The organism is Bradyrhizobium tunisiense, from assembly GCF_042263385.1.
Taxonomy (GTDB): domain Bacteria; phylum Pseudomonadota; class Alphaproteobacteria; order Rhizobiales; family Xanthobacteraceae; genus Bradyrhizobium; species Bradyrhizobium tunisiense.
Genome location: NZ_JBHLEV010000002.1, coordinates 457,365 through 567,913 on the forward strand (window position 1 = coordinate 457,365; position 110,549 = coordinate 567,913).

Genomic DNA, 110,549 nt, shown 5'->3' on the forward strand with positions numbered 1-110,549 from the left:
CGCCGAACGCGCCGTTCGCGATCATCCAGGACGAGACACGCAAATATTACGGCCTGATGTTCCACCCCGAAGTGGTGCACACGCCCGACGGCGCCCAGCTCATCCGCAATTTCGTGCGCAAGATCGCAGGCCTGTCCGGCGACTGGACCATGCGCGCCTTCCGCGAGGAGGAGATCGCAAAGATCCGCGCGCAGGTCGGCAAGGGCAGGGTGATCTGCGGCCTCTCCGGCGGCGTCGATTCCGCCGTCGCAGCCGTGCTGATCCACGAAGCCATCGGCGACCAGCTCACATGCGTGTTCGTCGATCATGGCCTGATGCGGCTCAACGAGGCCGAGCAGGTCGTCGACCTGTTCCGCCACCACTACAACATCCCGCTCGTGCACGTGGACGCCTCGAAGCAGTTCTTGGGCGAGCTCGAAGGCATCACCGATCCCGAAACCAAGCGCAAGACCATCGGTCGCCTCTTCATCGAGGTGTTCGAAGCGGAAGCCAAGAAGATAGGCGGCGCCGATTTCCTCGCGCAGGGTACGCTCTATCCTGACGTGATCGAGAGCGTCTCCTTTACCGGCGGACCTTCCGTCACGATCAAGTCGCACCACAATGTCGGCGGCCTGCCTGAACGCATGAACATGAAGCTCGTCGAGCCGCTGCGCGAGCTGTTCAAGGACGAGGTGCGCAAGCTGGGGCGCGAGCTCGGCCTTCCCGAAATCTTCGTCGGCCGCCACCCGTTCCCCGGCCCGGGCCTCGCCATCCGCTGCCCTGGCGATATCACCCGCGACAAGCTCGACATCCTGCGCAAGGCCGATGCCGTCTACATCGACCAGATCCGCAAGCACGGCCTCTACGACGAGATCTGGCAGGCCTTTGCCGTGCTGCTCCCGGTGAAGACGGTCGGTGTCATGGGCGACGGCCGCACGTATGATTATGTGGTCGGCCTGCGCGCCGTCACCTCGACCGACGGCATGACCGCCGATTTCTACCAGTTCGACATGAAGTTCTTAGGAGAGACCGCCACGCGCATCATCAACGAGGTGAAGGGCGTGAACCGGGTGGTGTATGACGTTACGAGCAAGCCGCCTGGGACGATTGAGTGGGAGTAGGGAAAAGCCCTTCGAGGACGCATGGCGCACAAAATTTACATGATGAGTTTTGCGAGCGTCTATCCGCACTACGTCGCGAAGGCAGAGAAGAAGGGGCGCACGAAGGCGGAGGTCGATGAGATCATCTGCTGGCTGACCGGCCATACGCGGAAGACACTGGACAAGGAACTCGCCAAGAAAACCTCCTTTGAGGATTTCTTCGCTCAGGCCCCTCGCATGAATGCCTCGCGTTCGCTCATCACGGGCACGATCTGCGGCGTCCGCGTCGAAAATATCGAAGAACCGATCATGCGCGAAATCCGGTATCTCGACAAACTGGTCGACGAACTCGCCAAGGGCAAAGCGATGAAAACGATCCTCCGGAGCAAGGTGGCTGCCGCGTCGAGCTGAGCAGTCGATCGAGGATGGTCCGCATCCTGAAGCCGTGACTTATCGGGCGGCTTTTCCAGACCACGCAGCTGCTGCGCCGGCTCGCCGAAAATGCTCGATAGGGCTCGACGGGCCACAGAATCCCAATCCCCGTGTGAACTGTTCAGAGCTCTGCGGCGTTGAAGGACGGTGCAAGTCTCCTCCTTAGCCCCAGAGCCATACATTCTGATCCTGACGGGAGCGGGCCTGCTGATCGCGCTGGTCGCCTGGCTACCACTCGTCCTAAAGCGGCTGCCCCTGTCTCTGCCGATCGTCTGCATCGGGATCGGAGCTGCGATCTTCTCGCTGCCGGCAGTCACGTTTCGGCCGCTGCCGCTCGATTACCCCGACTTCACCGAGCGTTTCACCGAGTTCGTTGTGATCATTGCGCTGATGGGGGCCGGCTTGAAGCTCGATCGCCCGTTCAGTTGGCGGAAGTGGGGCGTCACCTGGCGATTGCTGGCGATCACAATGCCGATTGGAATCCTCGCAATCACGGCAATGGGAGGGTGGTTGCTGGGCCTGTCCTGGATCGCAGCACTGCTGTTGGGGGCAAGCCTGGCGCCGACCGATCCGGTGCTCGCATCCGACGTTCAGGTCGGGCCTCCGAAGACCGGGGAAGAGGATGAGGTTCGCTTCGGGCTGACATCCGAGGCAGGCTTGAACGACGGCTTCGCCTTCCCGTTCGTGAATCTTGCGATCGCCCTCAGTTTGGCGACGGCAACGGGGGAACCCTGGGCCGGGCAGTGGCTGCTCCACAATGTGCTGTGGGAGATTGGCGCCGGCCTCATCGGCGGCTGGCTCATTGGTCGGCTGTTCGGCTGGCTCACCTTCCACGTTACCAGCGACACGAAGCTGTCGAAGACGGGAGACGGTCTCATCGCGATCGCGGCCACGTTCGTTTCCTACGGTGTGACCGAACTGATCCACTGCTACGGCTTCCTTGCCGTTTTCGTCACCGCACTGACGCTACGCCGATCGCACCGCGATCACGAATTCAACCGACAAATGCACGACATCACCGAGCAGGTCGAGCGGCTAGCCATGATGGTCCTGCTGCTGCTGTTCGGCGGGGCACTGGTCAGCGGTTTGCTGCGCCCGCTACAGCTGGTGGACGTGGCGGCGGCGGCGGCGATGCTGCTCATCATCCGGCCGATCGGCGGCTTAATTGCGCTGGCCGGGTTCAAGGCCCGCTTTTCGGAGAAGATGACGCTGGCCTTTTTCGGAATCCGAGGTGTTGGCTCGTTCTACTATCTGGCCTATGGGCTCAACCATATGGAGATGGCCGACGGTGAGCGGATGTGGGCTATCGTTGGCCTCGTGGCGCTGTTGTCGATTCTGCTTCACGGACTGACTGTCACGCCGGTCATGCGACAACTCGACAGGAGTCAGGGCCGGGATCCAGACGCCGATGATGCGGCGCCACCGCCAAACGTGCAGAGACCGGCGTCGGCTTAGGATCGAACGATGCTCGGCAGCGGCGCTTCGCCCCCGCGAGCGCGCAGCTGCGCGTCGAACTCAATCGCAGCTCGCCGGCTGCAGGGGGGGGTAGGACATTCGGGCCTCTTGAGACCATGGTCTGCCGACGATACCCTCCAAGGACAGTGCGCGCAGAATGGTTACACCCTGGATCCGGATGATCGAGGCAGCTGGAACCCGCTTAAGTTGAAAGCGTTAGCTGCGGGCCGCACTTGATGACGGGGGCGGAGCTATGTCCGACTTACTGCCCAGCGCATTGGATCTTGCGCGCTTCCAGTTTGCCTTCACGGTGGTCTGGCACTTCCTGTTTCCGGCCTTCACCATCGGACTGGCGAGCTATCTTGCCGTGCTCGAAGGTCTGTGGCTGTGGACGGGCCGCGCCGCCTATCTCGATACCTATCGCTATTGGCTCAAGATTTTCGCTGTCGCCTTCGCCATGGGCGTGGTGTCGGGGATCGTCATGTCCTACCAGTTCGGCACGAACTGGTCGGTGTTCGCCGACAAGACATCGCCGGTGCTCGGACCGCTCCTTGGCTACGAAGTGCTGACGGCATTCTTTCTCGAGGCCGGCTTCCTCGGGGTGATGCTCTTTGGCCTTGGCCGCGTCGGTCCGCGCCTGCATTTCGTCGCGACCTGCTTCGTCGCGGGCGGCACCTTGCTCTCGGCGTTCTGGATTCTCGCCGCCAATTCCTGGATGCAAACGCCGACCGGGCATGCAATGGGACCGGACGGCCAGTTCATTCCGGAGAGCTGGTTCGCGATCATCTTCAATCCCTCGTTCCCCTATCGCTTCGCTCACACGGTAACGGCGGCTTACCTGACGACCGCGATGATCGTGGGGGCCGTGGGCGCCTGGCACCTTCTGCGGGACAGGATGAACGAACGCGCACGCATCATGTTTTCGATGGCGATGTGGATGGCCGCAATCGTGGCCCCGATGCAGCTTTTTATCGGCGATCTTCATGGCGTGAATTCGTATCACCACCAGCCCACCAAGGTTGCCGCCATGGAAGGCCACTTCGAGACCGAGCGCCGCGCGCCTTCCATCCTGTTCGGCATGCCGGATGCCGGAGCCGGGGTGACCCGCGGCCAAATCGCCATCCCCGGCTTCGCGAGCCTTTACCTGACGCACAGCCTCGATGGAGAGGTCAAGGGGCTCAAGGCTTTCCCGAAGGACACATGGCCGACCAACATTCCACTGGTCTTCTGGGCATTCCGCATCATGGTCGGCTTGGGTCTTCTGATGATCGCGCTGGGCGTCGCCTCGCTTTGGCTGCGCCGGCGCAACAGGCTCTACGACACGCCATGGCTACACCGCTTCGCCGTGGCCATGGGGCCGTCCGGGCTGATTGCGGTGACCGCTGGATGGACGGTGACAGAGGCCGGGCGACAGCCTTTCACCGTCTATGGATTGCTGAGGACCGCGGACAGCGTCGCGCCGATTGCCGCGCCGGCCGTCGCTGCATCACTCGCCGCATTCGTCGTCGTGTACTTCGTCGTGTTCGGCGCGGGTATCGCATATCTGTTTCACCTCTTCCGCCAGACGCCTGAAGCCGGCGAGCACGGACCGCCTCAAGGCCAGCCGGTGCGTACGGCGGGCATCACGCCGGCGCCAGGCCTGGTTAGTCGTGGGACGCACGGAGCAGAACCGAGGCAGGCGGGGATCAGTCCATGAGCATCGACCTCACACTGATTTGGGCGCTGCTGATTGCCACGGCCGTGTTGCTCTACGTGGTGATGGACGGCTTCGACCTCGGCGTGGGCATCCTGTTCCCGGCCGAGGCGGCGAGAGCCGACCGCGATGTCATGGTCAACTCAGTGGCACCGGTCTGGGATGGCAACGAAACCTGGCTCGTCCTGGGCGGCGGCGGATTGTTCGCCGTGTTTCCGCTGGCCTATGCGACCATCTTTCCCGCACTCTACATGCCGCTCATTCTGATGCTGCTCGCATTGGTGTTTCGCGGGGTGGCCTTCGAAATGCGGTTTCGGGCCCGCACATCCGCCGGTGAAGTATGGTGGGACCGCGCCTTTTCCTGGGGCAGCTTTGCCGCGGCGTTCCTCCAGGGCGTTTGCCTTGGCGCCATCGTGCAGGGCATCCGCGTGGAGGGGCGTGCTTACGCCGGCGGCTGGTGGGACTGGCTGACACCGTTCTCGATTCTGACCGGTGTTGCCCTCGTCGTCGGCTACGGCCTGCTCGGCGCATGCTGGCTGATATGGAAGACCGAAGGAGCGCTTCAGTCACGCTGCCGCAACTACGCACGCGTTCTCGGGTTTGCGACACTCAGCTTCATCGCCCTCATATCACTGATGATGGTCGTCCAAAGCGCGGCGTTTCGCGAGCGCTGGCTGACGCTGCCGAACATGCTTTACGCAGCGCCGGTGCCGATCCTTCTGGTCCTGCTGGCATGGCGCTTTCATCGCGCGCTCGCAAAGGGCGAGGATGGGATGCCGTTCCTGTGCGCGCTCGGCTTTTTCCTGCTTTCCTATGCCGGGCTGGGCATCAGCATGTGGCCGATGATCGTGCCGCCCTCGATCACGATCTGGCAGGCAGCCACGCATCCCAGCAGCCAGTTGTTCCTGCTCGTCGGCGCGGCGGTGCTGGTGCCGGTAATCCTCGTCTATACCGGATACGTCTATTGGCTGTTTCGCGGCAAGGTGCGGCACGGCGAGGGCTATCACTGATGCCGCGGGTGTCTCGCGCCTGGCGGCAGTGGCTATGGTTCGTTGCGCTGTGGGCCGCAGGTGTGGCCACGCTCTTCGTGATTGCGCTGCCGATTCGATGGCTGCTGAAGGCGGGATGAGGATTGGGTGGCGCGCAGGATCGGCAGGCCACCCATCTCTCGGCTATAAGTTGACAAGCGGCGTATGATACGTCCGACGTCGCGGCTTTCGGTGGCTATTTTTGCCTGCTCTGTTTGGGTTGTGGAAGGCGGTCCCAGCTTGACCGTCAGGCGCTACCTTCTGTTCGCTAGCCGAATGTTTGGACGATGGTTCTGCGGCGCGGCGCGTTGATTCTAGCTGCCTGTCTAACGTGCGGTCTCGAGGGCTGGTTAGGCGACTGGGGCCGTCCGACCCCTATCTGCCGATGATCAAAGGTGATCCGTTCGACACTGCGGCTGCGCCGCTTGCGGAAGAGTTATCGGATCGGGCTCGCGGGCAGGGGCATGCGCCGGGGTTTGCCGATATCATCATTGCTGCCACAGCGCGCCAGCATACGCTGACGATCCCGTCCCGCAACGTCAGGCACTTCGAGCCGCTCGGCGTACCCGTGCTCGATCTTTTCGGTGAATTGCCGCCGACCTGATTGTCTGACGCAGATGGATGCGTTGGCGCGGAAGCCGGATGAGGTTGTCGCATCGGCTGTCACGGATTATTCCGCGTGGCGCCCGTGAATTCTCCCGAAGCAGGCGCGACGTGCAACTTGGCGCATGCTGCGCTTGCAGCACCGGAGTCGCAACTATGTCACAGTCGCGACGAGAGAGCATTGTTTAGACCCATTCAACTTCGCTTCCCCGTCTCCGTGTGCCCATAAGTCAGCAGCTGAGCTTGTTCTCTAACCGGGGATTGGAATGCTGGGTTTGAATGCCGTGAGGCGTGGTTTTCTCGCGACCTGCAGTTTGTTTGTGTTGGATGCAGGCTTTGACGGCAAGAGTTACGCTCAAGCTCAGCTACCTCCAGTGACCGTTGAAGCTCCGGCGCAGGCCCGCCGCGCGCAAGCCGCGCGAGCTGGAGCCGCAAGCAGCGTGCGGCGACCGCCCCAACGCGCCAATCCACCACGGCCAGCACAGCTTGCGGCGGGAGCTCCGGCATCGGCCCCGACGCTGCAGAGCGCGATCGGTCCCGTGCAGGGCTTCGTCGCGACGCGCAGCGCCACCGGCACCAAGACAAACACGGCGTTGATCGAGACGCCGCAGTCCATCTCGGTCGTGACGCAAGATCAGATCCGCGACACCGGTGCGCGAACGGTCGGCGAGGCGTTGGCCTACACGGCCGGTGTGCAGACGCAGCCCTACGGTTTCGATCCCCGTTATGATCAGTTTCTGATCCGGGGATTTGCGGCCAACGTGTATGGCAATTATCGTGACGGCTTGCGGCAGGGCAATGGTTCGTTCGCCTATTTTCGCAACGAACCCTACGGAGCCGAGCGAATCGAGGTGATGCGCGGTCCGTCATCGGTGCTGTACGGCGCCAACGAAGCCGGCGGCATGGTGAACTATGTGAGCAAGATGCCGCTCGATAAGCGGTTCAATGAGGTCGGCCTCGATATCGGAAATTTCGATCGCTATCAGGGCAGGTTCGACTTCAGCGGGCCAACGCTCGACAACGACAAGCTGCTTTACCGCTTCACCGGCCTGGTGCGTGACAGCGGCACGCAAATCCCGGGGACCTGGGATGACCGCGTGTTTCTCGCCCCGAGCTTTACCGCCAAGCTGGGTGAGGATACGACACTCACCGTGCTGGCCGAGTATGAGCGCAGCAAGACCTCGATGTGGCCGTATTATCTGCGCAACCCGGTGACGGGCGTGGTCACCAATATTCGTCTCGGCGACCCCGCATTCGACGCGCTTACGCAATGGCAAACCTCGATCGGATACAGGCTCGACCATCGCATCAATGAGGCGCTGGCCTTCCGGCAGCATGTCCGAATCGGGCACGTGTCGTTCGAGGGCAACATGGTCGATGCTCTCAGCCTCTCGCCCGACGGGCGCACGCTCAACCGCTATGGTGCGACGTTCCGGGAGTGGCTGAACACGTTCAACGTCGATAATCAGATCGAGGCCAAGCTGGTCACAGGTCCGGTCAAGCATACGGTGCTCGCAGGCGTCGACTATTTCCGGCAAGGCACGACGCTTGACTATTATGCGGGCCTGGCGCCGTCGCTCGATCTGACCAATCCGTCCTATGGCAACTCGGCGCCGACGACCCCTCTGGGGCTGATGAGCGCCAACAGCCAAACGCTCGGCCAGGTCGGGCTCTACGCACAGGATCAGATGGCCTGGGGTGGCTGGCGGCTGACCATCGGCGGCCGGCAGGACTTTGCCGCGCTGTCGAACCGCAACGACCTTACGGGCGTGACGAGCGATAGCGCGCCCGGCAAGTTCACCGGCCGCGCCGGATTGTTGTATCTGTTCGAGTCCGGCCTTGCTCCTTATGTGAACTATGCGACGTCGTTTCTGCCGCTGACCGGCACGACGGCCCCACAGCGCGGCAGCACGCCGTTCGCGCCGACAACGGGTGAATCTTTCGAAGCCGGCATCAAATATCAACCTCTCGGCTGGAATAGCTACTTCACGGCGACCTGGTTCAACCTGACCAAGGACAACGTGCTGACCATCGATCCGGCCTTTCCCACCTTCTCGGTGCAGACCGGCCAAGTCCGATCGCGCGGCGCGGAGCTCGAAGCCGTGCTGTCGTTGGCCGAGGGACTCAAGGGCATCGCGTCCTACAGCTACACCGATGCGACCGTCACGCGCAGCAATGGCCTCGATCTCGGCAAGGTGCCGATCGGCGTGCCGTTGCAGCAGGCCGCGATTTTCCTCGACTACACCTGGCAGACCGGCCCGCTTGCAGGCTTTGGCATCGGTGCCGGTGCGCGCTGGATCGGGCAGACCTGGGCGGACGAGGTCAACACGATCAGAAATCCCGCCATCATGGCGTTCGATGCGGGGGCGCATTACGACTATCGCGGCATGCGGCTCGCCGTGAATGCGCGGAACCTGTCGGATGAACGCGTGCCGATCTGCAACGCCGGGACCTGCTCCTTCACGCAGGGACGGACCGTGCTCGGGAGTGCGACAGCGCGGTGGTGAAACGGATTTGCGCTGCGCCGTCCTGATCGGCGCGCAGGGACCCGGCGCAAACGTCGGATGTCCGTCACGTTCCGCCGTGATACGACATCCGCGTCGTCCTCTCCGGAGCTACCTTGCATGTCCACAGCGATCGCGCCCAGCCAACAGCTCGCCACCTCCACCGACCCCAACTCCCTCGGCTGGATGCGCGGTTTTCCCCCATCGTCCGACCGCACCATCACCTTCCAGGACGGCTCGTTCCGCAGCTTCCCCGAGCTGCGCTGGGCGTGGTCCAACATCCGCCAGCTCGTGCCGACGGTGAACGTCTGGCGCGGGGCGGGGCCGACGTCGGTGCTGCCGCGCGCGGAGCATGACATCGGCGCGGTCGCCTCGACCACGATGGATGGCCGGCCCATGACCTTTGAAAAGATGCTGGAGGAGACCTACACCGACGGCATCGCGGTGCTGCATCGGGGCAAGCTGATCTACGAGCGCTATTTTGGTGCGTTGAAGCCGCACAAGCCGCATATCGCGATGTCCGTGACGAAATCGTTCACCGGCGTGCTCGCAGGCATGCTGGTCGCCGAAGGCAGGATCGATCCGCAGGCGCCGGTCACCGACTACGTACCCGAGCTGAAGACGAGCGCGTTCGGGGACGCGCGCGTGCACGAGGTCATGGATATGACCACGGGGCTTCTCTACACCGAAGTCTATACCGACAAGAATTCTGATGTCTGGGGCCTGCGGCGGGCGAACGGCATGGCGCCGATCCCGCCGGACTACGACGGCGCGACCACCATCTTCGATTTTCTGATGGCGCAGACAAAGCAGGGCGAGCACGGCAAGGCCTTTGCCTACAAGACCGTCAACACCGACGTGCTCGCGTGGATCTGCCGCCGCGCCAGCGGCATGACCTTGTCCGACCTGCTGTCCGAGCGCATCTGGCAGCCGATGGGTGCGGAGGAGGATGCGCACTATCACGTCGACCGCATCGGCACCGAGAGCGGCGGCGGCGGGCTCTCCACGACACTGCGCGATCTGGCCCGCTTCGGCGAGACCATGCGCAATCACGGCTGCTTCAACGGCCGCCAGATCGTGCCATCACAAGTGGTCGAGGACATCGCGCGCGGCGGCGATCCCGAAAAATTCAAGCCGGCCGGCTACACCACGCTGCCGGGCGCGTCCTACCGCAATCAATGGTGGGTGACGCACAACGAACACGGTGCCTACATGGCGCGTGGCGTCCACGGCCAGGGCATCTACATCGATCCCAAGGCTGAAATGGTGATCGCGCGTTATGCATCGCATCCCATGGCGGGCAACGCCGCCAACGATCCCGTGACGCTGCCGGCCTACATGGCGTTGGCGAAGGCGCTGATGGCGGGCGGGTAGGACGTCGTACGTTCGCGCCTCACATTCGCTGTCATCGCCCGACTCGATCGGGCGATCCAGTATTCCAGAGACGGTTGTGATTGAGCCGAGGTGCCGCGGCGTACTGGGTCGCCCGGTCCCGGCTACGCCAAGGCTTCGCCGGGCTCTCGGTGTCGGGCCGGCGTAGCTTGAGCGAAGACGGCAAGCCGGGCGACGACAGCGGAAATCAACCATTGTCTCGTTCATTCACGCCAGACCGCATGATCAATCCAGCAGGTCTGGCCGTCAGCGGCTAACCGGCGCCGTCATGCGCCTCCTGCCAATGTGGATAGGTGACGTAGCCGGTGAGGGCGCCTTGCTCGTGTGAGCGGATCGTGACCGTCTCACCCTTCGGCATGTAGACGATCTCGCCGGGCCCCGCGGTGACGGTGCTGCCGCCGCTCGTGACCGAGAGCTTCCCCTCGATGACGAACATGACATCGTCGACCTTCATCGTTTCGTCCAGAGTCTGGTTCGGTGCGTAGCGCCCGTAGCCGATCGTGATCGGTCCGCCGTGTCGTTGGTCGACCATATTGCTGACGAAGATATCGGCGTCCTGTCCCGGCGAGCGTTCGAGCGAAGCATCGGAGATGGCGAATTTGCGAACTTTCATGAGGTTCTTCCGTCTTATGCCAGGCTTGGCGGGGTGGGACACCGATAGACGCCGAAACGGCTGTTTTGTTCACGCCGGCTGCGAGGCGGTTTGACGCAGCGAGACGGATTAATATAAGTATTGACTTATATTCGTGGCGGCCGATATTCACCCGCGAAACGCCAGGGAGAAGCGTAATGGAAATCGACGTCGCCAAAGTCTTGGGGCTTGTTGCGCGTTCGGTGCGCAATTTCGACAAGGATGGAAAGCCGGCGAGTGTCGTCACGCTGACGCGGCTCTACGACACTGGTGTCGACGATCTCTGGGACGCGGTAACGAGCAAAGAGCGCATTCCGCGCTGGTTCGCGCCGGTCGAGGGAGAGCTCCAGCTCGGCGGAAGGTATCAGGTCAAGGGCAATGCGGGCGGCACCATCACGGCCTGCACGCCGCCGAGCCATTTCGCCGCGACATGGGAGTTCGGCGGCGCTGTGAGCTGGATCGACGTCAAGCTGAGCGCGGAACGAAGTCAGGCGCGTTTGACGCTTGAACACACCGCGATCATCGAGGATCATTGGAATGAATTCGGCCCGGGTGCGGTGGGGATCGGCTGGGACCTCGCTCTTGCGGGACTCGAGCGATATCTTGCGACCGGGGCGTCGGTCGACCACGAGACGGCGGAGGCGTGGATGGTCTCGCCCGAGGGCAAGGACTTCATGACGACGAGCGGCGAATATTGGCGCGCGGCGCATGTCGCAAGTGGAGTCGATCCCGACGAGGCGAAACAGCGCTCGGACCGCACCATCGCGTTCTATCGCGGCGAGATGCCGCCCGACATCGCTCATCCCGGCACAGGAAGCTGATGCAAATCTTCGAGGTCCTCGCCGATCCCGTCCGCCGCCGCATCCTCGAGCTGCTCGCGCCCGGGGAGATGGCGTCGGGTGAGGTCGTCGAAGCCATCGGGGCCGAGTTCGGCATCACCCAGGCGGCGGTCTCGCAGCATCTGAAGGTGTTGCGAGAGTGCGGCTTTGCCAACGTTCGGGCGGAGGCGCAAAGGCGCCTCTATTCGGTCGATGTTGCGGGCCTTCGCGCGGTGGATGCGTGGATCGGTCAGTTCAGGAGTTTCTGGGAGCCCAAGCTGGACGCACTGGCGACCGAGATCGCGCGGGGCAAGCGCGAGCGCCGCAACGCGCCGATCACCAAACGGGGCGGGAAGAGGGCGTGAGGGAGTGGCGAGATGCGTCGGTGAATGAGCCGACGGCTGCGCGCCGGGTGGTCCCCGGCGTAATCCACCATTCGCACGCGTACGTTATGTTCGAGTCGGTGGATTGCGGTTCGCTAATCCTCCGAGCGGCGTTTCCCGGCGTCACGCCTGGAGCCAGCGCTGAAGGTCATCCGTCTTTGGCAGGCCACCGGCATGGACGACCTTGCCGTCGATGACGATGCCCGGCGTCGAGATGACTCCGAATTTGGCGATCGCCTCGTAGTCGGTGATTTTCTCCACGGTCACGTCAACGCCGAGCTTTGCCGCTTCGGCCTTGACCATCTCCTCGGTCGTCTTGCAGCGGGCGCAGCCCGGGCCCAGTACCTTGATGTCTCTCACGACGTGTCCTTTCACGAAAACAGGGCGTTGAAAAGGAATCCGACCGCAAGGATTCCGCAAGCGACCACGGTGACGAAGACCGCGATCAACTTTAGGCTCAGCACCTTGCGCAGGATGATCATTTCAGGAAGCGACAGGGCGATCACCGACATCATGAAGGCGAGTACGGTTCCGAGCGCCATACCTTTGCCAAGCAGGGCCTCGACAACCGGGATGATGCCTGCTGCATTCGAATACATCGGGATGCCGAGGGCGACTGCGGCCGGCACGGACCACCACGCGTTGGCGCCCATGATCCGCGACAGCAACTCGGCAGGTACGTAGCCGTGGATGAAGGCCCCGGCTGCGATCCCGGCGATGATCCAGTACCAGACTTTGCCGACAATCTCCTTGACGGCGTTCCAGCCGGCCTCGAACCGATCGACCCAGCTCATCTGGTCGGGCTGGAGATCGATATCTCCCGCGCGGACATTGCGGACCCATTCCTCCAACCAGCCTTCGAGATGCAGGCGACCTATGACCCAGCCCGAAACGACGGCAACGGCAAGTCCGAAGGCCAGATAGGTGAGGGCAACGCGCCACCCGACGAGTGCGAACAGCAGTCCGAGTGCGACCTCGTTGATCATGGGAGCGGCAATGAGGAAGGAGAAGGTCACGCCCAGCGGAACACCTGCCGAGACGAAACCGACGAACAGCGGCACCGCCGAGCAGGAACAGAAGGGCGTGAAGACGCCGAGGCCGGCCGCTGCGATGTTACCCAACCCTTCGCGCTTGCCCGCCAACATCGCGCGCGTGTGCTCCGGCGAGAAGAAGGTTCGCACCACCCCCATGGCAAAGACCACGAGGGCTAGCAGCATCAGCACCTTGGGTGTGTCGTAGAGGAAGAACTCGATCGAGGAGGCGAGCGCGCTGTCCTGGGGGATCGGCATTCGCGCAACAGCCGCTCGCGAAAAATCCTCGAGTTGTCGGTAAATTGCCAACCATGCGACGATTGCAACTGCGATGCCGCCGATCCATGCAACCGGAGAACGCCTGAATCCGAGTGCCTGGGTGGTCATGTCACGCGACTTTGCGGTTGATCGAACATGGCAGTCCGGATGGCGCGTCGCGCCGCGTCTGGCCACTCTGGCGACGCGTCGGCTTGTTACTTGCGCGGGCAAACCATGGAAAGTGCTTACGCGCCGACCGGCACGCGTGCATTGACCTTTGTCAATTTACCGGGCCCCAATCGGCCGCGACGTTTGCGAGGTCAGCGGCGGGTTCTTCGACCGGCGGTCAGCCCGTGCCCTAACAATCGCACCGCCCGGACCCGCCGCAAGCAAAGCTTACGCATTCCGTCCCATCTTCTCGTACTTCTTCACCAGCCGCTCCCGCTTCAGCCGCGACAGTCGCTGGATCCAGAACATGCCGTCGAGCTGGTCGATCTCGTGCTGGTGACACACGGCGCGCAAGCCCTCCGATTCCTCGCTTTGCGTGTTGCCGCTGAGATCATTGTAGCTGATCCGCACGCGCGCGTGGCGCTGCACCTCGTCGTTGACCCCAGGCATCGAGACGCTGCCCTCGCGGTGCATGATCATCTCGGGGGAGGCCCACTCAATGACGGGATTGACGTAGGTGAGGGGCCCGTCCTTGCCGTCGAGCTCGAGCACGACGACGCGCAAGGGCACGCCGATATGCGGCGCGGTAATCCCGATCCCGGGTGCGGCGCGCATCGTCTCCAGCAAGTCCGCCGCAAGCTCTCGTAAGCCATCGTCGAACGCGGTGACGGGGCGGGCCGGCAGTGCGAGCCGGCGGTCGGGGTAGCGGACGATGGGGCGGATGGTCATGAGAGGCTCCTACCACTCACGCATCGTTGAAGCATCCCTCCTTGACGCCCTACCAACTGGAAGGTAGTTAACCTGCATGAGCAACGTCTCCACCACCGCCGACGACATCCTGGCCTGCGCCCGCTCGCTGATCATTGCCGGCGGCTATAACGGCTTCAGCTATGCCGACATCGCCGACGTGGTCGGCATTCGCAAGCCGAGCATCCACCATCATTTCGCCAGCAAGGTCGATCTGGTCCGCACCCTGGTGTCGCGCTATCGCGAGGAGGCGCAGGCGGGTTTGGCGGCGCTCGAGCGCAACATCCCGGACCCGCGCGACCAGCTCGAAAACTATGTCGCCTATTGGGAGGCGTGTATCACTGACGCGACCGCTCCCTTCTGCGTTTGCGCGCTGCTTGCCAGCGAGCTTCCCATCCTCCCCGAGGAGGTGGCGCTGGAGGTTCGCGCGCATTTCCGCTTCCTGGCGTCGTGGCTGACATCGGTGCTGGAGCGCGGCAAGCGGAAGGGGCGGCTGCATCTTTCCAGCACTGCGAAGGTCGAGGCTGAAGGATTCATGGCGACCGTTCACGGCGCAATGCTGTCGGCGCGCGCCTATGGCGATCCCAGGATGTTCGGGACCATTACCCGGCCGCTGCTCGACCGGCTGACCACCAGGCACTGAAGAACGAGGCGCAACGCTGGGCGCAAAACCGTCCAGCGTCGGCTTGCATGGTGTTAACTACCAACTAGTAGGTAAGGAGAAGGCATGAGAGACCGTGAGACAACTTCGGACATCGTCGAGCACGCGCAATGGCTGAAGCAGTATTATTTCCTGCGGGCCGCGTTTTCCGTCGCCTGGGTCATTGCGGCTTTTGCGATCGCGCCGTCGTCGGCGATCGTCGCAGCAGCGCTGCTCGTCGCGTATCCGGCGTGGGACGCCGCAGCCAATTATCTCGACGCGCTCTGCAGCGGCGGGTTGAACCAAAACCGCACGCAGGGCCTGAACGTGCTGGTCAGCCTCGCGACCACCATCGCGGTCGTGCTGGCCTTGCAGGTCAGCATGAACTGGGTGCTCGGGATCTTCGGGGCGTGGGCGATCCTGTCCGGGTTGCTCCAGCTCGGCACGGCCGTGCGGCGCTGGAAGCTCTTTGGCGCACAATGGGCCATGGTGCTGAGCGGTGGCCAGTCGGCCCTCGCAGGCGGTTTCTTCATCTTTCAGGCCACGATGCCCGCGGCTCCGTCGATCGCGAACGTCGCGGGCTATGCTGCGGTCGGCGCACTCTACTTTCTGGTCTCGGCAATCTGGCTCACGGTCAGCATCTGGCGCCGCAGAGCGGCCGTATGAGCTTTGATCGCGGACGGTGACACAAGCGAAGGCGAGCTGGATTGGCGGGATGAGGCCGTGATGTTTTGCCCGACGCGTCAAACAACAGCGAGCCTTCGCGGGCCGCCGGCCGCTCATTTCGCTCCCAGCTAAGTCATTGATCCGGCAGGGGCCATCTACTGTGCATGGGGTTGTTTTCGCAGTTTTTGTTTGGCGAGGCCCTTCAAAAACGTGGGCGACGCTGTCGGCCGGTGCGGTTCCCATTCGTCTTCCAGTCAGACAAGATCATCTCGGGAGACAAAGATGACCCAATCCCCCTATCGCTGGGTGATCGTCGCCGCCGGCGGGCTGCTCGGCTGCGTCGCCATCGGCGGCATGTTTTCGCTGCCGGTGTTCCTGCAGCCGATCGCCAAGGACACCGGCTGGTCGGTGACCGGCATTTCCGGGGCGATGACGATCGGCTTTCTGGCCATGGCCTTCACCAGCATGGTCTGGGGCACGCTGTCCGACCGGTTCGGGCCGCTTCCAGTGGTGCTGACCGGATCGATCGTGCTGACGCTGAGCCTGTTCGCCGCCAGCCTCGCGACCTCGCTGATCGTGTTCCAGATCGTGTTCGGCCTTTTGACCGGCGCGGCGTGCGCTGCGATCTTCGCACCGATGATGGCGGCGGTGACTGGCTGGTTCGAGACCCAGCGCAGTCTCGCAGTGTCGCTCGTCTCGGCCGGCATGGGCATGGCGCCGATGACGATGGCCCCGTTCGCGGCCTGGCTGGTCTCGGGCTACGACTGGCGCACCTCGATGCAGATCGTGGCACTGGTGGTCGGCGCCATCATGATCCCGGTCTCGTTCCTGGTGCGCCGTCCGCCTGCGCTCGCGCAAGCGGCGGCTGCGCCAAAGGGTGAGGGCGCTTCGCAAACCGAGATGTCGATGGGTGAGGCGCTGCGCTCGCCGCAATTCATCATCCTGCTCGCCACCAACTTCTTCTGCTGCGCCACCCATTCGGGACCGATCATCCATACGGTCAGCTATGCGGTGAGCTGCGGCATTCCGCTGGTCGCGGCGGTGACGATCTACAGCATCGAGGGTTTTGCCGGTCTCGGCGGCCGCATCGCCTTCGGCTTGCTCGGTGACCGCTTCGGCGCCAAGCGCGTGCTGGTCTCCGGCCTGCTGCTCCAGGCTTTCGGTGCGCTCGCCTATGTCTTCGCTAATCAACTCACGACGTTCTATGTGGTCGGAGCAGCCTTCGGCTTCATCTATGCCGGCACCATGCCGCTCTACGCCGTTCTCATCCGCGAGAATTTTCCGCTCAAGATGATGGGCACGGTGATCGGCGGCACGGCGATGGCCGGCAGCCTCGGCATGGCCACCGGGCCGCTTGCAGGAGGCCTGATCTACGACGCGTTCTCCAGCTACGCCTGGCTCTACATCGCCTCCTGGGCGATGGGCCTCGGCGCCTTCCTGATGGCGATGACGTTCCGGCCCTTCCCCAAGCCGCAAGGCGAGGCGGCACCGGCGCCAGCGTGAGTTCGAGATCGAGGCGCAGCCTCAGAGCTGCGCCTCGATCGCGGCCTTGTCGATCACCGACCAGACCTGCGCAATCCTTTCATCGCGAAATTCGTAGAACACGTTCTCGCAGAAGGACACGTGCTTCCCGTTGACCGCCAGCCCCAGGAACGTCCCGACCGGCGAGCAGTCGAACTTCAGCCGCGCTGCAATCCTGGGCGGCTCGGAGACCAGCAGCGCGATGTCGAAGTGCAGATCCGGAATGTTGCGAAAATCCTGCTCCAGCATCGCGCGATAGCCGAGCAGGCCGAGAGGCCGGCTGTTGTGGACGACAGCGTCATGCACGAACTGGCCAAGGGCCGGCCAGTCCTGCCGGTTCAGGCAGGCGATGTAATTGCGGTAGAGGTCGGCGAGATCGGCGCTGCTCATCGTGAAGCTCCCATGCTGGAAGCACAACGCAGCAGGCGGCAGATTGGTCGCGCGGCGTCACAGCCGTTTTTCGAAGAATAGATCCGGATAGGGGTCGTCGTTGAAGCGCGGGATCTCGCGCCAGCCGGTGGTGCGATAGAGCCGGCCGGCCTCGGGCAGCGCGCTGTTGGTGTCGAGCCGCAGCAGCGCGTTTCCGAGCCCGCGCGCGGCATTCTCGGCCGCGTCCATCAGGCGGCGGCCGAGCCGCAATCCGCGCGCGGCCGGAGCGACCCACAGCCGCTTGATCTCGGCATAGCCGTGATCGGTGCCCTTCAGCCCGACGCAGCCGATCGGCAGCGTGTCGGACATTGCGACGATGAACGTGCCGCGCGGGCGGCGCATGTCCTTGGCGTCGGGATCGCGCGAGCGCGAGACGTCGAAGCCTTGTTTGAAGCGCCGGCCAAGCTCGGCATAGTACTCGCCGAGGCAATAGCAGGCCTCCTCGCTTTGCGGGTCCATCTCCTCGAGCGCAATTCGCTCGCGCGTCAGGGTGGCGGCGATCAGATCCATCGCCGCCAGGAGCGCCTCGCGTTGCGAATGTTGCGCGAGGAAGCCTTCGGCCTGCGCATTGGACAGAGCCTCATACGCCGCGAACTCGCGCCGGCCCGCGCGCGTGAGCTTTGCTATCCGCCGCCGTGCATCGTCCTGATGCGTGGTGGTCTCGACCAGCCCTTCGTCCTCGAGGCTGCGGAGCAGCCGGCTCATCAGCCCGGAATCGAGACCGAGATAGTCGCGGATCTCTGCCACGTCCGAGCGCCCATGCCCGATCGCGTTGAGCACGCGCGCCGCCCCAAGCGGCCGGCCGCGTCCGAGGAACGAGGTATCGAGCGCACCGACGGCAGAGGTTACGGCGCGATTGAAGCGGCGTACACGGGAAACGGGGTCGAGCATGATGTCTGACTTTAGTCAGATATATCGTGCGGGTCAATCGAACGTTCGTTGATCCGGAGGAGGAACGCTGGAAGCGTGCGGGCCGGCGAGGCCGTGACCGCCGAGGAGGAGGAGGCTGGAGCCCTAGGAGATAGCGTGAGGCGACGGGTCGATGCTTGCGCTCAGTCGAGCCCCAGCACCTTGCGCGCCTTTCGCGTCAGCTTGGCCACGATCAGCGCATGGGCCTGCGCGAGATAGCTCGTCAGCTCAGCGTCCGACAGCGCGCCGTTGCCGACGAGTTGCACCCATTTGGCGCGCGCCAGATACGGCGCCGGTCGCGCGAGGCCGTGCTCGATCAGCATGGTATAGGCCATGTCGGAGACCTTGAACATGTAGCCGCCGGAACGCGCTGCAAAGCCGCCGCCCAGCGCGAACATCTTGCCGCCGACCTTGAACACGGACGTGCCTTCCCACTGCACCACCTTGGTTACGGCGGGCAGGCGCAGGCAGCGGGTTTCGAAGGTCTTGGGTGTCATGACGCGAGCGATAGCAGGTTGCGTGGGGCATGCAACGTTCGCGCCAGTGACCTCGTGGCGGGACGCTCGACTGTTTGCTTGGGTCGCATGGCGATGTCGACGTCGATGCCGTGTGCCGCTCATTGTGAGTTGTGCCGGAGCTGCAGGCCGCTACCATGCGCCGGCTGCTTTGGAACACGTAAGCGAACGGAAGCGGAGGCGACATGAACGGACAGGACCACAAGGTGAAGGGATCGGACCTGTTTGTCGCGGCGCTCGAGAACGAAGGCGTCGATCGCATCTTCGGCGTCCCGGGCGAGGAGAATCTCGATCTGGTCGAATCGCTCCGCACCTCCAGGATCGAGCTGGTCCTGACCCGCCACGAGCAGGCCGCCGCGTTCATGGCGGCCACGCATGGGCGGCTGACCGGCAAGCCCGGCGTGTGCCTGTCGACGCTCGGCCCGGGTGCTCTCAACCTGTCGACGGGTGCCGCCTATGCGCATCTCGGCGCGATGCCGATGATCCTGATCACCGGCCAGAAGCCGATCATGAGCAGCCGGCAGGCGCGCTTCCAGATCGTCGACGTGGTCGCGACCATGAAGCCCTTGACGAAGCTGTCGCGGCAGATCGTCAGCGCCTCCAGCATCCCGACCGTGGTGCGCGACGCGTTTCGTGTGGCAATGGAGGAGCGGCCGGGACCGGTGCATCTCGAATTGCCCGAGGACATTGCCGGTGACGAAGTGCCGCCCGTTCCCGTGATCCCGGTTCATCCGATCGAAATTCCGGTCGCCCATCGAGCCGCGCTCGACCGCGCCGCCGAGATGATCCTGGCCGCAAAACATCCATTGGTGATGATGGGCGCGGCGACCAGCCGGCCGCGGTCGACGCATGGCATCGCCAGCTTCGTGCGGCGGACCGGCATTCCGTTCTTCACGACGCAGATGGGCAAGGGCACCGTACCCGGCGGCACCAATCTTTATATGGGCACCGCAGCGCTGTCCGAGCGCGACTATGTCCACGACGCAATTGAAGCCGCCGACCTGATCGTCGCGATCGGCCACGACTCGATCGAGAAGCCGCCCTTCATCATGGGCTCGTCGGGGCCGAAGGTCATTCACGTCAGCTATACGTCAGCCAGCGTCGAACAGGTTTATTTTCCCGATGCCGAGGTGGTCGGCGATGTCGGCCCGAGCCTGGAGCTGCTCGCCGATCGGCTCGAAGGCAAGTTGCCGCAGGCCGCGGCGCTGCTGCCGCTACGCGAAGAAATCCTCAGGCACATCGCAGACCGCGCCACCGAGGCGCGCTGGCCGCCGACGCCGCAGCGCATCGTGCACGACGTCCGCCAGGTGATCCCCGAGAACGGCATCGTTGCGCTCGACAACGGCATGTACAAGATCTGGTTCGCACGCAACTACCGCACTCGCGTCGCCAACACGCTGCTGCTCGACAATGCGCTGGCGACCATGGGCGCCGGCCTGCCGTCGGCGATGATGGCCGCGATGCTCCATCCCGACCGCCGCGTGCTCGCGGTCGCCGGCGACGGCGGCTTCATGATGAACAGCCAGGAAATGGAAACCGCCGTCCGCCTCAAGCTCAACCTCGTCGTGCTGGTGCTTGAGGACAACGCCTACGGCATGATCCGGTGGAAGCAGGCCGTCGATCATTTCGCCGACTACGGCATGACCTTTGGGAATCCGGACTTTGTCCAGTACGCGAAGGCCTATGGTGCGAAGGGCCACCGGATCGAGAGCATCGACAGCTTTGGTCCGACGCTTGACGCCGCTTTCAAGGAAGGCGGCGTGCATCTCGTTTCGATCCCGATCGACTATTCGGAGAATGTGCGGGTGCTGGTCGACGAACTGCGGGCGCATGAGAAGGCGAAGGCGTGATCGATGGAGGTCGTGTCCCGGACGCAGCGCAGCGCCTCTTGGCGGTGCGCTGCAGAGCCGGGACACGAGAGATCTTGTACGGAGCGGCTCAATCACCGAAACTCCCAATCACCGAACCAATGACAGGAATATGAAATGACTCGCGTTCGCTGTATCACCGAGATGGGCATGGGTGTCGACGTCCACGGCAGGGACGCCACCAAGGCGGCGAAGCGGGCGGTGTCGGATGCCATCAGGCATTCCAGCCTCGGATTCTTCCGGATGATCGGCAAGACCGCGAACGACATGTTCGTCGACGTCACGATCGCGGTGCCAAATCCGGAAGCCGTCGACAAGGATGCGGTTGCAAAGGAGCTGCCTTACGGCACCGTGACCGTCACCGCGGTCAAGGGCGGGCTGGAGATTCCCTCGGCCACGGAAGTGGCCAACGATCCCATCCTGATCGCCAACGCCGCTGTCATCGTCAGCTTCGAGAAGGACTAGGCCGGTGTGCGACAGCGATGTGGCGCTGCTGGATCGTCCGATCTGGAGCGCGCTGACAACCGGCCAGAAGCATCTGGCCCAGGGCGGCCCGCGTGCGCTGCGCTATCCCGTCGACATGACGCCGTTTGCCGACATGGTCGACATGTCCCCGGCAAGCTTCGCGGCGCTCGGCGATCTCATGGCGCCCTCGCAGGTCGCTGCGCTGTTCACGCCTGAGCCTGTCCAAGTTCCCGCCGGTTTCAAGGTTGTGCTGGCCGAGACAGGCGAGCAGATGATCGGCTCACCCGCCGACAGTCCGCTTCGCGATGCCGAGATCGTCACGTTGGGGGCTGCCGACGTTCCCGCGATGATGGCGCTGACGGAGCTGACGAAGCCAGGTCCGTTCGCTGCGCGGACGCACGAGCTCGGCACGTTCTTCGGCATCCGCACCGGCGGCGAGCTGGTTGCCATGGCGGGTGAGCGGATGAAGCCGGGAAGGTTCGTTGAGATGACGGCCGTCTGCGTCCATCCCGGTCATCGCGGCCGCGGCTACGCGCAGGCGTTGCTCGCGACGGTCGCGCGGCAGGTCGAGAGGCGCGGCGAAATTCCATTCCTGCACGTGTTTTCGCACAATACGTCCGCTATCGCGCTCTACCAGCGACAGGGCATGACAATCCGCCGTCGTCTGCACATCACCGCGCTGATGAAGCAGGAATAAGCCGCGCCAGAGGCTTCATATCCGGCGAATTCGCGCTATATCGGTCGCAACCATAATTGGGGGAAACGCATGGACGCCAGGACACCTGATTTTTCCGCCGCGCGGACGGCAATGCTGCGCTATGTCGATCAGGAGATCATTCCGGGCGCATCCTGGGCCGTGCTGCGGGGCCGCGAGGTGGTCGACCAGCAATGCGTCGGCTTTGCCGACCGCGAGGCCAAGACGGCGCTGCGGCCCGACCACATCTTCCGCGCGTTCTCCAACACCAAGATCTTCGTCACCTGCGCGATCATGCTGCTGGTCGAGGAAGGCCGCATCGGGCTCGATGATCCGATCGAGAAATTCCTGCCGCAGCTCGGCAATCGCAAGGTGCTGAAGCAGGGCGCAGCTGGTCTTTCCGACGCCGAGCCCGCCAAGGGCTCCATCACGATCCGCCACCTTTTGACCCACACCTCCGGCCTCAGCTACGGCATCTTCGACCCCGGCACGGTGCTGTTCAAAGGCTATAATGAAGCGCGCGTGCTCAATCCGCTGACGCCGCTCACCGACCTGATCGACAGGCTCGCCGATCTGCCACTGTCCTATCACCCGGGTATGTCCTGGGAGTATTCGGTGGCAACCGACGTGCTCGGCCGTGTCGTGGAGGTCGTCTCCAGCCAGGCGCTCGATGCCTTTTTGAAGCTGCGCATCTTCGATGCGCTCGGCATGACCGACACCGGTTTCCACGTGCCCGAAGCCGAGCAGGGCAGGCTGGTCGCGCTCTATAACGGCGCTGACGTGTTCGATCCGATGAAGCCCGGCCTCACGCGGGCCGACAATCTTCCCTTTCCGCAGGCCTATCGGCGGCCGTTCCCGCGGCTGTCCGGCGGCGGCGGCTTGGTCTCGACCTTGCCCGACATGCTCGCGCTGGTCCGTGCGCTGCTGCCCGGTTCGGATGCGCTGCTGAAGCCGGAGACGGTGCGGCTGATGATGACGAACCAGCTGCCCGCGGGCCAAACCATTCGCTTCGCCAATCTCGGTCCGATCCCTGGCAAGGGCTTTGGCCTCGGCGGTGCCGTCACCTTCGCGCCGACGCCGTTCGATCCCCCGAACTCGACCGGCGAGTTCCAGTGGGGCGGCCTTGCCGGCACCCATTGGTGGATCTGCCCCGAGGCCAATACAGCGGGCGTGCTGATGACCCAGCGCTACATGGGTTTCTGGAATCCCTTCTTCTTCGAGTTCAAGCGCCTGGCGTACCAGGCCGCTGGAGGCTGACCCGCGAATCCTGTTGGTCGCGACGTGCCCAACTATCTCGGTCTCGACGGATTTCGCTTCGGCTGGGTCGCGGCCTGGATCGACGAGCGCGGCGATCACGGCTTCGACTATTCGCCGGGCCTTGCGCGGCTGCTTGCGATCGAGCATGCGCGCGCGATGATCGATATGCCGATCGGATTGAACCTGAGCGGCTATCGTCTTAGCGATCTGCGTGCGCGTGAGTTGATCGGCCCCGCCGTGTTTCTCGGCGCGCGCCGCGACCTCTGGACGTTTGCCGACATGGCGGCCGCCAATCGCCATTACTGGAAGCACGAAGGCAAGGGCAGGGGCGTGTCGGCGCAGCTCTGGAACATCAGAGACAAGCTCAGGGAGGTCGACGATGTCATGACGCCGGCACGACAAGCGATGATCGGCGAAGCGCATCCGGAATTGATCTTCTGGAATCTCGCCGGCCGGACTCGGCTCGAACCAAAGACGTCGCCGCACGGTCGAGCGCAACGCATTGCGCTGCTGAGAGACCGAGGCTTCACCAGGATCGAACGATGGCTGACGCTTCGCCATGGCACCGGCATCGGCCGCGACGATCTCATCGATGCCTGCGCCTGCGCGGTCGCCGCACGTGACAGCACGCAGCGCGTCGGCGGCGACGAGATCGATCCGCGGGGATTACGTATGGAGATCAACTATTGAAGCCGGTCATCTCTCGTACGCGCCTCCCGGCGAGCCGCGATGATGACGATTTGGCTTCGGGCCGGCGCCATCGTCGTCCAGGCTTGCTGCTCTCTCTTCATACTCCGCGGCCATTGCCCGCAATCTGTGCGCAGCTTCGTCATGCGCGAGGCCGTCGGCGACGCTCCGACATCGTTCAGCATGGTCGAGTAGGGCGCGCTTTTCGATGCTCATCCGGCGACAACGCTTGGACTGCGTAATGGTCCCTTCGCGCGCGATGTTCTCACGTCATCGACCGGGAAAAAGTAGCAATATTCCTGAGCAGTGCAGGAACATGGTCCGTGCACCGACGTTTAGGCAATGAGCCGCTGAGGGACGCAACACCATGAACGACGTCTGCCAACTGGCGACCGCGATGCTAGCGATTGCCTTTACGATCTTGCTGTTGACGACAGGGAAGCGTTTCACCGAGGACCGACTGCAACATCAAGCAGGGACGCCGATCGTGGCGATGGCGACGCTGCCGCCCTAATGCAGGAGTGCCGGGACGAAGAGTGACTTGCGCCGTGCGGCGTCTGGCCTAGATTGGGTGCGCCTCAGTCCATGCACCGAAGGTCCCGATGTCTGATCTGTCCGCATTTCTCATCACCAAGCGCTGGCCGGCCAAGCATCCCGAATTGCTTCAGCTCTATTCGTTGCCGACGCCGAACGGCGTCAAGGTCTCGATCATGCTGGAGGAGATCGGACTGCCTTACGAGGTCCATCTCGTCGACTTCGGCAAGGACGACCAGACGACGGCTGAATTCCTGTCGCTCAATCCCAACGGCAAGATCCCGGCCATCCTCGATCCCAATGGTCCCGGCGGCAGGCCGTTGCCGTTGTTCGAGTCCGGAGCGATCCTGCAATATCTCGCCGAGAAGACCGGCAAGCTGTTGCCGATGGACGCCGCGCGCCGCTACCAGACCATTCAGTGGGTGCACTTCCAGATGGGTGGCGTCGGGCCGATGTTCGGCCAGGTCGGCTTCTTCCACAAATTCGCCGGCAAGGATTTCGAGGACAAGCGGCCGCGCGACCGTTACGTCGCCGAAGCCAAGCGCCTGCTCGGCGTGATGGAGACGCATTTGGCCGGCCGGCAATGGTTCATGGATGACGACTACACCATTGCCGACATCTCCATGCTGGGCTGGGTGCGCAATCTCATCGGTTTCTACGGCGCCGGTGATCTCGTCGAATTCAGCCGGTTCAAAGCGGTCGGTGCCTGGCTCGAACGCGGCCTTGCGCGTCCGGCGGTGCAGCGCGGGCTGAACATTCCGCAGCGGCCCTAACGCGCATCTAGAACAGCCGCCCCCCGTTCGGCACCGGCTTGCTCGGCTGCATCAGCACGACCTTGCCGTCGGCATCGGGGAAACCGAGCGTCAGCACCTCCGAGATGACAGGTCCGATCTGGCGCGGCGGGAAGTTGACGACGGCCGCGACCTGTTGCCCCACCAGTGTCTCGAGCGGATGGTTTTCCGTGATCTGGGCCGAGCTCTTGCGCACACCGATTGCAGGCCCGAAGTCGATCCATAGCCGAAAGGCCGGCTTGCGCGCCTCGGGGAACGGCTTGGCATCGACGATGGTGCCGACGCGGATATCGACCGCGAGGAAGCTGTTGAAGTCGATGGTCGGCGCGGCGGTGGCCGCGGGATCGTGAGTGACGTGCATGGGATGTCCGTTCGGCGGGTTGGCATCGTTCGCAATATTGTCGCGCGAACCGGAGTTTCGTACAACGCCACCTCCATCACGATATGCCATGCGCGAGGAACGTCTTGCCCAACATCATCTACGGCATCAAGAACTGCGACACCATGAAGAAGGCGCGCGGCTGGCTCGACAGCCATGGTGTCGCCTACGCATTCCACGACTACAAGACGGCCGGTGTGGACAAGGACAAGCTCAAGCAGTGGAGCGACAAGGTCGGCTGGGAGACGCTGCTCAATCGCGCCGGGACAACGTTCAAGAAGCTCCCCGATTCCGACAAGGAGGGTTTGAGCGAGAAGAAGGCACTGGCGCTGATGCTAGCGCAACCATCGATGATCAAGCGGCCGGTGCTGGAAATCGGCGGCAAGCTGCTGGTTGGCTTCAAGCCGGACATCTATGCCAAGGAAGTCGGCAAATCAGGCTGACCGCTAGTTCAACTCGATGATCTCGGTGGCGACGCCGGGTTGGTCCGCGAACTCGACCAATTCGGCCGTGGCGATACGACCGGGGGCCCGATGAAACAGCTCGCGATCGATCACGGCGCGCAGCTTTGGACGGGGCAGCGCGTCATTTCCGCGCATCAGGTTCTTGATCTCGAAGCCGCCGTCCTCGCAGAACGTCTTGACCGAGGCGATGATGTGGCAGACCGCGCCGTCGGTCTGGAAAGGCAGCAGCAGCCGTTCATAAGCGACGATTCGCCCGTAGACGTCGTCGACATCGGCAACGCTGTAGACCGGCAGCCCGCGTGCCACGCATTCGTGATAAATCGGCATGACAAACGGCGCGAGTCTCGGCCCGAGATAATCGTCGAGCAGAACGCCCTTGCCGGTATGTCCATAGGCGCGCGAGATGCGCGTGTTTTCGCTCTGGATGGTGAGGCGCGGCGCCGGCGTCGCAGTGTCGACCGTGTAATAGATGAGATCGGACAGCTCTTCCTCGAGCCGCGCAGGCTGATATTCCCAGACCGCCGGCACGATCTGCTGGCGCGCATAAAGTCGCAGCCACGTGTTCAGGAGATCACGCTGCCTGATCGATTTGACGACGGAAGGAGCGGCGCTTGCGAAATCCAAGACAGTATTCCCGGGACGTCAGAACCCGCTCATGATCCCCCTTGGGGGAAAATTTTTGATGAAGGCTGGCGCGCCGGACGAAAGACCGTTAACGACGGCTTGACGACCGGTGCCTTCGCGAACCGGGGGGCCGGGCGGGCACGACATCAAACGTCTCCGACTAAGGGAGGATTTGTATCCCAGCCGGAGGCTTGATCTGCTCAGCTTTCCGCCTTGCCTAACCCCCGTCACCTCCGGCATATTCCGCGCCCGGAGACGGCGTTCCGGATGGGCTCCAGGGTCTCCGGAAAGCCGAAGCAACAAGGATAGCCACGCAGCTAGTGCGGGCAGGGGGAAATTTGTTTGGCCGATGAGTTTATTCTCGAAACGGAAGGCTTGACCAAGGAGTTCGCGGGCTTCTTCGCTGTCCGCGACGTTGCGCTCAAGGTCCGCCGTGGGAGCATTCATGCGTTGATCGGCCCGAACGGGGCCGGCAAGACGACCTGCTTCAATCTTCTGACCAAGTTCCTCAAACCGTCAGCCGGGAAGATCCTGTACAAGGGGCAGGATATCACCGCGATGGCGCCGGCCGACGTGGCGCGGCTGGGGCTCGTTCGCTCGTTTCAGATTTCGGCGGTGTTTCCCCATCTCACCGCGCAGGAGAACGTCCGTGTCGCGCTTCAGCGCCAGCACGGCTCTTCGTTCGATTTCTGGCGCTCCAAGTCGGTTCTCAACCGCTTCAACGATCGCGCGCGCGAATTGCTGAACGATGTCGGCCTGAACGAGTTTGCCAACACGCCGGCAGTCGAGATGCCCTATGGGCGCAAGCGCGCACTGGAGATCGCAACGACGCTGGCACTCGACCCTGAGATGATGCTGCTGGACGAGCCGATGGCCGGTATGGGTCACGAGGACATCGACAAGATCGCGGCGCTGATCAAGCGCATCTCCGCGAAATATACCATCCTGATGGTCGAGCATAATCTGAGTGTCGTGGCCCATCTCTCCGACATCATCACCGTGCTGACGCGCGGTCAGGTGCTCGCGCAAGGCCATTACTCCGAGCTCACCAAGGACGAGCGCGTCAAGGAAGCCTATCTGGGAGCCGGTCATGCCTGACACTGCGATCGCCGAGGCTCCGGCAAAGACTGCGGCCGGCGGACATATCCTTCAGGTCCGCAACCTGGAGTCCTGGTACGGCGAGTCTCACATCCTTCACGGGATCAATTTCGACGTGAATGCGGGCGAGGTCGTCACCTTGCTCGGGCGCAACGGCGCCGGCAAGACGACCACGCTGAAGTCGATCATGGGGATCATCGGCAAGCGTACCGGTTCGGTGAAGTTCAACAACCAGGAGATCATCCGCGCGACCTCCGACAAGATCGCGCGCATGGGCATCGCCTTCTGCCCGGAGGAGCGGGGGATATTCGCCAGCCTCGACGTGCGGGAGAATTTGATGCTACCGCCGGTGGTCCGTGAAGGCGGGCTGCCGCTCGATCAGATCTTCGATCTGTTCCCGAACCTGAAGGAGCGGCTCAACAGCCAGGGCACCAAGCTGTCGGGCGGCGAGCAGCAGATGCTGGCGATCGCGCGCATCCTGCGCACCGGTGCGAGCTTCCTGATGCTGGACGAGCCGACCGAGGGCCTGGCGCCCGTCATCATCCAGCAGATCGGCCACACTATTGCGCGGCTCAAGAAAGAGGGCTTCACCATCCTCCTGGTCGAGCAGAACTTCCGCTTCGCATCGACCGTGGCCGACAGATATTACATCGTCGAGCACGGCAAGGTGATCGACGGTTTCGCGAATTCGGAACTGTCCGCGAACATGGACAAGCTGCATACCTATCTCGGCGTCTGACGGCTCGGCGCATTCAATAGTGGATTTCCCGGAGGGAATTATGAAACAGCGTTTTTCGGCACTTTTTCTCGGCGTGGCGTTGGGATTGGTCGCGAGCGGCGCGTCGGCACAGGACAAGACCGTCAAGATCGGCGTGCTGACCGATAATTCCGGTCTTTATTCCGATCTCGGTGGTGCGGGCTCCACGCTGGCCGCTCAGATGGCGATCGAGGATTCCGGGCTTGCCGCCAAGGGCTGGAAGATCGACCTGATCTCCGCCGACCATCAGAACAAGCCCGATATCGGCACCACCATCGCGCGCCAATGGATCGACGTCGAGAAGGTCGACATCTTCATGGACGTGCTGAACTCCGGTGTCGCACTCGCGGTCAACAATGTCGTCAAGGAGAAGAATTCGATCCTGATCGACACCGGCGCGGCGACCTCGGATCTGACGAACGCCCAATGTTCACCGAACACCGTCCATTGGGTCTACGACACCTATATGCTGGCGAACAGCACCGGTCAGGCGCTGGTGAAGGCCGGCGGCGATACCTGGTACTTCCTCACGGCCGACTATGCGTTCGGCGCGGCGCTGGAGCGTGACACCACGGCGGTGGTGCAAAAGGCGGGCGGCAAGGTGCTCGGCAGCGTCAAGCACCCGCTCAACTCCTCGGACTTCTCCTCGTTCCTTCTGCAGGCGCAGGCATCGAAGGCGAAGATCGTCGGACTTGCGAATGCCGGCGGCGACACCACCAATTCGATCAAGCAGGCCGCCGAATTCGGCATCGTCGCTGGCGGGCAGAAGCTTGCCGGACTGCTCTTGTTCATCACCGACGTTCATTCGCTCGGCCTCAACGTGGCGCAAGGGCTCAATTTCACCGAGACCTTCTATTGGGATCTCAACGACGGAACGCGCGCCTTCGCCAAGCGCTTTTCCGAGCGCATGAAGAACAAGGCGATGCCTTCGATGGTGCAGGCCGGTGTCTATTCGGGACTGATCCATTACTTCAAGGCGCTGGAGGCGATGGGCGGCAATCCGCATGACGGCGTCAAGGCGGTCGAGAAGATGAAGTCGATGCCGACCGACGATCCGCTGTTCGGTCAGGGCAGTATCCGGGTCGATGGCCGCAAGATTCACCCGGCCTATCTGTTCGAGGTCAAGAAGCCCTCGGAGTCGAAGGGGCCGTGGGACTATTACAAGCTGGTGGGCACCGTTGCGGCGGACCAGGCATTCCGGCCGCTCTCCGAGAGCGCCTGTCCGCTGGTGAAGAAGTAACTCTCGTGGCCCGCCGCGCGGTCGTGCCGCCGGCGGGCTTTCATTTTGGTGGCGGAAGCTAATCCCGATGCAGGCTCTCTACGCACAGTTACTGGTAGGATTGATCAACGGCTCGTTCTATGCGTTGCTCAGTCTCGGGCTTGCCGTGATCTTCGGCATGCTCAACATCATCAATTTCGCCCACGGCGCGCTCTACATGATGGGCGCCTTCGTCGCCTATTTCCTGTTGAACCTCGGCGGCATCAACTATTGGTGGGCGTTGCTGCTGGCGCCGATCATCGTCGGCATCTTCGGCATGATCCTGGAACGGACCATGCTGCAATGGCTGACCGGGCTCGATCACCTCTACGGCCTGCTCCTGACCTTCGGCATCGCGCTGATCGTACAGGGTGTGTTCCAGAACTATTTCGGCTCCTCGGGCCTGCCTTACGCCATTCCGGACCAGCTCAAGGGCGGCATGAACCTCGGCTTCATGTTCCTGCCGATCTATCGCGGCTGGGTCGTCGTGTTCTCGCTGGTGGTTTGCCTTGCGACCTGGTTCCTGATCGAGAAGACGCAGCTCGGTGCTTACCTGCGCGCCGCCACTGAAAATCCGACGCTTGTGCGCGCCTTCGGCATCAACGTTCCGCGCATGATCACGCTGACCTACGGTCTCGGCGTCGGCCTTGCCGCGCTTGCCGGCGTGCTCTCGGCGCCGATCAATCAGGTGCGGCCGCTGATGGGCGCCGACCTCATCATCGTCGTGTTCGCGGTGGTGGTGATCGGCGGCATGGGATCGATCATGGGCTCGATCATCACCGGCTTTGCGCTCGGGGTGATCGAGGGGCTGACCAAATATTTCTACCCCGAGGCGTCCAACACCGTGGTGTTCGTGCTGATGGTGCTGGTGCTCTTGGTGAAGCCAACGGGATTGACGGGAAGGGCGGCCTGATATGACAACCCTGACGGACGACACGCTGCCGGCAACCCCGCGTGCAATGCGCGACGAGATGACGGTGTTCGTGGTGATGGCGCTCCTGCTGGCGGCTGTGCCGTTCACGGGAGTCTACCCGTTCTTCGTGATGCAGGCGCTGTGCTTCGCGCTGCTCGCCTGCGCCTTCAACCTGTTGGTCGGCTATGGCGGATTGCTGTCGTTCGGCCACGCGATGTTCTTGGGAACGGCGGGCTATTGCAGCGCTCATGCACTGAAAGTGTGGGCGCTTCCACCCGAGCTTGGCATCCTCGTCGGCATCGCCGCGGCTTTCGTGCTCTCGATCATCACCGGCTACATCTCGATCCGCCGCCAGGGCATCTATTTCTCGATGATCACGCTGGCGCTGTCCCAGCTCCTGTACTTCATCTATCTCCAGGCCCCGTTCACCCACGGCGAGGACGGCATCCAAGGCATCCCGCAGGGGCGCATGTTCGGCGTGCTCGATCTCTCCAAGCCGACGGTGCTGTATTACGTCGTGCTGGTCGGCTTCCTCGCCGGCTTTCTCTTGATCTTCCGCATTATCAACTCGCCGTTCGGCGAGGTCCTGAAAGCGATCCGCGAGAACGAGCCGCGCGCGATCTCGCTGGGCTACCGGACCGACCAGTACAAGTTCCTGGCCTTCGTCCTGTCGGGCACGCTGGCCGGATTTGCCGGCGCGCTGAAGGTGTTCGTGGCGCAAAACGCATCGCTCACCGACGTCCACTGGTCGATGTCTGGCGAAGTCGTGCTGATGACGCTGGTCGGTGGCCTCGGGACCGTCTTCGGACCGGTGGTCGGTGCCTTCGTGATCATCGCGATGCAGCAGTACCTGGCGGGCTTCGGCCAGTGGGTGACGGTGATCCAGGGCTCGATCTTCGTGATCTGCGTGCTCACCTTCCGCCGCGGCGTTATCGGTGAAATCGCCCATTACTTCCGGCGATCGCTCTAAATAGCTGATTTGACTTCGATTTAATTGCTGCTTGAAAGCGGTGGATGATCCGGCTCCGCGGGCGTGAGATGACACGCGCGCGGATCGGAAATGGTTTATGACAGCTTCATGACGGCCCTCGGGCCGGGCCATTTCCAACCGGTAGCCTATCCCCATGATGCGATGGTTTCGCGCTTTCCTGCCCAAGGAAGAACGGTTCTTCGACCTGTTCGACCGCCATGCCCAAACGGTGATCCAGGGCTCGATCGCGCTCCAGGGCATGCTCAACGGGGGCGAGGAGACGCCGGTCTATTGCCAGCGCGTCAACCAGTTCGAGAACGACGCCGACAACATCACCCGCGAGGTGCTGACGGCGGTGCGGCGCACCTTCATCACCCCGTTCGACCGCGGCGACATCAAGAACCTGATCACGTCGTTGGACGACGCCATCGACCAGATGCAGCAGACCGCCAAGGCCGTGATGCTGTTCGAGGTCCGCAGCTTCGAGCCGCCGATGCGCGAGATCGGCGGACTCCTGATCGAATGCGCCAATCTGGTCGGCCGCGCGCTGCCGCTCATGCAATCGATCGGCCCGAACGTCGCCATGCTGACCGCCATCACGGAAGAGCTGGGCAAGCTGGAAGGCCGCGTCGATGATCTCCACGACATCGGGCTGAAGGAGCTGTTTCTCAAGCATCGCGATGGCAACGCGATGGACTTCATCGTCGGCGCCGAGATCTACGACCACCTCGAGAAGGTGGCCGATCGCTTCGACGACGTCGCGAACGAGATCAACAGCATCGTCATCGAGCAGGTTTAGCACATGATCGGCAAAAGTGTGCAGCGGTTTTCCGTCGCGACAAACGCTGAACGCGTTTGCGCGGACATCATGCGCAAAGCTTAGGGCAGGGGCCGCGCCGTGGATGCTGCGTTGGCTCTTCCCATCCTGGTCGGCTTGATCGCCGTCGCGCTGCTGTTCGACTTCCTGAACGGCCTGCATGACGCCGCCAATTCGATCGCGACCATCGTCTCGACCCGCGTGCTGCGGCCGCAATTCGCGGTATTCTGGGCCGCGTTCTTCAATTTCATCGCCTTCATGGTGTTCGGGCTGCACGTCGCCCAGACCATCGGCACCGGCATCATTGATCCCGCGATCGTCGATGCCCAGGTGATCTTCGCGGCGCTCGTCGGCGCCATCGTCTGGAACCTCGTGACCTGGGCGCTCGGCATCCCGTCTTCGTCATCGCACGCGTTGATCGGCGGGCTGGTCGGCGGCGGCATGGCTAAGGCGGGGATTTCGGCCGCGGTGTGGAGTGGCTTGACGAAGACGGTGCTTGCGATCGTGCTGTCGCCGCTGGTCGGCTTCTTGCTCGCGATGATGCTGGTTGCGATCGTGTCCTGGGCATCGGTGCGCTCGACGCCATTCGCGGTCGATCGCGCCTTCCGTATTCTGCAGTTCGCCTCCGCCTCGCTCTATTCGCTCGGCCATGGCGGCAACGACGCGCAGAAGACCATGGGCATCATCGCGGTGCTGCTCTATTCGCAGGGCCATCTCGGCAGCGAATTCTCCGTGCCGTTCTGGGTGGTGCTGTCCTGCCAGGCGGCGATGGCGCTGGGGACGCTGATGGGCGGCTGGCGCATCGTCCGCACCATGGGCCTGCGCATCACCAAATTGACGCCAATGCAGGGCTTCTGCGCCGAGACGGGGGGCGCCGTGACCCTCTTCATGGCTACCTTCCTCGGCGTTCCCGTCTCGACCACTCACACCATCACCGGCGCCATCGTCGGCGTTGGCGCCGCCCGCCGCGTTTCGGCGGTGCGCTGGAACGTCGCGAGCTCGATCGTCTATGCCTGGGTGATCACGATCCCGGCCTCCGCGATCGTTGCAGCGCTGACCTGGTGGGCGGTCCAGATCTTCTTCAGGTAACGAGCTTCAGCCCGATAATCCCGGCGACGATCAGCCCAATGCTGGCAAGGCGGAGGGCGGTGGCGGGCTCGCCGAACAGGAAGATGCCCAGCGTCGCGGTGCCGACGGCCCCGATGCCGGTCCAGACCGCATAGGCGGTTCCGACGGGCAGCGACTTGAGAGCGAAGCCGAGCAGGATGACGCTGCCGGCCATGGCCACGAGCGTGACGAGGGACGGAACAAGCCTGGTAAAGCCCTCGGTATATTTCAGGCCGATCGCCCAGGTGATCTCGAGAAGACCGGCAACGAACAGGATGCTCCAGGCCATGACGACCCTCCGTTCAAGGCAGGGTCGTCCCCGCGGCTACAGGCTGATGAGCAGGAGGGCCGTCCCTCCCGGAGGGCCATATGGGGCTGGCCAAGGGGCTCCGCAATCACCAAATGAGGCTTGATAAGGCCCGTTTTCCCTGCCACACGCTCCCGCCATGTCCGACATCGCCACCACCACAGCCGAATCGCCGGCCCGATCCCCGCTTGCCGCTGAAGTGGCGCGGCGGCGGACCTTTGCGATCATCTCCCATCCCGACGCCGGCAAGACCACGCTGACCGAAAAGCTGCTGCTGTTCGGCGGCGCCATCAATCTCGCCGGCCAGGTCAAGGCCAAGGGCGAGCGGCGCAACACGCGCTCGGACTGGATGAAGATCGAGCGCGAGCGCGGCATCTCTGTCGTGACGTCGGTCATGACCTTCGAGTTCGAGGGTCTCGTCTTCAACCTCCTGGATACGCCGGGCCACGAGGACTTCTCGGAAGACACCTATCGCACGCTGACGGCGGTCGATTCCGCCGTCATGGTGATCGACGCCGCCAAGGGCATCGAGGCGCGCACCCGGAAGCTGTTCGAGGTGTGTCGCCTTCGGGACATTCCGATCATCACCTTCATCAACAAGATGGACCGCGAGAGCCGCGACGTCTTCGAGCTGCTCGACGAGATCGAGAAGACGCTGGCGCTCGACACCACGCCCATGACCTGGCCGGTCGGGCGCGGCCGCGACTTCCTCGGCACCTATGACGTCGTCAATGGCGGCGTACGCCTGCTCGAAGGCGGCGGCGCCAAGACCGGCGCGGCGCAGCAGATCGAGATCGAAGAACTCGCCAAGCTCAACGCCAATCTCGACGTTTCTGCCGTGAAGGACGAGCTCGAGCTCGTCACCGAAGCGTCGAAACCGTTCGAGCTCGAAGCGTTTCGCGAGGGGCATCTGACGCCGGTCTATTTCGGCAGCGCGCTGCGCAATTTCGGCGTCGGCGACCTCCTGGAGGGTCTCGGCAAGTTCGCGCCCGAGCCGCGCGCGCAGGACAGCGACCAGCGCAAGGTCGAGGCCACCGATCCGCGCATGAGCGCCTTCGTGTTCAAGATCCAGGCCAATATGGATCCGAACCACCGCGACCGCATCGCCTTCGCGCGCCTGTGCTCGGGCAAGCTCAGCCGCGGCATGAAGGCTAAGCTCGTGCGCACCGGCAAGAGCATGCCGCTGTCGAGCCCGCAATTCTTCTTCGCTCAGGATCGCTCCGTCGCGGATGAAGCCTTCGCCGGCGACGTCGTCGGCATTCCCAATCACGGCACGCTGCGCATCGGCGACACGTTAACCGAGGGCGAGGATTTCAATTTCGTCGGCGTGCCGAGCTTCGCGCCGGAAATCGTCCGCCGCGTACGGCTCACCGACGCGATGAAGGCGAAGAAACTGAAGGAAGCGCTTCAGCAGATGTCGGAAGAGGGGGTCGTGCAGGTGTTCCGCCCGCGCGATGGTGCACCGGCGCTGGTCGGCGTGGTCGGCGCGCTGCAGCTCGACGTGCTGAAGGCGAGGCTGGAGGCGGAATATTCGCTGCCGGTCGAGTTCGAGGTCAGCGAGTTCCAGCTGGCGCGCTGGGTCTCCTCGGACGACCGCAAGAAACTCGATACCTTCATTGCCGCCAACACCTCCAGCATCGCCGACGACGTTGACGGCGATCCCGTGTATCTGGCGCGGAACGAGTTCTATCTCGGCTACACCAAGGAGCGCGCCGAGGGCATCGAGTTCACGAACGTCAAGGACGTCAAGAAAAAGGGATAGTCTTTCTTAGACGTTCTCCTGATGCAGGACGGCAACGCATGGCGAGGTCGACGGTCATGAGGCGGCGCGAATTCATCACGCTTGCTGCAGGCGCGGCAACCTACCCGTTTGGCGCATCCGCGCAAGGTAGTGTGCGGCGGATCGGTGCGCTGGCGGGGGGCAGGCCCACGGATGCGGAGAGCCAGGCCAGCTACCAGAAACTGAGGCAGCGTCTGGGTGAACTCGGTTGGGAGCAGGGACGCAACATCCATATCGAATATCGCTGGTGGGCCGGCGATCCGAATTTGGCGGATGCCCAAGCGGCTGAGCTAGTGGATATGCGGCCGGACGTGCTTGTTGCAATCAGCACTCCGTCCGTGGAAGCCTTGAGGCGACGCGCGCCAACTTTGCCGATCGTCTTCGCGGTTGTCGCCGATCCAGTGGGTGCCGGTTTCGTTCAAAGTCTGAGCAAGCCTGGTGGAAATATTACGGGTTTCACGACTTTCGAGCCCGAAATGGCCGGCAAGTGGTTGCAATTGCTCAAGCAGGCGGCGCCACAGGTGCAAAGGGTCGCCGCGGTCTTCAATCCGCGAACAGCTCCCATGATCCTGATGCCCTCCGTGGAGGCGGTCATTCCGGCGGTCCAGCTCCAGCTTGTTCCCGCGCCGGCGCACAACGCCGCCGAGCTCGACCGGGCGATCTCCCGCTTTGCAGAGCAGCCATACGGGGGCCTGCTGATCTTTCCCGACGCGTTTCCAATCGTTCACCGGCGATTGATTCTCGATCTCGCGGCCGCCCACCGCCTGCCGGCGATGTATCCGTTCCCTTTCTTCGTCACGGATGGCGGGCTGATGTCGTACGGGGTCTCGATTTCGCACCTCGTCGGTCGCTCGGCGGACTATGTCGACCGCGTGTTGAGAGGAGCGCGTCCTGCGGATTTGCCAGTCCAGCAGCCGAATGAATTCCAATTCCTGATCAATCTCAAGACAGCCAATGCGCTGGGCCTGAGTGTACCGCCTACGCTGGTGGCACAAGCGGACCAAGTCGTCGAGTGATGCGAGTTTGCGCTCCCGACCGAGCGTGTTCGGCTGCGGACCATCTACTTTGCGCGGGGTTGCTTTCTCACGTTCCGGTGCAAGCCGGTCGTCCCACTTGATCCGTTCACAAGCGTCGCCACCTGTGGTGCAAATGCCAATGCGGTCTCGTCACATGTGGCGCGGCATCCTGATTCTCCTGCTGCTGGCGGCATCAGCCGCCGCCGATGCGCGGCCCCGGCAGATCAATCCGATCCCGTTTGCGCACGAGCCGTGCAGCGTGCTCGACGGCCGGCCCTGCACGCCGTCCTATTGCAGCCCGCTCGAGCCCGGTCCCTGCATTCCAGAGATCGATTATCCCTACGGCCAGAACCTCCAGCTCACCATCCAGAGCATTCCATCAGAGTCTGATCGCGCCAAATACCAGAAGCCCGATCACGATCTGGATACGATCGGCGATCTCTTCGCCGAGTTGCGCAGCTGCTGGTCGCCGCCATCGGACAATGCGCGCGCGGGCACGCAGATGTCGGTGCGCTTCAGCTTCAACAAGGCGGGTGGCCTGATCGGCCCGCCGCGCCTGACCTTCGTGACCCCTGGCGTTCCGGTAGAAACCCGAACCACCTATCTCAAAGCGATCAACGCGTCGCTGAATGCATGCCTGCCGCTGAAATTCACGGCCGGCCTCGGTGGGGCGCTGGCCGGCCGACCGATTGCGATCCGGTATGTCGATAATCGCGAGCTCGGCAAGTAGCCGCGAGGATTGCTGCAGCCCGTGCGCAAGGGCGCGCTCCTCACCATGAGGGGGAGAGTTGCGACCATCGGCCAATCGATGATAGCCATTGCTGGGGGCTGCTTGGGGGAAGGATGCCATGGGTCTGCTGGTGATGGTCCTGGGGTTGGTGCTGTTCTTCGCGGCCCATACTTTCACGACGAAACGTGAGGCGCGCGCGCGGGCAATCGCGAGGCTGGGCGAGGGGACCTACAAGATCCTCTACAGCCTGATCTCGCTGGCGGGGCTCGCGCTGATCATCTGGGGCTTCGCTCACTATCGCAGCTCCGGCTGGATCGATGTCTGGTACCCGCCGAAGGCGATGAAGCACATCGCGCTCGCGCTGATGCTGCCTGCCGTGATCCTGGTGGTCGCCTCTTATTTGCGCGGCCGCATCTATGCGACGCTGAAGCATCCGATGCTGGCCGGCATCAAGCTGTGGGCGGCGGCGCATCTGCTCGCCAATGGCGACCTCGGCTCCATCATCCTGTTCGGCTCGTTCCTGGGCTGGGCGGTATATGATCGCATCTCGCTGAAGCATCGCACCGACGCCGGCGGCCCGCCTATACCGGTCGGCGGCGTCAGCAACGATCTGATCGCCGTCGCAGTCGGTCTCGTCGCCTATCTCGCACTGGCCTTCGCGTTCCATCCGGTCGTGATCGGCGTGCCCGTCATCGGCGTCTAGCCGGTCAGCGCAAGACGCGATCCGGACATAAGTGCGCGGAAGTTGACAAAACGACAAGCCGGGGACGTTCCGATGGACTGGTCGCAATCTGAGATCCCGCCGATGCGGCGCGAGACGCGCTTTGGCGATCGAGTGGTGTCGGCCTTTTGCGACCGGCCGGCAAACCTGTGGGCGATGATCGCGGACGCCCGCGCCCGCAACGCCGATGGCGAGGCGCTGATCGCAGGCAATGTCCGGCTGAGCTGGCGGCAGGCCGTCGAGCAGGCGACGCGGATCGCGGCGGGTTTTCGCAAGCTGGGATTGCGGCGCGGCGACCGCGTCGCGATCCTGCTCGGCAACCGCATCGAATTTCCGCTGCTGCTCTTCGCCGCCGCGCATGAGGGGCTGGTCACCGTGCTGCTCAGCACGCGCCAGCAGAAGCCGGAGATCGCCTATGTCCTCGCCGATTGCGGCGCGAAGATCCTGATCCACGAAGCAGGGCTCGCAGAGCGGCTGCCCGACGCGCAGGACGTGCCCGACCTGGTCCACCGCCTCGCCATCGACGACGATCCGGCTCGCTCGCGCTTCGCTGCGCTCTGCGATAACGATCCGGCATCGGCACCGGTCGAAACGAGCGAGGAGGATACCGCGATGATCCTCTACACCTCGGGCACGACAGGCAAGCCGAAGGGCGCGATGCTGGCCCATTGCAACATCATCCATTCCTCGATGGTGTTCGTGTCCTGCCTGCAATTGACGGAAGCGGACCGCTCGATCGCTGCCGTGCCGCTCGGTCATGTCACCGGAATCGTCGCCAACATCACGACCATGGTCCGCTGCAGTGGTGCGCTGATCATCATGCCCGAGTTCAGGGCCGCCGATTACCTCAAGCTCGCCGCGCGCGAGCGCGTCACCTACACGGTGATGGTACCGGCGATGTACAATCTCTGTCTGCTTCAGCCCGACTTCGACGGCTACGATCTGTCGAACTGGCGCATCGGCGGTTTCGGCGGCGCGCCGATGCCGGTCGCGACCATCGAAAAGCTCAAGGCGAAGATCCCCGGCCTGAAGCTGATGAACTGCTACGGCGCGACCGAGACGACGTCACCCTCGACGATCATGCCGGGCGAGCTGACCGAGAGCCACATCGACAGCGTCGGCCTGCCGTGTCCCGGCACGCGCATCGTGGCGATGGATCCGGACGGGCGCGAGCTGCCCCATGGCGAGATCGGCGAGCTCTGGATCCGGAGCGCCTCCGTCATCAAGGGCTATTGGAACAATCCGAAGGCGACCGCCGAGAGCTTCACCGGCGGATTCTGGCACTCGGGCGATCTCGGTTCGGTCGATGCGGAAGGGTTCGTCCGCGTGTTCGACCGGCAGAAGGACATGATCAATCGCGGCGGCCTGAAGATCTATTCGGCCGAGGTCGAATCCGTGCTGGCCGGCCATCCCGCGGTGGTCGAGAGTGCGATCATCGCCAGGGCTTGCCCCGTGCTGGGCGAGCGCGTTCACGCCGTGGTGGTGACGCGGGAGCCCGTCGCCGGTGAGGCGCTGCGTGCCTGGTGTGCGGAGCGCCTGTCCGACTACAAGGTTCCCGAGACCGTGGCAATCACGGCGGACCCGCTGCCGCGCAATGCCAACGGCAAGGTGCTGAAGCGGCAGCTGCGGGAGCTCTTGGGAGCCTGACCGGGCAGCCGCACCCGGGCTCCTCCCGGGTGGTTAACACCTTGATCGGGCTCGCTTTGCCTTGCCACCGCCATATCGTTAGGGTACCTCGCCGCCACGTGGGGACGGGATTCCTGACGCGGACGCTTCGGCGCGCGCACCCGGACGGGCATGGGATTAGCATAAGTGTCTGAATTATTTGACGAAGTCGACGAGGAAGTACGTCGCGAACAGTTCAAGAAGCTGTGGGACAAGTATTCGATTGTCTTCATCGCCTTGATGGTGCTGGTCGTGGCCGCCGCCGCTGGCTGGCAGGGTTATAAGTATCTGGAGGCCCGGAAGGCCGCCGAGGCCGGCGCTGCCTTCGAGAAGGCCGCCGAGCTGTCCGAGCAGGACAAGCACGCAGAGTCGGAGGCCGCCTTCACCGAGCTGGCCGCCAAGGCGCCGTCGGGCTATCGCACCCTGGCGCGGCTGCGCGCCGCCGCCGAGGCCGCCAGCCGCGATCCGAAGGCCGCCGCCAAGATCTATGACGACATTGCTGCCGACCGCGGCGTGGGCGGTGAGTGGCAGGATCTGGCGAAGATCCGTGCCGCCGGCCTGCTGCTCGACAGCGCCAGCTATGCCGATATGCAGCAGCGGCTGGAGGCCGCTGGCGCGCCGAAATCGAAATCGACCTTCCGGCACACCGCCCGCGAGATGCTGGCGCTGTCGGCCTGGCGCAACAACGACATGACCGCGGCCCGCAAATGGCTCGACGCGATTGGCGAAGACGGCGAAACGCCGCCCGGCCTGCGCTCGCGCGCCGAAGCTCTCCAGGCCTTGCTGCCGCCCGTCGCCAAGAGCTGACCAAGAAGCTGACCGACGGGCCCTCTGACGTAACGAGACACACGATGCGCCGCACGCCACGCTTGATCGCAGCCGCCGTCCTGATCGCCTTCACAGGCGTTTTGGGCGGCTGCTCCAGCTTCGATCCAAGCGATATGCTCGACTTCCTCGACACCAAGAAAAAGCTGCCGGGCGACCGCAAGCCGGTGTTCCCGGAGGGGGTGCCTGGCCTCGAGCAGGGCGTACCGAGAGACCTTTACAAGGGCGCGCAGCAACAGCCCGATCCGAACGCGCCTGCGGTCGCGGCTTTGCCTGCGGAGCCGCCGCCCGAGCCGGCCAGGCCGGCGAAGGGCTCCAAGGCGAAGCACACCAGACAGCCGGCCGCAGCGGCAGTCGCGCCGGCTGAGGCACCTGCCGGCGAAGTCGACGGCGAGGCCCAGCCGGAGGCGGCGCCGCCCACGGCCGCTCCGCCGCCCAAGCACAAGATCGTCCGCAAGCGCACCACCGCGCCGCCGCCGGACCAGCCGGTCCAGCAGGGGCAACCGACCCAGACCACTCAGCAGCAGCCGCAGGGCGGTTTCCCGGCGCCGCTGCCGAGCGGCAGCTTCTCGCGCTAGAGCATGGTCCGGAAAAGCGTGAAGCGGTTTTCCGAAAAGATCGTGCTCAAACAATTGTCTCCAATACATTGACAGGCACTGCCCCGGCAGCGCACGAATGACCGATGCCCTTCACAATCGCCATCATCGGCCGGCCCAATGTCGGCAAGTCGACGCTGTTCAACCGTCTGGTCGGACAGAAGCTCGCGCTCGTCGATGACCTGCCGGGCGTCACCCGCGACCGCCGCGAGGGGGATGCCAGGCTCGGCGATCTCGAATTCACCATCATCGATACCGCCGGCCTCGACGAGGGCGCCAAGGGCTCACTGACCGCGCGCATGCAGGAGCAGACCGAGACCGCGATCGCGCAGGCGGATGCGCTGTTCTTCGTCATCGACGCTCGCGTCGGCCTCACGCCCACCGATCGCGCCTTCGCCGATTTCGCCCGCAAAGCCAACAAGCCGGTGCTGCTGGTCGCCAACAAGAGCGAGGGCAAGCACGGCGATGCCGGCGCGATGGAAGCGTTTGCGCTCGGCCTCGGCGATCCCATTCAGATCTCGGCCGAACACGGCGAGGGCATGGGCGAGCTCTACGATGAACTCGCCAAGCTGATGCCGGAGCCCGTCCACGAAGACGAGACGGAGGACGACGACTCACAGCTCACCGAGGAAGAGGCCGCGACGCGCCCGATCCGGGTCGCCATCGTCGGCCGGCCAAATGCCGGCAAGTCGACGCTGATCAACCATCTGCTCGGCGAGGAGCGCCTGCTGACGAGCCCTGAGGCCGGCACCACGCGCGATTCCATCGCAGTCGAGATCAACTGGAAGGGCCGCGATTTTCGCGTGTTCGATACCGCGGGCCTGCGCCGCCGTTCGCGTATCGAGGAGAAGCTGGAAAAGCTCTCGGTCGCCGATGCGCTGCGCGCGGTGCGCTTTGCCGAAGTCGTCGTCCTGATGATGGACACGCAGAACCGCTTTGAGGAGCAGGATCTCCGTATTGCGGATCTGATCGAGCGCGAGGGCCGGGCAATCGTGCTCGCCGTCAACAAATGGGATCTGATGGAGACCAAGGGCGGCGGCGCGATCTCGAGCCTGCGTCGTGATGCCGATCACTGGCTGCCGCAGGTCAAGGGCGTGCCGATCGTCGCGGTCTCGGGCCTGATGGGCGAGGGCATCGATCGCCTGATGCAGGCGATCCAGGACGCCTATGCGGTCTGGAACAGGCGCGTGCCGACCTCGGCGCTCAACCGCTGGTTCGAGCAGGCGGTCCAGGCCAATCCGCCGCCCGCCGTGTCCGGCCGCAGGCTGAAGCTGAACTATATCACGCAGAACAAGGCACGCCCGCCGAGCTTCGTGCTGTTCTGCTCGCGCGCCGACGCGGTACCGCAGTCCTATTTGCGCTACCTCACCAATTCCATGCGAGAGTCCTTCGACCTGCCGGGCACGCCGGTGCGCATCACCTTGCGCGAGAAGGCCAATCCCTTTGCGCACAAGCGCAAGCGCCCGTCGTGAGTGACGGCGCCGGCGAGGCGACGGCGCAGAGCGCGCCGCCGGTCCGTCGCGGCGCGGTGGTCTTCATCTTCGTCACCATCCTGCTGGATATGCTCGCGCTCGGCGTGATCATGCCGATCCTGCCCAAGCTGATCGAGAGCTTCGTCGACAACGACACGGCGCACGCAGCCCGCATCTTCGGCCTGTTCGGCACCGCCTGGGCCCTGATGCAGTTCGTGTTTTCGCCGCTGCTCGGCGCGCTGTCGGACCGCTTCGGCCGTCGGCCGGTGGTGCTGCTGTCGAATTTCGGCCTCGCGGCCGACTACGTGCTGATGGCGCTGGCGCCGTCTCTGGTCTGGCTGTTCATCGGCCGCGTGATCTCGGGCATCACCTCGGCGAGCATCTCGACCGCATTCGCCTACATCTCGGATGTCACGCCGCCGGAGCGGCGCGCGGCGGTCTTCGGCAGGATTGGCGCGGCCTTCGGTGCCGGCTTCATCCTGGGGCCGGCGCTCGGCGGCCTGCTCGGCGACCTCGATCCGCGCCTGCCCTTCTGGGCCTCGGCAGCTCTCAGCTTCGCCAATGCGCTTTACGGGCTCTTCGTCCTGCCGGAATCGCTCGCGCCGGACAAGCGCGCGCCGTTCCGCTGGCGAAGTGCCAGTCCGCTCGGGGCGCTGCGTCTGTTGCGATCCAATGCGCTGCTGGCCGCTTTGTCGGTCGTCAATTTCATCGCGCAGGTCGCCCATGTCGTGCTGCCCTCGACCTTCGTGCTCTATGCAACCTACCGCTATGGCTGGGATTCCAAGACCGTGGGGTTGACGCTGGCGATGGTCGGCATCTGCGCCATGGTGGTGCAGGGACTCGCAATTGGCCCGATCGTGCGCGTGCTCGGCGAGCGGAACGCGCTGTTGCTCGGCCTGTGCTGTGGCGCGCTCGGATTCGTGATCCTGGGCGCTGCGCCGACCGGACCGCTGTCCTGGCTCGGGATTCCGGTCTTGTCGCTGTGGGGCATCTCCGGGGCCGCCTCGCAATCGCTGATGACGCGGCTGGTTGCGCCCGATCAGCAGGGCCAGTTGCAGGGCGCGACCGCGAGCGTGCAGAGCGTGTCGCAGCTCGTAGGCCCGTTCCTGTTCACACTGACTTTTTCCTATTTCATCGGCGCCGGCGCGCCGCTGCATCTGCCCGGCGCGCCGTTCCTGCTCGCGGCGGCGTTGATGGTGGTCTGCGTGGTGATCGCGGTGCGATCGCTGGGCGGGATCAAGCCGGTTTCGCAGGTCTCGTAGGGTGGGCAAAGGCGCCTGCGCCGTGCCCGCCATCTCTCCACAACCATAAAATGGCCGTGGACACGCTTCGCTTTGCCCATCCTGCGGCAGCGTTCTTCGAAGCAAAGATGCAAATGCCCGGGGCAAGCCCCGGGCATGATCTTACGGAGATAGTGCGCGACCGCTACGCGGTCACTTCTTCACCAGCGGACAGTCGCTGTCCTTGAGCGGCTTGGCCGCATCTTCCGGCGCGATGGTGGAGACCAGCTTGTAATAGTCCCACGGCCCCTTCGACTCCTCGGGCTTCTTCACCTCGAACAGATAGGCGGGGATGAGGCGGCGTCCGTCCTGGCGCAGCGGGCCCTTGCCGAACAGCGGATCGTCGGTCGGCAGCTCCTTCATCTTGGCGACGACCTTGGCGCCGTCACGCGGATTGCTGCCGAGCGCGTCCATCGCCTTCAGGTAATGCAGGATCTCGGCATAGAGGCCTGCAACCGTCATCGAGGGCATCGAGCCCTTGGGAGAGACCTTCTGGAAGCGCTTCGACCATTCGCGAGTCTGGTCGTTGAGGTCCCAATAGAAGGACTCGGTGAAGGTCAGGCCCTGCGCGGTCTTCAGGCCGAGCGAGTGCACGTCGTTGATGAACAGCAGCAGGGCGGCGAGCTTCTGACCGCCCTGGACGATGCCGAACTCGGCGGCCTGCTTGATCGCGTTGGTGGTGTCGCCGCCCGCATTGGCGAGGCCGATGATCTTGGCTTTTGAGGACTGCGCCTGGAGCAGGAAGGAGGAGAAGTCCGCCGTGTTGAGCGGGTGCTTGACGCCGCCGAGCACCTTGCCGCCCGTGGCCGTGACGACCGCGCCGGTATCACGCTCCAGCGCATGGCCGAAGGCGTAGTCAGCGGTGAGGAAGAACCAGCTGTCGCCGCCCGCCTTGGTCAGCGCCTTGCCGGTGCCGTTGGCGAGCATGTAGGTGTCGTAAGTAAAGGACACGGTGTTGGGCGTGCAGGCCTTGCCGGTGAGGTCTGCGGTGGCTGCGCCCGAATTGAGCAGCACCGCGTTCTTTTCCTTGACGAGGTTGCTCACGGCGAGCGCAACGCCGGAGCTCGGCGTGTCAGCGATGGCGTCGACCTTGTCGGCGTCGATCCATTGCCGGGCGATGTTGACGCCGATGTCGGGCTTGTTCTGGTGGTCGCCGGAGAGGACCTCGATGGTCCAGCCCTTGGCCTTCAGGCCGGAATCCTCGACCGCCATCTTGACCGCCGCGACCGAGTTCGGGCCACCGATGTCGGCATAGAGGCTCGACATGTCGTTGAGCACGCCGATCTTGATGGTCTTGTCCTGGGCGAAAGCAGATGTGGCAAAACCGAAGGCGGCACAGGCCAGAAGGGCCGCGGAACGGCGTGCGAACGTCGTCGTCATAAAAGGTTTCCTCCATTGTCAAATATGCGGACGGCTCTCTTGCGAAGCTTTTCTTTCCGGCTGATGGCTCTAGCCTGTCCCACGCCCGGCGGCAATGCACCTAAAGCCGGATGACACTGCGTCGTAGCGTCATCCGTCGGTTAACTTTTGGTCAAAATGCGTCCAGACGCTATTTCAGCGCGTCCGATGTCAGCTTGAATTTCTGGATGCGCTTTCCGGTATCGACCTCGGCGGTATAGACGTTACCCTTGGCGTCGATCGCCATGGCATGGACCCAGTGGAATTGTCCGGCGTTGCGGCCGCTGTGCCCGAAGCTGCCGACCACGCTGCCGTCCTCGCGCTTGATCACCCGGATCTCGTTGTTCTCGCCGTCGGCGCTGAGCAGATAGGTCTGCTTCGGATCGGGCCAGATCGCGATGTCCCACACCGCGCCGTTGCCGAGCGTGTTCTTCTCGAAGAAGAACTCCTTCACGAAGCTGCCGTCCTTCCTGAAGACCTGGATACGGTTGTTGATGCGGTCGCAGACATAGACCAGCCCGTCATTGGCGAGCTTCACGCAGTGGACGGGATTGCCGAATTGCTGAGCAACCGGCGCCTTGGGATCATACGGACCTTGCTTGTCGTCGTTGGGCTTGTTGCCGTAGGCGCCCCAGTGCCGCTTGTAGGCGAGCGTGGTCGCATCGAATACGATGATGCGGCGGTTGCCATAGCCGTCGGCGACGTAGATTTCGTTCGCCTCCTTGTCGATTGCGGTTTCGGCGGGCTTGCCGAGCTGCGTCGTGTCGTTGCTGCCGAGGCTCGGCGCCATCTTGCCGATCTGGGCGACGAACTTGCCGTCGAGCGTGAATTTCAGGATCGCATTGTCGTTGTCGGCATTGCCGCCGATCCAGACGAAGCCGCGTTCGTCGACCTCGATGCCGTGCTCGCGCCCGACCCACTCGTAGCCCTGGCCCGGACCGCCCCAGGACCGCAGCAGATTGCCGTCGCTGTCGAATTCGAGCACAGGCGGCGCGGACACGCAGCATTTGGAGCGCGGCGGGGTGAGGCTTGCGCCTTTCTCGTCGTCGGTGAGCGAGCGCGGGCGATGGATCACCCAGATGTGGCCCTGCGCGTCGACGGTGATGCCGCCGACCTGGCCGAGGATCCAGTTGTTGGGCAGCGGCTTTGGCCAGGCCGCATCGACCGCGAATGTCGGCACATCACCCGCAGTCGCCGTTCCAGGAAGCACAAGCGCGACGGCCGCGATCAGAAGGGAGACGGTGCGAGAGACATTTGCGAGTGCGCGCGCAAGATCCGCGCCGCCATGCCATGGAGCCATGGCAACCTCCCTTTTTTGGTTTTACGGCCTGCTGCCGCTTGAGCAGCAGCAGTCAATCGCGGGGAGGCGGTCAAGTCAATCAGGCCGGCGAACGGAAGCTCATGAGGCTGCGGGTCTTGTAGTCGTAGAACTTGCCGGTCTCGGTCCAGTCGGGCGCGCACATCGGCACGATGAATTCGGCGACCTGCTCGGGCAGATCGAGCGTCGCTGGGTCTTCGCCCGGCATCAGCGTGGCGCGCATACGGGTGCGGACCGGGCCGGGGTTGAACAGGTTCACGCGCAGCTTCGTGTTCGCGGTCTCCTGCGCCCAGACGCGCGCCAGCGTCTCCACCGCGGCCTTGGACGCGGCGTAGGGGCTGACATAGGCGGTCGCCTTGTTGGCGGCGCCCGAGGTGACGAACACAGCGCGGCCGGCGTCGGATTGCTTGAGCAACGGCTCCATGCAGCGGATCAGCTGGAAGTTCGCGGAGACGTTGACGGCCATCACGTCGTTGAAGGTCTTGAGCTCGATATGGCCGATTGGCGAGGACGGGCCGAGCACGCCGGCATTGCCGACGAGGATGTCGAGCTTGCCGTAGCGCTCGTGCAGGCCGGCGCCGAGACGCGCGATACCGTCGGAATCAGTGAGGTTGAGCGGCACCAGGGTGGCGCTGCCGCCGTCTTTCCGGATCTCGTCGTCGAGTTCCTCGAGCCCGCCCTGCGTGCGCGCCACTGCCACGATATGCGCGCCGGCCTTCGCCAGCGCACGCGCCGTGGCAAAGCCGATGCCGCGCGAGGCGCCGGTGACGAGAGCGATGCGGGAGGTGAGAGGTTTTGTCATGGCGGGGTTTTACAGGCGTGGATGGCCGGGACAAGCCCGATCGTACGAAAAGCAAGCCCGTCCTAGTAGTCGTTGCCTGTCCCCACTGAAGGTCCACGATCTTCGCGGTTGTCCGGAGTGACCTTCGTGCCTTGTCGAAAGGCAAAGAAGATAAACCCAATCAGCAATAGCCCGCCGATAATCGCAATTGCCGACTGGGTCATCGCATGCTTCTGCGTCAGCTCGCTTCCGCCAGCAGCGACAATTGCCGCGGTTGCTGCTCGGTCTGGGTCTGGTCGGTGAGGTGAGTCGGATACGCGCCGGTAAAACAATGATCCGAGAATTTCGGATTGGCGGGGTCGCGGCCGGGCTCGCCCATCGCGCGGTACATGCCGTCGATCGACAGGAAGGCGAGCGAGTCGGCGCCGATGATCTCGCGCATCTCTTCCAGCGAATGCGTCGCCGCCAGAAGACCACCACGATCGGGCAGGTCGATGCCGTAATAATCGGGATAGAGGATCGGCGGCGAGGCGAGGCGGAAATGCACTTCCTTGGCGCCGGCATCGCGCATCATGCGCACGATCTTCTTCGAGGTGGTGCCGCGCACCAGCGAGTCGTCGATCAGGATGATGCGCTTGCCCTCGATCGCGGCGCGGTTGGCCGAATGCTTCATGCGCACGCCGGATTCGCGGATCGCCTGCGTCGGCTGGATGAAGGTGCGGCCGACATAGTGGTTGCGGATGATGCCGAGCTCGAACGGCACGCCGGAATGCTGGCTGTAGCCGACCGCGGCGGGCACGCCGGAATCCGGCACCGGCACCACGACGTCGATCGGCACATGGCTCTCGCGCGCGAGCTGGGCGCCGAAGGCCTTGCGCACTTCATACACCGAGCGGCCGTGGACGATGGAATCCGGACGGGAGAAGTAGATGTATTCGAAGATGCAGGGGCGCGGCGCCATCGGGGGGAACGGTTTGTGGATGTCCTGGCCGTTCTCGTCGAACACGATGACTTCACCCGGCTCGATGTCGCGGATGAAGCGCGCGCCGATGATGTCGAGCGCGCAGGTCTCCGACGTCAGGATCGGGCAGCCGTCGAGGTCGCCGAGCACCAGCGGACGGATGCCGCGCGGATCGCGCGCGCCGACCAGCTTCTTGTTGGTCAGCGACACCAGCGCATAGGCGCCCTCGATCTCGCGCAGCGCATCGACATAGCGTTCGATGAAGCGGCTGCGCCTGGAGCGCGCCACCAGGTGCAGGATCACCTCGGTGTCGGTGGTCGACTGCATCATCGCGCCGTTCTTCACGAGTTCGCGGCGTAGCGTCAGGCCGTTGGTGAGGTTGCCGTTATGTGCGACGGCGAGACCGCCGGCATTGAGCTCGGCAAACAGCGGCTGCACGTTGCGCAGGATGGTGGCGCCGGTGGTGGAGTAGCGGACATGGCCGACGGCCATGTTGCCGGGCAGGCGGTCGATCACCTCGCGGCGGGAGAAGGTGTCGCCGACGAGGCCGAGCCGGCGCTCTGAATGGAAACGGCTGCCGTCGTAGGAGACGATGCCGGCGGCTTCCTGGCCGCGGTGTTGAAGGGCGTGCAGGCCGAGCGCGGTGATGGCGGCGGCGTCGGGATGACCGTAGATGCCGAAGACGCCGCATTCCTCGCGCAGCGTATCCCCCTCCAGATCGTCCTGAACCTCTAGCGCGGCCGGGCCTGGACCGGCGTTCGGATCGAGATCAAGTCGGGCGTCCTGGTCAGGGTGTCGCATCTCGTCCACGCCTCTCTTTAGGGGCAATCAACGCGCCGCAGGTTTCTCGATCAGTTTCTTCAAACTGTCACGAGCAGGTTTACTGTATCCGTCGCCACTGCCCGAAGGCTGCTGTTCGGAATCAGCTTGATCATCATCTGGTTTGTTTTTCTTGAATCTCTTCAAGATGGTGTTCTCGGGGTCATCCGGCAAGAGCGACTTCAGCCAATCTCCGGTCGAATCGAGCACGGTTCGGGACTTTGCGCCGCGGACCCAATCCGGCTGCTGCTTGTCGGGAACCAGCCAGATGAAGAACTGGTAGGCGACGACCACGATCAAAAGGCCGCGAGCAAGGCCAAACAGGAAGCCAAGGGTGCGGTCCAGCGCGCCGATGCGCGAATCCAGGATCATGTCGGAGATCCGGACCGTGATTACGGAGACCACGACGAGGGTGCCGATGAACACGCCGGCGATCACGACCACGGTCGCGACGGTGTCGTTGTTGAAGTAGGTCTTTGCCGTCGGCAGCAGCTTGGAGAACGAGTACAGCGTCACGATCGCCGCGGCGCCCCAGGCCGCGATCGACAGGATTTCGCGCATGAAGCCGCGGACCAAGGCAAGCAGGCCCGAAATCAGCATCACACCGAGCAGGATCAGGTCGAGGATGGTAACTGGCATCGGCTGGTCTGGTCCGCTCGTACTTCCAAGGTGCTTAGCCGAATCGGTATTTGGCCGCTGCCTTAAAAGAGGGGCAGACGGCGTTCCCGGCAAGGCCGCAACCACGCAATCCCATGCTGCTTTTGTGACGGGTGTATAGCGGCGGACGCCTCCGGCGTCACCTCCGGCTAACCCTCTCCACGGCGGAATCTTGCCGGTGTGGCATTTTTCTCGGCCTGCGCGTTCGATTCGCCCCGGCGGGAGCCGCGGGCCGCGATCTCGGCCACCAATGTCGTCAGGCTGTTGACCGCATTCAGCGTCAATCCGGCATCGCCGCCGCTCTCACCGCGGGCCGATTCGGGCAACACGGCACGCTGAAAGCCGAGTTTTGCCGCCTCCTTCAGCCGTGCCGGGGTCTGTGCCACCGGGCGCACCACGCCGGACAGCGAGATCTCGCCGAAATAGACCGCATCGCTCGGCAATTGCGCGTTAACCAGGGATGAGACCAATGCCGCCGCAGCGGCCAGATCTGCCGCCGGCTCGTGGATGCGCAGGCCGCCGGCGACGTTCAGATAAACGTCGTGGCCGGAGAGCTTGACCCCGCAATGGGCCTCCAGCACCGCCAGCACCATCGACAGCCGGCTCGGATCCCAGCCGACCACCGCGCGCCTGGGCGTACCCAGCGAGGTCGGGGCCACCAGCGCCTGCAATTCGACCAGGACGGGCCGCGTGCCCTCGATACCCGCGAAGACTGCGGTGCCGGGCGTGCCGAGATCGCGCTCGGACAGGAACAGCTCCGAGGGGTTGGTGACCTCGCGCAGGCCCAGGCCCGTCATCTCGAACACGCCGATCTCGTCGGTCGGCCCGAAACGGTTCTTCACGGCGCGCAGGATGCGGAACTGCTGCGAGCCTTCGCCCTCGAACGACATCACCGCGTCGACCATGTGCTCGACCACGCGGGGACCGGCGATCTGGCCGTCCTTGGTGACATGGCCGACCAGGATGATGGCCGCGCCGGTCTTCTTGGCGAAACGGATCAGCGCCTGCGCCGAGGCGCGCACCTGCGTCACCGTGCCTGGCGCCGATTCCACGGTGTCGGTCCACATGGTCTGGATCGAATCGATCACGATCAGCCGGGGCACCGCGCCCTCCGACAGCGTCGAGACGATGTCCTCGACCGAGGTCTCGGCGGCGAGCTGTACCGGTGCGTCCGACAGGCCGAGCCGTTCGGCGCGCAGGCGCACCTGCGCGACCGCCTCTTCGCCGGAGATGTAGACGACGCGGTGGCCGGCGCGTGCCAGCAGGCTGGTCGCCTGCGTCAGCAGCGTCGATTTGCCGATACCGGGATCGCCGCCGAGCAGCAGCACCGAGCCGCGGACGAAGCCGCCGCCGGTGACGCGGTCGAGCTCGCTCATCCCCGAGGACAGGCGCGGCGCATCCGGGCTCTTGCCGGAAAGACTCTCCAGCGCGAACGTCCGCCCCTTGCGTTTGGAGCGGATCGACACCGGCACGCTGCCGCTGGTGTCCTCCTCGGCGAGCGTATTCCACTCGCCGCAGGACTCGCACTTGCCCTGCCAGCGGTTATAGGCCGCGCCGCAGTTCTGGCAGACAAAGGAAAGCGTGTTCTTGGCCATGGATGTGTTGAGTCGTTGCTCTGCTGTGGGTGCTTAGCACGATCGGAGATGGGAGTGCGACGCGTTCCGCGCTAGCGGGCTTTCGGCAGCTCGTCCTTGCGCTTGCACAGCAGATAGGGCTTCCCGTCGATCTTGATCGTGCCGTTGGCGCCCGGCGCCAGCTTGATCGTGACCTTACTGCCGTTCACGCCCTTGGTGTAATCATCCCAGAACTCGAAGCAGGTGGCGGACAGCACGAGGCCGTCGCCGGCCGGCGTCTTGCGGTCGATGCGGCAATGGTTCTCGTACCGATCGACCAGCGGGGCCGGCTTGCCCTTGATGACGTTGTCGAGGTCGATCATCGTTTTGCTGTCCGGGGCCTCGCTGTCGCGGCAGTCCTTTTTCGTCGAGGCCCATAAGCCGTCGAACGTCTGCGCGGCGGACACCGGCTGTATTGCGAAGAGGACGATGCCGGCGGCGGCGATCAGGGAGACGGTGCGCATCCATTGGGTCCTTTGCTCGGCGGTATGTCTCTCAGAGGTCAGAATGCGTTCAACAGCATCGACATGCCCGCCGCCAGCATGATGCCGTCCATCAGCAGGCGAAACATCTCCGGCTTCAGGTGCAGCACGAAGCGTTTTGCGACGAAGGCACCGATCATCAGCGACGAGCCGGCCACCAATCCTTTCAGAGCAACGTCGGCGGTCAGCGCCCCGAAGCGCTCGAACGTCACCGACTTGCTGAGGTAGAGCCCCAGCGACGAGGCGGCTTCGGTGGCGAGGAAGGCGCCCTTGCTGAGGCCGTAGAACAGGAACAGCGGCACGCTGAGCGGGCCGGTCGAGACCACGATGCCGGTGAGATAGCCGATGACGGCGCCGCCGATCGCGAGGTGCCAGAGATTGGCCTTGAGGTCGTGCCGCGCCAGGAAGTGCCGCACCGGTACCATCGCGATCAGGAAGAGGCCGATGGCAATATCGACCGCATGCGAAGGCAGCGCCAGCAGCGTGCGCGCGCCGAGCGCTGCGGCTGGAATGCCTGTCACGGAATAGGCCGCGCAGGCCCGCCAGTCGACCTCGCGCCACCAGGCCAGGATCCGCGAGAAATTCGCCATGACGGAGGCCACGGCCATGATCGGCACGGCCTCCTTCGGCCCATAGGCATAGACCAGCACCGGCATCAGCATGATCGACGAGCCCGTGCCGACGATGCCGGAAATGGTGCCGGCGACGAGGCCGACGGTGAGGACGAAGAGGAAGGCCAAGGGCAGCGCTCCACGAATCGGGAGAGTTTAGCCGTGGCCGGCGATGCGGGCGATCCGTCCTAGGCGATGGAACCTATCGCGCTGCGCATCGGCATGCCGGTCTGGGCGCCGGCCTTGAGGCATTTCAACGCCGCGGCTTCGCAGCTCACCTCCAGCGCGTGCTGTAGCGACAAGCCTTCGCTGAGTATGGCCGCGAATGCGCCGACGAAGGTGTCGCCGGCGCCGGTCGTATCCACCGGCGTGATGCGCGGGGCGGCCGCGCGCAGGCAGGTTCCCTCGGCCGTCATGGCGAGCGCGCCTTGCGCGCCGGCAGTGACGATGCAGGTGAGGTTGCCGGCTCTGGCGAGCCCGGCTGCTGCCATTTCGTGGTCGTCGCAAGCAAGGCCGACGGCGGCGGCGGCGTCGAGCGCTTCATGCTCGTTGACCAGGAGATAGTCGGTGACGGCGAGAAGCTCCGTCACCATTTCGCGGGTCATCTTGTCCGGAACGGGCGCGAGATTCCAGATGACGGTGCCGGAGGCCGCCGAGGTTCTGCGCGCGGCTTCCTTCGCTTCCGCGAACGGCACTTCCATCTGAAGCATCAGCACGGTGTCGGAGCTGTACAGCTCGGCGGCAAGATCACTGGCGCTCGCCGTCATGTTGGCGCCGCTTGCCACAGTGATCGCATTCTCGCCGGCCTGATCGACCGTGATGAACGCACAGCCGGTCGGCTCATCGGCCCTGATGACCAGGTCGGCATCGACGCCATTGGCTCGAAGGTTTTCGATCGCGCTGTCGCCAAATCCGTCGCGGCCGACGCGGCCCGCCATGCGCACGCGTCCAGGTCCGGCGATCCGCGCGGCGGCGACGGCCTGATTGGCGCCCTTGCCGCCGAAGTGGGTCCGGTAGGATGGTGCCAGCACCGTCCGGCCCGGGCCTGGAATGATCGGCACCTCTGCGACCAGATCGACGTTGAGCGATCCGAACACCAGGATCATGGAGAGACCGTCAGCCTTGCTCGTCCATGACGCGCAGTTTCTCGACGCGGCGGCGGAAATCCTCGTCGGTGGAGAATTCGGCGGACAGGTAGGAAGACACGAGGTCCACCGCGAGCCAGGCGCCAACAATCTGCGCGCCGATGCACATGACGTTGACGTCGTCATGCTCGACGCTCTGATGGGCGGAGTGAACGTCGTGGCAGACTGCGGCGCGGATGCCCTTCATCTTGTTGGCGGCGATCGAGGCGCCGACGCCGGTGCCGCAGACCATGATGCCGCGCGTGGCTTCGCCCGATGTCACCTTCGCCGCAACGGCCCGCGCGATATCGGGGAAATCCACCGGCTTGTCGTCATGGGAGCCGACGTCGATGATTTCGTGGCCGAGCTTGCGGATGTGGTCGATGACGGTGTGCTTGAGTGGCCAGCCGGCGTGGTCGGATCCGATGACGAGACGCATGTAATGTCCTTCTTGATCTTGCATGAACGTGACAGCCGCGTGTGGCTGTCACGTTTTCTTTCGTTTGGTTCAGCTGCGCATGTCGGGCGGCAGATCCACCCCATGGAACTTCCTGTAGATCGCGTTGAGCTTGCCGTTCTTGACGTTCTCGGTGATCCAGGCGTTGAGCTTGTCCATCAAGGGCTGCTCGCCCTTCTTCAGGCCGATGGCGAGATCGAAGGTCGCCAGCGGAATCCGGGATTCAAACACGCGCGAGGGGTTCTTCACACCGATCTGGTTGATGATCGTCGCGGACGAGCCGACGCAGTCGACCTGGCCTGAGACCGCCGCCGTCACCATGGTGGCGTCGTCGTCGTAGCGGGCGATCTTGAGGTCCTTGTCCTTCATGTTGGAGAGAGTGGTGTCCTGCGTGGTGCCGCGCGAGACGCCGATCGGCTTGTCCTTGAGGTCCGGCCAGTCCTTGATCGTCGATGATTTCAGGCAGCCGACGTCGGATTGCAGCGTCGCATAGCGCTTGGTGAAGTCGATCACCTTGGCGCGCTCGGCAGTCACCGACAGGGTCGAGATGATGATGTCGGCCTTGCCGGTCAGGACGTTCGGGATGCGGGTCGCCCCGGTGGTCTGGATGAACTCGAGCTGGAGCCCCCAGTCCTTGGCGAGCAACTGGGCCACTTCGACGTCGGAGCCGGTCGGCGTCATCGTGCTGTCCATCATGCCCGAAGGCGGGATGGCGAGATCCGTCGAGATACGGATCTTCTTCGCTTTCATGATGTCGTCGAGCAGATCGGCGGAAGCGGGCGTGGCCGTCATCGCGATGAGGCCGCACAAAGCGGCAACCGTTCCCAGCAAGGTCTTGTTGGTCATTCCTGGTCTCCTCTCCTGTTATGATTTTAAGTTTCCAGTGCCCACGAATTGCGTGAGTTCAGGCGTCGCCGGCGAGGTCAGGATCGAGGCGGGTCCGGTCTCGTGGACCTTGCCGCGATGCATGAAGACGATCCGGTCGGCGATGCCTTTGGCAAATCCCATCTCGTGGGTGACCATCACCATGGTCATGCCGTCAGCCGCGAGCTGCTCGATCACCTTCAGCACTTCGCCGGTGAGCTCGGGATCGAGCGCGGAAGTGACCTCGTCGAACAGCATGACCTTGGGCTGCATGGCGAGTGAGCGGGCAATCGCGGCGCGCTGCTGCTGGCCGCCCGAGAGCTGTTCTGGATAGGCGTGCAGCTTCTCCTCGAGCCCGACCTGGGCGAGCACTTTTCTGCCGAGGTCTTTGGCCTGCGAGCCGGACATGCCCTTTACGGCGCAGGGGGCGAGCGTGATGTTCTGTTCGATGGTGAGGTGCGGAAACAGATTGTAGCTCTGAAACACGATGCCGACGTCCTGGCGCAGCGCGCGCAGGTTCACGTCGGGGCGGTCGACGCGATGCCCGCAGACGACGATCTCGCCGCCGTCGACCTTCTCGAAACGGTCGATGCAGCGCAGCGCCGTGCTCTTGCCGGAGCCGGAGCGGCCGATCAGCGCCAGCACCTCGCCGCGTGCCACGGCAAAGGAGACGCCGTCGAGCACGCGGAGCGAGCCAAAGCTCTTCTGCACGTCGCGAAGCGAAACGATCGGTTCGGATGGGGAGGGGGTCTGCTGCATGTCAGGCTGGCGCGAGGTTGGACCTGCCACGCCCCATCCGCCGCTCCAGCCTCTGGCTGAACAGCGACAGTGGATAGCACATGGCGAAGTAGGTGACGGCGATGATGGCGTAGATGGCGAACGGCTCGAACAGCGAGTTGTTGACGATCTGCCCGGAGCGCATCAGCTCGACGAAGCCGACGACGGAGGCGAGCGAGGTGTTCTTGATGATCTGCACCATGAAGCCGACGGTCGGCGGCGTCGCGATGCGGATCGCCTGCGGCAGGATCACCTTGATCATGCGCTGGGTCCGGCTCAGCGCCAGGCCCTCGGCCGCCTCCCATTGCGGCTTCGGCACCGACTGGATGCAGCCGCGCCAGATCTCGCCCAAATAGGCGGCGACATAGAGCGTCAGCGAGGCGCCGGCAGCCGCAAGCGGCGAGACCTGCAGGCCGATGGCGGCAAGACCAAAATAGCCGAGGAAGAGAATGACGAGCAGCGGCGTGCCCTGGATGAGCTGAACGTAGACGGCGCTCGCGATCCGTACCGATTTGAGCGGCGAGATCCGCGCGAGCGCGATCACGAAGCCGACGATACCGCCGCCAATCAGCGCTATCATGGACAGGCCGATCGTCCACAGCGCGCCTTGGCCGAGGAACATCAAATGGTTGATGTTGAGATGTCCGCCCATGGTCATCTCACAATGGTGTGCCGAGCCGCCGCCGGCGCGGAAACAGCACGAGGCCGAGGCCCCAGAAGCCGGCACGCATCACCAGTGACAGGATGACGTAGAGCACGGCGACGATGATGTAGGTTTCGAACGCGCGATAAGTGTCCGACTGGATGTAGTTCGCGACGGCGGTGAGCTCCTCGGCCGAGATCTGCGAACAGACCGAGGAGGCCAGCATCAAGAGCACGAACTGGCTCGTCAGCGCGGGATAGACCTTCTCGATCGCCGGCAGCAGGATGATGTGCCAGTAGATCTGCAGGCGCGACAGCGCCAGCCCCTCGGCGGCTTCGATCTGCCCGCGCGGGATCGCCTCGAAGCCGGCGCGCATGATCTCGGCGGTATAGGCGCCGACATTGATGGTCAGCGCGGCCACGGCCACGGTGAAGGCGGAGTACTTCAGGCCGAGACTGGCCAAGCCGAAATAGACCAGGAAGATCTGCACCAGGAGCGGCGTGTTGCGGATCGTCTCGACATAGACTTTGCAGGCGCCCGCGATCAACGCGTTATGCGTGCCGCGCCCGACCGCCGCGAGCGTGCCGAGGAGCGAGCCAAGCACCGTCGCGAAGGCCGCAAGCTCCAGCGTGAGGACAGCGCCGGCGAGAAAACTCGGCCAACGCTCCAGCACTGCGGGAAAGTCGAGTTGAAGGCTCATCGTATCAAGTTCAGCCGGTTGTCTGGTTGGTCATGCGGTCATAGACGCGGAATAGCGCCTGATTGCCGTTGCTGCCTTCGCCGTGGGCACGCGCGTCGATGTATTGGCTGGTGACGAGCGCGGTGCCGGGCAGCGGCACGTTCAGCGCCTGCGCGTGCTCCTGCACGAGGCGAAGGTCCTTGAGCTGCAGATCGATGCGGAAGCCGGCAGAGACGTCGCCCGCGATCATCGCCGGGCCGAGCTTGTCGAGCATCCAGGACGCCGCGGAGCCACCAAGCAGCACCCGGCGCAGTAGATTGAGATCGAGGCCCGACGCGCGGCCGAGCGCCAGCGCCTCGCAGATCGCCTGGATGTTGATTCCGCAGATCAGCTGATTGCACAGCTTGACGGTCTGGCCGGCGCCGGATGCGCCGACATGCGTGATGGTCGTGCCCATCGCGCGGAAGAACGGCTCGGCTTTGGCAAAGGCTTCGGCATCGCCGCCGGCCATGATCGAGAGCGCAGCGTTCTTGGCGCCCACGGGGCCGCCCGAGACCGGGGCGTCGATGAAGTCGACGCCAGCCTTTTGCAGATCGGCATGGATGCGGCGGACCGCGACCGGCGAGATCGTGCTCATGTCGACGATGAGCTTGCCGGGCGGTGGAGACTTCAGCAGGCCGTGTTCGCCGTAAACGGTCGCCTCGACATGGGGGGTGTCGGGCAGCATCGTAATGACGATATCGGCGCCTCGCGCGGCATCGGCGGGATTCTCGGCACGTCTCGCGCCTTCCTCGATGCTGTCGGCCAGCGCGGCTTCGTTCAGATCGAAGACGCGGACCGCGTGGCCAGCCACCAGGAGATTGCGCACCATCTCCCGGCCCATCGTGCCGATGCCGATGAAGCCGACATTGCCCTTGTCGTTCCGTCCCATGTCATCAGTCCGTTTCTTGTTTGATAGGCTTCTTGATCGATTGGCAGTCTGCGATCAGCCCGAGGCGCTGGTCTTGTCGATGTCGCCGACGACGGCGCGCCTGCGGTATTCGTCGCCAATGGCGAAATGCTTGCGCAGCGTCGCATCGGCGCGCTCGGGATCGCGCGCAATGAGCGCATCGAAGATGCGGCGGTGATCGTCGATGAGATAAGTCTTCATCGACGGAAAGGCCTGCACCAGCTCGCGGCGGCTGCGGTGCGAATGCGTCAACAAGCCCGCCAGCGAGCTATGCAGCACCGTCAGCGTTTCCGAATGCGAGGCGACCACGATGGCGCGATGGAAGTCGAAATCGGCCATGCCGCCCGCATCCGCTTCGTCGATCGTCTCTCCGATCTTGGCGAGTGCGCGCTGTAGCCGCTCGAAATCGGCGATGTTGGCGCGTTCGCATGCAAGCCGGATCGCCTGGCATTCGATCGCGACGCGCGCCTGCATGACGTCGTCAAGCATGTCCGCCTGCTGGGCGAGCGCGAAGGTGAAGAAATCGTTCAGCACCGAGACATCCGGTCGCGTTACCACGGTGCCGATGCGGTCGCGAATCTCGACGATGCCCAGCACGGTAAGGGCCCGCAGCGCCTCGCGGACGATCGGCCGGCTGACCCCAAGCAGGGTTGCCAGCTCGCGCTCGGAGATCAGGCGGTCACCGGGCCTGAGCGAGCCTGCCAGAAGGCGTTCGCGCAAAAAGGCGAACACCTTCTCGAACCCTTTTTCGCCCTCGCTGGCCCGCTTGAGTTCCATCCCGATCTCATTGGTCTGATCTTGGTCAGACCAGTATGCTGACCAATGGGCGAAGGTCAAGAGGCCTTGGCCGGACAGGTCTGGGTAGGTCCCTCCCGGCTCTGTGGCCGCATGTCAGGACGCCCGTCCTGCAAATGTCGCTGCCGGGCTTCGCTCGCGGTTCGGCTCCGCGTCTGGCGACAGTGTCGGCGCGCGCCGCCGACAGGCACTCTTCGGGGAGCTCCAACTGGCTCGCCTTCGATCGTTGGCGCGCGCGAGATTGCTCGGCGAGCTTCCGGCATTCCTCCGGTTTGGGCATTCAGCCCACAAGAGCGAGTTGAACGCCGCGTCGGCTCTGCGTTCCTGTTTCAGCCAGAGGGTGGCAGGACCAGCTCCGATCTTGCGGCGTGCGATCCGAGTTGCAATCTTCCAGGCAAACCACGATCATGATTCAGTGACCCTCACGTCTCTCAGAAGCAACGTTCGCCGCCTCTACGAAGGCGCAACACCGAGTGGCGTGCGTTTCCGCTACGCGCTGCTCGCCTTCGACATCGTGACGGTGCTGTTCATCATCGCAACCTCGTTCCTGCCTCCCAGCGAGATCATCGAGACGCTCGATGTCCTGTTCGGCGTGACGTTGCTTGCCGACTTCTCGGCACGGCTCCTCGTCGATCGGCATCCGGTTCGAAAATTCACGCAACTCGCTACCTGGGCCGACATGGTTGCGATCGTGTCCTTCCTGGCACCGCTAGCCGGCGAAGCCGGCGGCTTTCTCCGGATCCTGCGAACGTTGGGGCTGCTCCGCGACTACCAGATGCTGGTGAGGTTGCGCCTCGATTCACCGTTCTTTCGTCGCAACGAAGACGTCATCTTCGCCGTCACGAACCTAGCCGTTTTCATCTTCGTCATGACCGGGATCGTCTACGAGACCCAGAAGTTTCGGAACGACGAGATCCGGAACTATGCCGATGCCCTGTATTTCACCGTCACGGCGCTCACGACGACCGGCTTTGGCGACATTACCCTGTCGGGTACGGTCGGTCGTTTGATCACCGTCGTGATCATGATTTTCGGCGTCACGCTGTTCTTCAATCTCGCCCGCGCGCTCCTCAGTCCGCACAAGGTGCGATTTTCTTGCCCGGTCTGCGGGCTCCAGCGGCACGATTCCGACGCCGTGCATTGCAAGGCCTGCGGCACCGTTCTCAACATTCCCGATGAAGGGGCGACCTGAAGCGCTCTCACGGCCCGGCGCGGCCGGGCATTCTTCGTGGGTGACATGGTGCCAGCGTTTTGGCCGATGGGGCAGGTCCTGCGTGGTGCTTGCAGCGCCGCCGCGCTGGCCGAAGTATAAACGCTGGCGTCGCCTTGAAACGGCAGTGAAAATCTTCTAATTGTTCGCTGTGCTGCACGGCCCCCTTCAACGCCTTCGCCAGATCGCCAGAACAAGCATGTTCCTGGCGATATCGGCCTTTGTGCTTCAAGGCGCGCTGATTTCGGTGTCTCAGGCGGAGGCTGCCCTGGGTGCCATGCCGGAGCCGGCCGTCGCCTTGAGCGGTTCTGTGCATTTTCATGATCAGCTCGCAGGTCACGTTCACTCACATGACGGCGACAATGCCGAAGGCCATGTTCACGACGCGCCGGACCACGATGATGATGGTGGTCCAAACCTGTCCTGGAGCATGTTTGGCAGCTCCATTGCGTCACCCGAATGCACCGTTCTGGCAAGCCTGTTCGCCTTGCTTGGTCCTGTCGAACTGCTGGCCGTGCGGGCCATCGATGGCGTCAGCCCCGAAGGTCTGATCCGACCACCAAGTACCCTCAGCATCGCGTAATTCGGGCGGCCTTCGCGCCGCTGCCGTTTCGCATGTCTGAAGGGATTTTCCATGTTGACGATACAGTGCTGCCCGAGAGGGCGGCTCCCGCGGCTTGGCCTGGCGGTTCTTGCATGCCTGGCGAGCTTGATGCTTGGCTGTGCCGGCTCCGGCGCGCATGAGGGGCACGACCACGGAGAGGCCAACAAAGCGCCGGTGGTGTCATCGGCATATCCGAGAGTTGTGGCGCGATCCGTGCTCTATGAGATCGTCGGGATCCTCAGGAACAACCAGCTTTCGATCTACCTCGACGATGCCGTCACCAACGAGCCTGTCTCGGATGCGACCTTGCAGGTGACCGTCGGCGATGCCAATGCCGTCGAGGCCTCGAAGGCGGGAAGCGGGCTCTACACACTGGCCATGCCAGGGCAGCCGGCCGGATCGGTGGAGGTCATCTTCTCGGTGTCCGCCCAAAAGGGCGACGATCTCCTGGTGGACTCACTGACTGCGCCGCAGCCGGCCAGTCCGCCTCGGGCGCATGGGCACGGCTGGCTTTCCTCCGGTCGCCTCGTAGCAGCGTTTGCAGGGGCCGCTGCCGGCTTCGGTCTGCTTTTTGGCTATTCGATATGGTCGGGCCGCAGAATCGCGGCCGCAGTCTCGGCAGTGGTGTCGGCCATATCAGTTGTTCTCGCCGCGACGACGTTTGACGAAAGCCAGACCGGTGCGAGCTCTGCCGGTTCACCCGCACCGCTGGCGCTGAGCGATGCGCCGAGGCGTCTGCAGGACGGCTCCGCCTTCGCAGCCAAATCTACCCAGCGGTTGCTTGATATACGCACCGCGGCGGCCGAACCGCACACGATCCGCCCCGCCGTCAATCTGATGGGCCGCGTCATTGCCGATCCGAACCGCAGCAGCATCGTGCAAAGCATCTACGGCGGCCGCGTCATTCCCAATGGCGGCGCGATACCGCGCATCGGGCAGACGGTCGCGAAAGGCGACGTTCTCATCCGGATCGAGCCGCATCTGCCGGTCGCGGACCGCACGACGATCCTCGAAAAGGTTGGCGAAATCGAACAGTTGACGGCGGTCACGGAGAACAAGCTCCGCCGCTTGCGGCCGTTGGCAGAGCGAGGCGCTGTGCCGCAGGGGCAGGTCCACGACCTCGAAAGCGAACTGGAAGGGTTGCGGGCGCGCCGTGAAACCGTTCGCAATTCCCGCACCGGCTTTGAGGAGTTGCGCGCATCGACCAACGGCATCATCACCGCGGCCAAGGTCGTGCCAGGACAGGTGATTCAGCCACAGGACGTTCTCTTCCAGATCGTCGACCCCGGGAGCCTGTGGGTCGAAGCGCTGGCCTATGAGGACATCGGGCTGAAAGCGCCTGAAGCGGCGACGGCGATCGCGCCTAACGGACAGGCGATCGCCTTGTCCCACGTCGGAACGAGCCGCACATTGCGGCAGCATGCGTCCGTCGTTCAGTTTGCCATCCCGGAGCCGCCGGCGGGCCTCAACATCGGTCAACCGCTCAACGTGATGCTTCAGAGCGGCGCGCCTGTCTCGGGCCTGATCTTTCCGCGCGACGCCGTCACGCGAAGCAGCAACGGGGAGAACATTGTCTGGCTGCACACCGCCGCCGAGCGCTTCGAGCCACACCCGGTACGGGTTCTTCCCGTGGACGCGACACGCGTGATGATTGCATCTGGCCTCAGCGGGAGCGAACGGATTGTCGTCCGCGGCACCGACCTCATCAACCAGATCCGGTAGGAGCCGCGCATGTTCAAGCTCATCGTCACGACGAGCCTGCGGAATCGCCTGTTCGTGCTGGCGGCCGCTGCGGTGCTCGCCGGCTATGGCTTGCTTGTCCTGCCGAGCATATCCGTTGACGTCCTGCCCGACATCAACCGTCCGACGGTCAATGTCCTGACCGAGGCCGAAGGACTGGCCCCGCAGGAGGTCGAACAGCTTGTGACGTTCCCGATCGAAACGTCGATGAACGGCATGCCCGGGGTCATACGTGTCCGCTCGGTGTCGGGCGTCGGACTCTCAATCGTCTATGTCGAGTTCGACTGGGGCGTGGATGTCTATCGCGCCCGGCAGTTCGTTTCCGAACGGCTGGCGCTGATCCGCGAGCAACTGCCGCCCGCCGTCAATCCCCAGATGGGGCCCGTGACGTCCATCATGGGCGAAATCATGCTGATCGCCATGACCAGCGACGGCAGGGCCTCTCCCATGGAGGTTCGCGAAATCGCGGATTTCGTCGTCAGGCCGCAGCTACTCGCTATCCCGGGCGTGGCCCAGGTGATCCCCATTGGCGGCGAGATTCGGCAATACCGCGTAACGCCGAACATCGCGACCATGCAGGCTCTCGGCATCACCCATGTCCAGATCGAGCAGGCGGTAGCCAAGTTCGGCACCAACAGCGGCGGCGGATTCGTGGACCAGCATGGCCGTGAATATCTGATCCGCAACGTCGGCCTCACCAAGCAAATCGAGGACCTCGGCAACACCGTCGTTGCGACACAGGACAAGCAGCCAATCCTGTTGATGCAAGTCGCAAAGGTGGATTTCGCCGCGCGCACCAAGCGCGGTGACGCCGGCTACAACGGGAAACCGGCTGTCATCGTCAGCGTGATGAAGCAACCCGCGGCGGACACGGTCGCGTTGACCAGGAATATCGAGACGGCGCTCGCCGACTTGCAACGGACCATGCGATCAGGGATCAGCCTCACCAGCGTTCAGTTCCGTCAAGCCACCTTCATCGAGACGTCGATTCATAATGTCCAGCGGGTCCTGGTCGAGGCGGCGATCGTCGTCGCGGTCGTCCTTTTCATCTTCCTGATGAATGGACGGGCGGCGTTCGTCTCGCTCACGGCCATTCCGCTGTCCATCCTCGTGACCGCTCTGGTGTTCCGCGCCTTCGGCTTCACGATCAACACGATGACGCTTGGTGGCCTCGCCATCGCCATCGGCGAGCTGGTCGACGATGCCGTGGTGGATGTCGAGAACGTCCTGCGGCGCCTGCGGGAGAATGCCGCTTCAGCCGCGCCGCGGCCTGTTCTCGAAGTGATCGCCCAAGCGAGCCAGGAAGTCCGCTCCGGCATCGTCTATGCGACGATGATCGTCGTCCTCGTATTCGTACCGCTGTTCGCGCTTCCAGGAATCGAAGGCCGGTTGTTCACGCCACTCGGCATTGCCTATGTGGTGTCGATACTCGCTTCGCTGTTGACGTCGGTAACGGTGACGCCCGTCTTGTCCTACTATCTGCTGTCCGGGCGGGCTCATTCAGGCGACCGCGAAAGCGCTGTCGTGCGAGGGTTGAAGCAGGCGTACCGACGTCTGCTTTGCTGGGCATTCGAGCGGCGCGGACTTGTGCTCGGCTCGGTCGCGGCAGCGGTCGTGATGGCATTCTACGCAGCGAGCCTCATGCCGCGCAGCTTTCTGCCGCCATTCAACGAAGGGACGCTCGTTCTGTCGCTGCAATACAATCCCGGCATTTCGCTCGCCGAATCGCACCGGCTCGGTTTGCTGGCCGAGCAATTGATTGCCAGGGTGCCGGAGGTGAAATCCGTCGGCCGCCGCACCGGCCGGGCGGAGCTTGATGAACACGCCGAGGGTGTCCACTACAGCGAAATAGATGTCGACCTCGTTCGCTCGAAGCGCGACAAGGCAGACGTCCATGCGAGCATCCGCGAGGTGCTTTCCGGACTGCCGGCCTCGGTCGCTATCGGGCAGCCCATCAGTCACCGGCTCGATCATCTGCAATCGGGTATCCGCGCCCAGATCGTGCTAAAAATTTACGGGCAGGACATCGAGATATTGCGCCGGCTAGCCGAAACCTCGCGCCAGCGCCTCTCGACAATTCCGGGGCTGGTCGATCTTCAGGTCGAGAAGCAGGTCCTCATTCCCCAGGTGCGCGTCAAGGTCGATCATGCCCGCGCCGCCCTTCATGGCTTGACGCCTGCCGCGATCACGCAGGCGCTCGATACGCTGTCGAATGGCCGAAAGGTCTCCCAGATCGTGGACGGCAATCGCCGCTTCGACGTCGTCATGCGCCTCTCGGAGCAGAACCGATCGACGACGGGACTGCAAGACCTTCTGATACCCACCGGCCTTGAATTCGTCCCGCTGAGTGCGCTGGCTGAAATTGTCGAGACGGATGGTCCAAATCAGATTCAGCGCGAGGGAACCCAGCGCCGAATCGTTGTTTACGGTAACGGCGACGGCCGCCGCGACATTGCCGACATCGCCGCCGACATCCAACGAGCTGTGTCGCATCTGGATTTCCCGCAGAGCTACACCACCAACCTCGAGGGGGCATTCCAGGCGCAGCAAGAGGCCTTCTGGCGCATCGCCATCCTGTCGCTTGCATCATTTGCGATGATTTTCATCGTGCTCTACAGCCGGTATCGATCGGTTGCGCTGACGCTCATCATCATGGGCGGCATTCCGCTGGCTCTGATCGGCAGCGTCGCCGGTCTGAAGATTGCCGGTCAACCGCTGTCGGTTGCGTCGATGATCGGCTTCATTACGCTGGCAGGCATCTCCGCGCGCAACGGCATTCTGAAGATCTCCCACTACATCAATTTGGCCATCTACGAAGGGGAGCGTTTCGGGACTGGCCTGATCCTCAGGGGAAGCATGGAACGTCTCAGCCCCGTCCTGATGACGGCACTTTGCGCCGGACTTGCGCTGACCCCGCTTCTGATCGGCGCGGACGAACCGGGCCGCGAAATCCTGCATCCGGTCGCCGTTACGATCTTCGGTGGTCTGGTCAGCACCACGATACTTGATGCGCTCGTGACCCCCATCCTGTTTCTGATGCTCGCCAGGAAGCCGCTGGATCGCCTGCTGGCCGAACGCGCAGCGGCGCTCACGCCCGCGGAAGCTTATTGATTCTGCAACTACCGAAGGAGACTAACAATGCGACCGTACATCTTTTCAGCCATGATCGCCTTGACCACGGCAATGCCCCAACTCGCTGTTGCACAGACAAAGGGCAGCAACGGCGGTCCCGTCGTCAAATCGCAAGGGCATCCGATCGAGCTTGTGCGGAAGGGTCTGGATATCGTTTTCTATGTGGGAGACGACGACGGTTCGCCGCTTTCGACAAGGGACATGCGCGGACGCGCGACGATCCAAGACGGCGGTAAGACGGTGACGGTTCCGCTTGTCCCCGCCAGTCCGAACATGATGACCGGAAAGCTGCAAGCAGAACCTTCGTCAAAAGCGATCGTCGTCTTCTCGGGAAGTCTGCACGGGCACTCGCTGACCGCGAGGTATGCAGGGGAATAGCGGTGCCGCACGCCCGAATTCCGCACGGTTTGACGGAATGCGCGCCTGTTCGACGATTCCGATCTGGAGGCCGTGCCGGTCGACGTCATCGACGGCAGGAATCTGTGGTGAGGGTCACCGCAGCACCACCCATGCCGGGGCGTGATCGCTGGCGCCGTCCTCGCCGCGGACATCTCTGTCGACACCGGCCTTCATGAGGCGCGGGGCGAGGGCAGGGCTGAGCAGGAGATGGTCGAGCCGCAGGCCCGCATCGCGCGGCCAGCGGTTTCGCTTGTAGTCCCAGAACGTGTAGATGCGCCGTTCAGGGTGCAACTCGCGGATCGCATCGCACCAGCCCTGTTCGACCAGTGAGGCAAACGCCGCGCGGCTCTTCGGCTGGATCAGCGCATCCTTGTCCCACGAGCGCGTCGGATAGATGTCGATCGGCATCGGTGCGACATTGTAGTCGCCGGCGAGCACCACCGGCAGATCCTGCGTGATGAAGCTCTTCGCGTGGCGCTTGAGCCGTGCGAACCAGTCGAGCTTGTAGTCGAATTTCGGTCCGGGCTGCGGATTGCCGTTGGGCAGATAGATGCTGGTGACGATGATGCCGCGCACGGCGGCCTCGATGTAGCGGGCTTCGTGATCGGCAGCTCTTCCGGGCAGGCGGTCGCGGGTGAGAATGGGTTCGGCCTTGCGGGCGAGGATGGCGACCCCGTTCCAGGTCTTTTGTCCACACCACACCGCGCCATAGCCGGCCTTTTCGATCGCGGCCGCCGGAAATTCGCCATCACTTGCCTTCAACTCCTGAAGTGCGACGACATCGGGCTTCGCCGCCCGCAGCCATGCCAAGAGATTGGGCAGGCGGCGGTTGATGTTGTTGATGTTGAATGTCGCGATCTTCATGTAGAGCTGCCGGCTCTTGCCGCCCCGTACCGGAGACACAATGTCCAAGTTGAACTTCGCCGCCATCGTCGTCGCTGTCGCGTTCTCCGGGCTCGCGTCGGCACAATCGTCCGACCCGCGCGGTGCGTGCAAGACAGATTACGACAAATTCTGCGCCGGCATCGCGCCGGGCGGCGGCATCGTCGCATGTCTCAATGGCAAGCGCGACCAGCTCAGTGCGACCTGCAAGGCGGCGCTGGACGGCCGGAAAAAGAAGTAAGCTGCCTGCCTCGTGTCCCGGACAAGCCGCGGCGCATTGCGCTGCGTCAGGGGCACGAGAGTGGGGACTAGCCCGGCAGCGGCGGCGGTGCCGCCGGCTGCTCGACCGGCGGCGGTGAGGGAGGCTGCTCGGCTCCGGTCGCGGCTGCCGGCTTGACCAGCGGCTCCTCCACATTGCCGCCCTTGTAGATGCGGGCGTAGCGGCGGCCGAGGCTGGTCAGCACCTCATAGCCGATGGTGCCGAAATGATGCGCGAGCTCGTCAACGGTGATGCCTTCGCCGAGCAGCGTCACCATATGGCCGCGCCGTGCCGCATTCGGCGGCAGATCGGTGATGTCGATCGCGATGAGGTCCATCGAGACGCGGCCCGCGACGGGGCAGCGCTTGCCGGCGACGATGACCTCGGCGCCGCGGGTGCCGTCGTTGGAGCTGGCGGCGCGGAAATAGCCGTCGGCATAGCCGACCGCGATGATCGCCAGTTTGGTCGGCCGCCGCGCGGTCCAGGTGCCGCCATAGCCGACGCTCTCGCCGCGATCGATGGTGCGGGTCTGCACGATGCGCGCCTTGAGGTCGACCACCGGCTGCATCGGGTTGTCGGCCTCCGGCGTCGGGTTGACGCCGTAGAGCGCAGCCCCCGGCCGCACCAGCTCGAACTGGAAGGGCGCGCCGAGGAAGATGCCGGAGGAGTTGGCGAGCGCCGCCGGCACACCGGAGAATTCGCTGGCGATCGCGCGGAAGGAAGCGAGCTGCTTGGCGTTCACGGGGCTGTTGAGCTGCTCGGCCGAGACCAGATGGCTCATGACCAGCGTGATGCCGTGATCGCCGGCGTTGATGCGGGGGATGATGGCCTGCGCTTCGGAAAGCGTGAGGCCGAGCCGGTTCATGCCGGTGTCGATGTGAACCGCCGCGCCGCCGTTCCAGCCGGTGCGACGGCAGAACACGTCCCATTCGGCGAGTTCGTTGAGGTCGCCGATCACCGGGCGGCAGTTGATCTTGGCGTAGTGCTCGCCGGTGTTCTGGAAATAGCCGCCGAGCACGTAGATCGTAGGCTCCGGAACGGCCGCACGTACCTTGCGGGCCTCCTCGATGGTGGCGACGAAAAAGGTCTTGCACCCGGCCTTGCTCAGCGCACGCGCGACCTCGGGGGCACCGCAGCCATAGGCGTCGGCCTTGATCACCGCCGAGCATTCGGCCGGCACCGCCGTCTTCTCGAGCTTGCGCCAGTTGGCGATGATGGCGTCGAGATCGACGGTCAGCACGCCGCCATAGGCTGCGAGCGCGGCAGCCTGATTGGCCTCCGCGGAGAGAAGGCCGGATTGCGGGTTCATTTTAGGGTCGGACGCCATTGTCATGGCGCCGTTTTACGCAAGAGGCCGTTCTGGTTCAAGGAACTCAGTAGTCGTTGCCGCTGCGAGCCGGTACCTGACTGTCAGGCGCGAGGTCGCCGAACCGCGTGACCGAGGCTTCGAACGCCAAATCGACCGTGCCGGTCGGGCCATGGCGCTGCTTGCCGATGATGACCTCGGCTTTTCCGTGCGCAAGGCTCATGTCAAGCTGCCACTTCTCGTGCTCGGGCGTGCCTGGGCGGGGCTCCTTCATCGCGAGGTAATATTCCTCGCGGTAAACGAACAGCACGACGTCGGCGTCCTGTTCGATCGAACCGGATTCACGCAGGTCCGAGAGCTGCGGCCGCTTGTCGTCACGCGATTCGACCTGACGCGAGAGCTGCGACAGCGCGATCACGGGAACATTGAGCTCCTTGGCCAGCGCCTTCAGGCTGGTCGTGATCTCCGTGATTTCCTGCACGCGATTGTCGCTCCGCTTGCCCGAGCCCGAGAGCAGCTGGATGTAGTCGATCACGAGCAGGTCGAGGCCCTTCTGGCGCTTCAGCCGGCGCGCGCGCGCCATCAACTGCGCGATCGACAGGCCGCCGGTGGCATCCACGTAGAACGGCAGCGACTGCAGCTCGATCGAAACCTCCCGGATCTTCTCGAAATCGGCTTCCGAGATGCCGCCGCGGCGGATGTGGGAGGAGGGAACACCGGTGCGCTCGGCCACGATACGCGTGGCGAGCTGGTCGGCCGACATTTCGCAGGAGAAGAAGCCGATCACGCCGCCATTGGCAGCCTTCATGGTGCCGTCGGCCTGGAGCTCCGGAACATAGGCTTGCGCGACGTTGTAGGCGATGTTGGTCGCCAGCGACGTCTTGCCCATGCCGGGACGTCCCGCGACGATGATGAGGTCGGAGCTCTGCAGGCCGCCCATCTTGGTGTCGAGGTCGCGCATGCCCGTCGAGATGCCGGACAGCTTGCCGTCGCGCTGGAACGCCTTGGCGGCGAGATCGACCGCGACTGCCAGGGCCTGCGAGAATTTCTGGAAGCCGCCGTCATAGCGGCCGGATTCGGCGAGTTCGTAAAGCTTGCGCTCGGCGTCCTCGATCTGTGCCCGTGGCTGGAAGTCGACCGGCGCGTCATAGGCGACATTGACCATGTCCTCGCCGATGCCGATCAGGTCGCGCCGCAGCGACAGGTCGTAGACGGTGCGGCCATAGTCCTGGGCGTTGATGATGGTGGTCGCTTCGGCCGCGAGCCGCGCCAGATATTGCCCGATGGTCATACCGCCGACATCGGTGTCGGCGGGCAGGAACGTCTTCAGCGTGACGGGCGTCGCGATCTTGCCCATCCGGATCAGGCTGCCGGCTGTCTCGAAGATGGTCTGGTGCAGCGGTTCGAAAAAATGCTTCGCTTCCAGGAAGTCGGAGACGCGGTAAAACGCGTCGTTGTTGACCAGGATCGCGCCCAGGAGGCTCTGTTCCGCCTCGATATTGTGCGGCGCGCTCCGATAGGCGGGGGTTCCTGCGTCGGGCGCGAGTTTGAGAACGTTCGAATCAGTCAGGGCCATGGTCGGACGTGCTTAGCAATTTTCTTGGGCGGATGCGGGGCCGGGATAAAGCGCCGCCTCGGTGCAAAGCGGAAGCGAAAGCTGACCGCTATCAACCGCTCAGTAAAAATGGTGGATGATTAGCAGTCGCAGCACGCGTCGCGCTTGACGGATTTTCGCGGAACCGGTGCGGCCTGGAAGCAGCCGCGACCGCGCCATGGAAAAATCCTGAAGTCGTGAACCTAATGGATTGACGCGCAGACGTACCTGAAAGCGCGCGAATTGACGCACGCTGGGCGCTTCCGGCTCTGGTTCAGACCAGCAGGAGGTAGACCAGCGCAACCAGAGCCGCCCCGACGCCGGTGACGATCAGGGCGTAATCGGTGCGGAGGTCGTCCTGCACGTCGAATGAGGTTTGGGTCTCTTTGCTCATGGCGACGGTCTAAGCCAACCACGACCAGACTTATGTGAAGTGGATCACATCTTCCCGGATTCTTTCGGGGGTATGACCGGAACAGGCGGACGGGCTGGGAATTGTCTCCCGCGGTCCAACAGGGAACGAGGCAAGCGATGCGGCCAGAACGGCAGCACCAGATCGGGCGAAGCGGGGCAGGTAGCCGGCTTTGGTTGTCGGGGCTGATTGCGGCCATGGAGCACGCTGAACGGCCCGAAGTGCGCCGCCAGCCGGTCGCACCCGAAGTTCTGGTCGAGCTGCGGGCGCAATTGGCGTTAACGGCGCTTTTCCGCTCCTCCCAGATTTCGACCCTGCGTCATTAGGGTCTATTCACCAGCCAATTTCAGCCTCGACGGAGGCGTGTCCTCGCGAGCCCGCAGCCGGGCTTCTTCACGCGGCATGTAGTCGCGGGTCAACGGCACTACGCCCTGGCGACGGGTGAGCTGGATCTGGAAGTTCATCATGTCCTGCTTGCGAAATGTCATCTCACAGGCTGCGAGATAAAATTCCCACATCAAGGCGAAGCGCTCGTCATAGAGCTGCACGGCCTCCTCGCGCCGCGCCATGAAGCGCTCCCGCCAGGCTTTCAGCGTCTCGGCATAGTGCAGGCGCAGGATCTCGATGTCGCAGACCAAGAGGCCCGCGCGCTCGATCGCCGGGAGCACCTCCGACAAGGCCGGGATGTAGCCGCCGGGGAAGATGTATTTGGCGATCCAGGGATTGGTCGAGTCGGGGCCCTGCGAACGGCCGATCGAATGCAGCAGCATCACGCCGTCTTCGCTGAGCAGCTCGGCGCAGCGCCGGAAGTAGGTGTCGTAGAAGCGGGCGCCGACATGCTCGAACATGCCGACCGAGACGATGCGGTCGAACGGGCCGGTGATGTCGCGATAGTCCTGGAGCAGGAATCTGGCCGAGCCGGTCAGGCCCTTTTCGACCGCGCGCGCATTGGCAATCTGCAACTGCTCGGCCGAGAGCGTGATGCCGGTGACGTCGGCGCCAGCGATCTCGGCGAGATAGAGCCCGAGCCCGCCCCAGCCCGAGCCGATGTCGAGCGCGCGCTGGCCGGGCTTGATGAACAGCTTGGCGGCAATGTGCCGTTTCTTGGCGAGCTGCGCATCGTCGAGCGTTGTCTCTGGCGTCGGGAAATAGGCGCAGCTGTACTGCTTGTCGGCGTCCAGGAAGAGCGAATAGAGCCGGGCGTCGAGGTCGTAGTGATGTGCGACGTTGTTGCGGGAGCGCGAGCGCAGATTGAACTGTCTCAGGTGCCGCGTCAGGTAGCGCAGATGCCACCAGGGTTTGGCCCACTGCGGCAACGGGTCGGGTTGATCGAGCAGGATCGCGAGGGCATCAGCGATGGTGCCGCGTTCGACCACGAACTCGCCGTCCATGTAGGCCTCGCCAAGCCCGAGCTCGGGATTGACGAGAATCTTCCGCTGGGCCTCCGCGGTCACGAAGCGCACCGCGACCGGAACTTCGGAGCCGTCGCCGACGGTGAATGTCCCCCCGCTTGCGCCGGTCACCGTCATCGACCCGCGGCGGATGAATTGAGACAGGAATCCACGCAACAAACGGTCCATCGACATGTCCTCTCGAGCGAACCCGAAAAGATGCGACTAACCCGGCCTTCACATCTGACGCCCAGGCGCCGCAGCGGTTCCTATGCGTTTGCATCCAATCTGGGGAGGGTGGGGCTGCCGCGCTATTGCGCTGAGTTCACGGCCGATATTCGAAAAGCGCTTAATCACATCCTTGCGCGTGGAGGCTGCTTCCATTCGCGGCTCAATCGGATAAAAGGTGACCCGCCGCCGCGCCGGAGGCCGGCTGCACCCCTCGGAATTCAACGGAGATGATGGGAATGTCGAGCCGAGCGCTCAGCCTCGCGACGGTATTGTTTCTGATCGGCTTCGGCGCGGCCGATGCCGTTCTTGCGCAGGCGACCAACCTCGAGGCCGGCAAGACCCCGTCTCAGCTTTTCGCGCAGACCTGCAATGTCTGCCACAAGAGCCCGCGCGGACTTCTGAAGTCCGTCGCGCCGGGTTCGCTGCCGGGCTTCCTGCGCCAGCACTACACCACGAGTTCGGACATGGCGGGCGTGCTCGCCTCCTATCTCGTCTCCAACGGCGCGACCGACACCCGCTACCAGGCCAAGGACGGCAAGAAGGACGGCGCCAGGGAGAAGGACGCGAACTCCGCTCCGGGACAGGCGGGGGAGCAGCAGGGCCGCCGCCCGCGCTCCCAGGACGCGGCCAAGCCGGATGGCGAGGCTGCTCCCGCGGCCGAGGGCGGCCGCCAGAAGCGTGCGGGGCGGCCGGCGGAAGACAGTGCGGGGCCCGAGGGCCAGGCAGCGCCCGAGGGACGCAAGGCCAAGCGTCGGGGCAAGCCTGAGGAAACACCGAAGGTCGACGCCGCCGCGCCGCCCGGTGACGACAGGAAGAGCGAGCCGAAGGCGGAGTCCAAGCCCGAGACCAAGCCCGACAGCGCCAAAGTCGAGCCCGAAGCCACTAGCCCGAAGGTTGAGCCGCGCGGCAGCGACGCTCCGGCACTGCGGCCCGATCCGGTCTCGCCGGTCACACCAGCGGCCCCAGCCGCCACGAAGCCTGCCGAGCCGGCCGCGCCCAAGCCGGCGGAAGAGGCCGCACCCAAGCCCGCCGCGCCCGCGGCCAGCTCCGAACCGGGGCCCAAGCCACAGGAGCCGGCGCCCCCCGCGGCTGCTGCAGCTCCGCCTGCAGCGCCAGCCGGATCGTCCGGTCCGCCGGCGCCGCCGATCTCGCGCTAAGCCAACTCCTCTTTGATCGACGACAATAGGGGTCGCGTTCATCGCGGCCCGCACTGTGTTGACCATTGCTAGAGTCATACTCTAGAGTATTGCTCTAGGAAAGATGTCGATGACGGCGAGCGTGCGTGACGAATTGTTGGCAGCCGGACTGATCGTGTTCGACCGCGTCGGCTTCGAGGCCGCGACGGTCGCCGCCATCCGCACCCGGGCGCGCGCCTCCAATGGCAGTTTCTTCCACGCCTTCGGCTCTAAGAAGGAACTCGCCGGAGCGCTGTTCCTGGAGGTCTTGCGGCACTATCACGCCGCGGTGCTGGCGGCGCTCGATCCTTTGCCGGATGCAGAGCAGGGCATCGATCGCTTGATCCGGGCGCATCTCGACTGGGTCGTGACCAGCCGGCGCGAGGCGCGCTACCTCTTCGAGATATCACGCAGTGAATGGAGCGAGGACTTGCGCGACGCCCAGCGCGCACAGAACGCGCGCCTTGCCGAAGCTATCGAGCGCTGGCGTGCGCCGCTGGTTGCAAGCGGCGAACTCCTGCCGATGAAACCGGTGATGTTCGTCAGCCAGCTGATCGGCCCGGCTCAGATTTTCTGCCGCGCCTACCTCTCCGGACGCGACCGCACCGATCCGAGGTGTGAGGCCGACACGCTGATCGCCTGCGCCATCCGCGCGCTCCGGCCATTCGATCGCATCGACAAGCAATGAGGAGAGACGGCATGCGCGCCGAAGCAGATCCCGAATTCGCAGCCCTTGCCGAGCACATCCATGCCAATGTCGGCCGGCAAGGATTCATGAACCTGGTCGGCGCGGAGCTCTCGGACTTGTCGCGCGGCACCTGCACGATTGCCGTGGATCGCCGGCCGGAGTTGCTGCAGCAGCACGGCTTCTTCCACGGCGGCGTCACCGCCTTCCTGGTCGACAACGCCACAACGATCGCAGCCGCCACCTCGCGCGGCCAAGCGGCGCTGACGGCGGAATACAAGCTCAATCTGTTGTCGCCCGCGGTCGGTGAGAAGCTGATCTGCCGTGCCAGGGTGATCAAGCCGGGCCGTCAGGTATCGGTGGTTGCAGCCGACGTGTTCTGCGTCAGCGACGGTGTCGAGAAGCACACGGCGACGGCGCTCGCCTCGATCGCGATGTTGAGCGAGGACGTCGCCGCCAGAACGAAAAGCCCGGCCGCCTGAGGCAGCCGGGCCTTTGATGATGCCTGTCATTCCGGGGCTCGCGGAGCGAGAATCCGGAATCTCGAGATTCCCCGGTGCGCAATTGCGCACCTGTGGTTCGATGCTTCGCATCGCCCCGGAATGACGAGCCTGCCTGGTTACTTCTCTTCCGCGGCCGGCGCCGGCTCGGCCTCGTCGGGCTCGGCTTCCGGATCGAAGAACTCGCCGGCGGCGGCGATCGCCTCGGCGGCTGCGTCGCGGTCCTCGTTGCGGGTCGAAATGTCCTCGCCGCGGTTGATGCGCTCGGCCTCGTCCTGGCTGCGCGCGACCGTGACGGTGATCTCGACCTCGACCTCGGGGTGAACGGCAACCGTGACCGTGTGCTTGCCGATGGTCTTGATCGGCGCATCGAGCTGCACCTGAGGGCGATCGAGGTGGACGCCGTCGGCCTCGAACGCCATGACGATGTCGCGCACCGTGACCGAGCCGAACAGCTGGCCGACTTCGGAGGCCTGGCGGATCACGATGATGTTCTTGCCTGCGATCTTCTCGGCGACCTTGGACGCCTCGCCCTTGGCCTGGAGGTTGCGGGCTTCGAGCTCGGCCTTCATGCCGTCGTACTTGGAACGGTTGTCGGCGGTGGCGCGCAGCGCCTTGCCGCGCTTGAGCAGGAAATTGCGGGCATAGCCGTCGCGAACCTTCACGACTTCGCCCATCTGGCCGAGCTTGTTGACGCGTTCCAGCAAAATGACTTCCATATTCGTTCTCCTTTGAAGTGACTGAGTTTCAGTTTCGGGGTTGGACTTAAGGGGTCGGCAGCGGCGGCGGCTGCCGGCTGCGCTGGAAGCGATCGCGGAAGCGGAACACGGCATCCGCAAGGCCGAGGATCACCACCGCGATCACGGGCCATCCGAACACGACCACGACGGCGTAGGCCGAGCCGAGCCAGAACGTGCGGCTCTTCAGTGTCAGCGTGAGCGTATGCAGCACGGCAAAGCCGGTCAGCGCATAGCCCATCATCAGTGCCGCCGCGGTGATCTGCGCGACGATCGCAAGCAGCCCGCCGGTGAAGCAGAAGGCGAGCGCGATGCAGAGCGCCACCAGCGTCATCGGCGGCAATTCCGCCGTCATCATGTTCGGCCACGGGCGCCGCAGCCGCCCCGACGTCGCCGTGATCTTGGCGCTGAGCCAGAGGTTGAGGGTCAGCGTCAACATCGCGATGAGGGTTGCTCCGGCCGGTGCGATTCGCACCAGCGCATCGACGAGCTGGCCGGCTTCGCCGGAGCTTTGCGGGTCGGTGGCCCGAAGGAGACGCATCAGGCCGCGCCGCAGCGTGCCGAGGATGGTCTCGGCGTCGGTCCCGAGTGTGAGCAGGGCGGCGACCGTGGTCAGCGCGGCGAAGCCCGCGAGCCACAACAGGATGCGGCCGACCGGATACCACTCCAGCTCAGGCTCGGCGGGCGGTCCGGCCGCGGCCTCTGGCGCGACATGTTCCGCCGGCCGGCTGAGCAGAACGAGATGGCCGAGCCACCAAGCCGGCAGCGCGACGGTGACGGCGAATGCGATGCAATAGGGCAGGCCGAACAGGGCACCGAGGCCGATCGCAGCGGCGATGCCGCCGAGGCTCGCGCAGAGCGGCCCCCAGCCGATCGAAGCCACCATCAGCGGCAGCGGTGCGAGATAGAACAGGACCAGCGAGATCAGCGCGCCCGAAATGATCGAGGCGAACATCAGGGCCGACGCGGCGCCGGCGATCAGGGCTATCAGCACAAATGGCATCATCAGCTGTCCCGCTCCCTTCGAGCGGTTAGAGGCATCTCGCCCCAACCATCGGCAACCGGACGACCCGGAAGCCTTATGAGTTCGAAAAAGTGGCGACCGGCGGCTCGAGGCCGCCGGCCGAATTGGTCGTGTCAGCGAATGACGTAGGGCAACAGGCCCAGGAACCGCGCGCGCTTGATGGCGCGGGCGAGCTCACGCTGCTTCTTCGCGGACACCGCGGTGATGCGGCTCGGCACGATCTTGCCGCGCTCGGAGACGTAACGCATCAGCAGCTTGGAGTCCTTGTAGTCGATCTTGGGAGCATTGGCGCCCGTGAACGGGCAGCTCTTGCGACGACGGAAAAACGGGCGGCGTGCACCAGCTTCAGCCATTGTTCTTACTCCCCATCCGTCGTGGTGGTTTCAGCTTCTTCGCGCGGTCGGCGCGGGCCGCGGTCGCCGCGGAAGCCGCCACCGTCACGATCGCCACCACGGAAACCGCCCTCGCGGTCGCCACGGAAGCCGCCTTCACGCTCGCCGCGGAAGCCGCCGCCACGATCGTCACGCTCGCGATCACGATCGGCCTTGCGCATCATCGCGGACGGGCCTTCCTCGAGCTCCTCGACGCGGACGCTGAGATAGCGGATCACGTCTTCGCTGATGCGCTCCTGGCGCTCGATCTCGGCGATCGCCGCGGAGGGCGCGTCGATGTTGAGCAGCACGAAGTGCGCCTTGCGGTTCTTGTTCATGCGGTAGGTGAGGGAGCGCACGCCCCAATTCTCGGTCTTGGTGACCTTGCCGCCGAGACCCTCGACGATGCCGGTCATCTGCGCAGTCAGTTCTTCGACCTGCTGCGTGCTCGCGTCCTGACGCGCGAGAAAAACATGCTCATAAAGAGCCATGGTGGTCCTTTCCTCATGTTGGCGCATCGCCCGGCGTCAAGCCCTTAAGAGGCCTTCGGAAAGGACTCTGGGATTAAGCTCAGAAGGCGGAAACACGGGACGACGGGCCGACTGGCCCTGCCACACCAAAATCACGAATGATTTGCTGAGACCGTCCGTTCAGCTCCCGGCCGGGGTCTGCGGATGCGCGCCTTATACGGATTTTGGCTGACTTGGCAAGGTTGGAGCGCCTCGTTCGATCAGACTTATGCCGGTATGGGGCGGCCGAATCCATCCTCACTTACCAGCTTGACCTATTTGTTTGTATGACATACAAAGAGATTAACGGGAGGTGCTGATGACGGGTGAATCGGTCCAGGCTCCGCTTGAAGCGTCGACTGGCGACCCCAAGCACGCCACGCGAGCCACACGGTCGGCAGGCCGCAAGATGCGCTCACTGTTGTTGGATGCGGCGAGCCCGCTATTCCGGGAGCGGGGGCTGTCTGGTACGGCGATCACCGACATCGCCGCCGCTGCGGACGCGTTCCCGAGCCAGATCACCTATTATTTCCGCACCAAGGAGGCGCTGTTCGTCGAATGCGCCTGCCGCGAGCTGCTGTATCTGGCGCGCGCCACCGAACAGGCGGCGCTGAAGGCGCGCACGCCGCTTGAATACACACAAGCGCTGGCGGTGACCGTGACAGCGAGCGATTCAGTCGCCTTCTTCGCCGAAGCGCTGACATTGACGCGTCGCCGCCAGGATCTCGCACCGCTCGTCGAGCGCACCATCGAGCGCCTGCACGGCGAGGGCGCGCGTGCTTACGCCGACCAGGTGGCGCGGCACGGCTGGCGCTCACTGCGCGCGCCCGACGAAAGCTCACGGCGGTTCTGGGCCGTCGCCATCGGCGTCATCCTCGAAGGCTATGCGATGGGCCGTTCGCCCGAGGCGCTCTGCGCCGAAATGCTGCGCGTGCTCGGCGAGCAGGCGAAATCCACGGGCGATGCTGCGCGCCTGCGTCTGGTCGAGGAGCGCGGCACGTCAACCACTTCGGATGAGGAGAGTTAGCCATGACGGCGCTTCGCATGCGTGCCCGCGATTTCCTGACCGACGACCAACTGGTCGACGTGCGCCAGCGCGTGACCTGGAAGGGTGTCGCGCTGATCGCGCACGCCTGGGCGCTGATCATTGGCGCGATCGCTCTGGTCGCGTGGTGGCCCAATCCCATCACCTATATCCTCGCCGTTGCGATCATCGGCTCGCGCCAATTGGGGCTTACGATCCTCATGCATGACGGCGCGCACGGCTGCCTGTCCGCCGACGAGAAAACCAATCTGACGCTGAGCCAGTGGTTCTGTGCTTATCCGCTGTTTGCGGAGACGCGCAGCTACCGGCGTTACCACCTGCAGCACCATGCGCACACGCAACAGGAGGATGATCCCGATCTCGTGCTGTCGGCGCCGTTTCCGATCACGAAGCTGAGCTACCGCCGCAAGTTCATTCGCGACATCACCGGGCAGACCGGCTACCAGCAGCGCAAGGCGCAGCTGCTCAACGCGCTCGGCTCGAAGGACTGGCCGTGGCGCCAGCGCCTCGTGCATTTCTGGGACAAGCTCGGTCCGCAATGCATCGTCAATGCCGTGATGTTCGCGGCGCTTGCGGCCGCCGGCGTGTGGTGGGCCTATCCGCTGCTGTGGCTAGTGCCGCTCCTGACCTGGATGATGGTCATCACCCGTATCCGCAACATTGCAGAGCATGCCGTCGTCCCCGACAGCAGCGATCCCTTGCGCAACACCCGCACCACGCATGCCAATTTTCTCGAGCGCCTGTTCATCGCGCCGTATTACGTGAACTATCACCTCGAGCATCATCTGCTGTTCTATGTGCCCTGCTACAATCTGCCGAAGGTGCACCGGTTGCTGAGCGCAAGCCGGCATGCGGATCGCATGGAGGTCCAGCCGGGCTATGCCGCCGTGCTGCGGCTGGCGACGGCGAAGCCCGACCGGGATGACCGGCCGGGGCAGTTGGTGAACAGCGCGCGCCGTGCGCAGGCGGGGGTGGAGGTCGACGCCAACCAGACCGCCGGCGGGTTTTGACGGGGCGTATCCCCTGTTGAATGCCGGCCAGGGTTCCCTTCCCGGCTTGACAGTCCGGCCCCGGACAGTGTCTACGGCCCCCTTTGGAGCATGATCCGGAACCATGGCCCCAGGGAACCTTGGCCCAAGGCCGTGCGTAATCGGCTGCCGGTTCTCGAGAGGGATCGTGCCCGACCAGCAGGGGAGCGCCGATGACGGCAGCATTCACATTTCCGGGGCAGGGATCCCAGGCGGTTGGCATGGGCAAGGCCCTGGCCGAAGCCTTTCCGGTTGCGCGCGCCGTGTTCGACGAGGTCGATGCCGCGCTTTCCGAGAAGCTGACGGCCATCATCTGGGATGGTCCGGCCGAAACCCTTCAGCTCACCGAAAACGCCCAGCCGGCGCTGATGGCGGTCTCGATCGCCACTCTGCGCGTGCTGGAGGCTGAGGCCGGTTTTTCCGTGGGACGAGACGCGGCCTTCGTGGCCGGCCACTCGCTCGGTGAATATTCGGCGCTGGCCGCGGCCGGCAGCCTGACGGTCTCGGATACCGCCCGTCTCCTTCGCACCCGCGGTCTCGCAATGCAAAAGGCGGTCCCGGTCGGCGCCGGCGCGATGGCCGCGCTGCTTGGTCTCGACTACGAGGCCGCCATGGAGGTCGCGGGTGAAGCGGCGCAGGGGCAGGTCTGCCAGGCCGCCAACGACAATGGCGGCGGACAGGTAGTAGTCTCGGGCGACAAGGCCGCCGTCGATCGCGCCGTCGAGATCGCCAAGACCAAGGGCGCCAAGCGCGCCATGCTGCTGCCGGTGTCGGCCCCGTTCCATTGCAAGCTGATGCAGCCCGCCGCCGACGCCATGGCGGAGGCGCTCTCGAAGGTCACGATCAAGGCGCCGGCCGCGCCGCTGGTGTCGAACGTGCTGGCGAGCGCGATCACTGATCCCGACGAGATCCGCCGCCGCCTGGTCGAGCAGGTCACCGGCACGGTGCGCTGGCGGGAATCGGTTGCCTATATGGCAGGGCAGGGCGTCACCCGGTTCTTCGAGATCGGCGCCGGCAAGGTGCTGACGGGTCTCGTCAAGCGCATTGCGGACGGTGCCGTCGGCGTCGCGGTCGGCGGTCCCAATGACATTGCCGCCGCCAAGGATGCATTGGCCGCTGCGAAGCAGGGCTAAAGGAGTTATCGATGTTCGATCTGACTGGCAAAAAGGCGCTCGTCACCGGCGCCACCGGCGGCATCGGCGGCGCGATTGCGCAGGCCCTGCACGCCCAGGGCGCCACCGTCGCGATATCAGGAACGCGCAAGGAAGTGCTGGATGAGCTTGCCGGCAAGCTCGGCGAACGCGCTTTTGTGTTGCCCTGTAATCTCTCCAAGGCCGACGAGGTCGAGGCGCTGGTACCCGCTGCGGAAGCGGCGATGGGCCAGGTCGACATCCTCATCGCCAATGCCGGCATCACCCGCGATAATCTCTTCGTGCAGCTCCGCGACGAGGATTGGGAGGAGGTCATCAACGTCAATCTGACTTCGACCTTCCGCCTCGCGCGCGCCGCGACCAAGCTCATGATGCGCAAGCGCTTCGGCCGCATCATCGCCATCACCTCGGTGGTCGGCGTCACCGGCAATCCCGGGCAGGGCAACTACACGGCCTCGAAGGCCGGCCTGATCGGCATGATCAAGACACTGGGCGCCGAATACGCCAAGCGCGGCGTCACTGCGAACTGCATCGCCCCCGGCTTCATCAAGACGCCGATGACGGATGCGCTCAATGACAAGCAGCGCGAAACGATTCTCACCAAGGTTCCGGCCAACCGCCTAGGCACGCCCGAGGACATCGCAGCGGCCGCCGTCTACCTGAGTTCGAACGAAGCGGCGTACGTCACCGGGCAAACCATCCATGTCAATGGCGGCATGGCCATGATCTGATGCTTCGTTCCGCACTGCCCACATGGGCGCTGCGGGATGTCGCAAACGGCCGTTTCCGGAGCGAAATGAGGCTTGTAGTCAAGGCAATTGAAGTATGATAACCGGACGCTCAACGGATGGGCAAAGAACGCCATTGCAGGTTTTTGAAACCCTGTATATTGGCGATGCGGAGCCTTTGGCCGTCGTTCGCCGGGCCCTGTATCGGTTAGGATGGGGCCAAATCTAAAGTTCGTAAGCGAAGGCAAGTAACACGACCACGACGGCTCGTATCGTCCCGGGGGGTCGGGTCTACAGGGAACAACACGAGGTTATGCAATGAGTGACATTGGCGAGCGGGTTAAGAAGATCGTGGTCGAACACCTTGGTGTTGAACCCGAGAAGGTTGTCGACGCTGCGAGCTTCATCGACGACCTCGGCGCCGACAGTCTGGACACCGTCGAGCTGGTGATGGCGTTCGAAGAGGAATTCGGTTGCGAGATTCCGGACGACGCCGCGGAAACTATCCTCACCGTCGGCGACGCCACGAAGTTTCTCGAGAAGAACGCGAAGAGCTAAGGCTCTTCATTTTCGCGGGGACAACATTGAAACCGGACGGGCCGCTTCCCAGCGGTCAGCCGGTTTCTTGTTATTGGCCGTTGAGTCTTTCGATGCGGAGTTTTCGGACATGAGGCGGGTTGTCGTTACTGGTCTCGGCATGGTGTCGCCGCTCGGCTGCGGCGTCGAACCGACCTGGAAACGCATCCTCAACGGCGAAAGCGGCGCGCGCCTGATCGAGAGCTTCGACGTCTCCGATCTTCAGACGAAATACGCCTGCACCGTCGTACGCGGCGACGGCACCAACGACACCTTCAATCCCGACACGTGGATGGAGCCGAAGGACCAGCGCAAGGTCGACGACTTCATCATCTTCGGCATGGCCGCAGCCGGCCAGGCGCTCGACGACGCCAACTGGCACCCAGAGTCCGAAGAGGACAAATGCGCGACCGGAACCATGATCGGGTCCGGCATCGGCGGCCTCAGCGGCATCGCCGAGACCGCGATCCTCCTGAAGGAGCGCGGACCGCGCCGCGTGTCGCCGTTCTTCATTCCGGGCCGCCTGATCAATCTCGCCTCCGGCTACGTTTCGATCGCGCACGGGCTAAAGGGCCCGAACCATTCGGTGGTCACCGCCTGCTCGACCGGCGCGCACGCCGTCGGCGATGCCGCCCGGCTGATCGCGCTGGGCGATGCCGACGTGATGGTCGCGGGCGGCGCCGAGTCGCCGATCAGCCGCATCGGCATTGCCGGCTTCAACGCCGCGCGCGCGCTCTCGACCGGTTTCAACGAGACGCCCGCGAAGGCCTCGCGTCCCTATGACAAGGACCGCGACGGCTTCGTGATGGGCGAGGGCGCCGGTGTCCTGGTGCTCGAGGAACTCGATCACGCCAGGCGCCGCGGCGCGAAGATCTACGCCGAGGTGATCGGCTATGGCCTGTCGGGCGATGCCTACCACATCACATCGCCGTCGCCCGACGGCGATGGCGGCTTCCGCAGCATGTCGGCCGCGCTCAAGCGCGCGGGCCTCACTGCGTCCGATCTCGATTACATCAACGCGCACGGTACCTCGACGCCGCTCGGCGACGAGATCGAGCTCGGGGCCGTCGAGCGTCTGCTCGGCAATGCCGCCTCCAAGGTTGCAATGTCGTCGACCAAGTCGTCGACAGGGCATCTCCTCGGCGCCGCCGGTGCGATCGAAGCGATCTTCGCCATTCTCGCGATTCGCGATAATGTCGTGCCGCCGACGATCAATCTCGACAATCCGTCAGTGGAGACCGCAATCGACCTCGTGCCGCACAAGGCGAAGCAGCGGGAGGTCAATGTCGCCTTGTCGAACTCTTTTGGTTTTGGCGGTACCAATGCGTCGGTGATCGTCCGGCGCTTGGCCAGTTAATTGAGTTTGAGACGAATCCACCGTTTTGCCGTATTCGGCGATAGTCATGGAAGTGGGCGCGTGCATTTGGCAGGGCAAGCGATTGTCAGGTCGCGATTGAACCGGCAGGATTCAGGTTGTTTCGATGAGTGAAAGGCCGCCCATTTCGCCCCGGAGTCCGCGGGCAGCGCTCGAGCCCGAGCAACTCCCGCCGCCGCCGAAGCGATCGGAGCGTGCGCGCAATCCTTTCGTGGTCGTCGGCAACGCCATCATCACCCTTCTGCTGATCGCCATGCTCGGCGCCGGCGGCGTGTATTACTACGGCCGGCAGGTGCTCGAGGCGCCCGGGCCGCTCAAGGACGACAAGATTGTCAACATCCCGCAGCGGGCGGGCAAGCGCGACATCGCCGAGACGCTGAACCGGGAAGGCGTCACCGACATCAATCCGTGGGTGTTCATCGCCAGCGTCGCCGCGCTGAAGGCGAGCTCGGACCTCAAGCCGGGTGAATATTCGTTCCAGAAGAACGCATCCTTGCGCGACGTCATCGCCACCATCGTCGAAGGCAAGGTGGTGCAGCATGCGGTGACGATTCCGGAAGGCCTGACCTCCGAGCAGATCGTGGCGCGCCTGTCCGACAACGACATCTTCACCGGCAGCGTGCGCGAGCTGCCGCGCGAGGGCACGCTGTTGCCGGAGACCTACAAGTTCCCGCGCGGCACCCCGCGTGAGCAGGTCGTCCAGCGCATGCAGCAGGCGCACAAGCGCGTGCTCGGCGAGATCTGGGAGCGTCGCAATCAGGACATTCCGGTGAAGACGCAGGAGCAGCTCGTCACGCTGGCATCCATCATCGAGAAGGAGACCAGCAAGCCGGACGAGCGCAGCCGCGTCGCCGCCGTGTTCGTCAACCGCTTGAAGCAGAGGATCAAGCTGCAGTCCGATCCGACGATCATCTACGGCATCGTCGGCGGCAAGGGCACGCTGGGCCGGCCGATCAGGCGCAGCGAGATCACGCAGCCTTCGCCGTACAATACCTATGTGATCGAGGGCCTGCCGCCGGGCCCGATCTCCAACCCCGGCCGCGCTTCGCTGGAGGCCGCAGCCAACCCGGCCCGGACCCGCGACCTCTATTTCGTTGCCGACGGCACCGGCGGGCATGCCTTCACCGAGACTTACGACGCGCATCAGAAGAACGTGGCCAAGCTGCGCGCGATGGAAAAGCAGATCCAGAACGACACGGTCGAGCCGCCCGAGGATGCGCCGCCGCCCGCCGCCGCCGCGCCCGGACCTGCCGATGCGCCGACGGCGACGACGCCGGCCCGGCCCAACCAGCAGAAAAAGCAGCCGTCGCGGCCTGCCAATCCGCCCAATCCCGCGCCGGCGCGGCAGGGCGCGGTGCAACCCTCGCCCCCGGTGGTCCAGCGCTAGGCGCGCTGCAGACCTGCTTGCGGGACTTTGCGGATTCCACTTTCCGGCAAAATAGTCTTAAGATTCGCGTGGCTTCATGCCTCGCGAATCCCGTGTTTCTGGAGAATTTGACCTGATGGCGCTGTCGTCCATGACCGGCTTTGCGAGATGCCACGGTGCTAGCGGGCCGTACACGTTCGAATGGGAATTGAAGTCGGTCAACGCCAAGGGCTTTGACCTCAGGATGCGGCTGCCGCAAGGGTTCGACGAGCTCGAGGCCCACGCCAAAAAGCGCGCCGGCGAGCTGCTCTCGCGCGGCACCGTCTACGCCAATCTCACCGTCAAGCGCGCCAACGCCGCCGCCACGGTTCGCGTCAACGAGGACGTGCTCAATGCCGTCCTGAAGGCGGCCTCGGTGATCGCCGGCAAGGTCGACGCGGTGGCCCCGAGCGTCGACGGCCTGCTCGCCATCAAGGGCGTCGTCGAGGTCGCCGAGCCCGAGGGCGACGAGGAAGAGGACAAGGCGGCCCGTGCCGCCGCCGCGGAGGCCTTCGACAAGGCGCTCGACGAGCTCGTCGCGATGCGCAAGCGCGAGGGCACTTCGCTGGGGCAGATCCTGATCCAGCGGGTCGACGAGGTCGAGCAGCTGGCAAGAAAGGCGGAAGCCGCGCCCGGCCGCAAGCCGGAGGCGATCAAGGCCAGGCTCGCCGAGCAGATCGCCGCGCTGCTCGACACCTCCGATCGTTTCGATTCCGATCGCCTGATGCAGGAGGCGATCCTGATCGCCACCAGGGCCGACATCCGCGAGGAGCTCGACCGCATCGCCTCCCACATCGCACAGGCGCGCGAGCTGATCGGCAAAGGCGGCCCGATCGGCCGCAAGCTCGACTTCCTGGCGCAGGAATTTCATCGCGAGGTCAACACCTGCTGCTCGAAGTCGAACGACATCGAGCTGACCAATACCGGCCTCGCCATGAAAAACGTGGTCGAGCAGTTCCGCGAGCAGGTCCAGAATCTGGAGTGATCGATGACGACGGGCGGTCACGAAACTGACGGTGTCGAGCGGCGCGGATTGATGTTCGTGCTGTCCTCGCCCTCGGGCGCGGGCAAGACGACGCTGTCGCGTCTCTTGATCGAGCGGATGCCCGGCTTGAAAATGTCGGTCTCGGCGACGACGCGCGCGATGCGGCCGGGCGAGGTCAACGGCAAGGATTATTCGTTCGTCGACAAGGCGACGTTCGAGGCGATGGTCAAGGCTGGCGAACTGCTGGAATGGGCGACGGTCTTCGACAACAGCTACGGCACGCCGCGCGGGCCGGTCGAGGCGGCGCTGTCAGCCGGGCAGGACGTGCTGTTCGACATCGACTGGCAGGGCACCCAGCAGCTGCGTGAAAAGGCGCGCGCCGATGTCGTCAGCGTCTTCATCCTGCCGCCTTCGGCGGCCGATCTCGAAAAGCGCCTGCATTCGCGTGCGCAGGATTCCGACGAGGTCATCCGCAAGCGCATGAGCCGCGCCAGCCACGAGATGAGCCACTGGGCCGAGTACGACTACATCGTGATCAACCACGATGTCGACGAGGCCTTCGCCGAGGTGCAGTCGATCCTGAAGGCCGAGCGCCTCAAGCGCGAGCGGCGAATTGGCCTCGTTGGTTTCGTCCGAGGTTTGCAAGGTCAGCTTCAGGGCTAGGCTGCGGCAGCCGGGGCCCTTGCTTCGCCAGCCGTTCCAGCATCGCGGTGACCACGTCGACGTCGACGGCCTCCTCGACGTGAGCAGCTTCATCGCGTTTCGTTTCGCCTTGAGCTGCAGGCTTTTCGTCATCGGCGTCTTTGGCGGCGTTCCTGGCGGCCTCCTTGGCCGCGAGCCGCGGGGGCGATGCTTCGATCTCGAACGCCCCGGTGAAGGTGGCGGCCTTGTCGAGATCTGCGGCGGCTTTGCGAATGGAGCCGGATTGGGCTGCGATCCTACCGATCTCCCTGGTGAATGCAGCGATTTGCGCGGTTTGCGGCGGTCGTGCTTCATCGAAGTCGACCGGGCGCGGCTCTGCGCGCGGCGTGACGGCCGGCGTTGTACCGAGCCAGGGCGCGCGGCTTCCGTCATGATCCTGCGGCGTCCAATCGTCCCAATGCCCGCGGCGGTCCGCGGCCTGGCCGCGGACGCGTCCCCCGGCGAAGCGGTAAATGAGGCTGGCGAGGATGCCGGCGAGCGCCAACGCACCGCCGATCACGAGCAGCAGCATCTGCAGCGAGCCGGTCTGCTTGTCGGTGCTGCTATCTGCCGCGGCGGGAGCCATCGGGGCGGTAGCCTTTGCCGGCTTCGCGCTCTGGGGCGCGGGGGCCGTGACGGGCTGCGGCTGTGGCGCGGGGGCGGCGGTCGGCATGGCGGCATCGGGCCAGCGCGTGGCGACGGCAGGCTGCGTGGTCTCGGCGAGGGGAGCCGCCGGCTGTTGGGCGACCGGCGGCGCACCCGCCGCGGCCGGCGCAGTCATGTTCGGCGCGATGGGGGCCGCACCGGTCTGCGGCGCGACATATTCGGCGCGCGCGTTCTGCACGGATTGGGGCGCGGCTGAATCGGCCTCTTGTGTGTCGGTCGTCGCCTGCGCGGTTTGGGAAGCTTTGCCGCCGGCGGCGCGCAGATACCAGCACTGCCGCTTGGTCGTGCGTTCGAGGCGATAGTACCAGTGCTGCCCCTGCGGCGCGGCGCCCTTCGGCGAGGCGAGGCAGTCGGCGGCCGCGTTGGCCGTGCCCGGTGTGTTCGGCGCGTTCTGCGACACGGCGGCCAGTGGCAGGCCGGCGACGATGCTGCCGACCAGCGCGGATACGAATTTTGCGGTGCGGTTGCCCATCCTGGTCTCCCGGTTACGCATGACGCAACTCTTGACCACCCCTTTGTCATCAAAGACTTGGGTGGCAATGAGCCGCAAATCCGGAGAGGATGTGGCTTGAATTGGGCTTGCGCGCCGTTCGTTCCGCCGCGAAAGCAGGCATCCTGCCGGCGTTTGCTTCGCCGAACTCAGGTTCCGCAGCAGCGCCGCCAGGTTCCTCGCGACGATGAGCAAGGGGGTCGTCGGCATCCTCCAACTCTCGTTCACATTGCCGACGCGCCCCCGCATTCTCGCGGCGCGTTTCGCCCGAGGCTTGCTGTCGTTCGGCGCCCGATGAAGGCCAAAGGGCGCAGGGAAGGCCGGGCGCCGGCGGCACCCGAGATCCGTGCGCGACAGGAATGCACACGGGGTGGATCACAGGTGATGCCGGTCGCCCGGCCTTCCCTGCGCGGATGGTTTCAACGGTGTCCTTCGTGCTCTTCCCCGGGGAGCGTTGCACTATTGCCCCCGTCGCCTTGCGGATGATCGATGTGCGCACCCGGTCGGGCCGCCGCATCACCGCAAAGCTTGACGCCAGAACCCCGGGCGTCAGGACCACACGACTTCTCCGTCCGCGGACGATCCCGCCGAAAGACCTGGAGGCTGGCGTGTGCTCGCCCCCGGCATCAACGAGACCGCTGTGACCGCGCCGGGTCGTATCGCGCCGCCTCAAGACTCACGGTTGCCCGCCCTGTCATCAGGCATGTCGCGCCGGCGCTACCGCGTCCAACGCAAGCCCGGCCCGCATCTCGTGACGATCGCGAAGCGCCCCTTTGGCAAGGGCCGGGATGGTAAGGTACATGCCACAAATCCGAAATTCGGGAAAGTGGAATATTTTGCAGGGAGGTCTTGACGCGGTGTTTTGCCCGACGCCTCGCGCGGTTGCCTTGGCCGCCACGCGACGTTGCGGGGCGCCCTGAAGGGGCGAGCCGGGAATCCATTGTGCGGCGGAGCATGCGGCCCGATGGATTCCGGGCCTGCGTGCTCGCGCACGCATCCAGGAATGACGGTGGATGTGGTGAAAGGCATTCATTTCAGCGGCAGGAATAAATCCGCGGCCGAAACTTCTCGGCTCTGCCGTCGTTGAATCGCGGCGGCTGAGGAAACGTCATGCCCATCAAGGATCAGGTCAGGAATTTCGCCAGGAAGCTGGTGGAGCACCATCCCGATGCGGCAACTTTGCGTACGCTTGTGCGGTCGCGCAAACCGGCAGAACTGCATTTTCGCGACGACGGCATCGTTCCGAACAATCCGAAATTTCCCGTGCTGCTCTATCGCGGCGCGGTGAACCTGAAGACTCGGCGTTTTCCGCCCGAGGTCGTCATCGATACGCTGTTCGATACGAATGGCTGGGGGCGGTCATGGCGCGACACCGTCTACGACTTCGTTCATTATCATTCGCAAGTCCATGAAGTGATGGGCGTGGCACGCGGCTCGGCCAGAATCGAGTGCGGCGGGATCAAGGGGCGGATCCTGCGCGTGAAGGCCGGCGATGTTCTGGTCCTTCCCGCAGGCACGGGACACCGCCTGATCGAGTCCAGCCGGGACTTTCTCGTCGTCGGCGCGTACCCGCAGGACGGGACCTATGACGAGTGCACCGACACGCGAGAGCGTCCTGATGCCGTCAAGCGCATCGCCAAGGTCCGCAAGCCGAAGACGGATCCGGTGGTCGGAGCCGGCGGTCCGTTGCTCGGATCATGGGTGCGGCCGCGATCGTGAGGCGATGCTCGCCGCAGTCGCGCAAGACGGCCGGAACACCAGGGAACAACTCGCGTGCGGCCACGTCATTCGTCAGACGAAGGGAGATGCCCATGAAAGCGCTCATTACCGCGGCCGTATTTGCAGCCATGTCCGGCCCGGTCGTTGCCCAGAATACGGGGCCGGCTCCGCAGACCGGCATGGACAGGCCGGAAAATACCAACGGTGCCACGGAGAGAGGGAAAATGGACACCACCGGCATGAATGCCGATCGGGCGAAGCAGCCCGAAACCAAAGGCACGTCCGGACAGCGCAGGACGGATGAGAAGAAGTAGCTGATCCAGCGGGCCGCGACCTGGCATTCGTCCGCCGCGCTCACGTCAGATAATTCGGCGTGAAATCCGCAAGCTCGCGCAGCTCTTCGGGTCGCAGCAGCTCGATCTCGCTGCCCTCCCAAGCGATCAATCGACGATGCCTCAGTTCCTGGATGGTGCGATTGACGTGAACGATCGACAGCCCGCAGGCATCGGCGACGTGCCGCTGCGTCATCGGCATCTGGAAGCAGCCGTCCTTGAGAAGCCCGACGACCTCCAGCCTTGCGGCGAGTTCGCAGATGAGGTGCGCGACCTTGGGCAAGGCCGCCTGCGCGCCGAGGCGGGCGATCCATTGCCGCGCGATCGCCGCATCGATCAACGTCTCGCGCCAGAACGCGCGGGTTAAATGGTTCGAGCCGTCGAGAAGCTGCCGGAGCTGGCCGTGCGCGACAGTGCCGACGATGGTCGGTCCGAGGCCGACGAGATCCGCATCCATCGGCGAGACCAGCAGCGAGTGCAGGCAGGGCATGTCGCCGGGAACGTGGAAAGCGAGGATCTGGCTGCGGTCGCCGACGATGCGGGCCTGATAGAGGAAGCCACTCACGACGAAGACGCAGCGCGAGGCGGCCTCGCCCTGTCGCAACACGATCTCGCCGTCGGCGACCTGGCGCAGCGTGGAGGGCAGGGCGGCGACCTTCTGGCGTTCGTCCCCGGACAGCCCTTCCATGGCCAGCAGACGCGAGATGAATTTCGGATGCGGCATGAGCCTCGCGTGCCGCTTCAACCGCTGCGCGGCACCGACGCCTTGCGGAACTCGCGGATGGCGCGGGCGAGTTCCTGGTCGGACATCGGCTGGACCGGGAGCTTCAGCGTTGCCGTGACGAAGGCATCCCCGATGTTGTCGAGGGGCTCGGTCGCATCCGACGTGAACAGGCTGCGGATGCGCTCCAGGATCGTGGTCGGGCTCATGAAGGGGCCGGCTCGGTTCGCAGTCGGTGTGACGGATGGATGCGACCCGCTACGGTCGCAAACCGGTTAGCAACCTGTGCTTCCGATCCGCGTTCTAGTCCGCTGAACCCTGGCCGGACGTATCATTTGATAGAACCGGCGCATTTTTGGCGACCTCATGGAAAAAACCCACGACGTGCTGATCCGGAACCTTTGCGAGCACACCGCGCTCACAGAGGAAGACGTTGCCGAAATCCGGGCGCTTACCTTCACGCTGCGCGATTTGGGGCCCAACGAGGATTTCATCCGTCAGGGCGACGAACCCGAACATTCGGTGCTGGTTGTCACCGGCATGGTCGCGCGCTACCATCTGCTGGCTGGCGGCGGGCGACAATATCTCGCGTTCCATCTCACCGGCGACCTGCCGGACGCGCAGGGCCTGTTCATCGACCAGATGGATCATGGATTGAGCGCGCTGGGGCCGGCCTCGGTCGCCTTCATTCCGCATCGCGAATTGTTCATCGCGTTCCGGCGACGGCCCAGCTTTGGGCTGGCCGTCTGGCGCGAGACGCTGCTCGATGCCGCGATCTTTCGCGAGGCCATCACCAACAACAGCGCCCGGCCGATGCAGGCGCGCATGGCACATTTGTTCTGCGAGCTATTCTACCGCGCCCGCGCCGCGCAGCTCGTGCGCGGCAATCGCTGCCCCATGCCGATCAGCCTGGCGCAGCTCGGCGAGACGCTGGGCATGGCGATCGCAACCGTGAACCGGACACTGGCCGAACTCAGGCGCAGCGGGGCCATGGATCTGCGCGAGGGCGAGCTGATCGTGCAGAAATGGCGCGACTTGCAGCGGCTCGGCGACTTCAGCCCGGTCTATCTGCACCAGAAGCGGCAGTCGGCGCCGCCGCGTGTGTGAGACCGCCGCGCGCTAGCCTTGGGCGGCAGTCGCCCTGCCGAGCACTTCATCAAAATGCTTCTTCACCAAGTCGTTGCAGCAGCATGCCTTGGCGTCGAGAGCGGCTGCGTCGAGGACCAGGATGGCACCGCGGCGGGTGGCGAGGATGCGCCTCGCCTTGAACATCTGGATGACGCGACTGGCATAGCTGCGGGAGACACCCAGCATGCCGGCAAGTTGCTCGTGGGTGAGGGGAATCTCCGCTTGGCCGATATGTTCCTGCGTGGAGATGATCCACTTGGCGGCGCGCTGTTCGATCGAATGCGCGGCGTTGCAAGCTGCTGTTTGCAGCAACTGCGCGAACTGGCAGTCGGCATAGCGCGAAAATACCTCTTGCAGCGCGGCCGACCTCTGTTGCGCCTGCTCGAGCGCGCGCAACGGCAGCCGAACGAGCGCGCCGCCCAGTTTCACGACGATACGGGAATAAGCGAGTGAAGGATTGCGGCCGGCGGCAACGCCCACGGCGCCCTCGCGTCCCACCAGCAGGCTCTCGACCTCGCGGTCATCCTCGACCGGTACGGCGAACGACACGAGCGTGGGGCCGCAGGGGAAATGAACCGCCGCCACGGCATCGCCTGCATGGTGCAGGATGTGGCTCGCCTCGAGTTCGACCAGCTGGAGATGAGGGGCAAGGAGTTCAAAATCTCGGGGGGCGAGCTGCCGGAGCAGATCGTTCAGGGGCCGACCGGTCACAGGTGTTTCTCTTGGCTGCCGGGAATCGGCGCGCCAGAACCCTACGTTTCCGTGGCGGAAGCAACGGTTTCAAAGTGTACACAAGGGGCGTTGAAGGCCCAAAAGTTCTTGAGCGGGTTTTGCGGAATTTTGGAAGGCGCGGCGCCGGGGCCCGCATGCGCGCGGGCCCCGCAGCGGTAATCGTCGCGAAGTCTGTTCAGGAGTGTACATAGCGGGGGCGCCGTTTGGCGTACCCTGTTCGCGCCGAGCGCCGTGCCCCGTGCGCTTTGCCCGACGGACCGCCGGCCGTGATCTGCCCGAATGCCGCCGGGCCGGCGGGTCCTAGGGCGGTGATGACCTTCACCCGAAGCAGGCTTCGCGGTCCCCTAAGGATCGGCGTTGCGCCGCATGCGCGCGGTAGGCATCGATCGCCTTGTTGGCGAGCATCAGCTGCCGGCGTTCGCCTGTCCTGAGCTGGGCTTCGATCGCGTCGAGAATGACGTTGGCGCTCTCGTCCGGCGGGCCGAGCTCGCCGCTCTGCTCCAGGCAGCTCCAGGCGATGAAGAATGCGCTTTCGACGGTGCAGCGAATGGACATGGGCTGCCAACGCAGCGGGGCCGAAGGCGTTCCGTGCGGCGGGCGCGACTTGCGTCCGCCCCCGCCGCACGCGAACGGTCAGTTCTTCAGCACGATGCGGCCGACCACCTTGCCGGCGCGAAGCTCGTCGATCCATTTCTGGACATCGCCCATCGGCTCCTCGCGCATCGGCGTCGGCTTGATCTTGCCGGCGCGCGCCAGCGCCATCAGCTCCTGGGCTTCAGCGAGCGTGCCGACCATGAAGCCTTCGATGGTCATGCGCTTGTAGACCCACTGCACCATCGGCAGTGTGAACTGGCCGCCCATCAGGCCGGAGACCACAATCTTGCCGCCGCGCGCGGCGACCGCGACCGCAAAGGCCATCGACTTCTCGTTGCCGGCGAAATCGACGATCTCGTCGAAGCCGCCTTCGGTCTCCTTCAGGATCCGCTTGATCACGTCGGGCTCGGACGGATCATAGGCGACGGCGGCACCGTTCTTCAGCGCGGTGTCGCGCGCCGCCGGCGAGAGGTCGGCAACGGTGATCGGCTGCTTGAACATCGCCTGCGCGAACGACAGGCCCATCATGCCGACGCCGCCGAGGCCGATCAGCAGGAGGTTGCGTTGGCGCGGACGGTCGACCAGTCGCTTGAGCGCGCCATAGGCGGTGACGCCGGAGCACATCAGCGTCGCGGCCTGGTTGACGGGCAGCGGATCGTAGTCGAGCAGGTATTTCGCGTCGGGCACCAGCACGTGGGTGGCGAATCCGCCATCGATGGAAACGCCGAGGAAGCGCTGCTTCACACACAGGTTCTCGTCGCCATTGGCGCAGTCGCGGCACTGGCCGCAGCCGATCCAGGGGAAGACGGCTTTCCTGGCGCCGACGAGGCCGGCGGCGACGTCGGGGCCGACCTCGTCGACCACGCCGGCGATCTCGTGGCCGAGCGTGAAGGGCAGCGTCATGCCGCGCGTGGTGTCGAGCTTCTTGCCGCCGCCGAGATCGGCATAGCCGTCCTGGATGTGGAGATCGGAGTGGCAGAGGCCGCAGCGCTCGATGCGCACCAGCACCTCACGCCCTTGCGGCTTCGGCGTATCGACGACGGTCTCGCACAAGGGTGCATCGAACTTGACCAGGGACTGCCGACGCATCAACGCCATATTTCTTCCTCCGAAATTATCTCATGGTTTGAGCATGATCTCGTCCGGAAAACCGCTTCACACTTTGCGCTAGCGCGGCCCTTCGGGTCCGGATCATGCTTCTTCGGTTCGTATATTGGCCAATTCACGGGCCATGGCAACAAAGCCGGAAATGGGAATCGTCTCGGCGCGCCGCGTCGCATCGACACCGGCGGCAGCGGCGAGCCGCGCCGGATCGACGCCGAGCGATTTCAGGCTCTGGCGCAGCATCTTGCGGCGCTGGCCGAAGGCCGCGGCTGCGACCTGCTCGAGCAGCTTGCGATCGCAGGCAAGCGGCTCTGCGCGGGGCACCAGGCGCACGACGGAGGATGTGACCTTCGGCGGCGGCACGAAGGCGGACGGCGCAATGTCGAACAGGATCTTGGTCTCGCAGCGCCAGTTGGCGAGCACGCCGAGCCGGCCATAGGCCTCCTCGTCCTCGCGCGCGACGATGCGCTCGCCGACCTCGCGCTGGAACATCAGAACCATCAGATCGTACCAGGGCGGCCAGGGCTCGCTCGTCAGCCAGTTGATCAGAAGCTGGGTCGCGATGTTGTAGGGCAGGTTGGCGACGATCTTTGCTCGTTCGCCACCGAGCAGCGGGCGCGGGTCGAAGGTCATGGCATCGCCGTGCACGATCTCGAGCCTGCCTGGGTAGCGGGCGGAAATATCGCGCAGTGCCGGGATCGCACGCTCGTCATGCTCGATGGCGATGACGCGCCTTGCGCCGAGCGCGAGCAGCGCCCGCGTGAGCCCGCCGGGGCCGGGGCCGATCTCGACGATGGTGGAGTCTTCCAGCGGCGCGGCCGCACGGGCGATGCGGGCGGTGAGATTGAGGTCGAGCAGAAAGTTCTGGCCGAGCGATTTGCGCGCCGACAGCGCGTGCTGGCGAATGACCTCGCGCAGCGGCGGGAGGTCGTCGATGGCGCTCATCAGCTTTGCGAAGCCATGCGGCTTGCGAGCCTCAAGGCCGCGATGAGGCTCGCCGGATTGGCCTTGCCCGTGCCGGCGATGTCGAAGGCGGTGCCGTGATCGGGCGAGGTGCGGATCAAGGGCAGGCCGAGCGTGACGTTGACCGCGTCGTCGAAGGCGACGGTCTTGATCGGGATCAGCGCCTGGTCGTGATACATGCACACGGCGCAGTCGTAGGTAGCACGCGCGGCTTCGTGGAACATGGTGTCGGCGGGCAGCGGGCCTCTTGCCTCGATGCCGTCGCGGCGCAGCGCCTTGAGCGCCGGCGCGATGATGGTCTGCTCCTCGTGGCCGAGCGAGCCGTCCTCGCCGGCATGGGGATTGAGGCCGGAAACCGCGATGCGCGGCCGCGCGATGCCGAAGCGGGATTTCAGCTCGGTTGCGACGATGCGGACGGTCGAGACGATCAGCTCGCTGGTGAGCTGGGCCAGCGCCTCGCGCATCGAGACGTGGATGGTGACGGGTACCACGGCGAGCTGGGGCGACCACAGCATCATCACCGGCTGCGGCACGCGGCCGTCCTCGGCTGCGAGCTCGGCAAGGAACTCGGTGTGGCCGGGATGACGGAAGCCTGCGCGGTAGAGCACGCTCTTGGCGATCGGATTGGTGACGACGGCGCCGGCGCGGCCCTCGCGGACATCAGTGACCGCCTGCCGGATCGAGGCGAGCGCAGCCGTCGCGCTCGATGCATCGGGCTTGCCGGGCTCGGCGGTCGCACGCTCGCCGGTGGCGACGACGGGCAGGGCGTCAGCGAAGGCGGCTTCGGCTTCGCCGGGGCTCGCCGCGGCGATCCTGATATCGGCGCCGAGCGCCTTGGCACGCCGGGCGATCAGCGCCTCGTCGCCGAGCAGGTAGAAGGCGGGCAGGTTCAGCTCACGGCGCCTCAGCCAGGCTGCGATCGTGATGTCGGCGCCGATGCCGGCGGGCTCTCCCAGGGTCAGGGCAAGGGGAAGGGACTTTGCTGCGCGATGGGCCATCAGCGGTTGCGATATTCGATCATCGCCGCCTTGCGGAGGTCGTCGAGATAGGCCTTCTGGGTCTTCTCGTACTTCTCCTGGTACATCTTCTCGCGGACCTCGCGCTTCTTCGGCGTGTCGATCATGGTCGGCTTGCGCGAGCACAGCACCACCATCTCGATGCCGTTCTTGGTCAGCTCGGGCGCGGTCAAACGGCCGATCGGCGTGTCGTCGAGCACCTTGCGCAGCGCCTCCGGCAGTTCCGCGGTGGTCTTGGTGACGCTGTCGCGGATGGTGGCGTTCGGCGTCGAGCGGAACAGCGAATTGGCTTCCTCGCAGCTTCCGACGCGCGAGCGATAGGTCTCGGCTTCCTTCTTGCGTGTCTCCAGGAATGCCGCCGACGAGCCGCGCGGCACGATCAGCACGATCGGCTGCATCTTGTATTCGGTGCCCTCGATCTGAAGCTTGTCGCCGGTCTGGGCCTGCACGGCCTGCGCGACCTCGCGCTCGCCGACCAGCAGCTTCTCCTTGAAGCGGCCGCGCACGAGGCTGGTCCAGACCATCTCGGACTTCATGCGGCCCTTCAGCGTTTCGGGGCGGACGCCCTTGGATTCGAGCGACTTGGTGAGCTGCTCCGGCGTGATGCGCATGCGCTGCGCCATCCCCTCGAAGGACTGGTTGACCTCGGAGACGCCGGGATCGACCCCGTACTTCTTGCCTTCCTTGAGCTTCACCTTGTCGTCGATCAGCTCGTTGATGACCTGCTCGCGGCTCGGGACCTTCTGCGTCGTCAGCTGGTCGAGCTTGGAGCGCTGATCGATGTCGAAATCGGTGATCGGATCACCGTTGACCATGACGACGATGTTCTGCGCGCGCGACGGCGAGGGCAGTCCGGTCAGGAACAGCCCGGCACTGACGGCGAGCAGGAGGCGGAAGACGGGCAATGGGGACGTCATGATTGTCGCTCGCATGTCAACCGCGTCGAGCCTGTGATGAGGGCAAGCGCGGCCGGCACTTCAAACCGTTCACTGGAGGCCGGCGGAACTGCTGGACGTCGACGAGGTCGCCAGCGTGCGCAGGCCGATCTGGAACATGAACGCATGGCTCAGCACGGGCGGCGCGGTGCCCGCGGAATAGCTATACGAAGTTACGTAGTTCGCCGCCAGCACGAAGCAATCGTCGACGTAGCCGGCGCCGAGCACATACTGGTTGATCTTGTTGGCCTCGAGGTCCCACCGCGCCGAACCCGATACCACCCAGTTGGTGGCGAGCTTGATCGAGCCCGAGGTCAGGATGCCCTCGCGGCGGGTCAGATAGCCGAGTTCCGGCTGCTGCGCGTAATTGCCGTACAGCACGGAGACGGACCAGCGATTGAAATTGGCGCGGCCTTCCGCCTCGAAGCGCTGGACGTTCCAGGTCTGCTCGTCCATGCGGGAGCGGACGCTGAACGTATAGGTGCTGTTGGGTGAGTAGCTCGCACTCGCAACGTAATCGGAACGCGGCTTGTCCAGGCCGGAATCCAGACCGGTATTGATGGAGTCATTGACCGCGAAGGAGTTCATGCCGAACAGCTGGTAGGACTGGCCGAACAGCGCCTTGACGGCGCCGCCCCTGTCGAACTGCGTGGTGGACTGCACGCCGACATTGGCGCGGCCGCCGCCCTCGACGCGGTCGTAGCCGGAAAACTTGTCGACGCTGAATAGGTTCGAGGCGTCGAACACCATGCTCTGGGCGTCCTCGTTCGGGAGCCTGCCGGCATAGGTCTCGTTCGGGCGAATGATGATCTGCGCGATCGGCTCGACGGTGGTCGAGCCCCAGGGCTGAACGTTGATGAAGGGATAGCGGTATTCCAGGCCCACGGTCGGCATCAGGCGGAACGCCTGGGTGTCGCCGACGGGAAGATAGTTCGACACGCCCGGCTGGTTGGAGACCGAGGAGTTGATCGCGTCGGCGCGCAGGCTGGCGAACGGCGTCCAGATCTGGCCGAGCGGGTCGGTGAACGATTTGCGCCACTGCGCTTCAGCGGTGAGACGGGTATAGCTGCCGGGGAAGCCGCGCAGCAGGCACTGCGACGGCGTGCGGGCCAGCGGATCGGCCGACGCCGTGGTGCAAAGACTGTTGGTGTTGGCGATCGTCGTGATCGGGTCGAACACCGCCTCGTCACGCGACAGGTTCACGAAATTGGTCTTGTAGCTGAACTCGCCGCCGAAGACCGGATAGTTGAGCACGTTGGAATAGTCGATCACCGGATAGACGATCGGCACCTGGCTCTGGTTGCCCGAATAGCTCAGCCAGTACATCGTGCGCGCATCGAAGTAGCTGCGGTTGCCGACGCCGGTCAGATAGAGCTGCGACAGCGCTTCCGTCGGCAGCAGCAGGAACGAGCCGAGCGGATCGCGGTACTGGTAGAGCCGGTAGTCCGAGAAGAAATAGTAATCGGACATCAGGACGCCGTCCCAGCCCCAGACCCATTTGTCGTTCAGCGCGAACTGACCCTTGGTGTCGACGGCGCCGCGGAAGTCGCGGTCGCCGGGCTGTCCGGCGAACGCTCCGGGATCGAGCTGGTTGATGCCGTAAGCGCGGATCTGGTAGGCGCCGTCGATCAGGCGCTGGCGGAATTCGCCCTGCAGCATCACGCCCTGCCGCGACATGAAGCGGGGGGTGAAGGTGGCGTCCATGTCGGGCGCGATCGCCCAATAATAGGGAACCTCGGCACCGAAGCCGGTGTTCGTCGTGCCCGGGAAGTAACCCGGCATCAGGAAGCCGCTCTTGCGCTTCACGGTCGGGTCGGGCGTCGAGAAATAGGGCATGTAGGCGAGCGGCACGCCGAAGAACTCGATCTGCGCCGTCTCGAAATACAGCATCTTCTCCTGCTGGTCGTGGATGATGCGCGCACCCTTGACCTGCCACAGCGGCGGCTTCTTCGGATCGTCCTTGCACGGCGCGCAGGCGGTGTAGACGCCGTTCTCGAACACCGTGTAGTTGCCGCTGGAGCGGTCGGCGCGGCTCGCGGCCATGCGGGTCTGGTCGGCGGTGTCCACGCGCAGCGAATCGACGAAGCCGTCGCGGTAATCGTCGGAGAGATCCATGATCTCGGCATAGGTGATCTTGCCGTCGGCATCCGTCATGCGGATGTTGCCTTCGGCATGCAGCCGCTTGGTCTTCTGGTCGTAGACGACCCTGTCGGCTTCGACGCTGGTGCCGTTGTAGAACAGCTGGACGTTACCGACCGCCGAGACGCGCGAATTGTTGTAGTCGTAATCGACCTCGGTCGCCTGCACCAGCATCTGGTTGTCGTTGGGAGCCTTGGGCGGCTTCGGACGCGGTGGCAGCGGATTGTAGGTGAAGCTCTGGGCGGACGCCGGCGCAATGGCGGCGACATCGATCAGCCCGCCGAGCGAGGCCGCGGTGACGACGGCGAGCAACAGCCTGCGGATGGACAAGCCGCTCCCGTTCGCGCGCACTACGGTGCGCCGCGTCAAACGAGACACGAGTCCTCGACGGACGGCAGTCACTAACCGTCCTCCTGGTACAACAAGGCCAAAAAGCCGGTGAGGCCGCCCACCACTGCAGGCAACCACGCCGCAGCGATCGGATGCATCAACTCAGCCTTGCTCAAGTCTTCAGTCACTTTCGACAGAACGTAGAGCAGAAAGCCTGCGCCCACGCCACTCAAAACCATCTTTTGCACGCCGCCCATCCGGAAGAAGCGCAACGACACGGAGGCCGCGAGCATCACCATTGCAGCCAGCAAAAACGGCTGCGCCAGAAGCTTTTGATACTGGAGTCGGTATCCGGCTGTCGCGAAGCCTGAGCTCTCGGAAGAGCGGATGTAGCTCGGTAGTTGCCAAAAGGACACAGTCTCGGGGGTGGAAAAGCTGTTGCGGACCTGCGCCTCGGTCAGGGTCGTTGGAATCTCCAGGGTGGCCTGATCGACCGGCGGGGAGTCCAGCGAGAAGCGGCGCACGCCCTTGAACAGCCAGCGGCCGCTCTCGAGTGTCGCCTCGCGCGCCTCGACCCGTTCCTTGAAGTGCTGCTCCGGGTCGAACCGGAACAGCGTGAGTCCCGTGAGCCGGACGCCCTGCTGCTCGCTGCGCGCCGCATTGATGATGGTCTGGCCGTCGCTGGTCACCTGGTTGAGCCAGAAGCCGGAGGCGTCCTGGATGCCGCCGCCGGGCGCCGAGCCGAACAGCTCGGCCTCCATGCGCTTGGAGGCTTCGCGCAAGTTTGCCGACATCGGATTGTAGGCAACGGTAGCGATCACTCCGATCAGGAGCGCGCTGCCGAGCGCCGGCGAGATGAACTGCCATGCGGAAATGCCGGCGGCGCGTGCCACCACGAGTTCGAGCCGGCGGGAGAGGGCGAGGTAGCAGGTCATGGCGCCGACCAGCATGCAGAACGGCGTCAGCTTCTCCAGCAGCTGCGGCACCCGGAACAGCGAGGTCTCGGCCACCATGAGCGCCGAGGCGGATGCCAGGCTAGAGGTCTTACGCACCATCTCGATGTAGTCGACCAGCACCAGCAGCAGGAAAATGCTCGCGAACACGCCAAGCGCGGCGACCACGAAGCGGCCGGCGAAATAGCGCCCGAGTGTGTTGGTGAGCATGCTCATGCGGTGGCCGGACGTCCGAACAGCCGCGCGATGCGCGCGTTCGACCTGTTGATGGCGTCCATCAGGCCAGGGGGCGGCTCGACGACGACGCCGCCGATGATCATCCACAGCCCGGCGCCCATGGCGCCGAAAACCATCGCGTATTGCAGCAGCACCGCGCTCGGCGACTTCACCGCCATCACCGAACAGGCAAAGCCCGCCATGCGCAGGCCGAACACCGCGATGATCGATGAGCCGATCGAGAAGTTACGGCTCTGGCGGGTGGTGCGCGGCGCCCCGAGGAACGCAAAGGTCAGCACCGCAAAGGCGAAGGGATAGACCGGCGCGAGCAGGCTGTCATGCAGGGCCGAGCGGAACTGCCCGGGAATCTGCTTGTAGACGGGATCGTTCTCTGACGGCGAGAACAACTCCCAGAGATAGCGCTCGCGGATGCCGAGGGTGACGTCGCGGCCCTTGGAGAATTTCGACATGTCGAAGCCGTAGCGGCCGAAAGCCACCAGCGCCGGATCGCGCTTGCCTGCCTCGAAGCGCTGGAGATTGCCGGTCTCCAACACCAGGAACGAGCCGGTGTCGTTCTTCACGACCTCGCCGCGTTCGGCGACGATCGAGACGCGCTCGTTCGGGTCGCGGCGGTCGTCGATGAAGATGCCGGCCAGGATGCCGCCGGGCTGGCGTTCGCGAATCCGGATCGTGAGGTTCTCGTCGAGCCGGGCGAAGCGGCCGGGCTGCAGGATGTTGGTGAGAACGTCCGCGGTGATCTCGGCATCCCACTGCTTGATCCGCCGCATGCCGTCGGGGGCGAGATAGGCCGCAATGAAAGCGACCAGCAGTGACACCACGCAGGTGGCGTAGAAGAACGGAAGGAACAGCCGGATCGGCGAGAAGCCGGCGGCATTCATCACGATGATCTCGGAATCGGTCGCGAGCTTGTTGAGCGTATGCGAGATCGCGATCATCAGCGCGATCGGCGAGATGATCAGGACCAGGGCCGGCACGACGAGGCTGGTGATGCCGAGGAAGGTGAGGATGGTCTGACCCTGGCTCGTCATCAGATCGATGCCGCGCAACGCCTGCGTAATCCAGATCACGCCGGTGAGGCTGACCAGGATCAGCGCAAACGACGCCAGCGTCGTGCGGAAGATGTACTTATCGATCGACCCCATGCGCTACCGCACGAATCCCACCAAGGCCCCAATGTCGGCCGAAACTCCGCTGTCCAACCCATCCCCGATCAGGGGATCCCCAAGGTCGGCCAGCGCCTCTTCCGCCTGCTTACTCTCTCACTACCATCCCTTTGATCCGTCAACAAAATGGCTGGCCCGTGGCACCCTCAATATATGGTTAATATTTCGCTGGTTGTGGCCTTGAGGTCACGGGGGGTGCTTGGCATCTGCCGGGCCGCTGGCCCATAGTGCGAAATGCTCAGTGAATCGTCGTTCAGGTCCGGCCGCGGCCGGAGCCGATAACGGCAAGAAGACCCAGTTTTATGAAGGAGTTACCCATGTCCGATGCCATCAAGGTCGGCTTCGTCCCATTGTCATCAGCCGCCCGTGGCATCCTGGTCGTGTTCTGCGACGACGGCTTGAAGGTCGGTCCGGCGACGGCCAAGGCGCTGGGCGGCGCTGTCGAACTCGTGAAGCGCGCGGCCACCGCCGCTGCCTTCAAAGGCAAAAGCGGGACCGCGCTGGACATCCTGGCCCCGGAAGGGGTGAAAGCCACCCGTTTGCTCGTGATCGGCGCCGGCAAGGCAGCCGGCCTGAAGGCGAACGATTTCCTCAAATTCGGCGGTGTGGCGGCGAGCAAGATTCCCACCGGGACGACCACCATGACCATTATGGCGGAGCTGCCCGATGGCGCCATGACGAGCGAGCAGGCGGTTGCGATTGCCTCGGGCCTTCGCTTACGCGCCTACAAGTTCGACCGTTACAAGACCAGGAAGAAGGACGGCGAAGAGGGCGGCTCGCGCGCCGACATCTCGCTTGCGGTCGGCGATGCCGCCGCTGCGAAGAAGGCGTTTGCCGCGGCCGGCCACGTCGTCGACGGCGTGATCATCGCGCGCGACCTCGTCAACGAGCCGCCGAACGTGCTCTTTCCGGAAGAATTCGCACGCCGCGCCGGTCAGCTTCGCAGGCTCGGCGTCAAGGTCGAGGTGCTCGACGTCAAGGCGATGCAGAAGCTCGGCATGGGCGCGCTGCTCGGCGTCGGCCAGGGCTCGGCGCGGCCGAGCCGCACCGTGATCATGCGCTGGGACGGGGGCAAGAAAGGCGAGGCCCCGGTCGCCTTCGTTGGCAAGGGCGTCTGCTTCGACACCGGCGGCATCTCGATCAAGCCGGCCGGCAGCATGGAGGACATGAAGGGCGACATGGGCGGAGCGGCCTGCGTCGTCGGCCTGATGCACGCGCTGGCGGCGCGCAAGGCCAAGGCCAACGTGGTCGGCGCCATTGGCCTCGTCGAGAACATGCCGGACGGCAACGCGCAGCGGCCGGGCGATATCGTCACCTCGATGTCGGGCCAGACCATCGAGATCATCAACACCGACGCGGAAGGCCGCCTCGTGCTGGCCGACGTGCTCTGGTACGTCGCCAAGAAGGTGAAGCCGAAATTCATGGTGGATCTGGCGACGCTGACCGGCGCGATCGTGGTCGCGCTCGGCACCGATCATGCCGGCATGTTCTCCAACAATGACGAGCTTGCCGAACGCCTGCTGACGGCCGGCGTCGAGACCGGGGACAAGGTCTGGCGCATGCCGCTCGGTCCCGAATACGACAAGCTGATCGATTCCCAGTTCGCCGACATGAAGAACACCGGCGGCCGTCACGGCGGCTCGATCACCGCGGCGCAGTTCCTGCAGCGTTTCGTCGACGGCACGCCCTGGGCCCATCTCGATATCGCCGGCACCGCCATGGGCGCGCCGAAGACCGACATCAACCAGAGCTGGGGCAGCGGCTACGGTGTCCGTCTGCTCGACCGTCTGGTCGCCGACCATTACGAGCGCAAATGACCCGTGATGACTGAAGTCCTGTTCTATCATCTGCAAAACATGACGGTAGAGAACGTGTTGCCGCCGCTTCTCGAGAAATCGCTCGAGCGCGGCTGGCGCGTCGTGGTGCAGTCGACCTCGGAAGAACGGGCCGACGCGCTCGACGCGCATTTGTGGACCTATCGCGACGATTCCTTCCTGCCGCACGCGACATGGCGCGTGAGCGATGCCGCCGATCAGCCGATCGTGCTGGCGATCGAGGAGGGCAATCCCAACGGCGCCCATGTCCGCTTCCTGGTCGACAATGCCGCGTTGCCGGAGGACGCGCAGGGCTATGCGCGCATGGTGCTGCTGTTCAACGGCGACGATCCGGATGCGCTCGCGCTCGCCCGCAGCACCTGGACGGATTGCAAGGCGCGGGGATTTGATGTCACCTATTGGCAAGCCGACGAGCGGGGCCGGTGGCAGCGTCGGAATTAGCGTCGATCGCAATTAATGATAATTTGCACTTTTGGTGCGATGCTGGCTTTTGTCACCTTCGTGCCGCAAAGTGATGTTGGGACAATTGCTTAGGGCTGGTCCTTCACGCGGGGAATTTGGTTTATCGTGCGACATCAAAAGCTTCCCAAGTCGCTCATCATTGCGTTGGCTGCCGTAGCACCGCTGGTCGCGGGCTGTTCGGGCGGGACCGACCTGCTGTCGAAGGACGCCGAGTGGTTCCAGAAACCCGGCCGCCTCTTCATCAAGAACATCTCGATCGAGTCGCCGCCGCTGTCCCCCGACAAGCCGGTGGGAGCTGAGGATCTCGTCACCGCCGACGGCGCCTGTCCCGGCATGGCGCCGCCTCCCGGGCCAGCCGATGCCAACGCATCGTCGACGGCACCGGCGCCCATGGGCGGCACGGTCGCACTCGGCCACACCGAATGCGACGTGGTGCGCGGCGTCGGCACGCCGTCGACTGTCAATCTCTCCAGCGATGCTGCCGGCCGGCGGGTCGCCGTGGTGACCTGGACCACCGGCCCGCGTGCGGGCATCTATACATTCACCTCCGGCCGCCTGTCCTCGATCGAGGGCAATCCCGATCCGCAGCCGGTGCCGAGGGCAGGGAAGCCGAAGAAGAAGCAGGCGTAAGCGGCAATTGCCTGCGTCAGTGGATCAGCTTTTCGTGCATCGTAGAAGCTGTTGCGCTGCTCCGCAGATCCGCCAGCCCTGACCCTCCCGCGGGCGCCCCGTTAGAGCAACGGTTTGGTGCTGAGGCGATCGGGTTGTCGAATGCGGAAACGGCCCTTCATCTTGAAGCCGTCACGCATATTGAGGCCGAGGAGAACGATGTTCATCGCGCCGGCAAACAATTCCAGAGTCTGTACGACGTAGAATGTGGTGTCGAACTCCGCGGCCTTTGCCTTGGCGGCAAGAAACAACGCGGCGGGGATGAGAACCAGGATGCCGTTGCCGGCGATGACCGGCATACGCTTGATCTTTGCGCCGATCAGGCCAGCGCGTCGCCCCTTTGCCAGGAAGAACCCTGAACCTCCCGTCACCGCGAGCGCTGGAACCAGCAACAGGAAGCCCCAGGGTATGGCCGTCTTGACCATGGCCACGCTCGCTTGTGTCGCAAATAGCTCGGTCAGAGCCGTGGAAAGCCAGAAGGCCGCAATCATCGTCAACGCGACCGTGCCCGCCAATGGGTGGATGATTCTGGTCATCGAGTCCTGCCGTTTTCGAATCCAACTACGCGACGCAGATGCCGGGCACCGCGACCTTTCGGAAGAGATGCGGAGAGGCGACGGCGGACGCGGGATAGGCTGAGATCTTCGATCTGAACTCAGGGTGCGTGAACGCAGCCCGGAAGTGGGCAGTCGATTCCCAGACGGCGTAGTTCAGATAGGTCGGGCTATCGCCGATCGCGCGGTGAAGCTGGGTGGCAATAAAGCCCGGCTGCCGTTTCATGAAGGCGGCATCGTCCTGCCAGATCTGGAGGAAGCTCTGTTCGTCGGCCTTGTCGAGCGCGAACACGTTCACCAGGACGACAGGGCTGCTTTCGATGCCAAGCTGACATTCGATGGGAAAATTTGGGTCCAGTGGGCGTAGCGCCATGGCCGGCTCCGTTCAGGATGGTATTATGTTGTCAATATGGTATCATGAGACATAGTAAATTGACATCATGATGTCAATAACAGTTTATGGTGACGGATGCCGAAATCCCTGCGAACGCCGGCCGGTGATGCCCTGACGGACCTCATGCTCGACTTGTTCCGGCTGAATAGCCTGCTCTTGACCGCAGGGGACCGCCTGGTGACCCGGCTCGGCCTCACGAGCGCCCGCTGGCAGATTCTTGGCGCCATCGTGGCCGCGGAGAGCCCCCAGCCGGTGGCCTGGCTGGCGCGCGATCTGGGTGCCAATCGCCAAAACGTGCAGCGGATCGTCAACGATCTGCACGCGGAAGGTCTCGTTGCTTTCGAGGCCAACCCGCATCACCGCCGGGCGCAGCTTGTCGTCCTGACTGACAAGGGGCGGCGCGCTTTCGATGCCGCGATGGTTTTGCAGGCGCCGTGGGTCAACGGCCTTGCGGAGGGGCTTCCGGTCAAGGACCTGCAAACCGTTCACCGCATCGTCACGGACCTACGAACGAAGCTCGAGAGCGAGGCAGAGGGGTAGACGTAGCGCCGGCTTGTGGCACGGTCGCGCAGCGACACCGCATGCGATGTGGTCGCGGCATCGGTGTGCCCTCGATCGTCAATCTTTCCAGCGATGCCGCCGGCCAACGCGTCGGGCGCCCGTCACTGAATCGGCGCGATGCCCACCCGCCTGATCAGTTCCGCCCATTTCGGCGTTTCGGCCCGAATCTGGCTGGCGAATTCGTCCGACGTGCGCGTCACCGATTCCATGCCGAGCGATGCGAACTTCTCTCGCGCGGCCGGTGCGGCCGCCGCCTGCTGCGCCTCATCGTGCAGAAGCGCGATCACCGAGGCCGGCGTTCCCGCAGGTGCCATCAGGCCGAACCAGGCGATCGCATCGAAACCACGAAAGCCGAGCTCGTCCAGCGTCGGCAGCTCGGGCGTGGCCGGCGAGCGTTGCAGCGATGTGACCGCCAGAGCGCGCAGGCCACCGTCGCGGACGTGCGGCAGCACCGAGGCGATGCTGCCGAAGAACATCGTGACGCGGCCGGCCATGAGATCGCTCAACAGCGCGGCGCTGTCGCGATATGGCACGTGCTGCAGCTTGATTCCGGCCATGGTCTGGAACAGCTCGCCGGCCAGATGGGTCGAGGTGCCCAGTCCGGCCGAGGCGAAGGTGAGGGTGCCCGGGCTGCGCCTTGCCAAATCGACCAGATCCTGAACGCTCGTCGCCGGCACGTCCTTGTTCAGGACCAGGATGTTCGGGGCAACCGTGACCTGCGCGACGGGGACCAGATCCTTTGCGGGGTCATAGGACAGTTTTGCGTAAAGAGACGGGTTGATGACGATCGCGGCATTGCCTGCCATCAGCAGCGTGGTGCCATCGGGCTCCGATTTGGCGACATGGTCCGCAGCGATGTTGCCGCCCGCGCCCAGCATGTTCTCGACCACGACGGGCTTGTCCCATTTGGCCCTGAAGCGTTCGGCCAGGATTCGAGCGGCCACGTCGGGGGCACTTCCGGCATTGAAGCCCAGCACGATGCGAATGTTCGATCGCGGGTATATTGGCTCCGCCTGCAGCGGCTGCGCCAGCCACAGAAGCGAGATCAGAACGAGCGCTGGCCGTCGTAACATGATGGGTCTCCAGGTGTGGGCGGCCGATTGTCTGCGCGGCTCGATCGTTCGTCGTCACCCCATCGGGTGGTGGCGCAGCCTGGGTGTCCGGGTGCGAGCTTCAACCGGGCGGATCGAGCGTCCGGGCAACCTGGGCGATCGACTGCACCAGCCCGGCGTGTCCCCGAACGCCGACCTTGGCGTATATCCGCTTGGTATGGGACTTGAGCGTGTTGAGGCTGATGCCGAGCATGGCCGCAGCCGTCTTCATGCCGCTGCTCTGCGCGAGCGCGGTTACGACCCGCAATTCGGCCGCCGTCAGGCCATGGCGGGTGGCCAACAACGCGCTTGCGGCGTCGCCGGTACGCGAAATATCGACCAGGAGCGCCAGGCCGCAGGACTCCCCGTCTTGTGGTGTGACGCGTGACCGAACGCGCGTCCTCTCACCGGCGTCATGGTGATTCCGATTTCTCTGCCGTCCGGCCGCGGCAGTCGACATGTTCCTGCGGCGCCGCTGCGGAGCGCGTCGGCGAACAGCGCGCGGATGAGGTTCACGGCGCTTGAGGGGCCTGACAGGTCGCGGCCGGCGAGGACTCGAAGCGACAGCTCTTCGCCCTGTGCCCGGGCAGCAGAATTGGCGAACAGTACCCGCTGGCTGGCATCGAAAGTGATGATTCCGGTCGTCAACGCGTCGAGCGCGTCGCGTTCGGCCCGCGCCGCCGCCTGATAGTCGAGCATGCGCAAGCGCAGCTCGCTGGCACGCCGCAAATGCGGCAGCAGCGAACTCAAGATCGCGGTGTCTCGCTCGCTGAACGGTCCGCTCGCTTCGCTGCGTTCGACATTGAGCGAGACACGGAATTCCGGACGGCTGACCACGTTGACGATCAGGCCGTGCGCCAGGTTCTGCGGCCGGAGCACGTCGTCATAGAAGGCGGTGCGCTTGAGCTGTGACAGCTCGATCAAATCATCCGTGTGCACCATCTGGCCCGCCGGAAACCGGTTCGACCGCATCCACGGATTGGTGACGTGATAGAGTTCGTGGCGGCGTTTGCACTCAGGATCGATCCGCCCGAGCTCGTGGAACGTGTAAACGCTGCGATCGACGCTGTAGCCGTGGATCAGTGCGGCCGCGCTGTGAGTGATGTCTGCGATGCCTTCCAGAGCGGTGCTCCAGAGCGAAGCGTCGAGCACCGCATCGTAGATCAGGCCGACAAGTTGATCTCGCCTAGGCTCAAGCTCGGTCGGCATCCATATTCCCTCCGCGAGGTCGAAACTCACCGATACCGTATCGATCCGCAAGCCAATTGGTCTCGAGGGAACCGTAGGCCGCGACGCCGCCACACTCCTGGTCGAGTCGCTTTCGTTGTGGCTCCGCGGCCGAGAATACGCTCATATGGAGCTACAAAAAAACGTGGAGGAAACTATGCGGTTCATTGCCCTCGTATCGGCCCTGTTTCTGCCGCTCGGCGCGGCCGTTGCCCAGGACTACCCAACGAGACCCATCACCGTGCTGGTTCCGTTCGCCGCCGGCGGGCCGACCGATACCATCGCGCGCCTGACCGCGGCTGGCATGGGGAAGTCCCTCGGACAGCAGGTCATCGTCGAGAACGCGACCGGCGCCGGCGGCACGATTGGCACGACTCGCGCCGCGCGCGCCCAGCCGGACGGCTACACGCTGCTGGTCCATCACGTCGGCATCTCGACCGCGGCCACGCTGTATCGCAATCTCAGCTACGACACGAAGACGGCCTTTGCGCCGATCGGGCTCGTCACCAATGCGCCGATGACCATCATCGCGCGTTCGGATTTTCCGGCCGACACGCTCAAGGACCTCGTCGCCTACGCCCAGCAGCAGGGGGACAAGCTGACCTATGCCAATGCCGGGTTAGGCGCGGCATCGCATCTGTGCGGCATGCTGTTCATGACGGCGATCCAGAAGCAGCTCACCACGGTGCCGTACAAGGGCAATGGTCCGATCATGAACGATCTGCTCGGCAAGCAGATCGATCTGACCTGCGACCAGGCGACGAACACCACCGGGCCGATCTCGGCCAAGCAGGTCAAAGCCTACGCGGTGACGACCAAGGAGCGGTTGAAGAGCTTGCCCGATCTGCCGACAGCGGACGAAGCAGGCCTCAAGGGCTTTGAACTCGGCGTCTGGCACGGCCTCTATGCGCCGAAGGGCACGCCGCCGGCGATCATTCAGAAGCTGACGGCGGCGCTCCAGGCCGCACTCCAGGATCCCACCATGATCGCCCGGCTCAACGACATCAACACCGAGCCTGCCCCGAAGGACAAGGCGACGCCGGAGGCGCTCGGCGCGATGCTGACGAGTGAGATCGACCGCTGGGCGCCGATCATCAAGGCGGCCGGGCAGTACGCGGATTGAGCCGTTCCGGCGCGCCAGTGCCGGGCCGGGCGATGTCGGCTGGAGGGTGATGGTCAGCTAATTCAAGTGCTTGGGTGCCGGTGTTGAAACACCGGTACTGTGCATGGGGTTGTTCTTCCGAATTTTGATCGGACCGCTACCCTGCGGCCTCATCGAATTGCGTGCTGGCCTCGAGCCACTGCTCCTCCGCGCGCGCCAATGCGTCGGCAGCGTTGGCGCGCGCCTTTGACAGCTGTGCGGCCTGCTTGGGATCGCGGGTAAAGATGTCGGGCAGGGAGAGGGCGGTGTCGATCTTGGTGATGATCTCGCTGACGCGGGCGATCTCGGCTTCGGCTTCCGCAATGCGCTTCTTCAAGCCTCCGCGATTGTCCGACCTCGCGCGCTGCGGCTTCTCGGCTGGTGCGCTGCGCTCGCGCGGGGCGGGCTCGCCGTTGCGCGCGGACAGCACCAGGCGGCGGTACTCGTCGAGATCGCCGTCGTAATTGGTGACGGTGCGGTCGGCGACGATCCAGAGCCGGTCGGCGCAGGCCTCGATCAGATAGCGGTCGTGCGAGACCATGATGACGGCGCCGGGAAATTCATTGATGGCCTCCGCGAGTGCGGCGCGGCTGTCGATGTCGAGATGGTTGGTCGGCTCGTCCAGGATGATCATGTTGGGGCCGAAGAAGGTGGCGAGACCGAGCAGCAGCCGCGCCTTCTCGCCGCCTGACAATTTGCCGGCCTTGGTGTCGGCGGCCTTGCCGGAGAAGCCGATCGCGCCGGCGCGCGCCCGTACCTTGGCTTCGGGCGCATCGCCCATCAGCTTGCGGACGTGGTCGTAGGCGGAGGCGTCCTCGTTGAGCTCGTCGAGCTGGTGCTGGGCGAAATAGGCGATCGACAGCTTGTCCGCGCGGGTCACTCTTCCCGAGAACGGCGCCAGCCGTCCGGCGAGCAGTTTGACGAGGGTCGACTTGCCGTTGCCGTTGGCCCCTAACAGCGCAATGCGATCGTCATTGTCGATGCGCAGCGTGACGCGGCTCAGCACCGGGCTGGCCGGGTCGTAGCCGACGGCGGCGTTGTCGACCGCGATGATCGGCGGCGACAGAATCTTCTCCGGCGCCGGGAAGCTGATCTCGCGCACGTCCTCGGTGACCAGCGCCGTGATCGGCTTCAGCCGTTCCAGCATCTTGACGCGGGACTGTGCCTGCCGGGCTTTCGAGGCCTTGGCCTTGAAGCGATCGACGAAGGCCTGCAGGCGGGCGCGTTCGGCTTCCTGGCGCTTGACCTGCTTGGCGTCGAGCAGCTCACGGGCGGCGCGCTGCTCCTCGAATGAGGAATAGGTGCCCTTGTAGAGCGTGAGCTTGCCGCGCTCCAGATGCAGGATCTGGTCGA

116 protein-coding genes (2 of these 116 cut by a window edge) are annotated in these 110,549 nt (G+C 64.4%); 63 read left to right on the forward strand and 53 right to left on the reverse strand.

The window, feature by feature from the left end:
• From guaA to ACFDR6_RS09485, 8 genes are all read left to right on the forward strand, one after another.
• On the forward strand, positions 1–1,100 hold the 3' portion of the coding sequence (guaA, locus tag ACFDR6_RS09450; RefSeq protein ID WP_317239840.1) for a glutamine-hydrolyzing GMP synthase. The gene continues 499 nt to the left of window position 1, outside the view; 1,100 of the gene's 1,599 nt are visible here — the last part of the coding sequence; the start codon falls outside the window, past its left edge; the stop codon is at positions 1,098–1,100.
• Positions 1,101–1,121: 21 nt separating this feature from the next.
• A complete protein-coding gene (locus ACFDR6_RS09455; protein WP_375858120.1) occupies positions 1,122–1,490 on the forward strand; it encodes a DUF2200 domain-containing protein in 369 nt (122 codons plus the stop codon).
• Positions 1,491–1,658: 168 nt separating this feature from the next.
• Positions 1,659–2,966 carry a cation:proton antiporter gene (locus ACFDR6_RS09460; protein WP_375858121.1) on the forward strand — a complete coding sequence of 436 codons (1,308 nt, stop codon included), beginning with the start codon at positions 1,659–1,661 and terminating at the stop codon, positions 2,964–2,966.
• Between the two features lie 253 nt (positions 2,967–3,219).
• Complete coding sequence (locus ACFDR6_RS09465) at positions 3,220–4,662, forward strand: cytochrome ubiquinol oxidase subunit I (protein ID WP_375847693.1); 1,443 nt, start codon at positions 3,220–3,222, stop codon at positions 4,660–4,662.
• A complete protein-coding gene (gene cydB / locus ACFDR6_RS09470; protein ID WP_375858122.1) occupies positions 4,659–5,669 on the forward strand; it encodes a cytochrome d ubiquinol oxidase subunit II in 1,011 nt (336 codons plus the stop codon). Before ACFDR6_RS09465 ends, cydB begins: the two co-directional genes overlap by 4 nt.
• Before the next feature lie 403 nt (positions 5,670–6,072).
• Positions 6,073–6,291 (forward strand): PIN domain-containing protein, encoded by a 219-nt coding sequence (locus ACFDR6_RS09475; RefSeq protein WP_375858123.1) that lies wholly within the window; start codon positions 6,073–6,075, stop codon positions 6,289–6,291.
• Between the two features lie 439 nt (positions 6,292–6,730).
• Positions 6,731–8,797, forward strand: coding sequence for a TonB-dependent siderophore receptor (locus tag ACFDR6_RS09480; RefSeq protein WP_375858124.1), 2,067 nt, complete (start codon positions 6,731–6,733; stop codon positions 8,795–8,797).
• Positions 8,798–8,914: 117 nt separating this feature from the next.
• Positions 8,915–10,168 carry a serine hydrolase domain-containing protein gene (locus tag ACFDR6_RS09485; protein WP_375858125.1) on the forward strand — a complete coding sequence of 418 codons (1,254 nt, stop codon included), beginning with the start codon at positions 8,915–8,917 and terminating at the stop codon, positions 10,166–10,168.
• Between the two features lie 271 nt (positions 10,169–10,439).
• Here ACFDR6_RS09485 and ACFDR6_RS09490 read toward each other — a convergent pair whose 3' ends face one another.
• Positions 10,440–10,799, reverse strand: coding sequence for a cupin domain-containing protein (locus ACFDR6_RS09490; protein WP_317239831.1), 360 nt, complete (start codon positions 10,797–10,799; stop codon positions 10,440–10,442).
• A gap of 176 nt (positions 10,800–10,975) precedes the next feature.
• Between ACFDR6_RS09490 and ACFDR6_RS09495 the strand changes: the two genes are divergently transcribed.
• Both ACFDR6_RS09495 and ACFDR6_RS09500 read left to right on the forward strand, forming a co-directional pair.
• Positions 10,976–11,638 (forward strand): SRPBCC family protein, encoded by a 663-nt coding sequence (locus ACFDR6_RS09495; RefSeq protein ID WP_375858126.1) that lies wholly within the window; start codon positions 10,976–10,978, stop codon positions 11,636–11,638.
• Positions 11,638–12,000, forward strand: a complete 363-nt coding sequence (locus ACFDR6_RS09500) for an ArsR/SmtB family transcription factor (protein WP_375858127.1) — start codon at positions 11,638–11,640, stop codon at positions 11,998–12,000. The genes ACFDR6_RS09495 and ACFDR6_RS09500 overlap by 1 nt, the downstream gene beginning before the upstream one ends.
• A gap of 141 nt (positions 12,001–12,141) precedes the next feature.
• Here the strand turns inward: ACFDR6_RS09500 and ACFDR6_RS09505 are convergent, their stop codons facing one another.
• From ACFDR6_RS09505 to ACFDR6_RS09515, 3 genes are all read right to left on the reverse strand, one after another.
• The gene (locus tag ACFDR6_RS09505) at positions 12,142–12,378 is read right to left on the reverse strand and encodes a thioredoxin family protein (RefSeq protein ID WP_375858128.1); all 237 of its coding nucleotides are present in this window, start codon (positions 12,376–12,378) and stop codon (positions 12,142–12,144) included.
• Positions 12,379–12,389: 11 nt separating this feature from the next.
• Entirely contained in the window at positions 12,390–13,436 is a 1,047-nt protein-coding gene (locus tag ACFDR6_RS09510; protein WP_375858129.1) for a permease, read from the reverse strand.
• Between the two features lie 267 nt (positions 13,437–13,703).
• Positions 13,704–14,204, reverse strand: a complete 501-nt coding sequence (locus tag ACFDR6_RS09515) for a peptide deformylase (RefSeq protein ID WP_375858130.1) — start codon at positions 14,202–14,204, stop codon at positions 13,704–13,706.
• A 76-nt stretch (positions 14,205–14,280) separates the two neighbouring features.
• Between ACFDR6_RS09515 and ACFDR6_RS09520 the strand changes: the two genes are divergently transcribed.
• From ACFDR6_RS09520 to ACFDR6_RS09530, 3 genes are all read left to right on the forward strand, one after another.
• Entirely contained in the window at positions 14,281–14,865 is a 585-nt protein-coding gene (locus ACFDR6_RS09520) for a TetR/AcrR family transcriptional regulator (RefSeq protein WP_375858131.1), read from the forward strand.
• An 84-nt stretch (positions 14,866–14,949) separates the two neighbouring features.
• A complete protein-coding gene (locus ACFDR6_RS09525; protein WP_317239825.1) occupies positions 14,950–15,528 on the forward strand; it encodes a DUF308 domain-containing protein in 579 nt (192 codons plus the stop codon).
• Positions 15,529–15,810: 282 nt separating this feature from the next.
• Positions 15,811–17,031, forward strand: coding sequence for an MFS transporter (locus ACFDR6_RS09530; protein ID WP_375858132.1), 1,221 nt, complete (start codon positions 15,811–15,813; stop codon positions 17,029–17,031).
• 21 nt (positions 17,032–17,052) lie between these two features.
• Here ACFDR6_RS09530 and ACFDR6_RS09535 read toward each other — a convergent pair whose 3' ends face one another.
• The 3 genes from ACFDR6_RS09535 to ACFDR6_RS09545 all read right to left on the reverse strand — a co-directional run bounded on the left by ACFDR6_RS09535 (position 17,053) and on the right by ACFDR6_RS09545 (position 18,884).
• Positions 17,053–17,439: an ester cyclase gene (locus ACFDR6_RS09535; protein ID WP_317239823.1), complete on the reverse strand. Its 387-nt coding sequence runs from the start codon at positions 17,437–17,439 to the stop codon at positions 17,053–17,055.
• Between the two features lie 57 nt (positions 17,440–17,496).
• Positions 17,497–18,369, reverse strand: a complete 873-nt coding sequence (locus ACFDR6_RS09540) for a GNAT family N-acetyltransferase (RefSeq protein ID WP_317239822.1) — start codon at positions 18,367–18,369, stop codon at positions 17,497–17,499.
• Between the two features lie 161 nt (positions 18,370–18,530).
• Complete coding sequence (locus ACFDR6_RS09545) at positions 18,531–18,884, reverse strand: MmcQ/YjbR family DNA-binding protein (protein ID WP_375858133.1); 354 nt, start codon at positions 18,882–18,884, stop codon at positions 18,531–18,533.
• Positions 18,885–19,087: 203 nt separating this feature from the next.
• Here ACFDR6_RS09545 and ACFDR6_RS09550 point away from each other — a divergent pair, with 203 nt between their 5' ends.
• From ACFDR6_RS09550 to ACFDR6_RS09580, 7 genes are all read left to right on the forward strand, one after another.
• Positions 19,088–20,752 (forward strand): acetolactate synthase large subunit, encoded by a 1,665-nt coding sequence (locus ACFDR6_RS09550; RefSeq protein WP_212086497.1) that lies wholly within the window; start codon positions 19,088–19,090, stop codon positions 20,750–20,752.
• Between the two features lie 135 nt (positions 20,753–20,887).
• The gene (locus tag ACFDR6_RS09555; protein ID WP_375858134.1) at positions 20,888–21,235 is read left to right on the forward strand and encodes a Lin0512 family protein; all 348 of its coding nucleotides are present in this window, start codon (positions 20,888–20,890) and stop codon (positions 21,233–21,235) included.
• 4 nt (positions 21,236–21,239) lie between these two features.
• Positions 21,240–21,932 (forward strand): GNAT family N-acetyltransferase, encoded by a 693-nt coding sequence (locus ACFDR6_RS09560; RefSeq protein WP_375858135.1) that lies wholly within the window; start codon positions 21,240–21,242, stop codon positions 21,930–21,932.
• A 69-nt stretch (positions 21,933–22,001) separates the two neighbouring features.
• Positions 22,002–23,186: a serine hydrolase domain-containing protein gene (locus ACFDR6_RS09565; protein WP_317239820.1), complete on the forward strand. Its 1,185-nt coding sequence runs from the start codon at positions 22,002–22,004 to the stop codon at positions 23,184–23,186.
• A gap of 24 nt (positions 23,187–23,210) precedes the next feature.
• Positions 23,211–23,876 (forward strand): DUF429 domain-containing protein, encoded by a 666-nt coding sequence (locus ACFDR6_RS09570; RefSeq protein ID WP_375858136.1) that lies wholly within the window; start codon positions 23,211–23,213, stop codon positions 23,874–23,876.
• A gap of 364 nt (positions 23,877–24,240) precedes the next feature.
• On the forward strand, positions 24,241–24,387 hold the full coding sequence (locus tag ACFDR6_RS09575; RefSeq protein WP_212086476.1) for a hypothetical protein: 147 nt from the start codon (positions 24,241–24,243) through the stop codon (positions 24,385–24,387).
• Between the two features lie 88 nt (positions 24,388–24,475).
• Positions 24,476–25,180 (forward strand): glutathione S-transferase family protein, encoded by a 705-nt coding sequence (locus ACFDR6_RS09580; RefSeq protein WP_375858137.1) that lies wholly within the window; start codon positions 24,476–24,478, stop codon positions 25,178–25,180.
• Between the two features lie 7 nt (positions 25,181–25,187).
• Here the strand turns inward: ACFDR6_RS09580 and ACFDR6_RS09585 are convergent, their stop codons facing one another.
• On the reverse strand, positions 25,188–25,559 hold the full coding sequence (locus ACFDR6_RS09585; protein WP_375847697.1) for a tRNA-binding protein: 372 nt from the start codon (positions 25,557–25,559) through the stop codon (positions 25,188–25,190).
• A 104-nt stretch (positions 25,560–25,663) separates the two neighbouring features.
• On the opposite strand from ACFDR6_RS09585, the gene ACFDR6_RS09590 reads away from it, so the two are divergent.
• Positions 25,664–26,020, forward strand: coding sequence for an ArsC family reductase (locus ACFDR6_RS09590; RefSeq protein ID WP_317239816.1), 357 nt, complete (start codon positions 25,664–25,666; stop codon positions 26,018–26,020).
• A 3-nt stretch (positions 26,021–26,023) separates the two neighbouring features.
• Here the strand turns inward: ACFDR6_RS09590 and ACFDR6_RS09595 are convergent, their stop codons facing one another.
• Complete coding sequence (locus ACFDR6_RS09595) at positions 26,024–26,665, reverse strand: hypothetical protein (RefSeq protein WP_212086464.1); 642 nt, start codon at positions 26,663–26,665, stop codon at positions 26,024–26,026.
• A gap of 342 nt (positions 26,666–27,007) precedes the next feature.
• On the opposite strand from ACFDR6_RS09595, the gene ACFDR6_RS09600 reads away from it, so the two are divergent.
• The 7 genes from ACFDR6_RS09600 (at position 27,008) to ACFDR6_RS09630 (ending at position 33,567) form a co-directional block, all read left to right on the forward strand.
• Positions 27,008–27,763 carry an ABC transporter ATP-binding protein gene (locus ACFDR6_RS09600; protein ID WP_212086462.1) on the forward strand — a complete coding sequence of 252 codons (756 nt, stop codon included), beginning with the start codon at positions 27,008–27,010 and terminating at the stop codon, positions 27,761–27,763.
• Positions 27,756–28,502 carry an ABC transporter ATP-binding protein gene (locus tag ACFDR6_RS09605; RefSeq protein WP_212086460.1) on the forward strand — a complete coding sequence of 249 codons (747 nt, stop codon included), beginning with the start codon at positions 27,756–27,758 and terminating at the stop codon, positions 28,500–28,502. The genes ACFDR6_RS09600 and ACFDR6_RS09605 overlap by 8 nt, the downstream gene beginning before the upstream one ends.
• Positions 28,503–28,542: 40 nt before the next feature.
• A complete protein-coding gene (locus ACFDR6_RS09610; protein ID WP_375858138.1) occupies positions 28,543–29,760 on the forward strand; it encodes an ABC transporter substrate-binding protein in 1,218 nt (405 codons plus the stop codon).
• Between the two features lie 67 nt (positions 29,761–29,827).
• Positions 29,828–30,691: a branched-chain amino acid ABC transporter permease gene (locus ACFDR6_RS09615; protein ID WP_008551982.1), complete on the forward strand. Its 864-nt coding sequence runs from the start codon at positions 29,828–29,830 to the stop codon at positions 30,689–30,691.
• Position 30,692: 1 nt separating this feature from the next.
• The gene (locus ACFDR6_RS09620; protein WP_375858139.1) at positions 30,693–31,661 is read left to right on the forward strand and encodes a branched-chain amino acid ABC transporter permease; all 969 of its coding nucleotides are present in this window, start codon (positions 30,693–30,695) and stop codon (positions 31,659–31,661) included.
• Between the two features lie 154 nt (positions 31,662–31,815).
• Positions 31,816–32,460, forward strand: coding sequence for a DUF47 domain-containing protein (locus tag ACFDR6_RS09625; RefSeq protein WP_212086431.1), 645 nt, complete (start codon positions 31,816–31,818; stop codon positions 32,458–32,460).
• A 99-nt stretch (positions 32,461–32,559) separates the two neighbouring features.
• On the forward strand, positions 32,560–33,567 hold the full coding sequence (locus ACFDR6_RS09630) for an inorganic phosphate transporter (RefSeq protein ID WP_212086428.1): 1,008 nt from the start codon (positions 32,560–32,562) through the stop codon (positions 33,565–33,567).
• Here the strand turns inward: ACFDR6_RS09630 and sugE are convergent.
• Positions 33,560–33,874, reverse strand: coding sequence for a quaternary ammonium compound efflux SMR transporter SugE (gene sugE, locus ACFDR6_RS09635; protein WP_317239813.1), 315 nt, complete (start codon positions 33,872–33,874; stop codon positions 33,560–33,562). The two genes, ACFDR6_RS09630 and sugE, sit on opposite strands and share 8 nt — an antisense overlap.
• Positions 33,875–34,031: 157 nt before the next feature.
• Here sugE and ACFDR6_RS09640 point away from each other — a divergent pair, with 157 nt between their 5' ends.
• The 9 genes from ACFDR6_RS09640 (at position 34,032) to ACFDR6_RS09680 (ending at position 43,959) form a co-directional block, all read left to right on the forward strand.
• Entirely contained in the window at positions 34,032–35,654 is a 1,623-nt protein-coding gene (locus tag ACFDR6_RS09640) for a peptide chain release factor 3 (RefSeq protein ID WP_375858140.1), read from the forward strand.
• Between the two features lie 38 nt (positions 35,655–35,692).
• Complete coding sequence (locus tag ACFDR6_RS09645) at positions 35,693–36,688, forward strand: ABC transporter substrate-binding protein (protein WP_317239811.1); 996 nt, start codon at positions 35,693–35,695, stop codon at positions 36,686–36,688.
• A 154-nt stretch (positions 36,689–36,842) separates the two neighbouring features.
• On the forward strand, positions 36,843–37,418 hold the full coding sequence (locus ACFDR6_RS09650; RefSeq protein ID WP_317243952.1) for a UCP034077 family protein: 576 nt from the start codon (positions 36,843–36,845) through the stop codon (positions 37,416–37,418).
• A 118-nt stretch (positions 37,419–37,536) separates the two neighbouring features.
• Positions 37,537–38,121, forward strand: coding sequence for an NnrU family protein (locus tag ACFDR6_RS09655; RefSeq protein ID WP_317239810.1), 585 nt, complete (start codon positions 37,537–37,539; stop codon positions 38,119–38,121).
• A 72-nt stretch (positions 38,122–38,193) separates the two neighbouring features.
• Positions 38,194–39,786 carry a class I adenylate-forming enzyme family protein gene (locus tag ACFDR6_RS09660; protein WP_375858141.1) on the forward strand — a complete coding sequence of 531 codons (1,593 nt, stop codon included), beginning with the start codon at positions 38,194–38,196 and terminating at the stop codon, positions 39,784–39,786.
• A 165-nt stretch (positions 39,787–39,951) separates the two neighbouring features.
• On the forward strand, positions 39,952–40,611 hold the full coding sequence (locus ACFDR6_RS09665; protein WP_212086412.1) for a tetratricopeptide repeat protein: 660 nt from the start codon (positions 39,952–39,954) through the stop codon (positions 40,609–40,611).
• Between the two features lie 44 nt (positions 40,612–40,655).
• Positions 40,656–41,207, forward strand: coding sequence for a hypothetical protein (locus ACFDR6_RS09670; protein WP_212086410.1), 552 nt, complete (start codon positions 40,656–40,658; stop codon positions 41,205–41,207).
• A 104-nt stretch (positions 41,208–41,311) separates the two neighbouring features.
• The gene (gene der / locus ACFDR6_RS09675) at positions 41,312–42,697 is read left to right on the forward strand and encodes a ribosome biogenesis GTPase Der (protein WP_212086408.1); all 1,386 of its coding nucleotides are present in this window, start codon (positions 41,312–41,314) and stop codon (positions 42,695–42,697) included.
• Positions 42,694–43,959, forward strand: a complete 1,266-nt coding sequence (locus tag ACFDR6_RS09680; RefSeq protein ID WP_375858142.1) for a TCR/Tet family MFS transporter — start codon at positions 42,694–42,696, stop codon at positions 43,957–43,959. The genes der and ACFDR6_RS09680 overlap by 4 nt, the downstream gene beginning before the upstream one ends.
• Before the next feature lie 171 nt (positions 43,960–44,130).
• Here ACFDR6_RS09680 and ACFDR6_RS09685 read toward each other — a convergent pair whose 3' ends face one another.
• The 17 genes from ACFDR6_RS09685 to ACFDR6_RS09765 all read right to left on the reverse strand — a co-directional run bounded on the left by ACFDR6_RS09685 (position 44,131) and on the right by ACFDR6_RS09765 (position 58,887).
• On the reverse strand, positions 44,131–45,357 hold the full coding sequence (locus tag ACFDR6_RS09685) for an ABC transporter substrate-binding protein (protein WP_212086391.1): 1,227 nt from the start codon (positions 45,355–45,357) through the stop codon (positions 44,131–44,133).
• A gap of 169 nt (positions 45,358–45,526) precedes the next feature.
• A complete protein-coding gene (locus ACFDR6_RS09690; RefSeq protein ID WP_375858143.1) occupies positions 45,527–46,675 on the reverse strand; it encodes an NHL repeat-containing protein in 1,149 nt (382 codons plus the stop codon).
• A 79-nt stretch (positions 46,676–46,754) separates the two neighbouring features.
• On the reverse strand, positions 46,755–47,495 hold the full coding sequence (locus ACFDR6_RS09695; protein ID WP_375858144.1) for an SDR family NAD(P)-dependent oxidoreductase: 741 nt from the start codon (positions 47,493–47,495) through the stop codon (positions 46,755–46,757).
• Between the two features lie 62 nt (positions 47,496–47,557).
• Positions 47,558–47,698 (reverse strand): hypothetical protein, encoded by a 141-nt coding sequence (locus ACFDR6_RS09700; protein ID WP_375858145.1) that lies wholly within the window; start codon positions 47,696–47,698, stop codon positions 47,558–47,560.
• A 14-nt stretch (positions 47,699–47,712) separates the two neighbouring features.
• Complete coding sequence (purF, locus tag ACFDR6_RS09705) at positions 47,713–49,236, reverse strand: amidophosphoribosyltransferase (protein ID WP_317239801.1); 1,524 nt, start codon at positions 49,234–49,236, stop codon at positions 47,713–47,715.
• 27 nt (positions 49,237–49,263) lie between these two features.
• Entirely contained in the window at positions 49,264–49,893 is a 630-nt protein-coding gene (locus ACFDR6_RS09710; protein ID WP_063194108.1) for a CvpA family protein, read from the reverse strand.
• A 167-nt stretch (positions 49,894–50,060) separates the two neighbouring features.
• Positions 50,061–51,506: a DNA repair protein RadA gene (gene radA / locus ACFDR6_RS09715; protein WP_317239800.1), complete on the reverse strand. Its 1,446-nt coding sequence runs from the start codon at positions 51,504–51,506 to the stop codon at positions 50,061–50,063.
• 71 nt (positions 51,507–51,577) lie between these two features.
• Positions 51,578–51,988: a hypothetical protein gene (locus ACFDR6_RS09720; RefSeq protein ID WP_212086358.1), complete on the reverse strand. Its 411-nt coding sequence runs from the start codon at positions 51,986–51,988 to the stop codon at positions 51,578–51,580.
• A gap of 38 nt (positions 51,989–52,026) precedes the next feature.
• Positions 52,027–52,746 carry a sulfite exporter TauE/SafE family protein gene (locus tag ACFDR6_RS09725; protein ID WP_317239799.1) on the reverse strand — a complete coding sequence of 240 codons (720 nt, stop codon included), beginning with the start codon at positions 52,744–52,746 and terminating at the stop codon, positions 52,027–52,029.
• Positions 52,747–52,805: 59 nt separating this feature from the next.
• Positions 52,806–53,723, reverse strand: coding sequence for a ribokinase (locus tag ACFDR6_RS09730; protein WP_375858146.1), 918 nt, complete (start codon positions 53,721–53,723; stop codon positions 52,806–52,808).
• Positions 53,724–53,733: 10 nt separating this feature from the next.
• Positions 53,734–54,180: a ribose 5-phosphate isomerase B gene (gene rpiB, locus ACFDR6_RS09735; protein WP_375858147.1), complete on the reverse strand. Its 447-nt coding sequence runs from the start codon at positions 54,178–54,180 to the stop codon at positions 53,734–53,736.
• 69 nt (positions 54,181–54,249) lie between these two features.
• Complete coding sequence (locus ACFDR6_RS09740; RefSeq protein ID WP_212086345.1) at positions 54,250–55,044, reverse strand: transporter substrate-binding domain-containing protein; 795 nt, start codon at positions 55,042–55,044, stop codon at positions 54,250–54,252.
• 18 nt (positions 55,045–55,062) lie between these two features.
• Positions 55,063–55,821: an amino acid ABC transporter ATP-binding protein gene (locus ACFDR6_RS09745; protein WP_375858552.1), complete on the reverse strand. Its 759-nt coding sequence runs from the start codon at positions 55,819–55,821 to the stop codon at positions 55,063–55,065.
• Between the two features lies 1 nt (position 55,822).
• Positions 55,823–56,491, reverse strand: a complete 669-nt coding sequence (locus ACFDR6_RS09750; protein ID WP_212086342.1) for an amino acid ABC transporter permease — start codon at positions 56,489–56,491, stop codon at positions 55,823–55,825.
• Between the two features lie 7 nt (positions 56,492–56,498).
• On the reverse strand, positions 56,499–57,182 hold the full coding sequence (locus ACFDR6_RS09755) for an amino acid ABC transporter permease (protein WP_375858148.1): 684 nt from the start codon (positions 57,180–57,182) through the stop codon (positions 56,499–56,501).
• 10 nt (positions 57,183–57,192) lie between these two features.
• A complete protein-coding gene (locus ACFDR6_RS09760) occupies positions 57,193–58,092 on the reverse strand; it encodes an NAD(P)-dependent oxidoreductase (RefSeq protein ID WP_212086336.1) in 900 nt (299 codons plus the stop codon).
• Between the two features lie 54 nt (positions 58,093–58,146).
• Positions 58,147–58,887 (reverse strand): FadR/GntR family transcriptional regulator, encoded by a 741-nt coding sequence (locus tag ACFDR6_RS09765; protein ID WP_212086333.1) that lies wholly within the window; start codon positions 58,885–58,887, stop codon positions 58,147–58,149.
• 433 nt (positions 58,888–59,320) lie between these two features.
• Here ACFDR6_RS09765 and ACFDR6_RS09770 point away from each other — a divergent pair, with 433 nt between their 5' ends.
• The 5 genes from ACFDR6_RS09770 to ACFDR6_RS09790 all read left to right on the forward strand — a co-directional run bounded on the left by ACFDR6_RS09770 (position 59,321) and on the right by ACFDR6_RS09790 (position 65,969).
• Positions 59,321–60,097: a potassium channel family protein gene (locus ACFDR6_RS09770; protein WP_212086330.1), complete on the forward strand. Its 777-nt coding sequence runs from the start codon at positions 59,321–59,323 to the stop codon at positions 60,095–60,097.
• 169 nt (positions 60,098–60,266) lie between these two features.
• The gene (locus ACFDR6_RS09775; protein ID WP_317243951.1) at positions 60,267–60,698 is read left to right on the forward strand and encodes a hypothetical protein; all 432 of its coding nucleotides are present in this window, start codon (positions 60,267–60,269) and stop codon (positions 60,696–60,698) included.
• A gap of 234 nt (positions 60,699–60,932) precedes the next feature.
• On the forward strand, positions 60,933–62,441 hold the full coding sequence (locus tag ACFDR6_RS09780; protein ID WP_375858149.1) for an efflux RND transporter periplasmic adaptor subunit: 1,509 nt from the start codon (positions 60,933–60,935) through the stop codon (positions 62,439–62,441).
• A gap of 9 nt (positions 62,442–62,450) precedes the next feature.
• The gene (locus tag ACFDR6_RS09785) at positions 62,451–65,570 is read left to right on the forward strand and encodes an efflux RND transporter permease subunit (protein ID WP_375858150.1); all 3,120 of its coding nucleotides are present in this window, start codon (positions 62,451–62,453) and stop codon (positions 65,568–65,570) included.
• Between the two features lie 27 nt (positions 65,571–65,597).
• A complete protein-coding gene (locus ACFDR6_RS09790; protein WP_375858151.1) occupies positions 65,598–65,969 on the forward strand; it encodes a hypothetical protein in 372 nt (123 codons plus the stop codon).
• Positions 65,970–66,083: 114 nt separating this feature from the next.
• On the opposite strand, the gene ACFDR6_RS09795 is transcribed toward ACFDR6_RS09790, so the two are convergent.
• Positions 66,084–66,854 (reverse strand): exodeoxyribonuclease III, encoded by a 771-nt coding sequence (locus ACFDR6_RS09795; RefSeq protein WP_375858553.1) that lies wholly within the window; start codon positions 66,852–66,854, stop codon positions 66,084–66,086.
• Between the two features lie 40 nt (positions 66,855–66,894).
• Here ACFDR6_RS09795 and ACFDR6_RS09800 point away from each other — a divergent pair, with 40 nt between their 5' ends.
• Entirely contained in the window at positions 66,895–67,113 is a 219-nt protein-coding gene (locus tag ACFDR6_RS09800; RefSeq protein WP_212086312.1) for a hypothetical protein, read from the forward strand.
• 67 nt (positions 67,114–67,180) lie between these two features.
• Here ACFDR6_RS09800 and alr read toward each other — a convergent pair whose 3' ends face one another.
• The 3 genes from alr to ACFDR6_RS09815 form a co-directional block, all read right to left on the reverse strand.
• Positions 67,181–68,458, reverse strand: coding sequence for an alanine racemase (gene alr, locus ACFDR6_RS09805; protein ID WP_317243949.1), 1,278 nt, complete (start codon positions 68,456–68,458; stop codon positions 67,181–67,183).
• A 46-nt stretch (positions 68,459–68,504) separates the two neighbouring features.
• Positions 68,505–70,013 (reverse strand): replicative DNA helicase, encoded by a 1,509-nt coding sequence (locus ACFDR6_RS09810; protein ID WP_212086310.1) that lies wholly within the window; start codon positions 70,011–70,013, stop codon positions 68,505–68,507.
• 759 nt (positions 70,014–70,772) lie between these two features.
• A complete protein-coding gene (locus ACFDR6_RS09815; protein ID WP_375858152.1) occupies positions 70,773–72,023 on the reverse strand; it encodes a cyclopropane fatty acid synthase in 1,251 nt (416 codons plus the stop codon).
• A 278-nt stretch (positions 72,024–72,301) separates the two neighbouring features.
• Between ACFDR6_RS09815 and ACFDR6_RS09820 the strand changes: the two genes are divergently transcribed.
• The 3 genes from ACFDR6_RS09820 (at position 72,302) to ACFDR6_RS09830 (ending at position 74,407) form a co-directional block, all read left to right on the forward strand.
• A complete protein-coding gene (locus ACFDR6_RS09820; RefSeq protein WP_375858153.1) occupies positions 72,302–73,222 on the forward strand; it encodes a prolipoprotein diacylglyceryl transferase in 921 nt (306 codons plus the stop codon).
• Between the two features lie 109 nt (positions 73,223–73,331).
• Entirely contained in the window at positions 73,332–73,928 is a 597-nt protein-coding gene (locus ACFDR6_RS09825) for a TetR/AcrR family transcriptional regulator (protein WP_317239788.1), read from the forward strand.
• An 11-nt stretch (positions 73,929–73,939) separates the two neighbouring features.
• The gene (locus ACFDR6_RS09830; protein WP_375858154.1) at positions 73,940–74,407 is read left to right on the forward strand and encodes a PaaI family thioesterase; all 468 of its coding nucleotides are present in this window, start codon (positions 73,940–73,942) and stop codon (positions 74,405–74,407) included.
• 137 nt (positions 74,408–74,544) lie between these two features.
• Here the strand turns inward: ACFDR6_RS09830 and rplI are convergent, their stop codons facing one another.
• The 4 genes from rplI to rpsF all read right to left on the reverse strand — a co-directional run bounded on the left by rplI (position 74,545) and on the right by rpsF (position 77,048).
• A complete protein-coding gene (gene rplI, locus ACFDR6_RS09835; RefSeq protein ID WP_212086288.1) occupies positions 74,545–75,144 on the reverse strand; it encodes a 50S ribosomal protein L9 in 600 nt (199 codons plus the stop codon).
• Between the two features lie 46 nt (positions 75,145–75,190).
• Complete coding sequence (locus ACFDR6_RS09840; RefSeq protein WP_375858155.1) at positions 75,191–76,168, reverse strand: YybS family protein; 978 nt, start codon at positions 76,166–76,168, stop codon at positions 75,191–75,193.
• Positions 76,169–76,299: 131 nt separating this feature from the next.
• On the reverse strand, positions 76,300–76,539 hold the full coding sequence (rpsR, locus tag ACFDR6_RS09845) for a 30S ribosomal protein S18 (protein WP_007592020.1): 240 nt from the start codon (positions 76,537–76,539) through the stop codon (positions 76,300–76,302).
• A gap of 5 nt (positions 76,540–76,544) precedes the next feature.
• Positions 76,545–77,048, reverse strand: coding sequence for a 30S ribosomal protein S6 (gene rpsF, locus ACFDR6_RS09850; RefSeq protein WP_212086282.1), 504 nt, complete (start codon positions 77,046–77,048; stop codon positions 76,545–76,547).
• Between the two features lie 337 nt (positions 77,049–77,385).
• On the opposite strand from rpsF, the gene ACFDR6_RS09855 reads away from it, so the two are divergent.
• The 9 genes from ACFDR6_RS09855 (at position 77,386) to gmk (ending at position 86,022) form a co-directional block, all read left to right on the forward strand.
• The gene (locus tag ACFDR6_RS09855) at positions 77,386–78,093 is read left to right on the forward strand and encodes a TetR/AcrR family transcriptional regulator C-terminal domain-containing protein (protein WP_375858156.1); all 708 of its coding nucleotides are present in this window, start codon (positions 77,386–77,388) and stop codon (positions 78,091–78,093) included.
• Positions 78,094–78,095: 2 nt separating this feature from the next.
• A complete protein-coding gene (locus tag ACFDR6_RS09860) occupies positions 78,096–79,121 on the forward strand; it encodes a fatty acid desaturase family protein (protein WP_317239785.1) in 1,026 nt (341 codons plus the stop codon).
• Positions 79,122–79,312: 191 nt separating this feature from the next.
• A complete protein-coding gene (fabD, locus tag ACFDR6_RS09865; protein WP_212086276.1) occupies positions 79,313–80,272 on the forward strand; it encodes an ACP S-malonyltransferase in 960 nt (319 codons plus the stop codon).
• An 11-nt stretch (positions 80,273–80,283) separates the two neighbouring features.
• Complete coding sequence (gene fabG / locus ACFDR6_RS09870; protein ID WP_212086272.1) at positions 80,284–81,021, forward strand: 3-oxoacyl-[acyl-carrier-protein] reductase; 738 nt, start codon at positions 80,284–80,286, stop codon at positions 81,019–81,021.
• Positions 81,022–81,336: 315 nt separating this feature from the next.
• Complete coding sequence (locus tag ACFDR6_RS09875; RefSeq protein WP_008130699.1) at positions 81,337–81,576, forward strand: acyl carrier protein; 240 nt, start codon at positions 81,337–81,339, stop codon at positions 81,574–81,576.
• A 109-nt stretch (positions 81,577–81,685) separates the two neighbouring features.
• Positions 81,686–82,951, forward strand: coding sequence for a beta-ketoacyl-ACP synthase II (gene fabF, locus ACFDR6_RS09880; protein ID WP_317239782.1), 1,266 nt, complete (start codon positions 81,686–81,688; stop codon positions 82,949–82,951).
• A 124-nt stretch (positions 82,952–83,075) separates the two neighbouring features.
• Positions 83,076–84,356 (forward strand): endolytic transglycosylase MltG, encoded by a 1,281-nt coding sequence (gene mltG, locus ACFDR6_RS09885; protein ID WP_212086267.1) that lies wholly within the window; start codon positions 83,076–83,078, stop codon positions 84,354–84,356.
• Positions 84,357–84,471: 115 nt separating this feature from the next.
• The gene (locus ACFDR6_RS09890) at positions 84,472–85,359 is read left to right on the forward strand and encodes a YicC/YloC family endoribonuclease (RefSeq protein ID WP_212086262.1); all 888 of its coding nucleotides are present in this window, start codon (positions 84,472–84,474) and stop codon (positions 85,357–85,359) included.
• A 3-nt stretch (positions 85,360–85,362) separates the two neighbouring features.
• Positions 85,363–86,022 carry a guanylate kinase gene (gmk, locus tag ACFDR6_RS09895; RefSeq protein WP_212086260.1) on the forward strand — a complete coding sequence of 220 codons (660 nt, stop codon included), beginning with the start codon at positions 85,363–85,365 and terminating at the stop codon, positions 86,020–86,022.
• On the opposite strand, the gene ACFDR6_RS09900 is transcribed toward gmk, so the two are convergent.
• Positions 85,955–87,178 carry a hypothetical protein gene (locus tag ACFDR6_RS09900; RefSeq protein ID WP_375858157.1) on the reverse strand — a complete coding sequence of 408 codons (1,224 nt, stop codon included), beginning with the start codon at positions 87,176–87,178 and terminating at the stop codon, positions 85,955–85,957. The two genes, gmk and ACFDR6_RS09900, sit on opposite strands and share 68 nt — an antisense overlap.
• Before the next feature lie 1,128 nt (positions 87,179–88,306).
• Here ACFDR6_RS09900 and ACFDR6_RS09905 point away from each other — a divergent pair.
• A complete protein-coding gene (locus tag ACFDR6_RS09905) occupies positions 88,307–88,915 on the forward strand; it encodes a cupin (protein ID WP_375858158.1) in 609 nt (202 codons plus the stop codon).
• A 92-nt stretch (positions 88,916–89,007) separates the two neighbouring features.
• Entirely contained in the window at positions 89,008–89,229 is a 222-nt protein-coding gene (locus ACFDR6_RS09910) for a hypothetical protein (protein ID WP_212086256.1), read from the forward strand.
• A 40-nt stretch (positions 89,230–89,269) separates the two neighbouring features.
• On the opposite strand, the gene ACFDR6_RS09915 is transcribed toward ACFDR6_RS09910, so the two are convergent.
• Together ACFDR6_RS09915 and ACFDR6_RS09920 are read right to left on the reverse strand one after the other, a co-directional pair.
• Positions 89,270–89,971: a Crp/Fnr family transcriptional regulator gene (locus tag ACFDR6_RS09915; RefSeq protein ID WP_317239777.1), complete on the reverse strand. Its 702-nt coding sequence runs from the start codon at positions 89,969–89,971 to the stop codon at positions 89,270–89,272.
• Between the two features lie 17 nt (positions 89,972–89,988).
• The gene (locus ACFDR6_RS09920) at positions 89,989–90,177 is read right to left on the reverse strand and encodes a hypothetical protein (protein WP_317239776.1); all 189 of its coding nucleotides are present in this window, start codon (positions 90,175–90,177) and stop codon (positions 89,989–89,991) included.
• A gap of 157 nt (positions 90,178–90,334) precedes the next feature.
• On the opposite strand from ACFDR6_RS09920, the gene ACFDR6_RS09925 reads away from it, so the two are divergent.
• Entirely contained in the window at positions 90,335–91,075 is a 741-nt protein-coding gene (locus tag ACFDR6_RS09925; protein ID WP_317239775.1) for a Crp/Fnr family transcriptional regulator, read from the forward strand.
• Positions 91,076–91,087: 12 nt separating this feature from the next.
• On the opposite strand, the gene ACFDR6_RS09930 is transcribed toward ACFDR6_RS09925, so the two are convergent.
• The 9 genes from ACFDR6_RS09930 to lptF all read right to left on the reverse strand — a co-directional run bounded on the left by ACFDR6_RS09930 (position 91,088) and on the right by lptF (position 101,241).
• Positions 91,088–91,807, reverse strand: coding sequence for a Crp/Fnr family transcriptional regulator (locus ACFDR6_RS09930; RefSeq protein WP_212086247.1), 720 nt, complete (start codon positions 91,805–91,807; stop codon positions 91,088–91,090).
• A 339-nt stretch (positions 91,808–92,146) separates the two neighbouring features.
• Positions 92,147–92,383: a hypothetical protein gene (locus tag ACFDR6_RS09935; protein WP_212086244.1), complete on the reverse strand. Its 237-nt coding sequence runs from the start codon at positions 92,381–92,383 to the stop codon at positions 92,147–92,149.
• Between the two features lie 78 nt (positions 92,384–92,461).
• Positions 92,462–93,520 carry an alcohol dehydrogenase gene (locus ACFDR6_RS09940; RefSeq protein WP_212086230.1) on the reverse strand — a complete coding sequence of 353 codons (1,059 nt, stop codon included), beginning with the start codon at positions 93,518–93,520 and terminating at the stop codon, positions 92,462–92,464.
• A 93-nt stretch (positions 93,521–93,613) separates the two neighbouring features.
• Entirely contained in the window at positions 93,614–94,471 is an 858-nt protein-coding gene (rsmA, locus tag ACFDR6_RS09945) for a 16S rRNA (adenine(1518)-N(6)/adenine(1519)-N(6))-dimethyltransferase RsmA (RefSeq protein WP_212086228.1), read from the reverse strand.
• On the reverse strand, positions 94,471–95,487 hold the full coding sequence (gene pdxA / locus ACFDR6_RS09950) for a 4-hydroxythreonine-4-phosphate dehydrogenase PdxA (protein ID WP_375858159.1): 1,017 nt from the start codon (positions 95,485–95,487) through the stop codon (positions 94,471–94,473). Before pdxA ends, rsmA begins: the two co-directional genes overlap by 1 nt.
• Positions 95,487–96,422, reverse strand: coding sequence for a peptidylprolyl isomerase (locus ACFDR6_RS09955; protein ID WP_212086224.1), 936 nt, complete (start codon positions 96,420–96,422; stop codon positions 95,487–95,489). Before ACFDR6_RS09955 ends, pdxA begins: the two co-directional genes overlap by 1 nt.
• A 69-nt stretch (positions 96,423–96,491) precedes the next feature.
• Entirely contained in the window at positions 96,492–98,981 is a 2,490-nt protein-coding gene (locus ACFDR6_RS09960) for an LPS-assembly protein LptD (RefSeq protein WP_375858160.1), read from the reverse strand.
• Entirely contained in the window at positions 98,981–100,078 is a 1,098-nt protein-coding gene (gene lptG, locus ACFDR6_RS09965) for an LPS export ABC transporter permease LptG (protein WP_375858554.1), read from the reverse strand. The genes ACFDR6_RS09960 and lptG overlap by 1 nt, the downstream gene beginning before the upstream one ends.
• On the reverse strand, positions 100,075–101,241 hold the full coding sequence (gene lptF, locus ACFDR6_RS09970; RefSeq protein ID WP_212086220.1) for an LPS export ABC transporter permease LptF: 1,167 nt from the start codon (positions 101,239–101,241) through the stop codon (positions 100,075–100,077). The genes lptG and lptF overlap by 4 nt, the downstream gene beginning before the upstream one ends.
• A 338-nt stretch (positions 101,242–101,579) precedes the next feature.
• Here lptF and ACFDR6_RS09975 point away from each other — a divergent pair, with 338 nt between their 5' ends.
• The 3 genes from ACFDR6_RS09975 (at position 101,580) to ACFDR6_RS09985 (ending at position 104,189) form a co-directional block, all read left to right on the forward strand.
• Positions 101,580–103,079 carry a leucyl aminopeptidase gene (locus tag ACFDR6_RS09975; protein WP_212086218.1) on the forward strand — a complete coding sequence of 500 codons (1,500 nt, stop codon included), beginning with the start codon at positions 101,580–101,582 and terminating at the stop codon, positions 103,077–103,079.
• A gap of 6 nt (positions 103,080–103,085) precedes the next feature.
• Entirely contained in the window at positions 103,086–103,538 is a 453-nt protein-coding gene (locus ACFDR6_RS09980; RefSeq protein WP_212086215.1) for a DNA polymerase III subunit chi, read from the forward strand.
• Positions 103,539–103,703: 165 nt separating this feature from the next.
• Positions 103,704–104,189: a hypothetical protein gene (locus tag ACFDR6_RS09985; RefSeq protein ID WP_317243947.1), complete on the forward strand. Its 486-nt coding sequence runs from the start codon at positions 103,704–103,706 to the stop codon at positions 104,187–104,189.
• 101 nt (positions 104,190–104,290) lie between these two features.
• Here ACFDR6_RS09985 and ACFDR6_RS09990 read toward each other — a convergent pair whose 3' ends face one another.
• Both ACFDR6_RS09990 and ACFDR6_RS09995 read right to left on the reverse strand, forming a co-directional pair.
• Entirely contained in the window at positions 104,291–104,764 is a 474-nt protein-coding gene (locus ACFDR6_RS09990) for a hypothetical protein (RefSeq protein ID WP_375858161.1), read from the reverse strand.
• Positions 104,765–104,789: 25 nt separating this feature from the next.
• Positions 104,790–105,155 carry an antibiotic biosynthesis monooxygenase family protein gene (locus ACFDR6_RS09995; protein ID WP_375858162.1) on the reverse strand — a complete coding sequence of 122 codons (366 nt, stop codon included), beginning with the start codon at positions 105,153–105,155 and terminating at the stop codon, positions 104,790–104,792.
• A 96-nt stretch (positions 105,156–105,251) separates the two neighbouring features.
• On the opposite strand from ACFDR6_RS09995, the gene ACFDR6_RS10000 reads away from it, so the two are divergent.
• A complete protein-coding gene (locus ACFDR6_RS10000) occupies positions 105,252–105,716 on the forward strand; it encodes a MarR family winged helix-turn-helix transcriptional regulator (RefSeq protein ID WP_375858163.1) in 465 nt (154 codons plus the stop codon).
• 122 nt (positions 105,717–105,838) lie between these two features.
• Here ACFDR6_RS10000 and ACFDR6_RS10005 read toward each other — a convergent pair whose 3' ends face one another.
• The 3 genes from ACFDR6_RS10005 to ACFDR6_RS10015 all read right to left on the reverse strand — a co-directional run bounded on the left by ACFDR6_RS10005 (position 105,839) and on the right by ACFDR6_RS10015 (position 108,037).
• A complete protein-coding gene (locus ACFDR6_RS10005) occupies positions 105,839–106,810 on the reverse strand; it encodes a Bug family tripartite tricarboxylate transporter substrate binding protein (protein WP_212086203.1) in 972 nt (323 codons plus the stop codon).
• A 100-nt stretch (positions 106,811–106,910) separates the two neighbouring features.
• Entirely contained in the window at positions 106,911–107,129 is a 219-nt protein-coding gene (locus tag ACFDR6_RS10010; RefSeq protein WP_375858164.1) for a LuxR C-terminal-related transcriptional regulator, read from the reverse strand.
• A complete protein-coding gene (locus ACFDR6_RS10015) occupies positions 107,108–108,037 on the reverse strand; it encodes a nitrogen regulation protein NR(II) (protein WP_375858165.1) in 930 nt (309 codons plus the stop codon). Before ACFDR6_RS10015 ends, ACFDR6_RS10010 begins: the two co-directional genes overlap by 22 nt.
• A gap of 175 nt (positions 108,038–108,212) precedes the next feature.
• Here ACFDR6_RS10015 and ACFDR6_RS10020 point away from each other — a divergent pair, with 175 nt between their 5' ends.
• A complete protein-coding gene (locus ACFDR6_RS10020; protein ID WP_212086187.1) occupies positions 108,213–109,178 on the forward strand; it encodes a tripartite tricarboxylate transporter substrate-binding protein in 966 nt (321 codons plus the stop codon).
• Positions 109,179–109,314: 136 nt separating this feature from the next.
• On the opposite strand, the gene ACFDR6_RS10025 is transcribed toward ACFDR6_RS10020, so the two are convergent.
• A protein-coding gene (locus ACFDR6_RS10025) for an ABC-F family ATP-binding cassette domain-containing protein (protein WP_375858166.1) crosses the window boundary here: on the reverse strand, positions 109,315–110,549 show its 3' portion. 628 nt of this gene lie beyond the right edge of the window; the window shows 1,235 of its 1,863 coding nt (coding positions 629–1,863); its start codon lies beyond the right edge, outside the window — the gene reads right to left on this strand; its stop codon occupies positions 109,315–109,317.

What these genes read in the sequence shown, in the direction of transcription:
- ACFDR6_RS09455 (WP_375858120.1), top strand. Translation starts at nt 1,122, where the DNA reads ATGGCGCACAAAATTTACATGATGAGTTTTGCGAGCGTCTATCCGCAC.
- ACFDR6_RS09465 (WP_375847693.1), top strand. Translation starts at nt 3,220, where the DNA reads ATGTCCGACTTACTGCCCAGCGCATTGGATCTTGCGCGCTTCCAGTTT.
- cydB (WP_375858122.1), top strand. Translation starts at nt 4,659, where the DNA reads ATGAGCATCGACCTCACACTGATTTGGGCGCTGCTGATTGCCACGGCC.
- ACFDR6_RS09475 (WP_375858123.1), top strand. Translation starts at nt 6,073, where the DNA reads ATGATCAAAGGTGATCCGTTCGACACTGCGGCTGCGCCGCTTGCGGAA.
- ACFDR6_RS09485 (WP_375858125.1), top strand. Translation starts at nt 8,915, where the DNA reads ATGTCCACAGCGATCGCGCCCAGCCAACAGCTCGCCACCTCCACCGAC.
- ACFDR6_RS09490 (WP_317239831.1), bottom strand. Translation starts at nt 10,799, where the DNA reads ATGAAAGTTCGCAAATTCGCCATCTCCGATGCTTCGCTCGAACGCTCG.
- ACFDR6_RS09495 (WP_375858126.1), top strand. Translation starts at nt 10,976, where the DNA reads ATGGAAATCGACGTCGCCAAAGTCTTGGGGCTTGTTGCGCGTTCGGTG.
- ACFDR6_RS09500 (WP_375858127.1), top strand. Translation starts at nt 11,638, where the DNA reads ATGCAAATCTTCGAGGTCCTCGCCGATCCCGTCCGCCGCCGCATCCTC.
- ACFDR6_RS09510 (WP_375858129.1), bottom strand. Translation starts at nt 13,436, where the DNA reads ATGACCACCCAGGCACTCGGATTCAGGCGTTCTCCGGTTGCATGGATC.
- ACFDR6_RS09515 (WP_375858130.1), bottom strand. Translation starts at nt 14,204, where the DNA reads ATGACCATCCGCCCCATCGTCCGCTACCCCGACCGCCGGCTCGCACTG.
- ACFDR6_RS09520 (WP_375858131.1), top strand. Translation starts at nt 14,281, where the DNA reads ATGAGCAACGTCTCCACCACCGCCGACGACATCCTGGCCTGCGCCCGC.
- ACFDR6_RS09525 (WP_317239825.1), top strand. Translation starts at nt 14,950, where the DNA reads ATGAGAGACCGTGAGACAACTTCGGACATCGTCGAGCACGCGCAATGG.
- ACFDR6_RS09530 (WP_375858132.1), top strand. Translation starts at nt 15,811, where the DNA reads ATGACCCAATCCCCCTATCGCTGGGTGATCGTCGCCGCCGGCGGGCTG.
- ACFDR6_RS09535 (WP_317239823.1), bottom strand. Translation starts at nt 17,439, where the DNA reads ATGAGCAGCGCCGATCTCGCCGACCTCTACCGCAATTACATCGCCTGC.
- ACFDR6_RS09540 (WP_317239822.1), bottom strand. Translation starts at nt 18,369, where the DNA reads ATGCTCGACCCCGTTTCCCGTGTACGCCGCTTCAATCGCGCCGTAACC.
- ACFDR6_RS09545 (WP_375858133.1), bottom strand. Translation starts at nt 18,884, where the DNA reads ATGACACCCAAGACCTTCGAAACCCGCTGCCTGCGCCTGCCCGCCGTA.
- ACFDR6_RS09550 (WP_212086497.1), top strand. Translation starts at nt 19,088, where the DNA reads ATGAACGGACAGGACCACAAGGTGAAGGGATCGGACCTGTTTGTCGCG.
- ACFDR6_RS09555 (WP_375858134.1), top strand. Translation starts at nt 20,888, where the DNA reads ATGACTCGCGTTCGCTGTATCACCGAGATGGGCATGGGTGTCGACGTC.
- ACFDR6_RS09565 (WP_317239820.1), top strand. Translation starts at nt 22,002, where the DNA reads ATGGACGCCAGGACACCTGATTTTTCCGCCGCGCGGACGGCAATGCTG.
- ACFDR6_RS09575 (WP_212086476.1), top strand. Translation starts at nt 24,241, where the DNA reads ATGAACGACGTCTGCCAACTGGCGACCGCGATGCTAGCGATTGCCTTT.
- ACFDR6_RS09580 (WP_375858137.1), top strand. Translation starts at nt 24,476, where the DNA reads ATGTCTGATCTGTCCGCATTTCTCATCACCAAGCGCTGGCCGGCCAAG.
- ACFDR6_RS09585 (WP_375847697.1), bottom strand. Translation starts at nt 25,559, where the DNA reads ATGCACGTCACTCACGATCCCGCGGCCACCGCCGCGCCGACCATCGAC.
- ACFDR6_RS09605 (WP_212086460.1), top strand. Translation starts at nt 27,756, where the DNA reads ATGCCTGACACTGCGATCGCCGAGGCTCCGGCAAAGACTGCGGCCGGC.
- ACFDR6_RS09610 (WP_375858138.1), top strand. Translation starts at nt 28,543, where the DNA reads ATGAAACAGCGTTTTTCGGCACTTTTTCTCGGCGTGGCGTTGGGATTG.
- ACFDR6_RS09615 (WP_008551982.1), top strand. Translation starts at nt 29,828, where the DNA reads ATGCAGGCTCTCTACGCACAGTTACTGGTAGGATTGATCAACGGCTCG.
- ACFDR6_RS09620 (WP_375858139.1), top strand. Translation starts at nt 30,693, where the DNA reads ATGACAACCCTGACGGACGACACGCTGCCGGCAACCCCGCGTGCAATG.
- ACFDR6_RS09625 (WP_212086431.1), top strand. Translation starts at nt 31,816, where the DNA reads ATGATGCGATGGTTTCGCGCTTTCCTGCCCAAGGAAGAACGGTTCTTC.
- sugE (WP_317239813.1), bottom strand. Translation starts at nt 33,874, where the DNA reads ATGGCCTGGAGCATCCTGTTCGTTGCCGGTCTTCTCGAGATCACCTGG.
- ACFDR6_RS09640 (WP_375858140.1), top strand. Translation starts at nt 34,032, where the DNA reads ATGTCCGACATCGCCACCACCACAGCCGAATCGCCGGCCCGATCCCCG.
- ACFDR6_RS09645 (WP_317239811.1), top strand. Translation starts at nt 35,693, where the DNA reads ATGGCGAGGTCGACGGTCATGAGGCGGCGCGAATTCATCACGCTTGCT.
- ACFDR6_RS09650 (WP_317243952.1), top strand. Translation starts at nt 36,843, where the DNA reads ATGTGGCGCGGCATCCTGATTCTCCTGCTGCTGGCGGCATCAGCCGCC.
- ACFDR6_RS09655 (WP_317239810.1), top strand. Translation starts at nt 37,537, where the DNA reads ATGGGTCTGCTGGTGATGGTCCTGGGGTTGGTGCTGTTCTTCGCGGCC.
- ACFDR6_RS09660 (WP_375858141.1), top strand. Translation starts at nt 38,194, where the DNA reads ATGGACTGGTCGCAATCTGAGATCCCGCCGATGCGGCGCGAGACGCGC.
- ACFDR6_RS09670 (WP_212086410.1), top strand. Translation starts at nt 40,656, where the DNA reads ATGCGCCGCACGCCACGCTTGATCGCAGCCGCCGTCCTGATCGCCTTC.
- der (WP_212086408.1), top strand. Translation starts at nt 41,312, where the DNA reads ATGCCCTTCACAATCGCCATCATCGGCCGGCCCAATGTCGGCAAGTCG.
- ACFDR6_RS09685 (WP_212086391.1), bottom strand. Translation starts at nt 45,357, where the DNA reads ATGACGACGACGTTCGCACGCCGTTCCGCGGCCCTTCTGGCCTGTGCC.
- ACFDR6_RS09690 (WP_375858143.1), bottom strand. Translation starts at nt 46,675, where the DNA reads ATGGCTCCATGGCATGGCGGCGCGGATCTTGCGCGCGCACTCGCAAAT.
- ACFDR6_RS09695 (WP_375858144.1), bottom strand. Translation starts at nt 47,495, where the DNA reads ATGACAAAACCTCTCACCTCCCGCATCGCTCTCGTCACCGGCGCCTCG.
- ACFDR6_RS09700 (WP_375858145.1), bottom strand. Translation starts at nt 47,698, where the DNA reads ATGACCCAGTCGGCAATTGCGATTATCGGCGGGCTATTGCTGATTGGG.
- purF (WP_317239801.1), bottom strand. Translation starts at nt 49,236, where the DNA reads ATGCGACACCCTGACCAGGACGCCCGACTTGATCTCGATCCGAACGCC.
- ACFDR6_RS09710 (WP_063194108.1), bottom strand. Translation starts at nt 49,893, where the DNA reads ATGCCAGTTACCATCCTCGACCTGATCCTGCTCGGTGTGATGCTGATT.
- radA (WP_317239800.1), bottom strand. Translation starts at nt 51,506, where the DNA reads ATGGCCAAGAACACGCTTTCCTTTGTCTGCCAGAACTGCGGCGCGGCC.
- ACFDR6_RS09720 (WP_212086358.1), bottom strand. Translation starts at nt 51,988, where the DNA reads ATGCGCACCGTCTCCCTGATCGCCGCCGCCGGCATCGTCCTCTTCGCA.
- ACFDR6_RS09730 (WP_375858146.1), bottom strand. Translation starts at nt 53,723, where the DNA reads ATGATCCTGGTGTTCGGATCGCTCAACGTCGATCTGGTCGCAGAGGTG.
- rpiB (WP_375858147.1), bottom strand. Translation starts at nt 54,180, where the DNA reads ATGCGTCTCGTCATCGGATCCGACCACGCCGGCTGGCCACTCAAGCAC.
- ACFDR6_RS09740 (WP_212086345.1), bottom strand. Translation starts at nt 55,044, where the DNA reads ATGACCAACAAGACCTTGCTGGGAACGGTTGCCGCTTTGTGCGGCCTC.
- ACFDR6_RS09745 (WP_375858552.1), bottom strand. Translation starts at nt 55,821, where the DNA reads ATGCAGCAGACCCCCTCCCCATCCGAACCGATCGTTTCGCTTCGCGAC.
- ACFDR6_RS09750 (WP_212086342.1), bottom strand. Translation starts at nt 56,491, where the DNA reads ATGGGCGGACATCTCAACATCAACCATTTGATGTTCCTCGGCCAAGGC.
- ACFDR6_RS09755 (WP_375858148.1), bottom strand. Translation starts at nt 57,182, where the DNA reads ATGAGCCTTCAACTCGACTTTCCCGCAGTGCTGGAGCGTTGGCCGAGT.
- ACFDR6_RS09760 (WP_212086336.1), bottom strand. Translation starts at nt 58,092, where the DNA reads ATGGGACGGAACGACAAGGGCAATGTCGGCTTCATCGGCATCGGCACG.
- ACFDR6_RS09765 (WP_212086333.1), bottom strand. Translation starts at nt 58,887, where the DNA reads ATGGAACTCAAGCGGGCCAGCGAGGGCGAAAAAGGGTTCGAGAAGGTG.
- ACFDR6_RS09785 (WP_375858150.1), top strand. Translation starts at nt 62,451, where the DNA reads ATGTTCAAGCTCATCGTCACGACGAGCCTGCGGAATCGCCTGTTCGTG.
- ACFDR6_RS09790 (WP_375858151.1), top strand. Translation starts at nt 65,598, where the DNA reads ATGCGACCGTACATCTTTTCAGCCATGATCGCCTTGACCACGGCAATG.
- ACFDR6_RS09795 (WP_375858553.1), bottom strand. Translation starts at nt 66,854, where the DNA reads ATGAAGATCGCGACATTCAACATCAACAACATCAACCGCCGCCTGCCC.
- ACFDR6_RS09800 (WP_212086312.1), top strand. Translation starts at nt 66,895, where the DNA reads ATGTCCAAGTTGAACTTCGCCGCCATCGTCGTCGCTGTCGCGTTCTCC.
- alr (WP_317243949.1), bottom strand. Translation starts at nt 68,458, where the DNA reads ATGGCGTCCGACCCTAAAATGAACCCGCAATCCGGCCTTCTCTCCGCG.
- ACFDR6_RS09810 (WP_212086310.1), bottom strand. Translation starts at nt 70,013, where the DNA reads ATGGCCCTGACTGATTCGAACGTTCTCAAACTCGCGCCCGACGCAGGA.
- ACFDR6_RS09815 (WP_375858152.1), bottom strand. Translation starts at nt 72,023, where the DNA reads ATGGACCGTTTGTTGCGTGGATTCCTGTCTCAATTCATCCGCCGCGGG.
- ACFDR6_RS09820 (WP_375858153.1), top strand. Translation starts at nt 72,302, where the DNA reads ATGTCGAGCCGAGCGCTCAGCCTCGCGACGGTATTGTTTCTGATCGGC.
- ACFDR6_RS09825 (WP_317239788.1), top strand. Translation starts at nt 73,332, where the DNA reads ATGACGGCGAGCGTGCGTGACGAATTGTTGGCAGCCGGACTGATCGTG.
- ACFDR6_RS09830 (WP_375858154.1), top strand. Translation starts at nt 73,940, where the DNA reads ATGCGCGCCGAAGCAGATCCCGAATTCGCAGCCCTTGCCGAGCACATC.
- rplI (WP_212086288.1), bottom strand. Translation starts at nt 75,144, where the DNA reads ATGGAAGTCATTTTGCTGGAACGCGTCAACAAGCTCGGCCAGATGGGC.
- ACFDR6_RS09840 (WP_375858155.1), bottom strand. Translation starts at nt 76,168, where the DNA reads ATGATGCCATTTGTGCTGATAGCCCTGATCGCCGGCGCCGCGTCGGCC.
- rpsR (WP_007592020.1), bottom strand. Translation starts at nt 76,539, where the DNA reads ATGGCTGAAGCTGGTGCACGCCGCCCGTTTTTCCGTCGTCGCAAGAGC.
- rpsF (WP_212086282.1), bottom strand. Translation starts at nt 77,048, where the DNA reads ATGGCTCTTTATGAGCATGTTTTTCTCGCGCGTCAGGACGCGAGCACG.
- ACFDR6_RS09855 (WP_375858156.1), top strand. Translation starts at nt 77,386, where the DNA reads ATGACGGGTGAATCGGTCCAGGCTCCGCTTGAAGCGTCGACTGGCGAC.
- ACFDR6_RS09860 (WP_317239785.1), top strand. Translation starts at nt 78,096, where the DNA reads ATGACGGCGCTTCGCATGCGTGCCCGCGATTTCCTGACCGACGACCAA.
- fabD (WP_212086276.1), top strand. Translation starts at nt 79,313, where the DNA reads ATGACGGCAGCATTCACATTTCCGGGGCAGGGATCCCAGGCGGTTGGC.
- fabG (WP_212086272.1), top strand. Translation starts at nt 80,284, where the DNA reads ATGTTCGATCTGACTGGCAAAAAGGCGCTCGTCACCGGCGCCACCGGC.
- ACFDR6_RS09875 (WP_008130699.1), top strand. Translation starts at nt 81,337, where the DNA reads ATGAGTGACATTGGCGAGCGGGTTAAGAAGATCGTGGTCGAACACCTT.
- fabF (WP_317239782.1), top strand. Translation starts at nt 81,686, where the DNA reads ATGAGGCGGGTTGTCGTTACTGGTCTCGGCATGGTGTCGCCGCTCGGC.
- mltG (WP_212086267.1), top strand. Translation starts at nt 83,076, where the DNA reads ATGAGTGAAAGGCCGCCCATTTCGCCCCGGAGTCCGCGGGCAGCGCTC.
- ACFDR6_RS09890 (WP_212086262.1), top strand. Translation starts at nt 84,472, where the DNA reads ATGGCGCTGTCGTCCATGACCGGCTTTGCGAGATGCCACGGTGCTAGC.
- gmk (WP_212086260.1), top strand. Translation starts at nt 85,363, where the DNA reads ATGACGACGGGCGGTCACGAAACTGACGGTGTCGAGCGGCGCGGATTG.
- ACFDR6_RS09900 (WP_375858157.1), bottom strand. Translation starts at nt 87,178, where the DNA reads ATGGGCAACCGCACCGCAAAATTCGTATCCGCGCTGGTCGGCAGCATC.
- ACFDR6_RS09905 (WP_375858158.1), top strand. Translation starts at nt 88,307, where the DNA reads ATGCCCATCAAGGATCAGGTCAGGAATTTCGCCAGGAAGCTGGTGGAG.
- ACFDR6_RS09910 (WP_212086256.1), top strand. Translation starts at nt 89,008, where the DNA reads ATGAAAGCGCTCATTACCGCGGCCGTATTTGCAGCCATGTCCGGCCCG.
- ACFDR6_RS09915 (WP_317239777.1), bottom strand. Translation starts at nt 89,971, where the DNA reads ATGCCGCATCCGAAATTCATCTCGCGTCTGCTGGCCATGGAAGGGCTG.
- ACFDR6_RS09920 (WP_317239776.1), bottom strand. Translation starts at nt 90,177, where the DNA reads ATGAGCCCGACCACGATCCTGGAGCGCATCCGCAGCCTGTTCACGTCG.
- ACFDR6_RS09925 (WP_317239775.1), top strand. Translation starts at nt 90,335, where the DNA reads ATGGAAAAAACCCACGACGTGCTGATCCGGAACCTTTGCGAGCACACC.
- ACFDR6_RS09935 (WP_212086244.1), bottom strand. Translation starts at nt 92,383, where the DNA reads ATGTCCATTCGCTGCACCGTCGAAAGCGCATTCTTCATCGCCTGGAGC.
- ACFDR6_RS09940 (WP_212086230.1), bottom strand. Translation starts at nt 93,520, where the DNA reads ATGGCGTTGATGCGTCGGCAGTCCCTGGTCAAGTTCGATGCACCCTTG.
- rsmA (WP_212086228.1), bottom strand. Translation starts at nt 94,471, where the DNA reads ATGAGCGCCATCGACGACCTCCCGCCGCTGCGCGAGGTCATTCGCCAG.
- pdxA (WP_375858159.1), bottom strand. Translation starts at nt 95,487, where the DNA reads ATGGCCCATCGCGCAGCAAAGTCCCTTCCCCTTGCCCTGACCCTGGGA.
- ACFDR6_RS09955 (WP_212086224.1), bottom strand. Translation starts at nt 96,422, where the DNA reads ATGACGTCCCCATTGCCCGTCTTCCGCCTCCTGCTCGCCGTCAGTGCC.
- lptG (WP_375858554.1), bottom strand. Translation starts at nt 100,078, where the DNA reads ATGAGCATGCTCACCAACACACTCGGGCGCTATTTCGCCGGCCGCTTC.
- lptF (WP_212086220.1), bottom strand. Translation starts at nt 101,241, where the DNA reads ATGGGGTCGATCGATAAGTACATCTTCCGCACGACGCTGGCGTCGTTT.
- ACFDR6_RS09975 (WP_212086218.1), top strand. Translation starts at nt 101,580, where the DNA reads ATGTCCGATGCCATCAAGGTCGGCTTCGTCCCATTGTCATCAGCCGCC.
- ACFDR6_RS09980 (WP_212086215.1), top strand. Translation starts at nt 103,086, where the DNA reads ATGACTGAAGTCCTGTTCTATCATCTGCAAAACATGACGGTAGAGAAC.
- ACFDR6_RS09990 (WP_375858161.1), bottom strand. Translation starts at nt 104,764, where the DNA reads ATGACCAGAATCATCCACCCATTGGCGGGCACGGTCGCGTTGACGATG.
- ACFDR6_RS09995 (WP_375858162.1), bottom strand. Translation starts at nt 105,155, where the DNA reads ATGGCGCTACGCCCACTGGACCCAAATTTTCCCATCGAATGTCAGCTT.
- ACFDR6_RS10000 (WP_375858163.1), top strand. Translation starts at nt 105,252, where the DNA reads ATGCCGAAATCCCTGCGAACGCCGGCCGGTGATGCCCTGACGGACCTC.
- ACFDR6_RS10005 (WP_212086203.1), bottom strand. Translation starts at nt 106,810, where the DNA reads ATGTTACGACGGCCAGCGCTCGTTCTGATCTCGCTTCTGTGGCTGGCG.
- ACFDR6_RS10015 (WP_375858165.1), bottom strand. Translation starts at nt 108,037, where the DNA reads ATGCCGACCGAGCTTGAGCCTAGGCGAGATCAACTTGTCGGCCTGATC.
- ACFDR6_RS10020 (WP_212086187.1), top strand. Translation starts at nt 108,213, where the DNA reads ATGCGGTTCATTGCCCTCGTATCGGCCCTGTTTCTGCCGCTCGGCGCG.